This window comes from Aquitalea sp. FJL05 (genome assembly GCF_003852595.1).
Classification (GTDB): domain Bacteria; phylum Pseudomonadota; class Gammaproteobacteria; order Burkholderiales; family Chromobacteriaceae; genus Aquitalea; species Aquitalea aquatilis.
Genome location: NZ_QAJS01000007.1, coordinates 57,672 through 168,117, shown reverse-complemented (window position 1 = coordinate 168,117; position 110,446 = coordinate 57,672). Strand labels below are relative to the sequence as shown.

Below are 110,446 nucleotides of genomic sequence, written 5' to 3'. Positions count from 1 at the left end.
AGCAGCCCCTTCCAGACCAACATCACCGCCCAGCGCCGTGGTATTCCGCTTACCCCGGCTTACGGCCACAGCGCCCAGGCCAAGCCCACCTCCAAAGGGGTGCAGACTGCCACCGTGGTCGGCCCCGCAGGCGAAGAAGTGCATACCGACGAACTGGGCCGCATCAAGGTGCAGTTCCACTGGCAGCGGCCGGACGAACACCCCAGCATCGGCGCCAAGCTCGACGACACCTCCTCCTGCTGGCTGCGTGTGGCCATGCCCAGCGCCGGCGCTGGCTGGGGTCACCAGTTCATCCCGCGCATCGGCCAGGAAGTGCTGGTCGACTTCATCGAAGGCGATATCGACCGCCCGGTGATTGTCGGCGTGCTGTACAACGGCAGCCACGCCACCCCGGCCTTCAGCGGCGCGGGAGCCTTGCCGGCCAACAAGACCCTGTCCGGCATCAAATCCAAGGAACACCAGGGCGGCCAGTACAACGAGCTGCTGTTCGACGACACCCCCGGCGAAGTACGGGCCAAGCTGTCCAGCGAACCCGGCAAGACCCAGCTCAACCAGGGCTACCTCACCCACCCACGCAGCAATGGCAAAGCCCAGCCGCGTGGCGACGGCTTCGAACTGCGCACCGACCAGCACGGTGCCATCCGCGCCGGGCACGGCCTGCTGCTCAGCACCGAAGCGCAAAACGGCGCTGCCGGCAAACAACTGGCGCGCGACCACGCGCAAAGCCAGCTCGACGCCGCGCTCAGCCTCAGCCAGAGCCTGGCGGAAGTGGCCACCGGCCAACTGGCCGACACCATGGAAACCGGGCCAGACGGCATCAAGCCGGACAACGGCAAAGATGGCAAGAAAGACAGCGGCCACCTGCAACACCACGCCGCCGCCCTCCACGCCTGGGAAGCCGGCAGCAACACCGACAAGGACGGCAAGACGGCCAAAGACCAGGCCGGCCAACAGCCCCTGCTCATCCTGTCCGGCCCGGCCGGCATTGCCAGTCTCACCGAACAAAGCCAGACAATTTCTGCCGGCAGCAACCTCAACCTCATCGCCCAGCGCGACAGCAACGAAACCACCGGCCGCCGCTGGCTGCATAACGTCGGCCAGCACATCAGCCTGTTCGTGGCGGGAGTAAAAGACCAGATCGCGCTGAAGCTGATTGCCGCGAAGGGCAAGGTGCAGGTGCAAGCGCAGAGTGATGCGATGGAGATTACCGCGGACAAGGACCTGACCATTACCTCGGCCAAGGGCAAGCAGCAATTCAATGGCAAGAAGGAAATCCTGCTGACCAGCGGCGGTGCTTATGTGCGGATCAAGGATGGCAAGATCGAGCTGCACGCACCCGGCACCGTCAGCTTCAAGGGTGGCAGCCATGACTGGAGCGGGCCGGACAGCATGAATATTCCGATGCCGATTTTCCCCAAGGAAGTCTGCATCCCCTGCCTGCTGCGCAGCGCCAAAGCAGGCTCGGCCTTTAGCCAGGTGCAGTGATGAAACTGATTCATTCTTTTGATCTGGCCACACTGCAGCAACTATTGCAGCAGCCTGACAACAGCGGCGGGAATGACTACTTGCTGCTGGATGGCGCACTCAATCCGGCCATTCTGCGCCGCGTACGCCGTAGCGGCCTGCCCTGGCTCAGCATTTTCACCCAGAGCAGTGACGGTAGCGGCGACCTGATGGCAGCCTCGCCCCTGCTGGTGCAATTCGATGCCTTGGCATTCGAACCGGTCAGCAAGCTGCTGAGCCACTGCGATGGCATGCCGATGGCAAGCCTGTGGCACAGCCCGGAGAGCCTGCAGGCACTGGCGCAGCGCCTCTACCCCTGGTGCGTGGTCAAGGCCGATGACATGTACTTCAATCTGCGCTATCCGGACACACGCCGGCTAAAAGATATCGTGGCCGTTCTCAACGACACCCAGCACCAACAGCTGTTTGGCCCGGCCACGCGCTGCCTGCTGCCACTGCGTAGCGGCGGATGGGAATGCTTGCCCGTAAGCAGCAGCGACATGGCTGCAGCGGAAAAAGTCGAATTGGATCAGTCACAAACGCTGGCACTGATCCGGGCAGGCGAAACCGACGAAACCCTATACCAGCTGCAGTACCACAGCCATATCAGCCCTGCCGTGCTGGCCGATCATTACCCGTCTGTGGAAAGCGCCTTGCAGCAAGCCGACCGTGCCGGCCTGCACGCACCTGATAGCCGATTCACCCACTGCCTGGCGGCCTTGCAGCCCGGCACATGATGCAACAAGGAGAAGGCAATGACGAATAAATGGTTCCGTTCTTGTGCGCTGTTACTGGCCCTGCTGCTGTCCCCACTGGCCAAGGCCGATGACTGGCTGGGAGAGTATGTCATGGTGCCGAATGAACGCATGCCGCAGCTTTACGACGCCAATGGCCAGGCGCAAACCCTGCTCACCATTGTGAAGCGGGGGGAAGAGTACGGACTGGTTTCCAAGCAGTTTGGCTGGGAAGAGCCCGTCCCCACCAAACTGGAAACCACCGGCCAGGCACTGCGTGACTGGCTGATGAATGATGCCAGCACGGTGAAGTCGCAAGCACTGGTGGGGGACAAGATTGCCCTGATCAAGCTTGCCAAAGGCAGCGTCCTGAACGCCGCCAACGGACGTAGCCATGAGATGCACAGCGATTACCTGCTGATCATCAGCATGATGGGCATGGATGTCGAGCTGGAAAAGAAACCCGCCACACCATGAATTACCAGCTGTACCGCAATATGCTGGCACGCCTCTGCAGCGCACTACTGGCTGGGGGGCTGCTCAGCAGCTGCGTGAGTCTCGGCCCTGGCGACATGGGCGTTGCGCTCACCGCCATCAACTACACCGAGGACGACTACGATGCAGTCGGCATTGCCATGCCGGATGACATCAAGACATTCGAGGCGATGGACAGGGTATCCGCCTATGGCGGCAGCGGCACCATGTGCTGTGTTGCCCTGCCGGAAAAATGGCAACCTGGCATGAAGATAGTGGTACTGACCCAGGCTGGCACCAAGGCAAAAACACTGGAAGAGTGGGATAAAGAAAAAATTCCGGTGATTCCCCATCAGGTGGACGTACCACGCTATACGATGCCAGCCCGGGTATGGATACAGATCATGTCGCCGGACAAGGTGCTGGTTACGGTGAGCAATTATTCACCGGAAAACCCCAACTGGCCGGGAGAGATCAAAGGTGGCCCTATCCCATCGGTGGAGTATCGCAGGAAAATTTGGCTTCGCGATTACAAAATCATGACTAATGACTTACGGGTGCTCGAACAGGGCGTAAAAGAAAACCCAGAGAAAGAAAAATTATATAGCCGCAATATTGAATACCTGAAAGGAAAAATAAAATTAATGGAATTAAAAAAGCCATGACAACACAAGATATAAGAACCACCCCCAAAGCCCATATAGTCACAACAAACCTCACACAATGAGTAGCAAATTAACCATCCAAAAATACAGATTTTTTAAGACGAAAAATTAAAATAACAATATTTATTAATTTAGCAAAAATATCGCCAATTAATTTAAAGGCTTGCCATGTCGCCATCACGAATTCTACTGCTGATCTCGAGCGCACTCTTGCTCAGCGCCTGCTCCGCCTTGGGTCAGCAGAAAATGGGGGTTGCGCTCACCGCCATCAACTACACCGAGGACGACTACGATGCAGTCGGCATTGCCATGCCGGATGACATCAAGACATTCGAGGCGATGGACAGGGTATCCGCCTATGGCGGCAGCGGCACCATGTGCTGTGTTGCCCTTCCGGAAAAATGGCAACCGGGCATGAAGTTGGTGGTACTGACCCAGGCTGGCACCAAGGCAAAAACCTACAAGGAATGGGCATACGAGAAGATTCCCGTCATTCCCCATCAGGTGGACGTACCCCGCTATACGACGCCAGCCCGGGTATGGATACAGATCATGTCGCCGGACAAGGTGCTGGTGACGGTAAGCAATTATTCACCGGAAAACCCCAACTGGCCGGGAGAGATCAAAGGTGGTCCCAAGCCATCGTTGGAATACCGCAGGAAAAAATGGCAAAGGGACTTTGAAATACTCCAAGGAATACTAACAAAGCTCGAAAAAGCTGTAAAAAACAATCCAACAGAAGCAAAAAAATACCAAGCAACAATTGACGGAGTAAAAGCAGAAATATCAAGCATGGAAGCGAAAAAACCATGACATTAATTTGCAAAGATATTAATCAAAATTATTCAAACCCATGCAGTAGAAATGTATTTTTCAGTGCTGACGATGAAATAAAATTAAGAGGTTGGGAGGCAAGAGAACTCCCCCCCATCTGCACCCCCACTGCCAGCTGTGATGCCAATCTGTTTTTCGGATTTTTCTTTGATGGCACGCGTAACAACTACAATCTGTGCCAGAGCAATGACGGCTTTTCCAATGTAGCGCGCCTGTACGACTGCTACCCGGGGCGGTCGGTACCCGGCGTCATTACCAGTGAAACGAAATGGGAGAATGTGGAAACCGACTATCCCCATTTCTTCAAGGTATACATACCAGGGGTGGGTACCCCCTTCCCACAGGTGAAGGACAGCGGCCAAGGACGCGATGCGGCCATGGGTGCGGCCATGGCCTTGTATGGACATGAGCGTATCGTGTGGGGCCTGATGCAGGCGATCAATAATGTCCATTTCTATTTTCTCGGCAGCGCCCTGCTGCAAGATGCCGAGATACTCAGCCTGAGCCGTGGCATGGTGATTACCGGCTGGAGCCTGAAAGATGGTAACTGGATCACTGCGCGCCAAATGGAAAATGCCCAGCAGAACACCTTTGACAAACTGCGTGGCGTACTGAAAAAACTGCATGCAGCCATTGCCCCCTTCATGCATGCCCCCGGGGAAAAACCGGCCAATATGAGCAAAGGCAAGGTGGGCAGCATTCATCTGTCGGTGTTCGGTTTCTCGCGCGGGGCCACCAAGGCACGCTCCTTCAGTAACTGGATGCAAAGAATGTGCACGCTGGACGCCGAGCTGACCAATCAGAGCGGCATGACGCTGGGTGGCTTCCCGGTAACCTTTGACTTTCTTGGCATATTCGACACGGTAGCCTCGGTGGGGCTGGCGGCCTCCACCCTGCTGTTTGATGGCCATGCGGAATGGGCGGATGCCGAACAATCGCTGCGCGTGCCGCCAGGCATGCCCTGCGTGCACCTGGTATCGGCACATGAAATCCGCCGTAGCTTCCCGCTGGATTCCATCGAAACCGAGGCCGGGCTGCCTGCCGGTTGCGAGGAAATCATGTTCCCTGGCGTGCACTCCGATATTGGTGGTGGCTACCTGCCCAAGGAACAGGGACGAGGAACCGACCCCAAGGGATCGGAAAAACTGTCCCGCATTACTCTGGCGGTGATGTACCGCAAGGCAAGGCTGGCCGGCGTGCCGCTCAAGGCGGAAAAGATGCCCGCAGCAGTGCAGTACCGCATGCAGGTGGATGCCAAGCTGATCGAAGACTTCAATGCCTTCCTGGAAGCCTTGCCACGCAAAAACCCCGCGGACAAGGACAAGCCGGTCAAATACAAGGACCTGCTACGCGATATGTACTGGCCTTATGTCGCCTGGCGGCTGAGCTGGGCCGGCATCCAGGACCGCGCGGCCCTGCTGGAGCGCTTTCCCAATCTACAGGCAGCTAACAACGGCGATGTCAACGACCTGCTGGGCGGCAACAAGAAGATGGCCGAGCATCTGGGCTATTTCCGCAGCTGGATGAACAAGGATCAAGTCAGCATCGGCCGTACCACACGCAACTACTACCCCCCGACCTGGGACCCGAAAGTGGTCAAGGACTGGGCCGAGCTGGTGGAAATCTGGCCAGAGTTGTCCAAAGGCACGGACAGCAAATTCCTGCCGCCAGCAGTCAATCGCCTGTTTACCGACTATGTGCATGACTCCTATGCCTGGTTCCGGATTACCGGTAAGGAAAGCCCGGAGATTCTGGCGGGCTTGAAAGAGCTGAGCGAAAAGAAAAAAGCCAACGGCAGACTGACCGAGGAAGAAGAAGGCTGGGTGAAATTGTACGAGGACTCCCAAGGCACCCAGGTTCCGCAGACAGTCACCGAGGGGCAGGAACCATTCCTGATTGGCGCCGGCTACCTGCGCTACCGCAAAGTGTATGCCGGGGCCGACTCCGTGCTGCTGACGCGCCTGAACCAGCGCAACTCACCATCAACCGAAACCGCGGTGGCCTGAGTGATCCACGCAGCTTTCATGGAAACCGAGTGTAATTGAATGCTTGAATCCCTCCTCCCCTACTACGAACGCGAGCTGGGCCAGCTGCGCGAGCTATCCGGTGAGTTTGCCCGGCGCTACCCGAAGATTGCCGGTCGCCTGCACATGGAAGGCGACCAGTGCGAGGACCCGCATACCGAGCGGCTGATCGAGTCGTTTGCGCTGCTGGCCGCCCGTATCCACAAAAAGCTGGATGATGACTATCCGGAAGTGGCCGGCAGTTTCCTGGACGTGCTCTACCCACACTACCTGCAGCCCGTGCCATCGGCCAGCATCGTGCAGTTTGAGTGCGACCCCCTGCGGCCGGAAATTGCCAAGCGCTACCGGGTGGAGCGTGGCCAGCCGGTGCATGCCCCGGCCATGCAGGGCGTGGTGTGCAAATTCCGCAGTGCCTATCCGGTGGACCTGTATCCGCTGACGCTGGACAAGGCCCGGCTGGAACTGACCAGTGCCTCGCCCTATCTGCGCCAACTGGCACCGGACGCCGCCGCCATCCTCACTCTCGAACTGCAAAGCCAGGGCGGCTTGCCGCTATGCGATATCGGCCTGCAATCGCTACGCTTCTTCCTAGACGGTGAGCCGGCGCTGATGCATCTGCTGTATGAAATGCTGCTGTCCAATGCGCTGGGCGTACGGGTGGGCGATGGCAGCGAGGACCCGGCACGCACGCGGGTGCTGCCCGCCTCCTGCCTGCAGCCGGTGGGCTTTGGCAAAGACGAAGGCATGCTGGAGTATGACGAGCGCTCATTCATGGGCTATCGCCTGCTGACCGAATACTTCTGCTACCCGGACAAATTCCTGTTTGTCGACCTGCTGCAACTGGAGAAACCGGCCAGCCGGCTGCCTGGCGACAAGCTGGTCGTGCAGATCATGCTGAAACGCTACCCGGACAGCGAACGCCACCACCGGCTGTTGGCGCAGTTGCAGGCGCAGCACCTCAAGCTGGGCTGCACACCCATCGTCAATCTGTTCCAGCAGCCGGGCGAACCCATCCGGGTGACCCATCAGAAAGCCAGCTATCCGGTAGTGGTGGATGCGCGCAAGCCGCTGGCCTACGAAGTGGTACAGCTGCAGCGGGTCGTCCGCGTAGAGAAATCTGCCGAAGGCGAACGCAGCGAAGAAGTCGCCCCCTTCTACGCCACCCGCCATGGCAGCCATCTCAAGGCACCACGCTTTTACTGGCACGCCAGCCGTGAAAACTCGCGCCGCCAGAGCGACAAGGGCAGTGAAATGGAACTGCATCTGGTGGATTTGCAGTTCAATGCGGTGCGGCCAGCCAGTGAGGTATTGAGCCTGAGCCTGCTGTGCAGCAACCGCGACCTGCCGGAGCAGATTCCCTTTGGTGGCAGCCAGGCCACCCAGCGCACGGACTTTTCCCTGCCCGGCCATTCGGTAGTGAAACGAGTGCGGCTATTGCGCAAGCCCAGCGCCAGCCAGCGCAGCCCGCTGGGACGGGCGGTACAGTGGCGGCTTATTTCGCATTTGTCGCTGAATTACCTGTCCATCGTCGATTCCGGCTGTCAGGCGATTCAGGAAATGCTGACCCTGTACAACCTGGGGGACTCAGCAGTGAACACCCGGCAGATCCAGGGCATTGTCGGCATCCGCAGCCAGGCAGCAGTCAGCCGGGTCAGTGGCCGGGACTTCTCCGGCTTTGTGCGTGGCAGTGAAATCCAGTTGACGCTGGATGCCGATTATTACGTGGGCGGCAGCGTTTACCTGTTTGCCTCGGTACTGGAGCGCTTCTTTGCGCTTTATTGCAGTCCCAACAGTTTCAGCCGTCTGCGCGTGCATACGGTGCAACAAGACGAGGAGGTAGCGACATGGCCAGCCCGCGCCGGCGAAGCCCTCGTGATCTGAGCGCAGAGCTGGCGCAAGACGCCAGCCAGTTCAGCTTTTTCCAGGCGGTGCGGCTGCTGGGGCTCAGTGCGCGCAAGCGCGATGGCCGCCGCGCCGCGCTGCCGCCGCGTTTGCGTTTCCGCACCCTGGCCTCGCTCAGTTTTCCGCCCAGCGAACTGCAGTCTTACCGGCCACCGGCCACGGCTGAGGAGAGTGACACCCTGGCCGAGATGACGCAGAGCTTCATCGGCCTCACCGGTCCCAGCGGTGTACTGCCCACCTCCTACACCGAGCTGTTGCTGGAGCGTCGCCAGCAATACAAGGACGACTCGCTGCACGCCTTTCTCGACCTGTTCAGCCACCGCTCCGCCGCGCTGTTTTTTGCGGCCTGGCAAAAATACCGTTACTGGATTCGCGTGGAGGCCGGCGAAGAAGACGACTTCAGCCGGAATCTGCTGGATTTGAGCGGCTTGGGTCTGCAATCCTTGCGCCAGCAATTGCAAGGTGACAATGGCATGGACGAAAATCTGTTCGTCTACTTTGCCGGCCTGCTCAGCCAGAAGCCCTTGTCGGGACAGGCACTGGTGGCACTGGTGGAAGGCTTCTTCGGCGTATCGGCCAGCCTGCAGCAGTTTGTCGGGCAATGGATGAATATTCCGCTGGACGAACAAAGCCGCCTGGGCGGCCATGCCTGCGAGCTGGGGGTTTCGGTGCTGGCCGGCGCACGGGTATGGGACCGGCAAACCAGGCTGCAGCTGCGCCTGGGCAGCATGGACCGCCAGCGTTACGACGCCCTGCAACCGGGAGGCCAGGCGGCACAGGCCTTGCAGGCGCTGCTGAAGTTTGCCGTTGGCCACAATCTGGCGGTGGATGTCTGCCTGGTATTACAGAAACAGGCCGTACCACCGGCACGGCTGGCTGCAGACAATGCCCTGCGGCTGGGCGGCAGTTGCTGGCTGGGCGCACAACAGCGCGACCCGGATGATATGCGTTACGCCCTGCTGCAATGATTGCGGCAGGCTTGTTGATTTGAATTGTGCTTATTGGAAAACCTATGTCGGTATCTTTGAAATCCCTTATCGAACGACTCACACCCACCGCACGCCAGGCAGTAGAGCAAGCCGCCAGCCGCGCGCTGGCGCGCACTCATTTTGAAGTGGAAATCGAACACGTCCTGCTGGCCATGCTGGACCAGGCTGACAATGCCGCGCTGTCTGCGCTGCAGGCACTGGGCCTGCCGGTGGCACAGGTCAACCGCGAGCTGGATAGTGCACTGGATGCCTTCCGCAGCGGCAATACCCGCAACCCGGTGCTGTCCGCCTGGTTGCCGCAATGGCTGGAAAAGGCCTGGTTGCTGGCCAGCATGGAATATGGCCAGGACAGTATCTCCACCCTGGACCTGCTCCTGGTGCTGTGGCGTGATGACGCCCTGCGCAATGCGCTGCAATCCGGCTCGCGCAGCCTGGCCCGACAGGATGCCAGCCAGTTGCAAGGGGCTTACCGCCAATTGCGCCAGCACGGCGGCGAAGCGGCCAACGGCATCAGCGACGACGAGGAAGCCGACGACGACAGCAGCGAGCAGCCCGACAACGCCGCAGCGCGCCCCGCAGGCCGTGGCAGCCCGGCACTCGACAAATACACAATAGACCTCACCGCCCAGGCCCGCGCCGGCAAGATCGACCCCATCCTGGGGCGCGATGGTGAAATCCGCCAGATGATCGACATCCTGATGCGTCGCCGTCAGAACAACCCCATCCTGACCGGCGAACCGGGCGTGGGCAAAACCGCCGTGGTCGAAGGGCTGGCACGCAAGATCGTGCTACAGGAAGTACCGGATGTGTTGCTGGGCGTGGCTCTGCGCACGCTGGACCTGGGGCTGCTGCAAGCCGGCGCCAGCGTCAAGGGCGAGTTTGAAAACCGGCTGCGTCAGGTCATCGACGAGGTCAAGGCCAGCCCGCAGCCCATCATTCTGTTTATCGACGAAGCCCACACCATGATTGGCGCGGGTGGTGCCGCCGGCCAGAACGACGCGGCCAATCTGCTGAAACCGGCGCTGGCACGTGGCGAATTGCGCACCATTGCTGCCACCACCTGGGCCGAGTACAAGAAATACTTCGAAAAAGATGCTGCCCTGGCACGCCGCTTCCAGGTGGTGAAAGTGGAAGAACCCGCGCCCGACATCGCCGTGCAGATGGTGCGCGGGCTCACCCAGGCCATGCAGGATCACCATCAGGTGGACATCCTCAACGAAGCCATTACCGCTGCCGTGCACCTGTCCAGCCGCTACATCACCGGCCGGCAGCTGCCGGACAAGGCCATCAGCGTACTGGATACCGCTTGTGCCCGCGTCGCGCTGTCCCGCGCCGGCAAGCCAGGCCCGGTGGAAGATGTCAGCGTATTGCTGGCTAATATCGAGCGTGAAATTGCCGCCTTGCGGCGCGAAGAAGGCCATGCCGAACGGATTGCCGAGCTGCAGACCCGTCACGCCCTGCTGCAGCAGGACTTGCAGCAGCTACACGCCGCCTGGGAAGAGCAGCAACAGCTGGTCAGCGAAATCGAAGCGCTGAAACAGCAGACCGACACCAGTAAGCCCAGCAGCAAAAAGCCCAGCCCGCTGCTGCTCAAGCGCAAGGCTTTGCGCGCCCTGCAACAACAACAGCCACTGGCCTTCGAATGCGTGGACGAAAGCGTCATCGCCGACGTGATCTCCGGCTGGACCGGCATTCCGCTGGGCCGCATGGTCAGCAATGAGCTGGAACAGGTGCAGCGGCTGGCCAGCCTGCTGGGCGAGCGGGTGATCGGCCAGCAACATGCGCTGGCGCAGATTGCCGAACGGGTGCAGATCGCCAAGGCCAATCTGGAAGACCCCGGCAAGCCCAAGGGGGTGTTCATGCTGGTTGGCCCATCCGGCGTGGGCAAGACCGAAACCGCGCTGGCGCTGGCCGAGGCCCTGTATGGCGGCGAGCGCAATCTGATCACCATCAATATGTCGGAATACCAGGAAGCGCACAGCGTATCCGGGCTGAAAGGCTCGCCTCCGGGCTATGTGGGTTACGGCGAAGGTGGCGTACTGACCGAAGCCGTACGCCGCAAGCCTTACTCCGTGGTGCTGCTGGACGAAGTGGAAAAAGCCCACCCCGACGTCATGGAGCTGTTCTTCCAGGTCTTTGACAAAGGCCAGCTGGAAGACAGCGAAGGCCGCGAGGTGGACTTCAAGAACACCATCATCCTGCTGACCTCAAATACCGGCACCGACTTGGTGATGCGCGCCTGCGAACACGGCGTCACGGTCGAAGGCGAGAACCGCGAGCCGACCGCCGCCGACCTGGTGGAAATCCTGCGGCCCACCTTGCAGCAGGTATTCAAACCCGCCCTGCTGGGCCGGCTGGATATCGTCCCCTATTTCCCCATCAGCGACGAAGTCCTGCAGGCCATTGTTGCCCTGAAGCTGGAGAAGATTCGCCAGCGCATCGCCAACAATCACGGTGCCAAGGTGGAATTCCCGCAGGAGCTGGCCGAGCAAATCGCCGCCCGCTGCATGGATGTGGACAGTGGCGCGCGCAATGCCGATGCCATCCTTACCCGCACCCTGCTGGCGCAGATCTCCAGTGACCTGCTGGGCCGCATGGCCAGCGGCAAGCCAGTGAAGAAAATCGCCGTCTCGCTCAAGGGTGAGCAGATCAAAGTGCGTCTGAGCTAAGGACCCGGCACCATGTGGAGACTACCCGCCCTGCTTGGGGGCCTCACCATAGGCTGGTGGGGGCTGCTATGGCTGGTGCTGCCGCTCAGCTGGCAGCGCATCAGCCCTTCGGCCATCTTGCTATTGCATATCGTGCCGCCGGTCGCGGCCACGCTGGCCATTCGCTGGTGGGGCGTATTGCGGCAGCGGCGCGAGCAGGCGGCGCAGCAAGCCGCCGCCGCCAGTGCCGAAACCGAAAGAACCGCCACCCGTGAGGCTGCCCGCCAGCAGCACCAGAACGCCCTGCGCGAAAGGCAGTACACCATAGACTGCCGCTGGCTGTACGGCACGGCACTGCCGGTGAAGGACGAGGCCGACTGGCTGACAGAAACCGACAGCGCTTACGAGTGGGAAAGCATCAGCCAGGACGATATCGAAGCAGACAACGTGCTGGATGCCATCACGCCGCTGCTGCAGGAGGCCTTGTCACGACTGTATGCCGAGGCCGCCGGGGCCGCCTGGCTGCCACTGTACACCGAGGTCATTCCCACGCTGTCCGGCATAGAGCAACTTGACGCCCTCAAGACGGCCCAGCTCGAAGCAGTGCAACAAAGCCTTGGCCTGCAACAAGCACCTTCGCAGGATTGCCGCTTTCTTCCCGGCAATGGCCCGCTGGCGGAACGCGTGGCACAAGTGCTGCAACAAACGCCCGAGCTGCCCGGCCTGGTGGTGCTGGCCGCCGATGCGCCTGGCCTGCCCTTTGAGGAGGACGACGACTCATGGCAGGAAAACAGCCCGGACCCGGAACTGGCATGGCGCGGCCGCCCCGGCATTGCCCTGGTAGCCATGCTGTTTTTGCGTAGCGACCTGCCGCAACAAGATGCAGCCGTCAGCCCGGTGACTGCGGCAGTTGATGACCAGCCAGACCCCTACCAGCCGTACTGGGAGAAAAATACCGTGGCCGGTTCGCCGGAATGGGGGCCGGTCCCACCATCCTTTCAGGCTTCACTGGCAGCCTTGCCCCTGCTCGCCCAGCTGGCCACCGCCAGCCGTGGCCCGGCAGCCATGCGCGCCATGCAGCTGGCCCGCCAGTTGCAAAGCCTGCTGGACAATGCCCTGGTAAACGGCCGCTTGCTGGACTACCCCTTCAGCGAAGAAGACGCCCAACCAGACAACAACCGCGCCACCAGCCTGGCCTGGCTCAGCCATAACAGCGGCGATGTCGATGTGGGCGGTACCCGCCTCTCAGCCTTGTCCGGTGCGCTCAGCCGCCATCAGATCGAGCTGCATCCTATTGATCAGGCCAGCAACAGCGTGCGCGAATGGGGCGATGTCGGCGCAGCCACCACGGCCTTGCTTACCGCACAGGCCATCACCCGCAGCACCCAGCTGGGTGCGCCCGTCATGCTGGTGCAGTTCAGCCACGATGAAGCCTGCCTGAGCGTGATACGTCCCACCGTGGAGGAAATACCCGCATGAAACGCGTCATTCGTCTTGGCGACCCTACCGATCACGGCGGCAATGTGCTCAGCGCCGCCTCCTCTACCACCCTGTTCGGCAAGCAGGTGGCCTGCCTCGGTGACAGTGTCAGCTGTCCGCGCAATGGCCATAGCAATTGCAGCATTGTCGAGGGCGATTCCTCCTGGCTGGTCGGTGGCAAGCCAGTCGCCCTGGAAGGCCACAAAACCAGCTGCGGCGCGGTGCTGATTTCTACCATGCCGGAAGTCGGCAAGGGCTAAGCCCGGCAGCAGAACAAAAGTGCTGGCTGACCATTGATAGCCAGCCATTCCATTTTTCAGGACACCACATGCAAGACAAGCTTGAACAACTGCTGGCACCGATTGCCGGCTCGCAGCCGGCAGGTGAAGACCTCAGCTACTCGGTGCTGTTCGACCAGATCCGTGAAGCCCGCCGCAGCGACGACCCCGGCCTGGCCCAGGGCGAATGGGAACAGACCCTGAAGCTAGCCGAATGGCCCAAGGTCATACGGCTGTGCGAACAGGCCTTAAGCCAGCAAAGCAAGGATCTGCAACTGATTGTCTGGCTTGCGGAAGCCCTGCTGCAGCAACAAGGCATCGCCAGCCTGCCGCTGGGACTGAGCCTGCTCAATGGCTGGCTGGATCAATACTGGGCCAGCGGCTATCCGGAGCTGGACCCGCAAGATCTGGACGAACGCATCGGCAAGCTGGAATGGCTGAATCAGCAACTGGCAGCCGCCATCCGTGCCACGCCACTCATTAAGCCCGAGTTTGGCGGCTATGGCTGGAACGACTGGCAGCAATCACGGGAAGTGGACAATCTGGGGCTGAAGGACGCCGCCGCGCGCGAGGCCGCCATTGCCGAAGGCAAGCTGCCGGGGGAAAGCTTTGAAAAAGCCGCAACCCTGTGCGGTGCAGGCTGGTTTAGCACGGTTCACGAGCAACTGGTGCAATCCCATCAGTGCTATGAGCTGCTGGAGCAGAAACTGGAGCAGCGTTTTGGCGAACATGCGCCCAGCCTGGTCGACGCCCGCAATGCCATCTACGCCTGCCAGGACCTGGTATTGCGTTATCGCAAGCAGACCACACCGGAAGCCGCCCCGACTACCACGCGGCCACAGCCCGCCCCGCAGGAGAGCAGACCCGCCATGCCCACCGCCACCATCCATCACCCGGCCCCGGCGCACCCGCTTAACTTTGACGGCCAGATCCACAGCCGTGAACAAGCGGTGCAGATGCTGGGCGAAGTCGCCCGCTATTTCCGCGTGCATGAACCACACAGCCCGGTGGCAGCACTGGCGGAACGGGCGGCCCGCTGGGCGGAAATGAGCCTGGAGGAATGGCTGCAGCACGTGGTCAAGGACGACTCCACCCTGTCGCAGCTGCAAGAATTACTGGATGTGCGCAAACAGACAGACTAACGCTGCCCAGCCAGGCCTCCAGTCATGGCCGGCCTGGCAAACCTGCTTTTGGTAACGGCCGCCGGCTACCCGGTGTAAATCCGGGTAAACCGCCTCAAGCCCGCTGCATGGCTGCCGATAGCAGTTGAGAAGAGCCTGTTCAAAGGCTCGCGAGCTAGAGTGAGACAAGGCGAAAGCGACCGGAAACAAGTGGGAAGCAGAGTTTACCTAGAGTAAATGAGCATTCCACAGGCGTTTTCAACGCAATCTCAGCCCCATCTCGACTCAATCCAGCAGACGATGAGCAGGTTCTAAGGGATAAAACCATGTTTCTGGGAGCGGTAGGTTCTTTCATCAGCACATCAGGTGGGGCGATGCTCAAGGCCACCGCTTCCGTGGTGACCGAGGCGGCGTCGGTGGTGGAAGCCCACCCGCTGCTCGCCGCCGCCGCCCTGGGTGTCGGTGTCTACGAATACGTCAGCAACCCCAGCCATCTGGGCAATAGCGTCGATACCAAGGCCTGAACCCTTCCCCGCCAGACACCGGCCTCGCCTCAACCACCAAGCGCTGGCCACGATACAGCCAGCGAAAAGCGCAAGCTCAGGCCGACTGCGGCAGCAACGCCAGCTCAGCCTGACTGGTATGCACCCGGTTGCGACCGCTATTCTTGGCCTGATACAAGGCCTGATCCGCACGCTGGCACAGCTGGTCGAAGCTCTCCCCGCCCAGCCAGCCGGCCACACCTATGCTGATGCTGTAGTGGCATGTACCAAAACTACTGACTACCTGATGCTGCTGTGCGCGCAAGCGTAGCCGCTCGGCCACCAGCTGCGCCGATGCGACACTGGCATCCGGCAGCAATACCGCAAACTCCTCGCCACCCAGCCGGCCCAGCACATCGCGGCCGCGCAAATGCTCGCCCACCATGTCGGCAAAGGCCCGCAACACTTCATCGCCCGCCGCGTGGCCATAGGTGTCATTGATGATTTTGAAATGATCCAGATCGATCAGCAGCAGGGTCAGCGGACGGCGGGTGGCTGCCGCCTGCAGAATGAACTGCTGGCCGGTGGCAAACAGATGCTTGCGTGACAAGGCGCCGGTCATGAAGTCGCGATTGGCGGCCTCTTCGGCCTCGGTCTGCAATGCCTCGTGCAACATCAGCACCGCGGCCATCGATAAGGCCGGCATGATGGCCGCGCCGATACACAGCAACACTACATTCCAGCCACTGGCCAGCATGATGTGGGTAGGTTCGGGCTGCATCATGCCGAAATAAATGCTGCGCACGATCTGTGCCATGGCAAACAGGCAGGACAAGCCCGTCAGCAGACGGTAGTGCACGCTGTTGCGGCGGCCGGTGTAATGCCGCAGCATCAGCCAGGCGGTGGCCGTGCAAACCACCGCAGCATAAGCAGAAACCGCCATCACCCGCAAAGGCAGGCTGTTGAAACCATAACGCCAGTAGACCACCGCCAGCACTTGCAGTGCGGCTCCTGCAAGCAGGTATTTCCAGCGTGGCGGCTGGCCGAGGAAGTGGGCGCAGCCGGCGTAATAGCAAGCAGCCGACAGCGCCAGCATGCCATTGGCCAGCACGATGGATAAGGCGTCGGGAATGATGTCGCGCAAACCCAGCAATGGCAGGTAGACCACCACCGCCACATTGGCCAGCAGCCATTGGCGCACACCGGGCAGCCCGCTGCTGCGCAGCGAAGCCAGCACCATGCACAGTGCCAGGCTCAGCAACTCGGTGGTGAGGAAGATGGGTGCCAGCACCAATACGGGGTTGATATTCATAGTGATCGATGTCAGCCGCTTTGAGCCGTCGAAAGAAGTCAGACGAAAACGGCAGGGGGCAATGTAGCTTTATATCAAAAATGACAGCCGCCATCATCATTTAAAACAAATATTCACATTCCGCACCACTCGCGGCACAATCCACCCACGACCCGTTGCCACACCATCCCATGCCCACCACCAGCCATACCACGGCTGCCCGTCTGCGCTGTCAGGGCTGCCGCCACTATTACATCAGCCACGACGCACGCTTCCCCTATGCCTGCCATGCCTTGCAGATCAAGAGCAAGCGCCAGCCCTGCCAGGACGTGCTGGAAGCCTCCGGCCAGCCCTGCCTGTATCGGCAGCACAAAACCGCCGCATCCTCTTGAAAGCAGCCAGCGACGACACCATCTAGACTGGAAAGGTCGGATTTTTCCTTCCCCCTGCCGGACAAGCGCATTACCATTCAGGGCAGGGCCGGCAGCAGCAAACGGCAGCCACTAGAATAGACAGCAGTCCCCACACATCACGGCTAAGAGCGGTTGGCACATCAGGCCTGGCACCACCGCTGTAGCGACTTGCAATGCCCCTTACCCAGAACAAGCCAGCCATCCAGATAGGGCCACCCCCACCATGAGTAAACCGGACGACAAGGCCATGACGACGGCCAGCGTTTCATCGCGCATACGCTACCGCCTGCAACAGGCGGGTGTACGCTTTCACGCCAATGACAATATTGCCGACTTCATCCAGGACGATGAGCTGGACCTGCTGCAGCAGGAAGTGGCAGAAAAAATGCAGGCTGTACTGGAAAGCCTGGTCATCGACACGGTCAACGATCACAACACCCAGGACACCGCCCGCCGTGTGGCCAAGATGTATGTGCGCGAGGTGTTTCGTGGCCGTTATGTAGCCAGCCCGCCGAATACCGAATTCCCCAATATCGAACAGCTCAACGAGCTGATGATTGTCGGCCCCATCACGGTACGCAGTGCCTGCTCCCACCATCTGTGCCCCATCATGGGCCGGGTTTGGGTCGGGGTGATGCCGAATGAGCATTCCAACCTGATTGGTCTGTCCAAATACGCGCGCCTGATCGACTGGATCATGACCCGCCCGCAAATCCAGGAAGAAGCGGTCATGCAGATTGCCGACCTGCTGATGGACAAGCTGCAGCCGGATGGCCTGGCCATCGTCATGGAAGCAGACCATTTCTGCATGCACTGGCGCGGCGTGAAGGACAACAATTCGAAAATGACCAATAGCGTGATGCGCGGTTCTTTCCTGCGCGACGCCAATCTGCGCCGGGAATTCCTGTCGCTGATGCACAGAGGAAACTGACCATGCTCGTCCGACTCATTTACGCCAGCCGCAGCTGCAGCCCGATCACCAGCGAACTGGTGAAACACATCCTGGACGCCGCCCACCAGCACAATCCGCAAAGCGGTATTACCGGGGTTCTGTGCTATGGCGACGATGTCTTCGTGCAGGCGCTGGAAGGTGGCCGTGCCGAAGTGAATGCCCTGTACCAGCACATCTGCCGTGACGACCGTCATCGCGACGTCACCCTGCTGGCCTACCAGGAAATCGATCAGCGCGAATTCGCCAGCTGGTCGATGGCGCAGGCCCCCATCGACAAGAAAAATGCCGCACTCCTGCTGCGGCATTCTTCCAGTCCGGTACTGGACCCCTTCCGCCTGAGCGGCAGCACCACCACGCGCCTGCTCAGCGAACTGGGCAGCTCGGGCGGCCTGCGCTCGCGCGGCTAAGCCTGTTCAGGCCAGCGGCAGGGTGATGCTGACTTGCAAACCACCCTGCGGCAGATTGACCGCCTGTATCCGGCCCTGGTGCGCCTCGACAATGCGCTGCGCCATGGCCAGCCCCAGGCCGTAACCGCCGGGCTGGGTATTCTGCTCGCTGCGGAAAAACGGCTCGAAGATGGTTTTCAGTTCATGCTCCGGCACGCCCGGCCCGCAATCGCTCACGGCAATCGTCACCTCGGCAGCACCACGCATCACGGCCAGTGAAACCGGACCACCCTTGCGGGTGTGGTGAATGGCATTGCGCACCACGTTTTCCAGTGCGCGAGACAGCAGCTCTGGCTGGGCCATCACCTCGGCCGCATCTTCTTGCAGCAGCAGGATGCTGGTGCCATTGGCTTCGGCCTCGAACTGGGCATCGGTAATCAGCTCTTCCAGCAGCACATCGACCGGCAGGCACTCTGCCGGGTGTTGCGATGCTTCGGCATCCAGCCGGGCCAGCGCCAGGATTTCACCCACCAGCGCATCCATGCGCCCGGATTCACGCTCGATGCGGTCCAGCCATTCCTCCAGTTTTTCCGGTTGCTGTCGTGCCAGGTCCACTGCGGCATTCAGCCGGGCCAAGGGCGAGCGCAACTCGTGCGAGACATCGTGAAACAGCCGGCGCTGGCCGGTAATCAACTGCTTCAAGCGATGGGCCAGACCATCAAAATCGCGCCCGAGATCAGCCAGCTCATCGCGCCGGCTGCCCAGGTCACTGGCCAGATGCACATCCATCTCACCCCTGGCCACCGACTGGAACGCCTCGCTCATCAGCCGGATCGGCTTGGACAGGTAGCGCGCCAGGATGGCTCCGAATAACAAGCTGGCCAACAGCGCGCCAATGATAGGCAACAAGGGGAAAGGGCTGGGCTCTCCCGGGCCATGCTCCGGCCCGCCACCAGGCATGCTGCCGGGCGGCCCGGGCGGCAATAGCAGCAAGCGGTAATGAGCGGAAGCACCAAGCGTCACCTCGCGCATTGGCCGCAGCCCCAGCCGGTCCGGCGCAGGCAGCGCCCGGCCCAGCAGCTCGTGTTGCTGATCGTCCAGCACCAGCAGATGGTTGCGCGCCTTGGTACTCATGTCTTGCAGATGAGCACGCAAGCCGGCGACACCCTCGCGCCGCAGCACCGCCGCGGCCATGTCCAGCACCACCGTATCCATGGGATGCTGCTGCTCGATGGCCGCAGCGCTTTCCATGCGATGCCTGAGCCAGAACACCGCGCCCACCCCGAACACCGTGCTGATCTGCGCCAGCCACAGAATGAGAAACAGTTTCCAGAACAGGCGTCCCATACTCAGGCCTTGATGAACTGATAGCCGCGGCGCACCACGGTCTGGATGCAGATGCGGCCAGGCGCCACCCGCGACAGCTTCTGCCGGATGCTGCTCATGTGCACATCGACGCTGCGGTCAAAGCGTGCCAGCGGCCGACCCAGCGCCTGCTTGGACAGCACATCCTTGCCCACCGGCTGGCCGGCATGGCGCACCAGCAATTCCAGCAAGCTGTATTCGGTACTGGTCAGCTCCAGCGTTTCTTCAGCCCACTGGGCACGACGCTCACCCGGCCACATGGCAAGCGGGCCTTCACGCAAAACATCATTTTCCTGGGCCGGCTGCACCTGGTTACCGGTGCGGCGCAAAATGGCGCGGATGCGGGCCAGCAACTCGCGCGGTGTGCAAGGCTTGGGCACATAGTCATCCGCACCCAGCTCCAGGCCCAGCACGCGGTCGGTATCATCGCCACGCGCCGTCAGCATCAGTACCGGCAACATGCTGTGTTCGCGCACCCGTCGCAGCACTTCCACGCCACTGAGGCCCGGCATCATGACATCCAGCACCATCAGGTCAAACTGGCCGGACAAGGCCTGTACCACGGCGCTGGTGCCATCGCTCACTTTCTGAACCAGGCAGGACTCCCGCTCCAGATAGCTGCCCAGCATGTCGGCCAACTCGATATCGTCATCTACCAGCAGTATTCGCATTTTCCATCCTGATTATTCTGTGCAGGCCCCGCTCTCCCGGGGCTGTCGGCAGACATGATCCACATCACGGCCGCTTGCGGGGGAAGTTTTACTGGCTTTTACACTGATTTATAGCGCTTTACCGGGTATTAACCTTCCTTAACCGCCATGTCCCGCATCATGCTTCCCAAGCAGCCGCCACCCGCTTGCCCGGGTCCCTCTCTCACCTCTGGCGGCTGCCCCACTACAGCGGCAATTCTTGCCGGCTGCAGCCCCCGCCGCGCCAGATCATGCCGTGGCGGCCCGGCAATGCCTCCGGCTGTTGCCTGCATCAGCGGCAAATTTTGCCAGACCAGCCATCCAGCTCGGTCAGTCGCCGGCAGGATATTAGCAAAATCAGGCTCAAGCCCTGGTTGTGCCAACACTTCTTAACATTTACTGACGAATATTTACATTTCCCAGCAGGGCTGCTGGTCTGAAACTTGCCAGTGTACGCAGGCGCAATGCCGCGTCCTGATCTCTGGAGGTGGCTTTACTGCACAAGTCACAAGCAAGCACAGGGAGCCTTATCATGAGCATTTCGGGCATCAGCAGCACGTCGTCGATTTACAGCAGCCTGCTCAATGGCAGCACGTCGACCAGCAGCACGTCCAGCAGCAGCGAAACCCGTCACCACGGCAAGCACCGTGGCGGCAACGACGCCTTCATGCAGAGCGTGGAGCAGGCACTCAGCCAGCTGGGTATTTCCTTGCAGCCACCATCCAGCAGCAATAGCACCAGCACCAGTAGTGGCGCGAGCAACAGCGCACTGGCCGGCACGCAAGCCCCGCCACCGCCGGATGATGACGGCGACAACGACGGCAGCACTGGCAGCGCACAAAACCCGATGCAGGCCATGCATACCTTCATGCATGATCTGTTCAACGCACTGAAATCCAGCAACACCAGCAGTTCCGACAGCAGCACCAGCAGCAGTGCCTATGGCAATGCCGAAAGCCAGCTGCAAAGCCTGATTCAGCAGCTGTCCAGCTCCTCCGGCAGCGGCACGACCGGCAGCAGCTCCAGCGCACTCAATACGCTGCAAAGCGATTTCAGCAATCTGGTCAATAGCGTGCAGCAGGCCAATGGCAGTAGCGACACCAGCTCCAGCAGCTCGGGCAGCAATTCTGGCAGCAGCAACTCCGCCAATCTGCAGTCCTTCCTGAACGCTCTGCTGCAGAACCTGCAGAACAGCCAGAGCAACAGCTACTCGTCTTCGGTCGGCAATCTGCTCAGCACGCAGATCTGAGCGCTGCGTGCCGTCAGCGCAAGCCCGCTTGCGGCAGGCTTGCGCCCTCTCCCGCCACATAATCCTGCAGCCGCTGTTGCAGGAACTCGCGCAAGCGCATCAGCAAGGGCGACAGCATCAGCCGGTGCGGACACACCAGGTACAAAGGCGTCGGTTCCGGCTGGTAATCTGTCAGCAGGGCGTGCAGCCGACCGCTGCGCACATCATCCAGCACATCCAGCTGCGACTTGTAGGCGATGCCCAGCCCGGCCACCGCCCAACGGCGCACGATTTCACCATCGTCACTATTGCGTCGCCCACCCACCGTCACCACCGACCACTCGCCATGCCGCGCAAACCGCCAGCGCTCGTGCAAGGCATCTCCCAGCACCAGCCGCAGGCACTCATGCGCGGCCAGATCTTCCGGCCGCTGCGGCCAGCCATGCTGCTCCAGGTAGGCTGGTGCCGCACACAACAGCCGCCGGTTATCCGCCAGCAGCGGCAGGGCGACCAGGCTGGAATCCTCCGGCACACCATAGCGCAGGGCTACGTCCACCGGCATGCGGTACAGATCTGCCAGCCGGTCACTGATGTGCAGCTGCAAACGCACCGCCGGATGCAGCGCGAGGAAATCATCCAGCCACGGCCGCAACAGCTGACGGCCAATATCCGAAGGCATGGACAGGCTGAGCTGGCCATGCAGCGCCTGCTGCCCGGCCGCCAGTGCTTGTTCGCCCGCCTGCAATGCTTCGATGGCGGCACGGGCATGCGCCAGATAGCGCTCGCCATCGGCCGTTAGCCGCAAGCTGCGGGTGGAGCGCACCAGCAGCCGGGTATGCAGCTCGGCTTCCAGCCGCTTCAGCCCGGCACTGGCCACCGCCGGGCTGACATCAAGCAGGCGGGCGGCGGCGGACAGGCTGCCCAGCTGTGCGGTATGCAGCAATATCTGCAGATCTTCCAGTCGGACCATTCCCCTCCCCTGGCAGCGGGCGGCTACCGTTATCAATCATTTAGTGGAAATAGCTGGGACATGCTTGAATTTTCAGGACGACAGCACGGCCTGGGTGGTGGCCTGCTGCACGGCGCGCAGGCGCTGGCGAACATGGCGCGATGCGGTATGGCTGGCTCGCCCACTCTGCGCTCAGGGCAGAAATTCCTTCATATTGTATTTGCGTACCAGCCGCTGATAGCTGCTGCCCGCGCGAAACTGCTGCTGCGCCTGCAGATAGCTGGCAATACGCTGAGCGGACATCGCCTTGCGGGAAAAACCGAGGTAGAAATCACCGATCAGCCAGCGCGGCTGGCGCAGGGCCACCACTTGCGTTTCCAGCTCCGGCATGCTGGCTGCCAGTGACTGCAAAGAGGTGCCATACGCCACCGCGATATCGATGCGGCCGGCCAATAGCTTGGAAAACACTTCTTCTTTGGAGCTGGCGGTCATCTCGATCTGCCAGCAGGAATGCATGGCTTTTTGCACCACTTCGCCATAAAAGTAATTGCTGGCGGCAGCCATGCGATAACCCGCATACGTGCAGGGCTGGCTGCTTTCAGGAAAATGCCGGCGCTGGCTGCGGCGCACAAACAGCCCGGCATACTGGCGGTGCTGAATGGCCGCCGGCATGAAGACGGTATAGGCCTCGCGCTCCGGCGTGCGCGCCAGATAACTGAGCGCATCCACCCGGCCCAGTTGCAGGCTGCGCAGGGCGCGCTGCCATGGCATCGGCTTGTACACCACATGCCAGCCCAGGCTGGCCGCCACCTGGTCGATTTCCTCCAGATGGAAACCGCCATGCTCCGCGCCATCCCCCCGTGCGTACTCGAAGGGATGGTTGTCCGACTCCTCCACCGCCACGACAAAGTCCTGGGCAGAGGCATCGGCGACGTGTAACAGACATGCCAGCAGCAACCCGCTGCCGACACGCATGGCCTTGCTATGCCACATCAGCATGCAATCCGGCTAGCCGGCGGTGCCGCCAACCGTGAGGCCGCCGTCAATGCGCAAGGTAGGCTGTCCCACTCCCACCGGCACACTCTGGCCTTCCTTGCCGCAGACACCCACGCCCTGATCCAGCGCCATGTCATTGCCTATCATCGACACATGGCCCAATACATCCGGGCCATTGCCGATCAGGGTCGCGCCCTTGACCGGATAGGTCAGCTTGCCGTTCTCGATGCGCCAGGCTTCCGAAGCCGAGAACACGAACTTGCCGCTGGTGATATCCACCTGGCCACCACCAAAGTTGGCGGCATACAGACCATCCTTGACCGAGGCGATGATTTCCTTGGGATCGTGCTGACCACCCAACATATAGGTATTGGTCATGCGCGGCATCGGGATATGGGCATAGGATTCGCGCCGGCCATTGCCGGTGGGAGCCACCTGCATCAGGCGCGCATTCATCGCATCCTGCATATAGCCCTTGAGAATGCCATCTTCGATCAGCACGGTACGGTTGGTCTGGTTGCCTTCGTCGTCGATGGCCAGCGAACCGCGTCGGCCATCCAGCGTACCGTCGTCCACCACCGTCACCCCGGCTGCCGCCACACGCTGGCCCAGCTTGCCGGAGAAGGCCGAGGTGCCCTTGCGGTTGAAGTCGCCTTCCAGACCATGACCGATAGCTTCGTGCAGCAGCACACCTGGCCAGCCGGAACCCAGCACCACCGTCATCTGGCCGGCCGGGGCCGGACGAGCTTCCAGATTGATCAGCGCCTGGTTCACCGCCTGACGCACGTAGAGTTCCACCAGCTCATCGTCGAAACGGGTCAGGTCAAAACGACCACCGCCACCGCCGGAACCCTGTTCGCGGCGGCCATCCTGTTCGGCGATCACATGCACCGACAGCCGCACCAGCGGGCGCACATCCGCAGCACGCACGCCATCATGCCGTGCCACGTAAACCACGTCGTATTCCGAAGCCACGCCAGCCATCACCTGGATCACCCGTGGGTCCATGGCGCGGGCCAGCTTTTCCACCTTTTCCAGCAGGGCGACCTTGGCGGCGGCTTCCAGGCTATAGCAAGGATCGATAGCCGGGTACAGGTCACGCCCGCGCTGCGGCGACTGCCGTCCGGCCGAGCCATCGCCACCAATCGCACCGATGGCACGTACCGCATCAGCCGCACGGCCAATGGCTTCGGCACCGATATCATCGGAATAGGCAAAGGCGGTCTTGTCGCCGGCAACGGCGCGGACACCCACGCCCTGATCAATGCTGAAACTGCCGGACTTGACGATGCCTTCCTCCAGACTCCAGCCCTCGCTGCGGGTGTACTGGAAATAGAGATCGGCATAGTCGACAGCATGCTGGCGCATGCGCGAGAAGGTGGCTTCGATCACGGACTCGTCCACGCCATAAGGCGCGAGCAGGAGTTGATCGGCAATGCGGAATGCGTCTTGCATGGTGGGTCTTTCTGTCAGAGCACGCGATGCGTCAGGGCCGGCAGGCCACTGCGCACCGAATGCAGCAATGCGGGGTCGATTTCAGCCAGTACCACACCTTCGCCCAGGGCTTGTTGCGCCAGAATGCGCCCCCAGGGGTCGATGATCATGGACTGGCCATGGGTCTTGCGGCCGTTTTCATGGGTGCCACCCTGGCCGGAGGCAATCACATAACACTGGTTTTCGATGGCACGGGCGCGCAGCAGCACCTCCCAGTGCGCTTCGCCGGTGGTCGCGGTAAATGCGGCCGGCAGAATCATCACGTCAAACGGGGCCAGTTGGCGGAACAGCTCGGGAAAGCGCAGATCATAGCAAATGCCGCAGGCCACTTCAGCCAGGCCGATGTCCACCTTTACCGGTGTGCTGCCCGCCGCAATACTGTCCGACTCGCAATAGCGTTCGCCATTGCCGGTATAGCCGAACAGGTGAATCTTGTCGTACCGGGCAGCCAGCTGCCCTGCCGGGTCGAACACCAGCGTGCTGTTGAATACCTTGCCCGGCTCCGGGCAGCACAGCGGAATGGTGCCGGCAGCCAGCCATACCTTGTTATCACGCGCCATGGCGGCCAGCGCCGCTTGCAAGGGCCCGTGACCCGCCTCTTCGCTGATGGCCACCTTGTCGCCATCCTGCCTGCCCATCAGGCAGAAATACTCCGGCAGCACCACAAAACCGGCTCCCGCAGCAGCCGCCTCGGCCACCAGCCGCGCCGCCGTGGCCAGATTGGCGGCAACATCCGTGCCGGACACCATTTGCACGGCGGCGGCGATAAATTTCTGTTTCATGGTGTGAGTATCCGCTTGGTGTTTCTCAAAGGGTCCGCTGCCAGCTTGTCGATCTTGGGGTTGGCAAAGGAACCGGTAATGGCATAGTCGACCGACAATATCTTACCGAAGGGGTCCTGCAATACTTTCTGAGCGGCCAGCGCCGCAACGCCAACCACCGGATTGAGCAGTGCGGCCCCGGCAGCCAGCGCCACGCTCTCGGCCAGATGCGGCTGTACCCGGATGCGCACATCCTGGGTTTCACTGGCCAGATTCACCTGGCCGCTAAGCGAGACATCGGCAGCCGGCCCTTTCATGTGCACATTATCAGAAACAAACACACCCTTGCTCACCCTGGCATTGCCATTGATGGTATCGAAGGCGAAGCCGTCACTGAACACATCGGTGAAATCCAGCTTCACCCGGCGGCTGAGCGATTGCAGGCTGATGACACCAAGCAGGCGCGCCACGCCGGGGTCAACCTTGGCAAACCGGCCGTTTTTCAGCGCCAGCGTCATCTCGCCGGACAAACGGCTGGCACTGACATCAAACAGGCCGCCCGGCCAGCTCATATTACCGGACAAGCTGCCTTCGCCCTTGCGGAAGGTATCCTGCAGGCCGATGCGCGCCAACAGCTTGCCCACATCGCTACTCTCCAGCTGATAGCGGGCCTGTACTTCCTTGCCGGCTTCGCCACGCCGCACGCGCGCACTACCTTGCAGACTGCCTTCCACCGCCTGCAGGCGCAGCGGATTGAGCACCCAGTCGCGCCCTTCGCGGCGTGCGCGCAGTTCCAGCTTGCCAACTGTCTTGTTCTGGTAGATGAGGTCGCCGACACGAATATCCAGTTCCGGCCAGTCGCCCTTGTCCACCATGCCCGTGTCGGCCTCGTCGCCAGCACCCTTGTCGGGCGACGGCAGGATGGCGTAAGCCAGATTGGCCCGCACCAGGCCACTGCCTGCCGGCAGGTAGTCAATACTGCCGCTCAACTCGCGTGCACGCACATCCAGCGACCAGCCATTGCGCAGACGCCGGTTGCTCAGACTGGCATTGACCTGATGCAAGGTGCCGCCCCACCCTTCCAGTTGCGGACTTTCCACTTCGATCAGCAAGGGCAGGTCGATCTGCCGGACCGCCTCTGCTCCGCCCTGACTGCCACCTGGGCCGGCAATCGCCGCCACCCAGCGCTGCAGATCGACTTGCGGCGCTGCCAATCGCAGCGCCAGCCCCTCGTCAGGCTGCTTGCCCAGGGCGCGTCCGGCAGCGACCACTCCGCTTTTCAGGTTGCCATGACCATCCAGCAACAGGCTGCCGCTGGCAACGCTGCCAGCGTCAAAATCCAGTCGGAACGGCTGCTGTGCAGTTTTGCCCTGGGCAAAACGCAAGGACAAGGGCAAGCTGTCTGCCGCCGGTTTGCCCAACGGTGCCGGAGCAGTGATGGCAGTACCGACCAGGCTGGATTGCACCGTCAGGTTTTCCAGCCCTTTTTGCACGACAAACTGCACCGAAAATGGCGAATGCCCGCTGACATAGGGCGCCAGCAAGGGCAGATAAAGGCCCAGTGCCTGGCGGCTGTCGGCGTCGCCGTGAATATCGAAACTCATGCGACCGGCCGGCGTACTGCTTGCCTTTAACTGGAACTGGCCGCCCAGCGCGGCAAACTGCACGCCTTTGGACTCCACGCCATACTCGGTAAAGCTCAGCGTGCCATGTGCATTGCTGGCCGGTGGAATCGGCAAACCCTTGAATGCCAGCTGATTGCCCGACAGCAGAATGTCACCCCGCACCTTGACCGGCTGCTTGCCCGACAAGGGAATGCCCAGATGCAGATCCAGTGCCGCATTGCCACCAGCCTGAATACCACCGGTAAAACCATCCAGCCAACCGTCAACCGGGCTGCTGGTGGTGAATTTCAGCATGCTGGCCAGCGGTCCTTGCGCCCGACCTTCTACCGTCAGCGTGGAATTGGCCGCGCCCAGGTCATCAATCCCGACTTTGACACCACTCAGTGGCACACCCAGCGTGCTGCCACTGCGCGCGGTAATCAGCATCTTTTCATTGTGAAACCCCAGATCGGCCTGGATGTTGTCGATGGTTGGCCAGCCTTTTTCATACAGCAAACGGCCTTGTTCCACCTTGGCATCAACGCTGAATTGCCCACCCTTGCCACCGGCAAAGGGGAAGTTGGCCAGATCCCCCTTCAGCACCATGCGGACATTGCTGGCGGTGCCGCCCTGCAAGCCGGCATTCAGCCAGCGCAAGGTATCCTGCCCCACTGCATGCGGCAGGTAGGCCGGCACACGCACGGCGGCCACCTTATCAACATCGGCAGTAAAGTCGACCACACCCGGCCCCTTGCCATCATGCTGGTAGCGACCGCCGAAATGGCCGCTGAGATCGGCATTGGCAAAAGCCACATCGTGAAATTCGACATCGGTCTGCTGGCCGTGATTGCGCCAGTCCACGCGGCCATCCAGCCGATCGAAGTCGAGCAACTGCGGAAATACCGCCGGATAATTGAGCGCGGCATGTCGGCTATTGAGCTTCAACTGGCCGCCCTGCTCACCAAAGCTCAGCTCGCCAGTGACGCCACTGACACCGGGCACAGAGGAAAACGCTTGCCAGGCCAACTGCTCAAAGCGGGTGGCCACCGCATACTGGCGTGGCGACTGCAACGGCCCCTGCCAGCTCAACGACAGGTTTTTCAGCTGCCCGCTGGGTGCGAAACGGGCAAACAGCGAATTACCATCTCCGCCCAGCGCATGAATAAACGGTGTGAGATGGGCCACATTGACATTATCCAGCGTCAGCTTGCCCTGCCCCTGCTCGCCCGGCGTCCAGTCACCACGGATGGAGGATTTGTCGAAAGCCAGCCCGGTGGCGCTGGCCAAAGTCAGATTGGAGGCATTGATGGCATAGCTGCCGTTGGCAGACCGCTCCAGCTGCAACTTGCCGCTGATAGCCGGCAACACCAGCGTGCGCGCATCCCTGGGGGTATAGGCCGCGTCATGGATGCGGACATCGGCACTCAGGCTGTTGATGTGGCCATCGGCAAAATCCGCCTCCAGCGTACCGCTGCCTTCACCTTTATTGATCAGGCCGATCTTTTCCATATAGCGCGACACCATGCCGGCCTGCGCACCGTTCAGGCGTATGCGCATATTGCCGGCCCAGTTGCGCCACTGGAGAAAATCATTGCCGCGCCAGGCCAGCTCCATGTCAAAACCCTTACCCAGCGTGGCCGCTGGCAGGCCGGACAAGGTCAGACGGTGACCCAGCAGGGTTTGGCTCAGCGTCAGCTGCCCCTGCTGCAAATCCAGCCGCGGCAGGCCCAATGCCTGATCTTCCCAACTGATGCGCGCCTGGCGGATGTCGATACGGCTGTGCTTGAGCAACCAGTTGGCAGACGGCTCGCTATCTTCGGCTTGCGGTTGGGCCGCCGGCGCGCTCATGTCGAAGCCATTCAGCAGCACATGGCCATCGGCCCGGCGCAGCAGGGCCACGCTTGGCCCATCGATGGTCACGCTGGAAAACAGCGGCTCCCATGACAGCAGCGACCACCATGACGGCACCACCGCCACCTGTTTCAAGGTCAGCGCATCGGCGGTAACCGGATTGGCAATGCGCAAGCCACGCAGTTGCAACTGCGGAGCCACCCCCAGCCACTGGCCGGACAAGGAGGCCACCGACACCTGGCGGCCGGTAGCCTGCGACAAACTCTGCTCAAGCTGGGGCCGAAATTGCTCCAGCCGCGGCAAGAACCACCAGTTGAAAACGGCAAAGCCGCCCCCCACCACCAGCAGTGCCAGCAGCAGCAACAGGCCGAGGGCTTGCAGCGATTTGCGCAGCAAACCGATGACGTGGACTCTGGCTAACAGATGCGGGGGCTTTTCCAAATGAGCTAAACCGATACAATGAAGTGTTACAGGACCCTAACGAGCGCCTCGTCATTATGCCAGCAAACCCGGATCATGCCATTGCCCAGAGCCGTGCCTTTTCACTTTATCTGGACCGCTTGCTGAGCGCGCGACCGGAGCAGCAAACCCTGTTGCAGCACAGACTGGCTCAGCCATTTGGCAGCGCCGAAATGGCCGGCTTTGCCGACTGGGAGGCGTTTGACACACCAGAGGCCATGACGCCGCCGCTGCGCAGCCTGCGCCAGGCGGTGATGGCGCGCCTGATCTGCCGTGACCACAACGGACTGGCCGATCTGGACGAGGTGGTGAGCACCATCAGCCTGCTGGCCGAATTTGCCGTGCAACAAGCCCTGGCCTGCGCCTGCCGTTCGCTGCCGCAATACGGCCAGCCGCTTGGCGAAGACAGCGGCGAAGTGCAGCAACTCATCGTGATCGGCATGGGCAAACTGGGTGGCGGCGAACTGAATGTCTCCTCCGACATCGACCTGATCTTCATCTACCCCGAAGGCGGCGAAACCAGCGGCCCGCGCAAGCTCAGCAACCACGAGTATTTCAGCCAGGTCGGCAAACGCATTATCAGCCTGATCAACGACGTGACGCTGGATGGACAGGTATTCCGCGTCGACATGCGACTGCGCCCCTATGGCGATTCCGGCCCGCTGGTGATGAGCTTTGCCGCACTGGAAAACTACCTGCTGACCCAGGGCCGGGAATGGGAACGCTATGCCTGGATCAAGGCCAAGGCACTCACCGGCGACATCGCAGGGCTGTCCGACATGGTCCGCCCCTTCGTCTATCGCAAATATCTCGACTACAACGCCTATGGCGCCATGCGTGAGCTGCATGCACAAATCCGCCGCGAAGTAGCCCGGCGCGACATGGTGGACAATATCAAACTGGGGCCGGGCGGCATTCGCGAAGTGGAATTCATTGCTCAGGTATTCCAGCTGATTCGTGGTGGCCGCGACAAAAGCCTGCAACTGCGCAGCACCCGAGCCACGCTCAACCGCCTGGCCGAGCTGCGCCTGCTGGAACCGGCTGCCGTGCAGGAACTACAGGAAGCCTATGCCTTCCTGCGCAATCTGGAACACCGCCTGCAATACCTGGACGACCAGCAAACCCAGACCCTGCCCACCAGCGAGGAAAACCAGGGCAAGATCGCCAGCAGCATGGGTTTTGCCGGCTGGCAGGATTTCCTCGACGCCCTCAACAGCGAGCGCCGCAAGGTCACGCGCCACTTCGAACAGGTATTCATCCTGCCAACCGAAACCGCACCGGACCACCCGCTATCCTGCCTGTGGCGCGACATCTGCGAACAGGACCCGGCAGAACAACTCTCCAGCCTGGGCTTTGATGATGTCAGTGGCGTCACCGGGCAGCTGCGCGCACTGGCGCAGAGCCAGCGCTATCAGCAGATTCCACTGGCTGGCCGCAAGAAATTCGACGCTCTGATCCCGCCCTTGATCGAAGTGTCCACCCACTTCCCCAACCCGGCGGCCACCCTGTCGCGCATCATCAACCTGATGGAGGCCATCAGCCGGCGCGCCTCCTACCTGGCACTGCTGACCGAATACCCGCAGACCCTGCAACGACTGGCCACCCTGTGCTCGGCCAGTGCCTGGGTGTCCAACTACCTGACCCGCCACCCCATCCTGCTGGACGAACTGCTGGATGCCCGCGTGCTGTACGCCACGCCGGACTGGCCGGCGCTGGCCAGCCAGCTGCAAGAGCAAATGCAGCAATGCGAGGGGGACGTTGAGGCCAAGATGGACACCCTGCGCCACTTCCAGCACGCCCAGGCCTTCCGCCTGGTCGCACAGGACATCGCCGGCATGTGGACGGTGGAGGCACTGTCCGACCAGCTATCCCTGCTGGCCGACACCGTGCTGGACGCCACGCTGCGCCATGCCTGGCTGGACATTCCCAGCCGCCACACCGACACCCCGCGCTTCGCCATCATCGGTTACGGCAAGCTGGGTGGCAAAGAACTGGGCTACGCCTCAGACCTGGACATCATCTTCCTGTATGACGACGATCACCCGGACGCCACCGACCTGTACTCGCGCCTGGCGCGCAAGATGTCCACCTGGCTGACCAGCGCCACCAGCGCCGGCATTCTGTACGACATCGACCTGCGCCTGCGCCCCAACGGTGCCAGCGGCCTGCTGGTCAGCTCGCTGCAAGCCTTTCGCAGCTATCAGGAAAAACAGGCCTGGGTATGGGAGCATCAGGCACTGACCCGCGCACGCTATGTCGCCGGCGCGGCCGATATCGGCGAAGGTTTCGAAGCCATCCGCCACGACGTACTGACCCAGCCCCGCGATCTGGACAAGCTGCGCAGCGAAGTGCTGACCATGCGCCAGCGCATGCTGGAAAGCCACCCGGCGCAGGAATACGACGTCAAGCATGCTCGCGGTGGCATCATCGATGTGGAATTCATCGTGCAGTACCTGATTCTGGCCCATGCCGGCCAGCTACCCGCCTTTACCCGCAATACCGGCAATATCGCCCTGCTGGCCGTTGCCGCCGAGGCCGGACTGATCAGCCACGAACTGGCCGAACAAGGCCGCGTCGCCTACCGCGACTACCGCAAGCTGCAGCATGCCGCCCGGCTCAATGAAAGCGGCAAGGTGGAAGTCAACGACCGGCTGCGCGCGCACTACCAGCAGGCGCAGCAACTATGGCTGCAGGTTTTCGGACCGGACAGTCTGGGCTGATGCCGTTTTTCGCTGCGGACGGTTCACAAGACGGCGACGGACGGTATAATCGGCAGGATACAAAACACAATGACGGAGAGCTCCAAGATGTCGATGGCAGATCGTGACGGATTCATCTGGTATGACGGCAAACTGGTTGACTGGCGCGACGCCACCACCCATGTGCTGACCCACACCCTCCACTACGGCATGGGCGTGTTCGAAGGCGTGCGTGCCTATGAAACCCCCAAAGGCCCGGCAATTTTCCGTCTGCAGGATCACACCGACCGTCTGTTCCGCTCCGCCAAAATCCTGGGCATGGACCTGCCCTTCAGCAAGGACGACATCAACCAGGCCCACCTGGACGTGGTGAAAGCCAACAAGCTGCAATCCTGCTACTTCCGCCCCATGGCCTTCTATGGTTCGGGCAAGCTGGGCGTGGCCCCGAAAAAAGACGACGTGCGCATCATCGTGGCTGCCTGGCCGTGGGGTGCCTATCTGGGTGAAGAAGGTCTGGAAAAGGGCATTCGCGTCAAGACTTCGTCCTTTACCCGCCACCATGTCAACATCACCATGTGCAAGGCCAAGGCCAACGGCAACTACATGAACTCCATCCTCGCCAATAACGAGGCCACGGCAGACGGCTACGACGAAGCCCTGCTGCTGGATGTGGACGGTTTCGTGGCCGAAGGCTCGGGCGAAAACATCTTCATCGTGCGCAAGGGCAAGCTGTACACCCCGGACCTCACCTCCGCGCTGGAAGGCATCACCCGCGACACCGTGGTGCAGATCGCGCAGGAACAGGGCCTGGAAATCATTGAAAAACGCATTACCCGCGACGAAGTGTATAGCGCCGACGAAGCCTTCTTCACCGGCACCGCCGCCGAAGTCACCCCGATTCGCGAACTGGATCGCCGCGCCATCGGCGAAGGCAGCCGTGGCCCGATCACCGCAGCCATCCAGCAGAAATACTTCAATATCGTGAAGGGCCTCGATGCCGAACACGAACACTGGCTGACCTACGTCAAGTAAACTCATCCAAGCAGCAAGGGCCGGCAGCGCCGGCCTTACAAGGAAAGACCATGGCTGAACTGAAAGAAAACACCCGGCGCGTCATCGAAGTGACCGCCAAAGACCTGCCCCTGCACTGCCCGATGCCGGACATGGTGGCCTGGAATTCGCATCCGCGCGTCTTCCTGCCCGTACACAAGACCGGCGAAGCACTCTGCCCCTATTGCGGCACCCAGTACAAGCTGACCGGCCCGGTTGGTCATCATCACTGAGCCCCGGCAGCAGTCAGCAAGCGAAAGGTGCGGGCCCCCGCACCTTTTTCGCTTGATCGGCCACCAAATCAGGGCCACCCTGCCCCATCCTGCAGGATGGCGCTGATTTGGAAGCGGAAAACTTCATGAAGAAAAAGATACTGGTCATTGGCCCCTCCTGGGTGGGCGACAGCGTCATGGCCCAGCCGCTGTATCAGCGCCTGCACCAACGCCATCCTGGCCTGGAACTGCACGTCTTTGCCCCAGCCTGGACCTTGCCCTTGCTGGAACGCATGCCCGAGGTCGCCAAGGCCCACCTCAACCCCTTCGGCCACGGTGCCCTGCGCCTGCGCGAGCGCTGGCAGACTGCCCGCAAGCTCAAGGCTGAAGGCTTTGACCAGGCCATTGTCCTGCCCAACTCGATCAAATCAGCGCTGATTCCGCTGTTTGCCGGCATTCCGTTGCGCACCGGTTTCATCGGTGAATCGCGCTACTGGATTCTCAACGACAGTCGTGAGCTGGACGAGCAGGAATTGCCGATGATGGTTGAGCGCTTCTGCGCCCTGGCCGAAGACCGCAACAAACCGCTGCCGCGCCCCATCGCCCACCCGGCACTGGTGACCAATGCCCAAAGCCGGCAACAGACCGCCAGCCGCCTGCAACTGGACACCAGCCGCCCGGTAGTCGCCTTCTGCCCTGGCGCGGAATATGGCCCGGCCAAACGCTGGCCGGCACGCCATTTTGCCGAACTGGCCAAACGCTTTGATGCCGCCGGCTTCGCCGTCTGGCTGTTCGGCTCGGGCAAGGATCAGGAAATCGGCGCCCAGATTGCCCAGCTGGCAGATGGCAAAGCCATCAATCTGTGCGGCAGCACCGGCCTGGAAGAAGCCATCGACCTGATGGGCCTGGCCCGGCTGGCGGTGTGCAACGACTCCGGTCTGATGCACGTCGCCGCCGCACTGGGCAAGCCGCTGGTTGCGCTGTATGGCTCGTCCAGCCCGGACTTCACCCCACCGCTGTCCGAGCAGGCCGCCGTAGTCAGCCTTAACCTGGACTGCAGCCCCTGCTTCGAACGCAACTGTCCTTACCAGCACACCAACTGCCTGGAACAGCTGCAACCAGACCTCGCCTGGCAGGCCGCGCAGCGCTTTCTGCCCGAGCTGCACACCGCCCCCATTCAACTGACCCGCAGCACATAGGCTGAACCATGAGCGTACAAGACAAAAACAATCAGCCCGAAGAAAACAGCCGCCGCATGGAACTGGTGCGCGCTGCAGCCAAACTGTTTCGCGACCAGGGTTACGAACGCACTACGGTACGTGACCTCGGCAATGCCGTCGGCCTGCAATCCGGCAGCCTGTTCTATCATTTCCGAACCAAGGAAGAAATTCTGGTCGCCGTGATGGCACTGGGCATCAGCGCCACCACCGAACAACTGGGCGCAGCCATCGCCAGGGCGCGCAACCCGCGCGACAAGCTGTCCGCACTGTTTCATGTCCACCTCAGCTCGCTGCTGGGCGACAACCAGGCGGCACTGGAAGTCATGCTGTACGAATGGCGCAGCGTTTCCGCCGCCGCCAAACCGGGCCTGATCGTGCTGCGCGACCGCTACGAAGCACTGTGGCAGGAAGTGCTGGACGAGGCCGCAGCCGCAGGTCTGGTCAAGCAGGATACCCGCCTGCTGCGCCGCACCTTGCTGGGCAGCCTGCACTGGTCCGTGCAATGGTACAAATCCGAGGGCGAGCTGAGCGTCGATGAGCTGGCCGAGCGCATGCTGGCGCTGGTTTTGTTGAAGTAAACCCACACAGCACCAGGCTGACGCTCATTTTTTCAGCAAAACCAGTGCAAAGTGTTCTAAAATCACAGGGTTAGCACCAAACCACAGGAGTTGCGATCATGGACAGCATCCATCGTCTGCAAAGCAGTAGCGCCAGCACCACCGCCAGCTTGCTACAGCAGGGCCGCAACTCCCGCGCCGCCAGCACCAGCCAGAGCAGCACGGAAACCGCCAGTACCACGCAATCCACCCGCACTCAGGGCAATACCGAACAGCTGCAGGCACAAGTCAGCCAACAAGCGCCGAGCAACAGCCGCTCGCAACAAAGCCAGAACCGCCTGCAGATCGAACAGGAACTGAGCCGGCAACTGGCCTCCAGCCAAAGCAGCAGCACCAGCTCGACCGCCACGGTCAATGCCAGCCAGGCCAGCAGCGACACCCGCAGCAATAATGACAGCACCAGCGCCGCCCTGAACCGTAGCGAGCGCACACCGGCAGCCGCCAGCAGCCGCTCCTCCAGCGGCACAGCCAGACCAGACAGCACACAGACCACCGCCAGCAGCACGGTGACCACGCCAGAGAATAAGGCACAGGCAACGCTGGAAAGCCAGAAGAGCAGCGGCCAGATTGCCGTGGCGCAGTACCAGAACAATCAGTCGCTACTGGAAACATCCACCCAGGCCAGCAGCCGGCGCATCAGCGAAAGCGCCTGAGTCTGCCATCAACAACGAGCACAGCGGGTCTGCCCCGCGGTGCTCGTTTGCTTTTGCCGCCCCATTATTGCCCAACATGCCCAGCCGCCAGTGCCTTGGCTTTCAGCTGGCCGGCACGATCTCCCTGCTCACCGGCGCGGGCATACCAGCGCATGGCTTCGCGCCAGTTTTCCTTCACGCCTAGCCCATGCTCATACTGGCTGGCCAGCAGATACTGCGCGCCCACATCGCCCTGCTCGGCCGCCGCCAGATACCAGCGCGCCGCAGTGGCATAATCCTGCCTAGCACCACGCCCCAGGTAATACTGGGTCGCCACACTCACCTGCGCATCACGATGCCCCTGCCTGGCAGCGGCTTCAAACAGACGGGTGGCCCGCTGCATGTCACGCGGCAAGCCATCGCCACTTTCATAGACCTGTGCCAGTACGTACTGTGCCGATGACAATTGTGCGGCCACCGCTTGCTGCAGCCATTTCAGGGCCAGTTCCCGATTGCGCGGCACGCCCTCGCCACGCCAGTACAGCATGGCCAGATCATATTGCGCCACCCTATCCCCACGCTCGGCCCCGGCTTTGAACGTGCGGAAGGCAGCGGCATAATCTCCGGCCTGATAACTGGCCCACCCTGGCAACGACGGCTTTTCCGCAGCCACGGCCGACATGGCTAGCCCGAACAGAAGCAGCAGGACAACTCCATTTTTGCAATGCATGTGGCACCTCCTGCCAATTGGTCGCCACGGCTGCCGATTTCTTACAGACGTAAAAAAAGCGGCTTGCGCCGCTTCTGACTGCTACCGACTCAGGCCCTGACGTCGACGCTTTGTCCCAAGTGTGCCGGATTGGATGCCGCCTGGCTGATCTGGGTGCCGGTATCGCTTGCACCCTGCACCAGAGACAACACCGACTGGCCACTGGCCTGCAGGGATTTTTTCAGGGCGAAAACCTCGGTCGCCGATGAAACATTCTGTCCGCTTACTTGACTTATTCCGTCCATGCCCTCACCTCCCAAGTCAACAAATGCTACCAGATCAGTTTAGACGGCCTGCGCCATCCTGTCATGGCAAAGCTGCTAAAATGACAACCCAACGACCTAAAACAGGAATACCACGATGAGCGACACCCGTCACAGCCCCCTCCTGATCCTTGGTTCCGGCCCTGCCGGCTATACCGCAGCCGTGTATGCCGCCCGCGCCAACCTGAAGCCTGTGCTGATCACCGGCCTTGCTCAAGGTGGCCAACTGATGACCACGACCGAAGTGGACAACTGGCCTGCCGATGCCAGCGGCGTGATGGGTCCTGAGCTGATGCAGCGCTTCCAGCAGCATGCCGAGCGCTTCGGTACGGAAATGATCTTCGATCACATCCACACCACTCATCTGCATGAAAAACCGATCCGCCTGGTTGGCGATGCCGGCGAATACACCTGCGATGCGCTCATCATCGCCACCGGTGCTTCCGCCAAATACCTGGGCCTGCCTTCCGAAGAAGCCTTTGCCGGCAAGGGCGTATCGGCCTGCGCCACCTGCGATGGCTTCTTCTATCGCAACCAGGATGTTGCCGTGGTTGGCGGCGGCAACACCGCCGTGGAAGAAGCACTGTATCTGGCCAATATCGCCAAGCATGTCACCCTGATTCACCGTCGCGACAGCTTCCGCGCCGAGAAGATCATGATCGACAAGCTGATGTCGCGCGTAGCTGAAGGCAAGATCACCCTCAAGCTGAACGCCAGCCTGGATGAAGTACTGGGCGACGACAGCGGCGTGACCGGTGCCCGTCTCAAATTTACCGACGGCAGCACGGAAGATATCAAGCTGATGGGCGTGTTCATCGCCATCGGCCACCAGCCGAATACCGATATCTTCAAGGGCCAGCTGGAAATGGATGCCACCGGCTACCTGATCACCCGTGGCGGCCGCGAAGGCAATGCCACCCTGACCAGCGTGGACGGTGTTTTCGCCGCCGGCGACGTGCAGGACCACATCTACCGCCAGGCCGTCACCAGCGCAGCCTCCGGTTGCCAGGCCGCCCTGGATGCCGAGCGCTATCTGGATAGCCTGAAGTAATATCTTGAAGGCCTTCAAGGACACATTGAAGGAAATCCGCCGGCAGACGCGTCTACGTGACACGTCTGCCGCGCCCGCATCCCCTCCGCCCGCCCCACCCGAGCCCGACTTCAAACAGCTGTTCAGCGATGTCATCCCGCTGAAAAGCCCACCACGTCACATTCCCCAGCCCAGAAAACCCAGCCCGCACCCGAAGCACCGGCATGTCCAGCACGGACTCTCCCGCCAGAGCGAAATGGAAGTACTGCGCCACATGGTTGGCCTGTTCGAACCCGCCGAGCACCTGGGACAGTTCTGCCGCAGCGGCATGCCCAGCCAGACACTGAAGCGCCTGCGCAATGGCCACTGGCCGGTAGCCTGCCAGCTGGATCTGCATGGCATGGACCGCTACCAGGCGCAGGATGCACTGGCGCTGTTTTTGCACCGCGCCCGCCGCCGTGGCCCCTGTCTGCGCATCATTCACGGCAAGGGCTTTGGCTCCAACGGCCAGCCGGTATTGAAAAAGCTGGTGCGCTCCTGGCTCAGCCATCACCCGGAGGTGCTGGCGTTTTGCCAGGCCAGTGAGGAGATGGGGGGCGACGGCGCGCTACTGGTGTTGATACGGCGTGGTCAGCACGAGGAATACGGCTCAGAATCCGGATGACAATAGTAAGAAATTTCCGCTAAGCTCAAAGCAAGGCGGTTGCATTCCCATCAACCACCACCATCAGGAGTCTTGCATGTCAGGTACAGCCTGCCCCGACTTCACCCTGCCCGGCACAGCCGGCACCACGTTTTCCCTGTCTGCAGCCCCCAAGCCACTGGTGATTTACTTCTACCCCAAGGACAACACCCCCGGCTGCACCAATGAAGCCATGGATTTTCGTGACCTGCACAGCCAGTTTGCCGCAGCAGGCGTCAGCATTGTCGGCATCTCCCGCGACAGCCTGAAATCACACGAAAACTTCAAAACCAAGCTGGAACTGCCGTTTGAATTGCTGTCCGATGCGGAGGAAACGGTTTGCACCCTGCTTGATGTCATCAAAATGAAAAACATGTACGGCAAACAGGTAAGGGGAATCGAGCGCAGCACCTTCGTGATCGATGCCGCCGGCATGATTGTTCGTGAGTGGCGCAAGGTCAAAGTACCCGGCCACGCCGCTGAAGTTCTTGCCTTTGTAAACACTCTCTAAACGCAGTGCCCCGGTCTGCCGACCGGGCCCTGCATCGCCAAGGGGTCCATCATGGTAAGCCGTAAGAAAAGCAAAACCACCAAGCTGTTCGTTCTGGACACCAATGTATTGCTGCACGACCCTACCAGCTTGTACCGCTTTGAAGAGCACGATGTTTTCATCCCCATCATCACCCTGGAAGAGCTGGACGCCCACAAGAGCGGCATGTCCGAAGTGGCCCGCAATGCCCGCCAGACCAGCCGCTTCCTGGACGATATCGTCAGCGGCTGCGAAACCAAGATCGAAGCCGGCATCACCCTGAAAAATGCCAGCCGCGAAGCGGCTACCGGCAAACTCATCCTGCAGACCCAGGCCATTCACAGCGTACTCCCCGCCTCACTGCCGGTCGGCAAGGCCGACAACCAGATTCTCGGCATCGTGATGGCCCTGAAAGAGCTGCATCCGGAGCGCTCGGTCATCCTGGTGTCCAAAGACATCAATATGCGCATCAAGGCCCGCGCACTGGGGCTGGATGCCGAAGATTATTTCAACGACAAGGTGCTGCAGGATTCCGACCTGCTCTATACCGGCACCCGCGAAGTCGACCAGACCTTCTGGGAACGCAACGGCAAGGACATGAAGTCGTGGCAGGAACAGGGCCGCAGCTATTACCAGCTCAAAGGCCCGGACGTTCCCAACCTGCACATCAACCAGATGCTGTGGCAGGATGGCCCGCAGCCGCTGCAAGCGCGTGTCAGCAAGGTCGAGGGCAAGGTAGCGGTCCTGCAGACGCTGAAAGACTACAGCCACCACAAAAACAATGTCTGGGGCATTACCGCCCGTAATCGCGAACAGAATTTCGCCCTCAATCTGCTGATGGACCCGGAAGTGGACTTCATCACCCTGCTCGGTCAGGCTGGCACCGGCAAGACGCTGCTCACCCTGGCCGCCGGCCTGGCGATGACACTGGAGCAGAAGCTGTATTCGGAAATCATCATGACCCGGGTCACCGTGCCGGTAGGCGAAGACATCGGCTTCCTGCCTGGTACCGAAGAAGAGAAAATGGCCCCGTGGATGGGTGCACTGGAGGACAACCTCGACGTGCTCAACAAGAGCGATGACGATGGCGGCGACTGGGGCCGTGCCGCCACCCGCGATCTGGTGCGCTCACGCATCAAGGTCAAGTCGCTCAACTTCATGCGCGGCCGTACCTTCCTCAACAAATACCTGATCATCGACGAGGCGCAGAACCTGACGCCCAAGCAGATGAAGACACTGATCACTCGTGCAGGTCCGGGAACCAAGGTAGTCTGTCTGGGTAATATTTCGCAAATCGACACCCCCTACCTGACAGAAGGCAGTTCCGGTCTGACCTATGTGGTCGACCGTTTCAAGGGCTGGGAACATTCCGGCCATATCACCCTGCAACGCGGGGAACGTTCACGTCTGGCAGATCATGCTGGTGAGGTACTTTGACTAAATGCATCCACGCCTCGAATTGATCCATGAGGCAGCTCAAGGGACGGAGCGCGACGCTCCGCCCCTTTTGTTTGTCCACGGCGCATTTTGCGCCGCCTGGTGCTGGCAGCGCACTTTCCTGCCCTGGTTTGCCCGACAAGGCTTTGACTGCTGGGCAATCAGCCTGGAAGGCCACGGCGACAGCGATGGCCAGCAATACCTGTCCGCCATCAGCATTGATGACTACGTGCGCAATCTGGACGCCGCGGTGAAACGCATCAAGCGCACGCCCATCATGATCGGCCACTCGATGGGTGGTTTCGTGCTGCAACAATACCTGACCAGCCGTACCTTGCCAGCCGCCGCCTTCCTCGCCTCGGTTCCGCCCACCGGACTGGCCTCCTCCAGCCTGCGCCTGCTGACCCAGGCACCGGGGCTGCTGCTGAACCTGAACCTGTACCAGCAAGGCAGTTACAACCCGGCGGAAAGCGAGCTGCGCGACCTGCTGTTGTCACACGATGCGCCAGAGGCCACGACAGCGCTGCTGACGCAGTGCTGCCAACAGGAAAGCCAGCGCGCAGTCATGGACATGACGCTGGTCAATCCGCTGGCCATCCGCCCCATCCAGCCCTTGCCCGCGCTGGTACTGGGCGCGGCAGAAGACATGCTGATCTCGCCGGAAGATGTGGTGGCCACCGCCGAGCGGCTGGATGTCAATGCGGAAATCCTGCCGCACATGGGCCACATGATGATGCTGGACACCCGCTGGGAGCGTACCGCCGAACGGCTGCTGCAATGGCTGGACACCCTGCATTTGCCACAGAAAACCGAGCGAAGCTGCCACGCACCGGCCTGAGCGCCGCCCGCATGAAAAAAGCCGCGAGACCCCTCGCGGCTTTTTTCTGCCTACCAGCGTACTCAGTCGCGCCGATGCGGCTGCCACAGCACATCAGGCCGGCCCAGCGCCTTGTTCAGGTGACGGGCCAGTACAAACAGCGCATCGGACAGGCGATTGAGATACTGACGGGCAGCCGTCGACACCTCGCTGTCATGCGCCGCAGTCACCACGGCACGCTCGGCACGGCGGCATACCGACCGGGCCTGATGCGCCAGACCCGCCTGGCGTGAACCACCCGGCAGGATGAACTCCTTCAGCATGGGCAGGTCGGCATTCATGGCCTCCACCCACTCCTCCAGCATCACCACATGCTCAGGCTTGAGCGCGGCATAACCCGGCACGGCCAGCTCGGAGCCCAGATCGAACAGATCATGCTGTACGGCCAGCAGGCGCTGCGCGACCTCTTCCGGCAAGTCTTCCGCCAGCAGCACGCCAATCACCGAGTTCAGCTCATCCACATCACCCAGCGCCCGCACCCGCGGGCTATCCTTGCCCACGCGGCTGCCATCTCCCAGCCCGGTACTGCCATCGTCCCCGGTACGGGTGACAATGCGTGACAGTCTATGCCCCATCAGTCCTGCTCCCCTCGCGGGGCATCATGCTGCCCCTGCTGCTCGCGCCCCAGCGCCAGAATGGCCTGGCGCAGGCTTTCTTTCAGTGTTTCACCAAACAACATGTCGTAGTCTTCTTTCAATTGCTGCATCACACCGGACAACATGTTCTTGGCCTGCAGCTCCAGTGCATCCTGTAGCCACAAGGACAGCTCCACCTTCATCCGTGGCAGCAGCTTTTCGTACATCGCCTCCACCAGCGCACGCTCATCCACCACCGCCACGGTGGCATCAGGCTTGCGCAGCGGATTCATCAGCGCGGCAGCGGCTGTGGCCGTGGTGACGGCGGCGACATTGAGCACTTCCACCGCCTTGCCAGCATCCTCAGCGGGTTGAGCTACCGTTTGCGGCATGGCCGCAGCAAAACTGGCACCCGCCAGCTCCTCAAGCAATGGCGGCTCGACTACTTGCGCCACGGCAGGCAGCAATGCCGGTTCTGGTGCCAGCTCGGGCAGGGCCGTCACTGGCAGCGGCGGGGCTGGCACCTCGTCTGGCAAGCTGGGAATGACCGGCATGTCGACTTGCGCGCTTGGCTGACGTTCGCTGGCAAAGGGTGACTCGGCAAACAGGCCCTGCACAGTGGCTGCCGGCACCTCCGGCTCGCCATCCACCTCGGTTTCGCTCTCCTTGTCCACCTCGCCTACATTGGGCCAGTCCTCTTCCTGCTCCAGCACTGGCAAAGCAACTGCGCTATCCGGTACTACGTGCTCCGGCGGCTCGTCCTGCCATTCAGCTTGCAGCAGCGGGGCCGCCGCCATCACCGCAGCTTCATCTGGCAATTTCACTTCGGTTTCATTCAGGCGGTCGACATCGCCCAGGCTGGGCCAGCCCTCTTCCTGCTCCAGCACTGGCAAAGCGACTGCATTATCCGGCGTTGCATGCTCCGGCGGCTCGTCCTGCCATTCAGCTTGCAGCAGCGGTGCGGCGGCCTGGACAGCCGCCTCTTCCGGCAATTCGAGTTCGGTTTCGTTCAGACGGTCGACATCACCCAGACTGGGCCAGTCTTCTTCCTGGCTGTCTGCAGCCACGACTCCCGGCAGGCCGGCCATGGCGGCTTGCAACTCGGCCTCGTCCAGCGAAGCGAAGGTTTGCTGGGCAGCGGCCGGTGCAGCATGAAAGCGCTGCAGGCTTTCTTCCTGCGCCAGCGTCAGCTCGGCCGCATGCAATACATCGTCCAGAGAACTGGGCGTCGCCGCCACCAGCGCCTGTGCGCGGGCCAGCAATTCAGCAGCAGACGGCCTGGCTTCCTCCACCTTGCCCACGCCACCACCCAGCACGCCATCAGGCAGGCTATCCAGTGAAATGGACAAACCACTTGGCAAAGCCGGTGGGGATTCGACCGATGGTGCAGATGGCACCGCATCATCAACAGTAACTGGCGGCTCGACCGGTGTTTGCCACACCTGCGCCAGGCGCTCGGCCAGTTGCTGCGAGGCAGCCAAGTCGGACAGGGGGGACTCGCTGGATGCAGCGACAGGCCATGACGGTTCGGGCTGACTATCCGGCACCGACGCTGCCGGCGCATGACTGTCCAGCATGAATTCGAAGCCATCCACCGCCATCACCGGTGCCTCCGGCTGCAAGACTGGCGACACACCCGCCGCTTGCGCGGCCGGCGGCTGCTCGTCTGGCAAGACCTGTTGCAGCGACAGCTCATCTGCCAGCGGCTCATCCAGATCAAGCGACGGCAAGGCCGTCAGGTCCAGCGCGGCAGCAGCCGGTGCGACCGCCGGGCTGGCGACGTCGAGATCCTCCAGCGTCAATTCCGGAATTTCCAGTTCCGCCATACCGTGACCTGGCGGTACCAGGCTTTGCTGCATCACGTCCAGTTCGCTGGAAAAGTCAAAATCCGGCACATCCAGCACTTCCTCGGCCAGTACCGGCACGGCGGACTCATCCACCACTTCATCCAGTACCGGCAGGTCCAGCTCGTCCCAGGAGGGCAGATCAGGCATTGGCGACTCGTTCATGGTCACTTGTGGCTCATGTCGTGATGTTGGATTTCATAGCCCAGAGTTCGATAGGCCTTGAAGCGGTAGCGCGCTGTGGCCAGAGCGGCCTCATCGGTTCCCACTATCTCCAGAATACGGGAAAAATGCTGCGGTGCGGGCGGTAATTCCGCCCCCAGATTCAGCAGTACCGGATGCTGCAGTGTAGGCGGCAGTTCGGCCGTCAGCCAGATCGGCGTTTGTGCCGCCTCGGCCGCATCCAGCCGGCAATGGGCAATGAACTGGGTATCGCCCAGACACCACAGCCGGTTGCTGAAGGTGTCCAGCGCCCGCTCATCTTCCAGCCACACCAGCAGGCGCTCTTGCTTGCGGAATACCGTTGCGGCCAGCTTGCAGGCGAACTCCTGCGGCTGGGCCACATTGGTATAAAAATCAATCCGCGTCATCTTCAACGATTTCTGGCGATTCGCGGCGCGGACGGCCACGACGCACTACATTGCCCAGGGCGATGTCGGCTCTATCCTGCAGGAACTGCACCAACAGCGGCACCGGACGACCGGTGGCACCCTTGTCCTTGCCGCTCTTCCAGGCGGTGCCGGCGATGTCCAGATGCGCCCAGTCGTAGGCCTTGGCAAAGCGCGACAGGAAGCAGGCGGCCGTAATGCTGCCACCCGGACGACCGCCGATATTGGCCATGTCGGCAAACGGGCTCTTGAGCAATTCCTGATACTCATCCCACAGCGGCATATGCCAGGCGCGGTCGGCCACTTCTTCGCCGGCGGCCAGCAGCTCACGCGCCAGGCTGTCCTGGTTGCTGTACAGGCCGGTGGCCACGTGACCCAGGGCAATCACGCAGGCACCGGTCAGGGTGGCCACGTCGATCACGGTATCCGGATTGAAACGCTCGGCGAAGGTCAGGGCATCGCACAGGATCAGCCGGCCTTCCGCGTCGGTATTCAGCACTTCGATGGTCTGACCGGACAGGCTGGTGATGATGTCGCCAGGCTTGACGGCATTACCGGCAGGCATGTTTTCGCAGGCCGGCACGATGGCCACCAGATTGATCGGCAGCTTCATTTCCACTGCAGCGCGGAAAGCACCCAGTACCGAAGCTGCGCCGCACATATCGTACTTCATCTCGTCCATGCCTTCGCCCGGCTTGAGCGAAATGCCGCCGGAATCAAAGGTGATACCCTTGCCGATCAGCGTCAGCGGACGGTCGTTCTTGTCCTTGGCACCCTGGTATTGCAGCACGATCAGCTTGGGCTCCTGCACGCTGCCACGCGCCACGGACAGGAAAGACGCCAGACCAAGCTCTTCCAGCTGTGTCTGGCCATAGATTTCCACGCCGCAGCCAAAGTCGGCCGCAATGCGCTCGGCCTCGTCGGCCAGATAAGTGGGCGTGCAGACATTGGGCGGCAGATTGCCCAGATCCTTGGCCAGCTTCATGCCGTTGCCAATGGCCAGGCCACGCTGCAAGCCCTTCTCGCCATCGGCCAGATCGCTGCGACGCGGCACTGCCAGCGTCAGTTTGCGCGGCTCGCGCACGCTTTCGTCCTGCTTGCTCTTGAAGCGGTCGAAGCGGTACAGCACATCCAGCGTGACCACGGTGGCCTGCTCGATCATCCACTCGACATCGTGTTTCTTGACGGTGAGTTCGGTCAGATAGCTGACCGCCTCGGTGGCCGAGGTCTGGGTCAGGCTGCGGATGGAGCTGCGTACCGCTTCGCGGTATTCCTTGGCACGGAAATCGCGCTCCTTGCCCAGACCCACCAGCATGACACGGTCGCACAGGGTGTGCGGCACCGAATGCAGCAGCAGCGTGCTGCCCAGCTTGCCTTCCATATCGCCGCGGCGGATGACATCGCTGATAAAGCCGTTGGAGATGCGATCCAGCAAATCGGCTGCGAAGGTCAGCTTGCGCGATTCATAGACACCTACTATCACGCAGGCAACGCGCTGTTTTTCCGGGCTGCCGCTTTTTATGTTAAATTCCATCTTGTACTCCCGTGTAATGCGAGTGTCAGTTGTTCCACTTCTTGACAGGCTGTCTGCACCGTTTTTTGTGCCGGAAAGCCCTGCCTGTAGCAGGCGAAGACAGAAGCTGCGTCCATCCCGAAATTTGCCGAAAACGGCGTTTCAGAGTTATCAAATCAAATTATCACTACGCTAGTCACAAAAAGTCAAAAAGGCACTGATAAATGGTTTTTCGTAAAAGCCTGACCCGAGAATTGACTTTTACCGCCCTGGGCGTATTTGTCGTCCTGCTGGCCATCATTCTCTCCACCCAGGCGATCAATTTGCTGGGCCGCGCCGCCGAAGGGCAAATCGCCAACGAGGCGGTTACTGCACTGATTGGTTTCTGGGCGCTCGGCCTGTTTCCGCTGCTGATGATCCTCACCGTTTTCGTCACCGTACTGGTGGTGATGACCCGTATCTGGCGCGATCACGAAATGGCGGTCTGGCTGTCTTCTGGCCTGTCGCTGCGCGACTGGGTGTGGCCGGTGATGCGTTTTACCATTCCGCTGGCCCTGCTGGTGGGCATTGTCTCGCTGTATATCGCACCCTGGGCAGAAGAACGCAGCCAGGTCTATGCCGAAATCCTCAAGCGGCGCGAAGAGATCAGCGCCATTGCGCCGGGCGTATTCAAGGAAAGTGGCTCTGGCAGCAAGGTGTACTTCATCGAAAGCTATGGCGGCGAGCATGGCTCGGCCACCAACATCTTCATGCAGGACATGAGCGAGGGCAAAGTATCCAGCATCTTTGCCAAGCGCGGCTACATTACCGTCAACGATGACAACGAGCGGGTGCTGGTGCTGGAAGATGGCCGGCGCTACGTGGGCGAGCCAGGCCAGTCCAACTACGAAGTCGGCAGCTTCAAGCGCTATAGCGTGGTCGTGGGCAATAACCAGAAGCTGGCCTCGCGCCCGAACAACCGTCAGGCGCAAAGCACCAGCACGCTGATTGGCAGCAGCGACCCGGCCTATCGCTCGGAGCTGGTATGGCGCCTGTCCATGCCGCTAAGCTGCCTGGTGCTGGCTTTCCTGGCCATTCCCTTGTCCTACTACAATCCACGCAGCGGCCATGCCCATAATCTGGTCGTCGCCCTGCTCGGCTTCTTCCTCTACCAGAACAGCCTGACCCTGGTGCGCAACTGGATTACCCAGGGCAAGGTGGGCATGGCCAGCATTCTGGTGGTGCATGTCATTGTGCTGATCATTGCCGTTTTGCTGCTGAAATACCGCGACCGCCCGGCCAATACCGTGCGCCAGACCCTGAAATACTTCCTGCACAAGCACAGAGCCCGATGAAACTGATTTATCGCTACATCATCAGCGCGCTGACCCAGTCCACGCTGTTTACCCTGGCAGCCCTGCTGGGCCTTTACGGGTTTTTCGACATCATCCATGAAGTGCCGGATCTGAACCAGGGCGGCTACCACATTGGCAAGATGCTGGCCTATATCGCCATGCAGGCTCCCGGCCATGCTTACGAGCTGATGCCGCTGGCGGTGCTGATCGGCGGCATGGTGGCCATGACCCAGCTGGCCAGCTCCAGTGAATACACGGTGATCCGCACCTGCGGCATCACCCTGGGCCAGATTGCCCGCACCCTGCTGCTGTTTGGACTGGGTTTCGCCATCCTGACCACCGCGCTGGGCGAATTCATCAGCCCCTACTCGCTGCAACAGGCCGAGCGCATGAAACTGTCGGCCATGCGCTCGATGGTGGCGCAGGAGTTCCGCTCCGGCATCTGGGTCAAGGACAACAATAATTTCATCAATGTGCACGAAATGCTGCCGGACACCACCCTGCTTGGCGTGCGCATCTATACCTATGACGACAATTACCAGCTGGTCACCACCCGCTATGCCGAACGTGGCAGCTTCTTGCGCGGCACCCATATCTGGCAGTTGAGCAATGTGGTGGAAACCCATCTGTATGCCGATCACACCGAAAGCAAGTCGGTGCCGCTGGCGCAATGGACCTCCATCATCGAGCCGGACATCCTGAATGTGCTGCTGGTGGTGCCAGAGCAAATGTCGGCCATGAGCCTGGTCAAATACATCGAACACCTGAGTGCCAACAAACAGCAAACCCAGCGCTACGACATCGCCCTGTGGGGCAAGCTGTTCTACCCCTTGGCCTGCGTGTCGATGGCACTGGTGGCCCTGGCGTTCACGCCGCAGCAGCGCCGCCACGGCCAGCTCGGCCTCAAGCTGTTTGCCGGCATCTGCCTGGGGGTGGGCTTCCACTTCATCAACCGCCTGTTCGGTCACCTGGGTTTGCTGTACAGCTGGAACCCGGTGATTTCGGCCACAGTGCCCACCTTGCTGTTTCTGTTCGCCGGCATCGCCCTCATCCTGAAACAGGAAAGACGCTGACATGGAAGAATCCACCACCGACCTGACCCAGGACCTGCGCAAACAGCTGGCCAGCCAGCGCCAACAGCTGGTTGAGCACTATCTGGGCGAACGCGACCCGCAGCACTATCTGGCGCAGCACAGTCTGGCGGTGGACCATATCCTGCAACAGCTGTGGCAACAGGCAGGGCTGGATGCCGATGCCACGCTGATTGCCGTCGGCGGCTACGGCCGTGGTCAGTTATTCCCCTGTTCCGACATCGACGTGCTGGTTTTGCTGCCCAGCCCCACCCCGGCCGCGCTGCCAGAGCGGGTGGCGGCACTGATCAGCCGCATGTGGGATATCGGGCTGGAAGTCGGCCACAGCGTACGCACCGTCGAAGAATGCCTGCAGGAAGCCGCTGCAGACATCACCATCGAAACCAATCTGCTGGAAAACCGCCTGATTGCCGGCGCGGCAGCGCCCTACCATCTGCTGATTTCCCGTCTCGATTGCCAGCGCGATCCGCTCGCCTTCTTCGAGGGCAAGACACTGGAGCAGCAGCAGCGTCACAACCGCCATTTTGGCGTCACCAACAATCTGGAACCCAATATCAAGGAAAGCCCGGGCGGCTTGCGTGATCTGCACACCATCTTGTGGATCAGCAAGGCCATCGGGCTGGGCGAAAACTGGAGCGATCTGGTCCAGCGCGGCATTCTGACCCAGGCCGAAGCCAGGCTGATCCACCATAGCGACCGCCAGCTGCAACGGCTACGCATCGACCTGCACATCCTGGCGCGCCGCCGCGAAGACCGGCTGATTTTCGACCTGCAGCAAAGCATGGGCCTGGCCTTCGGCCTGCAGGACACCCCAGCCAAGCGCGCCAGCGAACAGGTGATGCAGCTGTATTTCCGCTCGGCCAAGACGGTGAGCCAGCTCAACGGCATCCTGCTGCCCAATCTGCGTGCCCGGCTGTATTCGCAAGTGCCGCGCATCACCCAGAACCTGAACGAACGCTTTTACTCGGTCAACGGCATGCTGGGCATCCGCCGACCGGATGTATTCGAGAAAGAGCCGTCAGCCATTCTGGAAGCCTTCTACATGCTGCAACGCAATCCGGAACTGACCGGTTTTGCCCCGCGCATGTTGCGTGCGCTGTGGCATGGCCGCAGCCATATCAACGACCGCTTCCGCAAGAATCAGGAAAACCGTCGCCTGTTCATGCAGATGCTGCGCGAACCCGGCCTCACCCGCTGCCTGCGCCGCATGAATCTGTACGGCGTACTCGGCCGTTATCTGCCGGGCTTTGGCCGTATCGTCGGCCAGATGCAGCACGACCTGTTCCATGTCTACACCGTGGACGAACACATCCTGATGGTGGTGCGCAATCTGCGCCGCTTCGCCATCAGCGCCTTCAACCACGAATATCCCTTCCTGTCGAAGCTGATCAACGACTTCGAGCGCCCGGAAGTGCTGTATGTGGCCGGCCTGTTCCATGACATCGCCAAAGGCCGCGGCGGCGATCACTCCACCCTGGGCATGGTCGATGCCCGCGAGTTCTGCGAACAGCACGAACTGTCGGCCGAAGATACCGAACTGGTGGTGTGGCTGGTGGGGCAGCATCTGACCATGTCGAGCATCGCGCAGAAGCAGGACATCTACGACCCCGACATCATCCAGCGCTTTGCCGAACTGACGCAGACTCCGCGCCGGCTGGCGGCACTGTATCTGCTGTCGGTGGCGGACATTCGCGGCACCAGCCCCAAGGTATGGAATGCCTGGAAAGCCAAGCTGCTGGAAGACCTGTACAACGCCACCCTGCGCGTCTTGCTGCGCGGCGGCGAAGTGGACCTGAACTCGGAACTGGAAGAACGCAAGACCCAAGCCCTCAGCCTGCTGCGCCTGTATGCCGTACCGGCCGGCGTGGAGCAAAAGCTGTGGTCGCAGCTGGACATGCTGTACTTCCTGCGCCACGAGGCCAAGGAAATCGCCTGGCACGCCCGCATCCTCAACCGTTTCGTCAACATCGAAACGCCCATGGTGCGCGCCCGGCTGTCGGACGACCACGAAGGCATCCAGGTACTGATTTACACCCCGGACAAGCCAGAGCTATTCGCCCGTACCTGTGCCTTTTTCGGCCGCACCAATTACAGCATTGCCGATGCCAAGGTCTACACCACGCGCCACGGCTATGCGCTGGATACCTTTCATGTCTTCATTCCCGAGCACCACGACGGGGATTATCGCGACATGATCAACTTCATCGAATTCGAACTGGCCGAGTGCCTGCGACTGGAAACCCCACCGCCACCGCCAGCCAACGGCCGCATCAGCCGCCATCTGAAGCACTTCCCCATCGCGCCGCAAGTGCTGATCCGCCCGGACGACAAGGACAATTACTATGTCCTGTCCATCGTCGCCGGCGACCGGCCCGGCCTGCTGGCCCGCATTGCCAAGGTGCTGGCGGACTACCGTCTGAGCGTGCAGTCGGCCAAGATCATGACCCTGGGCAGCCGTGCGGAAGACTCCTTCCTGATCAGCGGCCCCGGCCTGAAGGACAACAAGACGGTGCTGGCACTGGAAAGTGCGCTGATCGCCGCCCTACGCATCTGAATGTTGCCAGGCCGCCCACCGCAGCCCGGCACAGGCTTTGACCGCAGGCCCCGGCCACCGTATGCTGAGCGATCAACTTACGCAAACGTAATGCCATGCTCTATTTCGAAGACCTGACCGCCGGCCGCCGGTTTCACACCGCCAGCCACACCATCACGCAGGACGAAATCATCCATTTCTCCCGCCAATTCGACCCGCAACCCTTCCATACCGACCCGGAAGCCGCCAAGGCCAGCTTTTTCAACGGGCTGGCGGCATCAGGCTGGCACACCAGCAGCCTGACCATGAGCCTGATCACCGCCAGCGAGCTGAAAAATGTCGCCAATGGCCTGATCGGCATGGGTATCAAGGAAGTGCGCTGGCCACAGCCCACCCGCCCGGGCGATACCCTGCGTGCGGAAATCGAAGTGCTGACCAGCAAACGCTCGAGCAGTCAGCCGGGTTTTGGCGTCGTACAACTGCGCTGGACTACCCGCAACCAGCACGACGACATCGCCATGCAGCTGGAAACCTCGATCTGGGTTGCCTGCCACCCCACATCCTGAGCACCGCCCGTCACCACGCATGAAAAAACCTGCCGTCCGCAAGGGAGGGCAGGTTTTTTCATGCTCAGCCAGCGTCAGTAGCCGCTCAGCGCTGTTGCCATTTACTAAAGGTATCGGTCAGTTGCGCCAGATCGACCGAGGTCTCGGCCAGATGGCTGGCACTGTCGCCAATCGACTGCGTGGTGTGCAGATCCTGTTCGGACAGCGCATTCAATTGCTCCAGCGCTGCCGCCATCACATTGATGGAGTCGGACTTGCTGCCCATCTCCCGCGCCAGCTGCTGCGCCTGCTGGCTGGACTGTTCCGCCGCCTCGATCAGGCCCTGCAGATTGCCGGACGACAGACGGATCTGGCCATTGACCTCATCCACCTCCTCCACCGTGGCATCCATGCTGCTGACGGCCGAATGGGTAATCTTGCCGATTTCCTCGACGATGCCGCCAATGGAGTCTGTGGTCTTGGTGGTGCGCTCGGCCAGCTTTCTTACCTCATCGGCCACCACGGCAAAGCCGCGACCCATTTCTCCGGCTCGGGCGGCCTCAATGGCCGCGTTCAGCGCCAGCAGATTGGTCTGATCGGCGATCTCGCGGATCAGCGTGGTCATGCTGCGGATGCGGATCATCGCTTCGTCCAGCTCCACCATGGCACCACGTGACTGCGACACCACGCTCACCGCCCGCTGCGCCGCTGTCGTCGCCGCATCCATGGTCTGCCGCCCTTCGCGCGCCACCTGCTGGGTGTGTTGCGAGTCTTGCTGATTGTGTTCGGCCAAGCGCACCACATCCTGCACCGCCAGGCTGAGGGACTCCATATTGTGGCTGATCTGATTCAAGCCCTGGCGCTGCTCCACCGAGCGCTCCTGCAGCGCATGCATGTCATCCAGCAGCCCATGTGCCTGCTGCTTGGTGTAATGGCTGGCGCGCATCACATCGGCAATGGTGGCGCGGTAATGAATGCGCAAGGCCTCCAGCGAAGCCAGCACCTTGCCCAGCAAGCCACCTTCATGCGCCTGGATGGCATGATCCAGCCGGCCTTCCTGCAAGTCCTGGAAACGGCCATCCAGCACAGCCAGCGCAGAACGTATGCGCAACCAAGCCCAGGCAGCACTCCCCAGTGCCAGCAGGCTGCCGCCCACCCCCACGGTTTCACGCACCAGCTGCATGGAGTCAGGCAGGAAAAACGAAACCACGGCTACTGTCGAGCCAAGCAAGGCCAGTACCGGGGCGATTTTCAGCACATCGCGCTGCCTGGCATAGCGCTGCAGCGTGGAAGGCAGGGTCGCCTGCTTGTCCATCACTTGCCGGTATAGCGCAGCCGCCCCGTCCACATCCTGCCGTGACGGCCTGGAGCGTACCGACATATAACCCACGATGCGGCCGTGCTCGGTAATCGGCGTGACATAGGCTTCCACCCAGTAGAAGTCACCGTTCTTGGCCCGATTTTTCACAATGCCGCGCCAGGGTTTGCCTGCCTTTACCGTATCCCACAAGTCAGCGAAGGCTTCCACCGGCATGTCCGGATGCCGCACCATATTGTGGTTCTTGCCCAGCAGCTCAGCTTCGCTAAAACCGCTGATTTCAATAAAGGCACGGTTGGCGTAAGTGATGCTGCCCTTCACATCCGTCTTGGTGACGATGGGATTGACAGGATCGACGCTCAACTCATTGGTGGTGACAGGCAGATTGATCTTCATTTGATGTGTTTTCTTACGCTAATTTTAATTATTTGAAACAAATTATTTAATCAGCTCATTCTAACAACAAAGCACTAGCCTTAGCATATGAAACCTGCCATCAATTACCAGCCACGTGCACAAATAAAAACCCGCGCAAGGCGGGTATGGATTAACAGCTGGCACCAAGCGCCAGTACACAAACTGGCGACCTGAGCAACAGACAGTTTCAGCGAGAAACCTGGATCATGGCTGCGCTTTTCAAGGCTGCCAAATCACGGCCGCCGGCATAGCTCACCGATGACTGCAGGTCTTCCTTCAGTTCACGCAGCAGCTTGCCAATACTCCCCTTGTATTCCACCAGGATTTTCTTGCCCTCGACATTCACATAAGCCCCCTTGTTGAACTGCGAGGCGCTGCCAAAGTACTCCTTGTAATGCTTGCCGTTGATTTCAACAATTTCACCGGCAGACTCGTCATAGCCGGCGAACAGCGAGCCCGCCATGATCATGCTGGCACCACAGGCCAAGGCCTTGGCCATGTCGCCATGCTCGACGATGCCACCATCGGCAATCACCGGCACCTGCACCGCAGCAGCGCAGTCCTTGACCGTACTCACCATCGGGCGATGAAAGCCGGTCTTGTTCTTGGTAATGCAGACACGACCACCGGCAATCCCCGCCTTGATGGCATCGCAGCCCCAGCTTTCCAGATCACGCGCTGCCTCGGCCGTGGCGATATTGCCGCCAATCAGGAAGCTGCCGGGAAACTGCTGCTTGATGTGCTTGATCATGCGCTCGGCCTTGACACACCAGGCATTGGCCACGTCCAGGGTGATGTATTCCGGCGTCAGACCGGCGGCTTTCAGCTCAGCCAGTTGCTGCAAGGTATCGTCGTTGACGCCAACACTGATGGAAGCAAACAGCCCTTTTTCCTGCATGGCTGCCGTAAAGCGGCAAGCATCCACATTGAAGCGGTGCATGGTGTAGAACCAGCCCAGGCGGGCAAACGCTTCGCAGGTTTCCTCATCGACTACCGATTTCATATTCGAAGGGTAGATCGGCATGTCAAAGCGACGCGGTCCGAATTGCACCGAGGTATCGCACTCCTTGCGGCTGTCGACAACGGTTTTCTTGGGGACGAGGTACACGTCGCCATAGTTCAGTTCGGTAGTAATCATGCAAGTATTCCCTTCAGGCTGTAGTCGATAAAAATGCAGGGGCCCCAATAAAAAACGGGAGCCTCATGGGCTCCCGTTTACGGATTCTCCTGCGACGCCTCTCTTGGGCTCGCACGCAATGTCGAACCAAATCTACGCCGGCAATTTCTTCACGTCAAGCAATTATTTCTTCAAGTGAAGATTTATTTATCGAACCAGCAACCATCTTGCGGCTCGCCCAACCACTGCAAAATGGGCTTCCAGGCATCCCTATCCTTCTGGGTGCGCGAAGCTGGCAAGTCGAACAAGGTCATGCCAGAAGCCGCCGCCTGCACATACAGCTGGGTATCACGCAGCCAGCTCAGTACCGGCACATCGTGCTCGGCCAGAAAACGCTCCAGCTCCTTGGCCGAACGGGTGCGCGGATCAACCCGCATGCCAACTACAGCCATGAATACCTTGTTCTTGCGGACCGCTTTTTCCGCCAGCAGCTGTTCAAAAAACTCGCCACTGGCCCACATATCGAAAGGAGAAGGCTGAATCGGGATGATGATGCGCTCGACCCGCGCGATCAGGGAGGCCATTTTTTTGCCGTGCAAGCCGGCACCACTGTCCAGAACGATGACTTCAGTCCCCTTGGGCGGCTTGGCCGGCGTACCGGCAGACACTTCCCAGCCCTGAATCGCCGGCAATGTCGGAGCCCTTTCCTGCAACCAGCGCAATGAGGACTGCTGACGATCCACGTCGCCCAGCATGACATTACGACCGGAACAGGCAAAGTAACCTGCCAGATTGGTGGCTAAAGTTGACTTGCCACTACCACCCTTAGGATTCGCTACCAGCACAGACTGCACAATGGACCTCGCTCACTTGGTGATCGACCCACTATACCAGAGTCATCATGCTTGCAGGCAGGGGCTTGCCACATTAGGCTGACACGCTGGAGGAAAGCAAACCAATGAATTCAAACATGCAAGCCATCCTGTTCGACATGGATGGTCTGATGATCGACACCGAGAGCGTCAGCGGCCAGTCCTGGCTGCGCGCTGCCGCTGAAATCGGCGTTCCCATCCCCGAACATGTGATCCTGGGCATGGTCGGGCTGTCGGTAAACAAGAGCCTCGACCATGTCGCTGCCCACTTTCAGGACCGTAGCCTTGCCGAGAAACTGAGCCAGCGCTGCCGCCACCACTACCATCAGCTGATGAGCACGGGTGAACTCAAGCTCAAGACCGGCATCATCGAGGTGCTGGACTGGGTGCAAAGCCAGGCCATTCCACACGCAGTGGCCACCTCCACCCAGCGCCTGATGTGTGATCTCAAACTGCAACGTACCGGGCTGGGGCCTTATTTCCAGCACACCGTTGCCGGCGACGAAGTAGCCAATACCAAACCCGCACCAGACGTCTATCTGGCCGCAGCAGCCCTGCTGGACATCACACCGCAAGCCTGCGTGGTACTGGAAGATTCGCTGATCGGCATGCAGGCGGCGCTGGCTGCCGGCATGCGGGTGATTCTGGTGCCGGACATGGTCAAGCCAGCCGCACATGAAACAGCCGGTGCGCTGGCGGTATGCGAAGACCTGCACCAGGCCTTGGCACTGCTACAGACACTGTAAACCACTGCTCCCAAGGAAAAGGGGCCACTGCAATGCAGCGGCCCCTTTTCACGCCTTGCCGGGCTTCAACCCTCTGCACAAATGCGGGCGATCAGCTCGTCACGTACATCTTCATATTGCTCGACGCCAATCTGGCAAGTACCGGCTGCCTCATGGCCACCACCGCCGTATTGCAGCATCAGCGCGCCAACATTGGTACGGCAGCCGCGGTCGATGATCGACTTGCCGGTGGCAAACACGATGTTCTGCTTGTTCAGACCCCACATCATGTGGATGGAGATATTGCACTGCGGGTACATGGCATAGACCAGAAAGCGGTTGGCCGGGTAGATGGTTTCTTCCTGCAGCAGATCAAGCAGCAGCAGATTGTCATGCACCTGGGCACAGCGCTGGATCTGTTCGCGGGCCTGCTCTTCGTATTCCCGATACAGATCAACCCGCTCCTTGACGTCGGGCAGGGCCAGAATTTCTTCAATACTGTGATCGCGGCAATAGCCGATCAGGTCCATCATCAGTTGATAGTTGCTGACGGTGAAATTGCGGAAACGGCCCAGCCCGGTGCGGGCATCCATCAGGTAATTGAGCAATACCCAACCCGTTGGATTAAGGATTTCGTCGCGGGAAAACTGGGCAGAATCGGCCTTGTCCACCGCATCCATCATTTCGTCGCTGATACGGGTAAACACCTGCTTGCCGCCGAAATGGTCGTACACCACACGCGCCGCGGATGGTGCTGACGGATCGATGATGTGGTTATCGTGCTGGCCGTTGCGCAGCGTCTCCGACAGGTGGTGATCAAAGGCCAGATAGGCGCCCGGCACATACGGCAGATTGGTGGTGATATCACGTTCGGTGATTTCCACCTTGCCATCCTGCATATCCTTGGGGTGAACAAACTTGATTTCATTCACCATGCCCAGCTCGTTCAGCAGCACGGCGCAGACCAGGCCGTCAAAATCACTGCGCGTTACCAGGCGGTATTGCTGTTGCGACATTATTTTCTCCCCGAGATCAAAACATACCCGCGATACAAACCTGCCACCCCGCGGCGACAGGCCACATCAACTCTCATCCGTCATGAAATATACCTCACCCGCCAGCAGATCGTACAAGCGAGTTTGCAGCGCCTGGCTCTGCGCCTGCGGCATCGACAGCGTCAACACGACATGCTCGCCATATTCGACCGCGATCACACTGATTGCCAGCTCGGCACAGCAATGGCGCAAGCGTGATTCACTGGCAAAACCCACCCGGGCCAGACAGCTTTGCATCAGCACCACCGGCTGCAGCAGCGCCGTTTGCAATGCCGCATTGACCGCCTGGGTATAGGCGCGCACCAGGCCACCCGCCCCCAGCTTGATACCGCCGAAATAGCGCACCACCACCGCCAGTACATTGTGCAGTTGCTTGTGCATCAACACGTTGTACATGGGGCGGGCCGCCGTACCGGACGGCTCGCCGTCATCATCCAGCATGGAGTCACCACTCACCAGCAGCACCGCACAGTAATGGCGGGCATCAGGCCATTGTCGCCGCAGGGCGGCCAGATGCACCAGGGCCTCATCCCGGCTCTGTACCGGATACAAAGCGGCGATGAAGCGGCTTTTCTTGATTTCGATTTCCGCCACGACAGGCGCTGCCAGCTGAAACATTATTACGCTTTCCATGGTCAAAGCTGATGGATTGGCCTGCATGGTAACGCCATTCCACACCAGCTGCCTGCGCAAGCAGGCCAACATCACCAAAGGGAGCCACACCATGCAAGCCCTGCTGATTGTCCTTGCCCTGTTAGTGGAAGCACTCTGGCTGGCACTGGACAAGTGCTGGCTTGATAGGGAACAAGAAGCCGTGCTGGCCAGATACCTGCCCGACCGTGATCACTACTGAAAGCAGTTGTCAGCCGCCGCATTCGGCATGAGAATGCCAAATCTATCGTCATGAAAGACGCTTAACCTTGACCCATACCATCTGGCTGGTCGCCGCCCTGCTGGCACTGATTGCAGAATTCATGTCGGGCACCTTCTACCTGCTGGTGCTGGCGATTGCCCTGGCGGTTGCCGGGCTGGGTAGCCTGGCCGGTGCCAGCGAGGCGATCTGCTGGTTGCTGGCCAGCCTTAGCGGCAGCATCGGGGTGTTCTGCGTGGCACGCTGGCGCACCCGTCAGCGCCGCAGCAATCACACTATTCGGCCGGCGGATGATCCTGATATCGGCCAGACGGTACGCATCAGCGCACTGCTGGATGGCGGACTGGCCCGTGTACATTATCGCGGCACCGAATGGCAGGCTCAGCTTGCCGGTGACGGCCCCTGGCAGGTAGGCATGCAGGCTTATATCCATAGCCGCGACGGCAATGTGCTGATTCTCTCCCTCACGCAAACGGAAACCCGATAATCATGGAATTCGTCATCATTCTGTTCCTGGCCGTAGTGGTATTCATCATCAAGTCGGTCAAGGTAGTCCCGCAGCAGCATGCCTATATTGTCGAACGCCTGGGCCGTTATCACGCCACGCTGACGCCGGGCCTCAACATCCTCATCCCCTTCATCGACCGCCTGGCCTACAAGCACAGCCTGAAGGAAGTACCGCTGGATGTACCCAGCCAGATCTGCATCACCCGCGACAATACCCAGCTGAAAGTGGACGGCATCCTGTACTTCCAGGTCACCGATCCGCAGCGCGCGTCCTATGGCACCAGCGACTACCTGCTGGCCATCACCCAGCTGTCGCAAACCACGCTGCGCTCGGTCATCGGCAAGATGGAACTGGACAAAACCTTCGAAGAACGCGACGAGATCAACCAGATCGTGGTGGCCTCGCTCGATGAAGCCGCCATCAACTGGGGGGTGAAGGTATTGCGCTATGAAATCAAGGACCTGGTACCGCCGCAGGACATCCTGCACTCGATGCAGGCACAGATCACCGCCGAGCGGGAAAAGCGCGCCCGCATCGCCCAGTCCGAAGGGGTGAAGATGGAGCAGATCAACCTGGCCAACGGTGCCCGCGAAGCAGCCATCCAGAAATCACAGGGCGAGATGCAGGCCACCATCAATAATTCCGAAGGCAACAAGCAGGCCGCCATCAACAAGGCCCAGGGCGAGGCCGAGGCACTGCGCCTGGTGGCCGATGCCACGGCCGACGCCGTGCGCCGCGTGGCCGAGTCGATCAAGGTGGACGGCGGCATCGAAGCGGTCAACCTGAAGGTAGCCGAGCAATATGTCGCGGCCTTCGCCCAGCTGGCCAAGCAGAACAACACCGTCATCCTGCCCGCCAATGTGGCCGATGTCAGCTCGCTGGTGGCCACCGCCCTAAGCGTGGTGAAGCAAAGCAATCGTTAACATTTTCAACATGACGTCAGCCTTGCCCTGTCTTGTATAACGGGCAGGCTGCCCCCATAATCAGCCGCATGAAATTTTTATCCGACTTTCTTCCGGTAGCCCTGTTTTTCGGCAGTTACCTGATCACCCACGACATGTTCCTCGCCACCAAGGTGCTGGTTGCCGCCACCGCCTTGCTGTTCGCCTGGACTTGGTTCAAACACCGCAAGGTGGACGCCATGCAGTGGATCAACCTGATCCTCAGCGTCACCCTGGGTGCGGCTACCGTCATTTCGCACAACGATCTGTTCATCATCTGGAAATTCACCGTGCTGTACTGGCTGATGGCCATTGCCCTGCTGGTCAGCGACCTGCTGGGCAAGAACGGCCTGAAACTGCTGATGGGCGAACAAATCCAGCTGCCACAAGTCATCTGGCGCAAGCTGGCCTATGCCTGGGCCGCCTTCTTCAGCGCCATGGGCGCACTGAATCTGTATGTTGCCTTCAACTTCAGCCGTGAAATCTGGCTGAGCTTCAAGCTGTTCGGCAGTCTGGGCCTGATGGTGGTATTCGTCATCGCGCAAAGCCTGTTCCTGTCCAAATACATCGAGGATAAAAAATAATGCTGTACATCATCAGCGGCCAGGATCATCCCGGCAGTCTGGACAAGCGGCTGGCCTCCCGTCCTGAACATCTGGCTCGTCTTTCCGCCCTGCAGGAACAAGGCCGCCTGGTACTGGCCGGCCCCTGCCCGGCCATCGACAGCATTGATCCGGGCAGTGCCGGCTTTAGCGGCAGCCTGATCGTGGCCGAATTCTCCAGTCTGGAAGAAGCCCGCAACTGGGCCGATGCCGACCCCTATGTTGCCGCCGGCGTGTACGCCGCGGTGGAAGTTAAGCCCTTCCGCAAGGTATTCCCGGCATGAGCGACAGCGTCGCCCTGCTGCAAGCGGCCCTGCAGGCACTGCAGCCCGAACACTTGGAAATCCATGACGACAGCGCCGCCCACGCCGGTCATGCCGGCGCGCGGTCCGGTGGCGGCCACTACGATGTCCTGATTGTCTCCAGCCGCTTTACCGGCTTGAACAGCGTGGCCCGCCACCGTCTGGTATACGCCACGCTGGGCGATCTGATGAAAACCCAGGTTCATGCACTGGCTATTCGTGCGCTGACACCCGACGAACTTTGACTTCGAGAAAGAGTTATCCATGAAAAACTCCCGTATCGCCGCCCTGCTGCTGGCAGCCAGCATCAGTGTTCCAGCCATGGCTGAATCCATTGCCATGGTCAATGGCAAGGCTATCGACAAGACCGACCTGGACAACGCCGTTGCCCTGGTGGTTCAGAACAGCAATGGCAATGTGCAAGACTCCCCGGCCCTGCGCCAGCAGGTAAAGGACACCCTGATCAATCGCGAAGTCATCCTGCAGGAAGCCCAGAGCCGCAAGCTGGACCAGCAGCCGGCCTTTACCAAGCGTCTGGACGAAGTACGCCAGGACATGCTGCGTGAAGCGCTGTTTGCCGACCTGGTCAAGCAGGTGAAAATCAGCGATGCCCAGCTGCAGGAACGCTACGCCCAGACCCAGAGCAAGTTCACTGGCACCAAAGACGTGCATGCGCACCAGATCACCGTGGCTAGCGAAGCCGAAGCACAGAAAATCATCGACAGCCTGAAAAAGGGCGGCAAGTTCGAAGAACTGGCCAAGAGCCGTTCGATCGACCCGGCAGCCAAGCAAAATGGCGGCGACATGGGCTGGGGCAATCTGGCCCGCATGGAGCCGCAATTGGCAGAAGTGCTGAAGGGTCTGAACAAGGGCCAGATCAGCAGCAAGCCGATGCAGACCCGCGTGGGCTGGATCGTGTTCAAGGTTGACGATGTACGCGATGCCAAGCTGCCGCCGCTGGAAGAAGTAAAACCGCAAATCGAGCGTCAGCTGCAGGAAGAAGCCATCGGCAAGGCCGTGGAAGATCTGCGCGGCAAGGCGAAAATCCAGTAACACCACACCACTGCAAGTAACAACAGGAATACATCATGCGCAAGACTTTGCTGGCAAGCGCCCTGCTGGCCGCCCTGAGCACCACCGTCGTACTGGCTGCCGGCCCGTCCGTAAATGGCAATGAAATCTCCCAGGCCCGCATCGATGCCGTCGTGCAAATGATGGCAGCCCAGGGTCAGGCCGCTGACGACAAGACCAAGGACATGGTCAAGGATCAGCTGATTACCGCAGAAGTACTGCGCCAGGAAGCCATCAAGAAGGGCATCGACAAAGCTGCCGACTTCAAGGCCGAACTGCAGAACATGGAAGCCATGGCCCTGGCCAACCGTGTGATCAAGGACTTCCAGAAAGCCAACCCGGTGACTGACGACCAGCTGAAGGCTGAGTACGACAAGCTGGTGGCTTCGGTACCGGAAACCAAGCAATACCACGCCCGTCACATCCTGGTAGCCAGCGAAGCGGAAGCCAAGGCCGTGATCGAGTCCCTGCGCAAGGGCAAGGCCTTCGACCTGCTGGCCAAGGAAAAATCCAAGGATCCGGGCAGCAAGGCCACTGGTGGCGATCTGGGCTGGCAAGAAGCCGGTACTTTCGTACCGGAATTCTCCGAGGCCATGGCCAAGCTGAGCAAGGGTCAGGTCACTGCCAAGCCGGTGAAAACCCAGTTTGGCTGGCACATCATCAAGCTGGACGACGTGCGCACCGAACGCAATGTGCCGTCGCTGGACGATGCCCGCCCGCAGCTGACCCAGCGCATCATGGGTGCACGTATCGAAAAATACGTGGGCGACCTGAAAGCCCAGGCCAAGATCCAGCAGTAATCTGCCACCTGCCCGGCCTGTTGGCTGACGCACATAAAAAAGGGATGCTCACGCATCCCTTTTTTACTGGCTTGCTTCTGGCGGGGTCAGTCCTCGTCGGACCAGCCCGGTGCGCGCTTGCCCAGAAAAGCCGCCACGCCTTCCAGCTGCTCTTCTTCACCCACCAGTTCCAGCAAGGCTGCCCGCCCCTGCTGCAGATGCTGCTCCAGCGATAGATTCACGCTGTCCTCGATCAGCTGCCGGGCGCGAGCCACCGCCAGCGGTGCCTGGTTGGCCACTTTTCCAGCCAGACTGACCGCGATGATCTTGGCAAAGCCGGGGTCGACAATCTCCTCGACCAGACCAATATCGTAGGCCTTTTGCGCGTCGACAATCTCACCGCCCAGAATCATGCGTTTGGCCCAGGACACACCCACCTTGTCAGCCAGCCTCTTGCAGCCACCACCTGCCGGCAACAGGCCGACCTTGGCTTCCGGCAGGCCCAGCCTGGCACCGCGTTCCACCACCATGTAGTCGCACATCAGCGCGCACTCCAGGCCGCCGCCCAGCGCGTAGCCATTGATGGCAGCCACGGTAACGCCGGTGTAGCTGCGCACGGCGGCAAAAGCAGCTGCAAAAGCATCCAGCAGTGCCGTGGCCTCCTGCTTGCTGCCGGTAGCCAGCAGTTTCAGGTCAGCCCCCGCACAGAAAAAGGCTTCGCCCGCTCCGGTAATCACTACCGAGCGCACGCTCTTGTCCGACTGCAGGGCTGACATCAGCTCGGCCAACTCTTGCAGGCTGGCGATGGTCCACAAGTTGGCGGGAGGGTGATTGATGGTGATGATTGCAGACTGGCCCAGATGTTCAAGCGTCAAATACTTGGCCATGTAGTTTCCTCAGTTTCTCTATGGGTCGTACACATTGCGGCTCCTGCCCGCGTGGCCTTGTTAACCAGACCATCCCCGATACCGACAGGAAAGAATGAGCATTCTCAGGGCTTGCACCACCTTTTTCCAGCGCGGATTGCCAATATGCTCAACTTTTTTTCTAGATGGCTGCGCACATAAATGCCAAACAGAATTTGCGTTTTTTTTACTATTACCATGTCACAATTTGCCTAATATTCAGGCAATCCGGCCCGCTGGCCGCTCTGTTAGAATAGAGGTTTAAGCAACAGGCTGTCGCATGTTAGAAACAAATTTCTGGATCATTTTCCTGACTGGCCTGCTGGGCGGCGGGCATTGCATGGGCATGTGCGGCGGCATTATCACCGCACTCACCCTGAACCTGCCGGCCGGGCAACAGCGCTGGCTGATCCTGCTTTCCTACAATGTCGGACGCATTGGCAGCTATGTGCTGATTGGAGCCGCACTTGGTGGCCTGGCTGGTGCCGGCCTCAGCCTGCTGACCACGCGGCCGGCACAGCTTGCCCTGCTGGTACTGGCTAACCTGATGCTGATCGCCATGGGCCTGTATCTGGCCGGCCTGTCTTCCGCCATTACCGCACTGGAAAAACTGGGCCGCCCGGTATGGGCGCGCCTGCAACCCTTGCTGACACGCCTGCTCCCCATCCGCAGCCCGCGCGGCGCACTGCTGGCTGGCACGCTGTGGGGCTGGCTGCCCTGCGGTCTGGTATACAGTGCGTCATTGTCCGCCCTGGCCAGTGGCAAAGCCACTCAGGGCGGTTTGCTGATGCTGGCCTTCGGCCTGGGCACGCTGCCCAATCTGCTGCTGATGGGCGTGTTTGCCGATACCTTGCGCCAGTGGCTGCAGCAAAGGCTGGTGCGCCTGCTGGCTGGCTTGCTGGTGGCTGGCATGGGGCTGACGCGCTTGCTGCTACTGGCGGCCGGTCATTAAAAAAAGCCGTCACGCTAGTGCGACGGCTTTTGGCTTGAGACGCGAGCGACTGCAAAGTCAGCGAATGGACTTCAGGATGGTTTCCACATTGTAGTGAAACAGCTTGAGATAATCGCCAGCCGGGCCACTAGGCTTGGACAGCGCATCAGCATACAGCTCGCCACCGATTTTCACCTTGGCCTCGCGGGTTAGCTGCTCCAGCAGGCGCTTGTCGGTCATGTTTTCCATGAAGACAGCACTGACCTTTTCCTGCCGTACCTGCCGCACCAGTTGCGCTACGCCCTTGGCCGAGGCCTCGGCCTCTGTGCTCACCCCCTGGATAGCCAGCAGCTTGATGCCGTAGCGCTCACCCAGATAGCCGAAGGCATCGTGCGAGGTCAGCATCTTGCGCTTGGCCGCAGGAATAGCCGCAAACTCTTTGGCCGCCCAGTCGTCCTGCTGCTTGACCTTGGCCGCAAACTCCGCCGCACGGCGGGTGTAATCTGCCTTACCCTGCGGGTCAGCCTTGATCAGGCCGGCGGTGATATTGCGGATATACACCTGCACGCGCTGCGGGTCGTGCCAGGCGTGCGGGTCAACCGCATCATGACCATGCGCTTCGCCCTCTTCCTCTGGCGCCATGCGCGTCTTGATGCCCTTGCCCGCCTCAACCAGCACACCCCTGAAACTGGAAGCCTTGGTCAGGCGTCCCATCCAGCCTTCCAGTCCCAAACCGTTGGTGACAAACAGCCGGGAGGCCGACAGTTTCTTCACATCGGCAGGCGATGGCTGAAACACATGAGCATCCTGATCCGGACCAACCAGCGACACCACATCCACCCGATCGCCGCCGATTTCACGGGCCATGTCGCCAACAATACTGCAACTGGCCACCACCGGTAGCTTCGCCGCCAGCGCAAAGGCCGGCAGACTCAGCAGCAACAAGCCAAACAGGCTTTTTTTCATGCCATCTCCTCAGGATTCAAAATGCCGCGCACGGATATAACGCGGCAAGGCACCGCCCGCCGGAGCGAACAGCAGGGAAAACAGATAGAACAGGCCAGCCACCAGAATAATGGCGGGACCGGACGGCAACTCGAAATGGTAAGACAGCAGCAAACCGGCCATGCCGCTGACAAAGGCCACGCTCACCGCCATCACCAGCATGCCCTCCACCGATTCCGACCACAGCCGCGCCGTGATCGCCGGCAGCATCATCAGGCCCACCGCCATCAGCGTACCCAGCGCCTGGAAACCGGAAACCAGATTCAGCACCACCAGCATCAGGAAAGCCATGTGCCACAAGCCGCCGCGGGCACCCACCGAGCGCAGGAATACCGGATCCAGGCTTTCCAGCAGCATGGGGCGATAGATAAAGGCCAGGCTGATCACTGTGACCGAGGCCACGCCGCTCACCAGATAGAGCGCCGCATCATCCACCGCCAGCACCGAACCAAACAGGATGTGCATCAGGTCGACATTGCTGCCGCTCTTGGACACCAGCAGCACACCAATGGCCAGCGACAACAGGTAGAAAGCCGCAAAGCTGGCGTCTTCCTTGATACCGGCAAAGCGGGTGGCGAGGCCAGCCAGCACAGCCACCAGCACCCCGGCAACAAAGCCGCCCAGGCTCATGGCCGGCAGGCTGAGGCCGGCCAGCATGAAACCGACCGCCGCGCCGGGCAGCACGGCATGGCTCATGGCATCGCCCATCAGACTCATGCGGCGCATCACCAGAAACAGGCCGATGGGGCCACTGCCCAGCGATAGCGCCAGGCAACCGGCCAGCGCGCGGCGCATGAAGGCGAAATCGACAAAAGGAGCTATCAACAAGTCATACAGGTGTTGCATCAGACATTGACCCCGTCTACCTGACAAACCGCAGCGCGGTCCTGCCAGTGGGCTGCGGTATCCACCGCACGTTTCAGATTGGCATCGGTCAGCACCTGCTCGGTGCGCCCCCAGGCCACCACTTCGCGCGCCAGCAGCAGGGTGTGGGGGAAGTAGGCCCGCACCTGCTCGTAGTCATGCAATACCGCAATGATGGTGCGACCTTCTTCTTTCCAGCGACGGACCAGCTCCAGCAAATCGAAGGTGGTCTTGGCATCCATGGCGGTAAACGGCTCGTCCAGCAGGATCAGCCGCGCATCCTGCAGCAGGATGCGAGCAAACAACACACGCTGGAACTGCCCGCTGGACAACGCAGAGATGGCACGCGGCGCAAAATCGGCCAGCCCCACCTGCTCCAGCGCATCCATGGCCTGGCCCAGGCCGACCCGCCCCACCTTGCCAAAGGGGCCGGTGCGATGCCACAGCCCGGTGGCCACCAGATCCAGCACACTGACCGGCAGCGAGCGGTCGATTTCCGACTGCTGCGGCAGATAGGCAATGTCCTGGCGGGCAAAGCCTTCCAGCCGGGCATGACCGGAGTCAGGCGTCAGTGCACCTATCATGGCCTTGAGCAAGGTGCTCTTGCCGGCACCGTTCGGCCCGAAAATGGCCGTGGCATCGCCAGCGGCAAAGCTGCCGCTGACATGATGGACCGCAGGGTGGCGCTGATAAGACACCGTCAGGTTGTCGAGAATGACTGTCATGCTGCCTCCTGCAAGGCCCACAGCACCACGCCCCACAAACCGGCCAGCACCAGCAGGGCCAGCGCCAGGCGCTGCCAGGCGGACATGGCCAGCAGGCTGACCGGCGGACGCAGATTGGCAGCAGTCAGATGCTGATGGGCTGCCGCGCCGTGATGATGGGCATGGCCGTGCTGCGCATCATCGCTTGAATGTTGATGTTTCATGTGTGTACTTACTCGAAGCAGGCCTGCAAGGCCGCTTCTACTTTTGCGTTATCGAGTGTCGGGGCAATCAGTTCGAACCGACTGTCGCGCCGCCATGACACCTGGCTGGCACTCCACTGCCCTTCCACCCAGTTCAGCCAGACCCAGCTGTCCAGCACCTTGAACACACCCTTGGCCCTGACCAGGCCGGGCAGCAGCTTGGGCAAGGTGTCGAAGAAATCGGTGAGTTTTTCGCCGCTGAAGGCCTGCTCTGGCGAGAAGGTCCAGCCGGCAGAATCCCAGCCACTGCCGCTATCGGCGGTAATCGCCGGCCGATAACGCGGCTTGAGGGTCACGGCGGCATCCAGCCAGCTCACATCCAGCAGGCCATCGCGCACCTCGGCCACCACCGATTTGGGCGGAAACAGCTTGCCGGCCTGGGCACGGAAGGCTTCCAGCGTTTCCACATCGGCCATGTCGGTCTTGTTGGCCACCAGCACATCGGCAATGGCTACCTGGTCGCGGTACAGCGGCTGGCGCAGATAATCCGGGCTGACAAACTGGCGCGGATCAACCAGCGTCAGCACCGCCCCCACTTCCAGCGCATCGCCTAGCGGCTTGGCGCGCAGCTCGTCGATGACGCCAGCCGCATGCGCCAGCCCGCTGGCCTCGATCAGCAGACGGTCCGGCCGCTCACGTCGCAACAGCGTGGCAACGGTGGCCGTCATCTGCGGGCCAGCCACACAGCACAAACAGCCGCCGGCAATTTCCGCCACCGGCAACTCATCATTCATCAACGCGGCACCATCAATACCGACTTCGCCGAACTCATTGACAATCACCGCCCATTTTTCCGTAGCCGGACGGGTAGCAATCAGATGGCGCAGCGCCGTGGTCTTGCCCACGCCGAGAAAGCCGGTAAACAGGTTGACGATGGTTTTTTTCATACTCGACATGCCTTGCAAAGTCCGGTCAGCATCAGGTTCTGGTGACTCAGGGTGAAATCGGCGGCCAGGGCGACATCGCGCAGGCCATTCAGCGCCGCCATCACATCCACCTCCTGCACCTTGCCGCAGGTTTCACAGACCAGAATCATGCTTTCGTGCTGACACTCGAAATGGTCACAGACGATAAAGCCGTTCAGCGCATCGACCCGATGCAGCAGCCCCTGCTCTACCAGAAAATCCAGCGCGCGATACACAGTGGGCGGTGCCGCCGCACCGCGCTCTTTTTGCAGGTCGGCCAACACCTGGTAAGCCTTCACCACACCTTCATGGCGCAGCACCAGCTCCAGCACCTGCTTGCGCAGCGCAGTCAGCTTGCAGCCACGTTGCTCGCAGTGCAGCTCGGCCGCCTGCAGATATTGATTGCTGTTCATAGGCCTATTCCCGTCACAATGAACCGAATGTTACTGTATAACATCACATCAATACAACCATTAACACTTAGTGGGTATTGTCGGCGCGGCAGTCATGCTAGCCTGTTGGTCTGCCAACATTCCAGGCAGCCACCCTCACCAAGGAGCCCACATGAAAAAAATCCTCATGCTCAGCCTTTGCGCCCTGCTGGCCAGCCCGGCCTTTGCCGCGGATGATCCGGTTGCCGCACGGCAGACCATCTTCAAGCAGTTCAAGAAAGATGCCGCAGCCATGGGCAAGATGGTGAAGGGTGACGCCTTCAACAAAGATGAATTCAGCAAGCTGGCCACCCACCTGGACCAAATCGCCCAGCAGCCGTGGCAGCATTTCCCGGCCGGCACCGCCAGCGGCCAGGCCAAGCACCAGACCGATGCCAAGCCGGAAATCTGGAGCAAGGCCGCCGACTGGACCAAGGCTGTCGACAACTTCAAGGCCGAAACCGGCAAACTGAAGCAAGTAGCTGCCAACGGCGATGTAGCCAGCATCAAGAATCAGTTTGCTGCAGTGCAAAAAACCTGTAAGAGCTGCCACGACGGCTTCCGCAAAGACTGATAAACTCAGGGCTTGATCAGGAAAAGTTCAGCGAAGTTGCTGAACTTTTTTTATGAAGTCTCCTCACAACGCAGTTCCAACCACCGTAGCGCCAACATGAAACAGACTGTTACCGCCCTGCTGCTTGCCGCACTGGCCATTCCGGCTGCCATGGCCGATTCGCCCGCCGAAATCCGCACTCAAAGCTTCAAGAAGGTGCTGCGCGCCTTCGAACCCATGGGCATGGTGGTACGCGAACGCGACCCCTACAACAAGGCCAAATTCATTGTCATGGCTGACTCGCTGAAGCAGATTGCCGCCGAGCCGTTCAATCACTTCCCGGCTGGCAGCATTGATGCCAAGAGCCGCGCCAAGCCGGAAATCTGGAGCCAGCCGGCCAAATTCCAGACAGCACGCGATACTTTCCTGAAGGCCGTCAGCGATCTGGACAGCACCGCACGCAACGGCGACCTCGCCAGCATCAAGAAGAGCTACGGCGTCGTGGCGCAAAGCTGCAAGGCCTGTCACGACAGTTTCCGCGGCCCGGAAAAATAAGCAGCAGCCCACCAATACAAAAAGCCCTGCGCTGCAGGGCTTTTTTATGGCTTACCCGCCGTTTTTCACAAGCGGGTCAGCAGAAAAATACCACCACCAGCCGCCAACAAGGCCAGCACTGCCACCAGCCCGGAACGGAAGCGCAGCGGCGGCACATCGCCGGACACCTCCTGATAGCCGGTCAGCATCGGCTTGACCAGATTCTGCTTTCTTAACACCCGGTATGCCACGATGGCTGCCACATGCATGGCCACCAGCAGCAGGATGAAGTTGAACAGCAATTTGTGAAAACCGGTAATCGACTCGGACAGGCCACTGGCAATCAGCTTGGCCAGCGGGCCATCGAAGGTGTAGCTGTCCACATCACTGGCAAACAAGCCACTGGCCACCTGCAATAACAGCACGGCCAGCAAGGCCACCACCATCAGGCCACCTAGTGGATTGTGCCCCGGCTGCTCCTGCTGCCCACCCTGCAGGTAACGACGAATGGCTGCCGGCCCTTTGACAAACTGGCTGAAGCGGGCAGTCTGGCTGCCGACCACGCCCCAGATCAAACGAAACAGCAGCAGCGCCGCCACGGCTTCGCCGCACAGCACATGGTAGTGCAGCCAGTCGCCACCCTGTTCGCCGCTGAACCACATGCCGGCAAACAGCGCCACCAGGCTCCAGTGAAAAAACCGTGTCGGGGCATCCCACACCTTGATCATCTGCACCATCGTCTCCCTCGCTCGGCAATTGTTCAAAGTGAAAAGTGTAACCAGCCAGCACGATACTGCCTACTCCCGACTCCTTAATCTCTGTTAACAGCCGGGCGGCGACACCGCCCAGACACGGCCATTTGCCGGTTTCGGATCCAAAAATCCGCACTTTTCGGGTAGTATTAGCCCTTTCGCCGCCCGCCCCTGCGCAGCCAGCCCTGCCCGGAGCGGATACCGGCTACCGCACTGACAGCCCGCTGCGGCTGTGTTTTCACGCATTGAGTTGGAGAATGTAATGACCCAAGCTTCACTGATGGAAGATCTGGAGGCACGCGGCCTGATCGCGCAAACCACAGACGCCGCTGCCTTGTCCGAACTCCTGGCCAAGGAACAGCTTACCCTGTATTGCGGATTCGACCCCACGGCTGACAGCCTGCATATCGGCAGCCTGGTTCCCATCTTGATGCTCAAGCGCTTCCAGCAAGCCGGTCACCGCCCCATCGCCCTGGTAGGCGGTGCTACCGGCATGATTGGCGACCCCAGTTTCAAGGCCACCGAGCGCAAGCTGAACACCCCGGACATCATCGAAGGCTGGGTGGAAAAAATCCGCGCCCAGGTATCGCCCTTCCTGTCCTTCGAAGGCGACAACGCCGCGGTGATGGCCAACAACTACGACTGGTTTGGCGGCATGGGCGCGCTGGAATTCCTGCGTGACATCGGCAAGCATTTCTCGGTCAACGCCATGATCAAGAAAGAAGCCGTGCAGCAGCGTATCAGCCGCGACGACCAGGGCATTTCCTACACCGAATTCTCCTACAGCCTGCTGCAGGGTTATGACTTCTCCGAACTGAACCGCCGCCTGGGCTGCAAGCTGCAAATCGGCGGCTCCGACCAGTGGGGCAATATCACGGCCGGCACCGACCTCACCCGTCGCCTGAACCAGCAGCAGGTGTTTGGCCTGACCATGCCGCTGGTCACCAAGTCGGACGGTACCAAATTCGGCAAGACCGAATCCGGCACCATCTGGCTGGACGCACGCAAAACCTCGCCCTACGCTTTCTACCAGTTCTGGCTGGGCACGGCTGATGCCGACGTGTACAAATTCCTGCGCTACTTCAGCTTCCTGTCGGTCGCCGAGATTGCCGCCATTGAAGAGGCCGACAAGGTGCGCGAAGGCAAGCCGGAAGGCCAGCGCATCCTGGCCGAACAGGTGACCGAGCTGGTACACGGCAAAGCCGCACTGGCCGCTGCCCAGCGCATTACCCAGAGCCTGTTCAGCAACGATCTGTCCAGCCTGACCGAAGACGACTTCGCCCAGCTGGCACAGGACGGCCTGCCGCACTTTGTACTGAACAGTGCTGACGACAGCCTGATCGACGCCGTTGCCAATGGCGGTCTGGCCAAGTCCAAGAGCGAGGCACGCACCTTCATCCAGAGCGGCGCGGTCAGCATCAATGGCAACAAGGCAGATAGCATCGAGCATCGCTTCACTGCCGCTGACCGTCTGTTTGGCCGCTACAGCCTGCTCAAGCGCGGCAAGAAAAACTACGCCCTGATCGAATGGCAGGCCTGATTTCAGCCTGAAGCAGGCTGGCCAAAACCGCAGCTCGCTCATGGCGGCATCCTTACGCATACCGCGTAGCGATGCCGCCATTTTCAACTCCAGCCACTGCCCGGCAGCGCTCGACGGCACACCAGCCAGGCCGCTAGAATTTCCGCCACCTCACCCTGCCAGCGAGACAAGCATCATGGAAAGAATCGGCTTTATCGGTCTGGGCCTGATGGGCCTGCCCCTATGCCGACGGCTGCAAGCCGCCGGCTTTCCCCTGAGCGTATGGAACCGTTCACCCGACAAGCTGCAACAGGCCGGTGCGGAGGGTCTGCATGTCAGTGCATCACTGACCGAACTGGCGGAACGCAGCGACATCCTGATGCTGTGTGTGGCCGATGCCGCCGCCGTGCAAGCCGTATTCAGCCAGTTGCAAAGCAGCCTGCGCAGCGGACAACTGATCATCGACCTTTCCAGCATCGACCCGGACACCACCCGCCGTTGTGCAGAACGAGCAAAGCAGCAAGGTGCCAGTTGGGTGGATGCGCCGGTATCCGGCGGTGTCAATGGCGCGACGCAAGGCACACTGGTAGTCATGGCCGGTGGCCGCACACAGGATATCGGCCGGGCCAGCCAAGCACTGCAGCCGCTGTCACAGCGCATTACCCGCATGGGAGAGGTCGGCAGCGGCCAGGTCAGCAAAATCTGCAATCAGCTGATCGTGGCGGCCAATGCCATGCTGATTGCCGAAGCGGTCGCACTGGCAGAAAACAATGGCGTGGATGCCAGCCTGCTGGCGCCCGCCCTGGCTGGCGGCTTTGCCGACTCGCTGCCGCTGCAGATCCTGGCCCCGCGTATGGCGGCACGGCAGGCGGAGCCGGTGCAGTGGAAGGTCGCCACCCTGTTGAAAGACCTGGACAACGCGGGTCAGCTGTCCAAACAAAGTCAGTCCGCCACCCCGCTGGCCGCACTGGCCAGCCAGCTGATGCGTCTGCATGCGGCCCAAGGCCACAGCAACGCCGATCTGAGCAGCGTCATTCATCTCTACCAGGACAAGGAGTAAGCCCCATGCTGAAACTATCGGCCAATCTGAGCATGCTGTTTGCCCACCTGCCCTGGCCACAGCGCTTTGCCGCTGCCCGCGCGGCAGGCTTTCAGGCCGTGGAAATCCAGTTTCCCTACGAGCACAGCGTACAACAACTGCAGCAATGGCTGGGAGAGAACCAGCTCAAGCTGGTGCTGATCAACGCCCCGGCCGGCGACCTGATGCAAGGAGGCAGCGGCCTGGCCGGCACGGCGGGCCGGGAAGCGGAATTCGCCGCCGGACTGCAGCAATGCCTGCACTACGCCACCGCTCTGGGTGTGGAAGCCGTCAATATCCTGCCAGGGCGGCTGGCCGCCGGCTGCAGCCGTGAACAAGCCATCGCGGTATTGCATGGCAATCTGCTACTGGCCGCTGACACGCTGGGCCGGCAGCAGATACGCACCACGGTGGAAGCCATCAACCGCCATGACATGCCGGACTTTCTCATCAGCACGCTCAGCGAGCTGCAGCAACTGCCAGCACATGCCAATCTCTACTGGCAGATCGATCTCTATCACATGACCCGCATGGGCGAAGCACTGGAGCCATTGCTGCGCCAACACTGGCAGCGCATCGGCCACCTGCAGTTTGCCGATGTGCCGGGACGCGGCGCACCGGGCAGTGGCGCACTGGATTTCGCCGCCCTGTTCGCACAGCTGGCCAGCCTGCCCTATGCTTACTGGAGTGGCGCGGAATATCGCGATACCGATGGTGCAGTGCAATGGCTGCAGCCATTACTGGCAAAGCAAGCCATGAATGGCCAGCAGGGCTGAATATTGCAGAAATATGCAATTTTTCTCTTTTTGCGACATCACCTGGCGGTGAATCAATCACTTAGCCAAGCACTTTGCAAAAACAGCTTGCAAACGCTTTAATTTTACCGTAAAGTGCCAACCCTTCTGATTTCCATTTCCACCGGCAGTATTTGCAGCTGTTCTACAGCATTGCCGGTGTGATGCTTCATCGTCCCTGACCGATATTCCAGGCTTCGTCCACGTAGTGTCTCTTTTGACTGGACTGCTGTTCGCCGCTTGCACAGGTTGGTGCCGATGACCGACAGCCTCATACGAGGCTGCTAACCGCCACATCTCCTGGCCAAGCGACACCGGCTCTACTCCGGTTTGAAAGGATATTATGCATTTCTCCGATCTGGGCATTGCCCCGACCATTCTGCGCGCACTCGAAACTGCTGGTTACACCTCGCCCACCGGCGTACAAGCCGAAGCCATCCCCGCCGCCATCGCTGGCCGCGACCTGCTGGTTTCCGCCCAAACCGGTAGCGGCAAGACCGCAGCCTTCCTGCTGCCGGCACTGACCAAGCTGTCCGAGCGCTCCACTGGCAAGGGTCAAGGTCCGCGCGTTCTGGTACTGTGCCCGACTCGCGAACTGGCGCAACAGGTTGAGAAAAACGCCCTGGAATACGGCAAGGACCTGCGCTGGATGAAAACCGCCTGCCTGGTTGGCGGCGCTTCCTTCGGCTACCAGACCCGCGCCCTGTCCCGCCCGATCGACCTGATCGTGGCTACCCCGGGCCGCCTGATGGACCACATGCGCTCCGGCCGCATCGACTTCTCCCGTCTGGAAATGCTGGTACTGGACGAAGCCGACCGCATGCTGGACATGGGCTTCATCGATGACATCGAAACCATCGTCAAGGCCACTCCGGAAACCCGTCAGACCGTACTGTTCTCCGCCACCCTGGACGGCACCGTTGGTCGCATGGCCGAAAAGATGACCCGCGATCCGCAGCGCATCGAAATCGCCCGTACCGAAACCTCCGGCGGCACCATCGAAGAACATCTGCTGTACGCTGATGATCTGAACCACAAGCATCGTCTGCTGGATCACATCCTGAAAGAATCGGGTTTTGATCAGTGCGTGATCTTCTCGGCTACCAAGGCTTACACCGAAGAACTGGCCGACAAGCTGTCCGACCAGGGTTACTCCGCCGCCTGCCTGCATGGCGACATGCCGCAAAGCTGGCGTAACCGTACCCTGAACGACCTGCGTCGTGGCCGTATCAAAATCCTGGTTGCAACCGACGTTGCTGCTCGCGGCATCGACGTACCGACCATCACCCACGTCGTCAACTTCGACCTGCCCAAGCAAGCTGAAGACTACGTGCACCGTATCGGCCGTACCGGTCGTGCCGGTCGTGATGGCACCGCCATCACCCTGGCGGAATCGAAAGAATTCCACAAGGTTCGCCGTATCGAGCAATACCTGAAGCGCCAGATCACCGAAGGCGTGATCGAAGGCCTGGAACCGACCCGTCGCCCGCCGAAAGGCCCGCGTCGCAACGGCAAGCCGGGTGGTTACGGTGCCCAAGGCCAAGGTCAGCGCCGTGGCAGCGGTAGCAGCAGCAGTGGCAATGGCTACGGTCGCGAGCGTCGCGAAGGTGGCTACGGCCGTGGCACTGGCAGCAGCAGCTACGACAAGCGCGGTCCGCGTTCGTCCAGCGCCAGCCAAGGCCAGCGCAGCACCCAGCGCGCTGACTAAGCAATACGCAGTGGATTGAACAAGGCGATCTCCGGATCGCCTTTTTTCATGCCCACAGCCAGGCTGGCATTCAGAAAACTCATGCAGGCACCGGTATAAACTGGCTTGTCAGATCGCGGCAAGCACGCCCAGAATATCTGCACTACCCGTATCGGAGCTCGCATGACCACCCTCTCCACCATTCCCCAGCGTCTGACTGCCCTGCGTCAGGCCATGCAGCAACATCATATTGATGCCTGCCTGATCCCGTCGTCCGACCCCCACCTGTCGGAATACCTGCCCGCACACTGGCAAGCCCGACAATGGCTGTCCGGCTTCAAGGGATCGATGGGCACGCTGATCGTGACCCTTGACCAGGCCGGCCTGTGGGCAGACAGCCGCTACTGGGAACAAGCCGAACAGGAGCTGCTGGGTAGCGGCATTACCCTGATGAAAATCCAGACCGCCGCCAGCACCCAGCATCTGGACTGGCTGGCACAGCAGCTGGGCAGCGGCCAGACGCTGAGTGCAGACGGTGACGTATTAAGCCTGGCGGCAGCACAAGCCCTGCAAACCACCCTGCACGCCAAGGGTGTGCAGCTGCGCACCGACATCGACCTGGTCGGGCAAATCTGGCAGGCACGCCCGGCACTGCCTCATGCCGCCATCTACCCGCACTCTGCTCCGTTTGCCAGCGCCCGTCGTGCAGACAAGCTGCTGGCCGTGCGCCAGGCCATGCAACAGGCAGCCGCCAGTCATCACTTCATCTCCACCCTGGACGACATCGCCTGGCTGTTCAATCTGCGCGGGGCCGATGTCAGCTACAACCCGGTCTTCATCAGCCATGCGCTAATCAGCCCGAAACAAGCCACACTGTTTGTCGACACCAGCAAGCTGGATGCCACACTACAAGCCGAACTCGCCGCTGACGGCATTGAGCTGGCGGATTACCACCTGGCCAAAACTGCACTCAGCCAACTGAGCGCCAGCCACAGCATCCTGATCGACCCGCGCCGCATCACGCTGGGCCTGCGTCAGGCGATTGCCGCAGAAACCACCGTCATCAGCGCCATCAATCCCAGCACCTTGCTCAAATCGCGCAAGACCGCCGCCGAAGCCGCCCAGGTGCGCGCCACCATGGAGCAGGATGGCGCTGCGCTATGTGAGTTCTTTGCCTGGTTTGAAAACGCGGTCAATCGCGAAACCATCACCGAACTGACGATAGACGAGGTCATCACCGCCGCCCGCGCCCGCCGCCCCGGCTTTGTCTCGCCCAGCTTCGCCACCATTGCCGGCTTCAATGCCAATGGCGCGCTGCCACACTACCATGCCACAGCAGAAGCGCATTCCCACATCAGCGGCGATGGCCTGCTGCTGATCGACTCCGGCGGCCAGTATCTGGGCGGCACCACCGACATCACCCGCGTGGTGGCGGTGGGTACGCCCAGCGCCGAGCAGAAGCGCGACTTCACCCTCGTCCTGAAGGGAACCATCAATCTGTCGATGGCGCATTTTCCGCGGGGCACCCTGTCACCGATGCTGGATGCACTGGCCCGCGCTCCGATGTGGCAACACAATATCGACTTTGGCCACGGCACCGGCCATGGCGTAGGCTATTTCCTCAATGTGCATGAAGGTCCGCAGACCATTTCACGCAGCCTGCCAGACCCCAGCATGGCGATGCAGCAAGGCATGATCACCTCGGTAGAACCTGGTATTTATCGTCCTGGCCAATGGGGTGTGCGCATCGAAAACCTGGTGCTGAACGTGGATGCCGAGCAGAACGGCTTTGGCGACTTCCTGCGCTTCGAAACCCTCACCCTCTGCCCGATCGACACCCGCTGCATCGAGCACGGCCTGCTGTCACGGCAGGAGGTGGACTGGCTGAACCACTATCACCAAGAAGTACGCACCCGCCTGCTGCCACTGGTGGATGGCCTAGCCCGCGACTGGCTGCTGCACAGTACGCAGGCGATTTAGACGCACCAACAGAACCGCCGCTCCTGCGTTGCGCCTCACCGGCCGTCAGCAAAAGAAAACGCCCTGATATTTCAGGGCGTTTTTCATGTCAGGCCAGCAACACCGGCTTACATGGTTTCCAATACCTTGATACCCAACAGGTCGAGGCCGGTCTTCAGCGTCTTGCCAGTCAGCGCAGCCAGCTGCAGACGGCTGGCACGCACCTCACCCTCACTCTTCAGGATGGGGCAGGCCTCATAGAAGCGCGAGAACAGCGTGGCAATCTGGTACAGATAGTTGGACAGATAGTGCGGATAGCAACCATCGGCCACCGACAGCAAGGTGTCTTCAAACTGCGCCAGTGCCGCCGCCAGATGCTTCTCAGCCGGCTCGGTGATCACGATGGCCGCATTGGCATCGACGTTGTCTGCCTTGCGGAACACGCTCTGCACGCGGGTGTAGGCATACTGCAGATAAGGCGCAGTATTACCCTCGAAGGCCAGCATGGTATCCCAGTTGAAGATGTAGTCACTCATGCGGTTCTTCGACAGGTCGGCATACTTCACCGCGCCAATACCCACGGTGGCAGCGATTTCACGTCTTGCCGCCTCGGACAGATCGGGGTTCTTTTCCGAAACCAGCGCATAGGCGCGCTCTTCCGCCTCGTCCAGCAGTTCGATCAGCTTGACGGTACCTCCGGAACGGGTCTTGAACGGCTTGCCGTCGTCACCCATCATCACGCCGAAGCCGACATGTTCCAGCAGCATGTTGTCCGGCGCGAAACCGGCCTTGCGACAGATGCTGAACATCTGGGCAAAGTGCTGGCTCTGCCGCGCATCCACCACGTAGATGACGCGATCCAGATTCAGCACCTTGTGACGGTAGCGCACGGCACCCAGATCGGTGGTGGTATACAGGAAACCACCATCTTTCTTGCGGATGATCACGCCCATCGGCTCGTCATCCTGGGTGCGGAACTCTTCCAGGAACACCACCTCCGCGCCATCGCTTTCGCTCAGCAGGCCAGCGGCACGCAATTCATCCACGATGACCGGCAGGTCGTCGTTATAGGAGGATTCGCCACGCACGTGTTCGCGCTTGAGGCCAACATTGAGCTTCTGGTACACCGCCTCGCAATGCTTGAGCGAAATGTCGACAAACTGTGCCCACAGCTTCAGCACCTCGGCATCACCACCTTGCAGACGCACCACATAATCACGGGCGCGGTCGGCGAACTCTTCGCTTTCGTCAAAGCGCACCTTGGCATTGCGGTAGAAGGTTTCCAGATCGGACAATTCCAGCGCGTTGTCACCGGCCTGGCGGATTTCCACCAGGTAGGCGGTCAGCATGCCGAACTGGGTACCCCAGTCGCCAACATGATTGGCACGCACCACGTCGTGGCCAAGAAATTCCATCACGCGCGCCAGCGCATCGCCAATGATGGACGAGCGCAGGTGGCCTACGTGCATTTCCTTGGCCAGATTGGGCGAGGAATACTCCACCATCACGCGTTGCGGCGCTACCGGCGCAATCCCCAGCCGCGCATCTTTCAGGGCAACTTCGCTGCGTCGGGCCAGATATTCAGGGGCTAGATGAATATTGATGAAACCCGGACCAGCGATTTCCACCTTGTCGGCAATGCCTTGCAAATCCAGCGCAGCAACCACCTTTTGCGCCAGTTCGCGCGGATTGGTCTTGAGCGCCTTGGCCGCACCCATCACGCCGTTGGCCTGATAGTCGCCGAATTCCGGCTTGGAAGCCGGCTGAATGACCGCCAGCGCATCCGGCGCGCCAGCAGCGCTCAGCGCTGCCTGCACCCGTTCATTAATCAATTGCAGAATCGTCATGCATAGCCCCATATTGCTGTGAAAACGAAAAAAAGCCTTCGTTTTCGAAAAAATAACACTGTCGATTGTATGCCCCCCTGCCCTGAGGGGCAATGTTTGCATCGCAGCAAAATGGCGTCTTGTGCGCCAATCAGGGGCAAAATACCGCCATCCTGCACCACACCAGCCCCGAACAGCTAAAGCCAGATGGTTTCCCCGATGGCCGGCAGCATGAAATCGGCGGGACTGACCTCCTGCTCGCGCAAGGCCATCGCCAGCTCTGCCATGGGTTGCTGTATTGGCTCGTCGGTGAGGATGAAGGTGCCCCAGTGCACCGCCCAGGCCTTGCGCGCCGCCACATGCTTGAAAATGCGCACGGCCTCATCCGGATTGACATGCTGCGCCCGCATCACCTTGCGCGGCTCGTAAGCCCCGATAGGCAGCAGAGCAAAATCCACCGGCCCGATATGCAGGCCGATTTCATGAAACAGCTCGGCCTGATAGCCGGTATCACCGGGATACCAGATCTTCAAGCCGGCCCCTTCCAGCAGATAGCCACCCCACAAGGCCTTGTTCAGATCCCCCCACGGGCCACGATTGCTCCAGTGGTGCGCCGGCGTCAGCAGCACACGCAGCGAGCCCCGCTCAACCGCATGCCACCAGTCCAGCTCGACGATCCGCTCGGCCGGCACACCGGCAGCGCGCACCGCGCGTGCCACGCCCAGCGGCACCACGAAATCCGGCGCCCCACCCGGCTGCCGCGCTAGCCGTTTGAGCGTAGGGAAATCCAGATGGTCGTAATGCAGATGCGTCAGCAAGACCAGATCGATATGCGGCAAATCCGGCAAATCAATGGGCAAAGGCACTTGCCGCTTCGGCCCCAGGTGGCGAAACGGTGACACCCGTGGCGACAGCGCCGGATCAATCAGCACATTCTGCCCACCCAGTTGAACAAAGCTGCTGGCATGCCCCAGCCAGGTCACTGATGTGCGTTGATGGTTAGCACGCAGGGCGGCGGCATCGCCAGCGCTCAGCGGGACCATTTCCGGCCGGTGATCCGGGCGCGGACGCCACCACTGCGCCAGCTTCCAGTGCAACAAGCTGCCGAGCGTAGGCAGGACAAAAGGGTAAAGATTGCGATAGCCGGCAGGGCCATGATGGCGCGCCGCCGGCTTTGCCGCATACGGAGCACGATTGAACAGCGAGGCCAGCCAGTCAGGACGTCTGAACATGAAGCATTCCAACAAGGACAATGCCCTGAGTGTGCCGCCCCGGCCCTGCTTTGCCAAGCCAAAACAGGAAGCCGGCAAAGGGAATTCCATGAAAAATGGCCTCCAGTGGAGGCCATTCGAGCAGTGAAGCAGTCCGGCAATCAGAAGCTGTACACCGCCTGAGCAGCAAAGATGTCGTTGCTCTTGCGATAGTTGCCATCGTTACGCAGGAACACGTCGCGATTGGCCCAGTCGTGGCGGTATTCCATCTTCAGGGTCAGCTGATCGGTCGGGTAGAACAGCAAGGCCGCAGTCAACGCCTGACGGGTAGCGCCCGAGCAGTCGGTACCGTTGCCACCATTCGCAGAACTAGCACTGAAACAAGCCTGGGAGATGCCGAAACCGTTAGTACCATCGACACCAGCGTAATTTCCGCCAGTTACACTATTCGTACCTGAGGAAAGAGCAATACCACCGCCACCGCCACCGTTCTTGCTGTCATTCAGGTAGTCGTAACGCAGCGTGGCACCCATGCGGCCAAACAGCTCGCTACTCCACTTCTGATGTGCCAACAGCGAGAAACCGTACCAGACAGCATCGCCACCATTCCAGGCAGCCTGTTTCTGCCGGCCATAATCCAGCTCGGCATTCAGCACTCCGTCGGTCATGGTGTAAGTGGCGTCCAGTTCGGCAAAGTAGTAATTGCTATACGGGTTGCTGGACGTACCCTGGTAGCCATAGGTCTTGTCTTTATTGCCACTGGCGTCGGTATGCGCCACCAGCGACTGGCGTCCCACATTGGCCGAAGCGCCAATATCCAGCGCACTGCTCCAGGTGTAGTCAAAGCGGCCGGTCACACTGGGCGTGTTATTGGCCGATTTGCCGTTATTGGTATCCGCCGAATTGGCCGAGGTGCGGAACTGCTCGTTGGCAATCATGAACTTGGTGGCCCACGCGCCATGCGCCCAGTTGAAACCGGCACCCACATAGCTGCCCGGATCGCTGAAGTCATACAGCAGGCCATGGGTAATGGTATTCATCTGGTTAGACTGCTGCACTTCGTAGCCACCAAAGCTATTCATCAGGCCGGCCACCAACTGGGTAGTATCGGATACCGGGAAGTTGATCATCGCGGTATTGATGATATTGTTGGTGCCACCGCCATCCAGCAGGGTATTGCCCGAACCACGATTAGGCAGAATGGTGATTTCGGCACTCGGCGCCATCGGTCCTACCCCGAAGGTTTTCTTGATGTCCAGATAGACATCGCCGAAGGTGCTATTGGTATAGGCATAACCACTATTGTGGTTGACGAACTGGAAGCCCGAGCTCTTGCCACTGCGGTTATACAGATAGGTGGGATCCAGATAGCCGGTCACGCTCAGGCCGGCAATCGGGCCTTCGCTGGCGTCGGTCGTCAGCTTGTCCACCTTCATTTCCATCCCCGCCACACGCTGCTTCAGCTCGGTATTGGCATCATCCGCCTCCGGTGCCTTGGCAGCGGTGCCGCATTCACCGCTTTCTGCAACTGCTGCATTTGCGCCTGCAGGGCCTCTAACTGGGCTTTCAGCTTGGCGATCTCGTCTCCCTTGGCATCAGCCATGGCTACGCCGGGAAGACCTGCGATCAGTGCACTGATCAACAATTTCTTCATCACACTTCTCCCTTGTACTACTGCATGGATACCACGTTGTTTTCACTGCACGTACAAAAAAGGGGCAGCAACCGGAATGCTGTGTTATCCCTGCTGCTGCCCCCGTCGTTACCTACGACCTGTCTTCCCGGCTTACGCCTGATTGAAGGCTAGTTGCATTTCACGATCACGCTTGCGCTGTACCGAGCGCATGTACAGATTGCCCACCACGACGCCTACCGACACCACGATGATGAACAGGGTGGCCAAGGCGTTCATTTCCGGGTTCAGACCCAGACGGACACGAGAGAAGATCACCATCGGCAGCGTGGTGGAACCCGGGCCGGACAGGAAGGCAGTCAGCACCAGGTCATCCAGCGACAGGGTGAAGGACAGCAGCCAGCCGGACACCAGTGCCTGGGAGATCAGCGGCAGGGTGATCACGAAGAACACCTTGAGCGGACGCGCCCCCAGATCCATGGCAGCTTCTTCCAGCGAACGGTTCAGTTCACGCACACGGGACTGCACCACGATGGCCACATAGGACACGCAGAGCATCACGTGACCGATCCAGATGGTGAACACGCCCCGCCCTTCCGGCCAGCCGAATGTCTGCTCCATGGCCACAAACAGCAGTAGCAGCGAGATACCCTGAATCACTTCAGGAATCACCAGCGGTGCATTGATCATGCCGGCAAACAGCGGAAACAGGCGGAAGCGGTTGAGCCGCGCCATCACGAAACCCGCCCAGGTGCCAATCACCACGGCGGCGGTAGCCGTCATCAGGGCGATCTTGATACTGAGCAGGGCAGCATTGATCAGCTCGTCATCTTCCAGCAGTGCCCAATACCACTTGGTGGAAAAACCCGACCACACCGTCACCAGCTTCGACTCGTTGAACGAGTAGATGATCAGCAACACGATGGGCAGATAAAGGAAGGAGTAGCCGAAGCCAAGTACCGCATACGACAGCGGCTTGCTGGGTTTCATCGTGCTCATTTCACTTCCTCCATCACTTTTGCTTGGTAATGCTGGAACAGGGCCATCGGCACCAGCAGCAGCAGCACCATGGCGCAGGTCACGGTTGCAGCCATCGGCCAGTCCATATTGTTAAAGAATTCGTCCCACATTACGCGGCCGATCATCAGCGTGTCCGAACCACCCAGCAGTTCCGGAATCACGTACTCGCCCACCGCCGGAATGAATACCAGCAGGCTGCCGGCGATGATGCCGTTTTTCGACAGCGGCAAGGTCACCTGGACAAATGCCTTCCACGGACGGGCACCCAGGTCATAGGCGGCCTCCAGCAGACGCAGGTCCATTTTCACCAGATGCGCATACAGCGGCATGATCATGAAAGGCAGGTAGGAGAACACCATGCCGATATACACGCCCCAGTTGGTGTGATAGAGCCGCAGCGGGGTATCGATGACACCCAGCCACATCAGGAACTGGTTCAGGAAACCATCGTTCTTGAGGATGCCGATCCAGGCGTAGACGCGAATCAGGTAGGAAGTCCAGAACGGCAGCATCACCATCATCATCAGCGTGTCACGAGCAGACTCGGACGCACGGGCGATGTAATAGGCCATGGGGTAGCCGATCAGCAGGCACAGTACGGTGGAGACAAAAGCCATCTTCACCGAGCTGATATAGGTGGCGAAATACAGATCGTCACCCAGCATGAACTTGTAGTGGCCGATATTGAGCACCAGGGTGAAGACGTCGTCTTCCATCTTGGTCAGCGGCGTATAGGGCGGAATGCCCAGTTGCTGCTGCGAGAAGCTGATGCCCACTACCAGCAGGAAGGGCAGCAGGAAAAACACAAACAAAAACAGGAAGGGAACACCAATGACGGTAGTCCTGCCGGACGGAAACCATCGACTAAAATTGAGACTTTTCATGTTTAGCACCACTTGGCCGGTGGGACCGGCTTGCCAAGCACATCTTTACAGCCATCATATCAAGGCCCTGTCACGACTCGCCCTGATGTGATGACTTACGTTTCACTACAGCCCGGCTCTCCAGAACCAGACTGTAACCCTCACTCCAGTACTACTTTTTCTTAGCCATCTGCTGTTCCGGCAATACGGTAGCAGCGGCTGTTGCATCAATCCCTGCGGCACTTGGCCAAGGGACCGTGCAGGTCAGAACCAGCCGGGCGAACATCCACCCGGCCGGTCAGGACACGGTTTAGCGGCCAGTCTTCAACTGGGTCCACAGACGGTTCTGCAGACGCATGATGTCAGACGGCAGCGGTTTGAGCAGGAACAAGGTCTTCATGACCGATTCCGGCGGGTAGATGGACGGATCGTTGGCGATTTCCGGCTTCACGAACTTGCGGGCAGCCGCATTGGCCGTTGGATAGAACACTTCGTCGGTAATCGCGGCATTGACTTCCGGATTTTCGATGTAGTTTATCCACTTGAGGGCGGCATCGACATGCGGTGCATCTTTCGGGATCACCATCACGTCAAACCAGATCGGTGCGCCGGACTTGGGAATCACATAGCCCAGCTGGTAGGTACGCTTGGCTTCGGCAGCACGATGCTTGGCGATGTTGACGTCGCCAGACCAGCCCAGCGCCAGGCAGATGTCGCCGTTGGCCAGGTCATTGATATAGCCGGAAGAGTTGAACTGGGTGATGTAGGGGCGGATTTTCTTCAGCAGTTCGAAGGCAGCCTGGTAGTCGGCCGGGTTCTTGCTGTTGGGATCTTTGCCCAGATGATGCAGGGTAACGGCGAATACGTCATTGGCCTGATCCAGTACCGAAACGCCACAGCCCTTCAGCTTGGAAACGTATTTCGGGTCAAACAGGATGTCCCAGCTATCCAGCGGGGTGTCCTTGCCGAGGATGGCCTTGACCTTGGTGAAGTTGTAACCCAGGCCATCGGTACCATAAGCCCACGGCACGCCGTGCGCATTGCCCGGATCGGCATCCTGGATCTTGGCCATCAGCGCCTTGTCCAGATTCGCCAGATTGGGGATCTTGGACTTGTCCAGCTTCTGGTAGATACCGGCCTCGATCTGCTTGGCCATGAAGTTGGAAGTAGGCACCACGATGTCGTAACCGGCACGGCCGGTCATCATCTTGGCTTGCAGGGTATCGTCGCTGTCGTAGACGTCGTACTTGACCTTGACCCCGGACTGCTTTTCAAAGCCAGGAATGGTGCTCTTGGCGATGTAGTCGGACCAGTTGTAGACGTTCAGTACCTTGTCTTCTGCCAGTACGCCTGCACTAGGCAACAGCAGAAGCAGCGAACACAGCACTTTCTTGACAAGTTTCTTCTTCATTACAGGCTTCCTAATGTATTGCAAGACCATAAACTCCCTGTTGTCTGGGGACTCAGGGACCTGATGAACTGCACCTCCTGTTGACCGTCCGGGGTTTTCCCCTCAAATCCGGTCAGCGCCAAACCTGGGGCAACAATGGCACGCATAGGTATCAAGCAATATTCGTGCACAACAGTTATAACCCCATCCTATCCACTCTGGCTATTGCTATCCCAGTTGGACCCGGCAAGTGTCAGGCAAGAGACAACGAGCTTGCGGCGCAGGCCACGAGTCGTCCTATATTTATTATTTTCACAGGAAACCTGTGGAAACCGGCTGGCAGGGCAGCGCATTGCACTGACCGTTTGCTGCCTGTTTCCCGCAAGGGTAGACCTTCCCCATTACCAAGCCTCCTCCACTGTAGATAGCACCTCTGTAATGTTTAATAAAATCCACAATCTGTGGTGAGGTGTTACAGCTTTTTAACCACAAAGACATTCAGCCGCAACATGAATTTATTTTGCAGCGCAAAAAATTCAACACCCGAATGCTCTTGACGGCGGTCCGTGTTTACTATTCTGAACATCTGATCATTTCCTTCAGCATAAACCGCCGTACAGGGCAAATTTGCCTATACATATGATCAAAAACAGCGCTCAGCCTGATGTTTCAAGGCTTTAGCAAGATCCGGACACGCCCCGCACCTACCTGCTTATCTGCGGCAGGCAACAATGGCCCTGAACACTCAACGCGGCCCGCCACCGCCTGGCCGACAAAAAAGATTTTTTCTTGTCGCCCGGCAAGCTGAGGCAGATTTGCCACAGATCAAATCCGGTCCGCATTTGCCGTGGCAACAGGCGAAAGAAAAGCGGATGGCCCTTGCAGGCAATCCGCTCACGTTTTAGCAACTTCCGACACCACTGCTACATTTGATCAGATCAACCGTGCCAACAGGGCTTTTTCCATGCCGGCCATATCAGGAATACGTACCTGCATGCCATTGCCGGCCGCCAGCTCAACTGCCGCACCATTGCGCGTCATCTGCTTCAGCTCGACGATACGGTTGCCGTTCGGATGGATCACCTCGATGCGATCGCCTACTCCAAAGCGGTTTTTCACTTCCACCAGCGCCCAGCCATCGGCATCGACTTCCAGCACATCGCCAACATACTGGCTTTGCTTGGCCTTGGAATGCCCATCCAGATAGTTCTGGTAATCCTGGGTCTGATGACGCTCCAGGAAGCCCGGGGTGTAGCCACGATTGGCCAGACCATCCAGCTCGGCCAGCAAGCCCAGATTGAAGGGACGCCCTGCCACAGCGTCGTCGATGGCCTGGCGATACACCTGGGCGGTACGCGCCACGTAGTACAGGCTCTTGGTGCGACCTTCAATCTTGAGCGAGTCCACGCCAATCTTCACCAGCTTCTCCACCTGCTCCACCGCACGCAGGTCTTTGGAGTTCATGATGTAAGTGCCATGCTCGTCTTCGATGATGGGCATCAGCTCACCCGGACGGCTACCCTCTTCGATCAGATAGGTCTTGTCGGCCAGCGGATGGCGCTCGGCACCGCCGCAGGCAGCAAAGCTCTGGTTGGCTTCTTCCAGGGCTTTGTTGAAGTCCAGCTTGATGGTTTGCACATCGCCGGCGTCGTCATCCTGGGTATCGTGCATCTTGTAATCCCAACGGCAGGCATTGGTACAGGTGCCCTGATTGGGATCACGATGATTGAAATAGCCCGACAGCAGGCAGCGGCCAGAGTAAGCAATGCACAGCGCGCCATGCACAAATACTTCCAGCTCGATATCCGGGCATTCCTGGCGGATTTCGGCAATCTCGTCCAGGCTCAGCTCGCGCGACAGGATGATGCGCGACACGCCCAGCTTCTGCCAGAACTTCACGCCCATATAGTTAACGGTATTGGCCTGGACCGACAGATGCACCGGCACCTCGGGCCAGCGCTCACGCACCATCATGATCAGACCCGGATCAGCCATGATCAGCGCGTCCGGCTTCATGGCAATCACCGGCTCCATGTCCGCCATATAGGTCTTGATCTTGCTGTTATGCGGCAGCAGATTGCTGGCCACGAAAAACAGCTTGCCGCGCGCATGCGCTTCATCAATACCTGTTTTCAGTTCTTCCAGCTTGAAGTCGTTATTACGCGCACGCAGCGAGTAGCGCGGCTGGCCTGCATAGACGGCATCGGCACCAAAATCATAGGCGGCGCGCATTTTATCCAGCGTGCCAGCAGGCAGCAGCAGTTCCGGGGCTTTTATCATGATGGCTTGGCTTCCTTAATGTGACAGGCAGGCAATGGGGAGCGGCAGTCGATCCGGCGGGACAAAGCCGCGACGCGAGGCATCCTGGTTCAGCCTGTCAGCAGAGTAATATTGCAGCACCACCGCCCGGGCATCTTGCAGCACGTCATCGCAGGTCGCGAGGAAGGCGGGCCAGTCTTCCAGCATGGCAGGCTGCTGCTGGGCGCGGTGGTACAGGATGGACAACAGCGACATGGTCAGGGTGTGGTGGTATTTTTCCGCCGCCCCCTGCGCCATGGCAAAACGCGAAAAGGCGCGCGCGCAGCGCACTGCCGCTTCGGCTGCCGGGTACTGGCGGCGATAAGCCCAGGCGGCATACAAATGTGCCTGGTGGGTAAAGTCGGATGCAGGCAGCGTACTGGATTCCAACTGACGCAAAAACGCCTGATAGTCCATGATTCGGGTATCTCCGAAAACTGTAAAAACAAAAAGGCCCCGCCGTATCAGGGGCCTTTTCTTATGTTGCGGCGCGATTATGCGCTGTCTGCGCGGCCATCGTCAAGCCTGACGCCGTGCAGCAATGCGACATTAAATCACTGTTTTCAATGCCATTTTTCAGTCAGGGTTTTTGCGCCAGCACCCACAGCATCAATAGCTGCACCAGCAAGGCCGGCAGCATGAGCAAAACACAGATCACACTGGCAACCGGAGCACTGGCAAAGTCCAGTGCACTCAGGCTGGCCGCACACAGCACAAACAACAGCGTAGCCAGCAGCAGGCCACCAAGGGCCAGTTTGCGTTGCTGGCGCAAGCGCCACAAAAGCCGGTAAAGCATGCAGTACTCCATGAATAGAAATAGCCAGCCGCGTGCTCAGTCCTTGGCTTGCTGCAACCACTGCAGCTCCGCCTCGGAAAAGCCCGCCAGCCGTCGGGCATCGACATTGTAGCTGCCACGATGTGCCGTCAGATCATACTCTTGCAGCAGGCGGCTGAAGGTTGCCATCGGTCCCAGAGCACGCTGCCGGCACAGATAATGAAACCAGTGGTTGCCCACTTGCACGTGGCCGATCTCATCGCGCAGGATAATGTCCAGAATGGCAATGCTGGCCTCATCGCCGATATTGGCCAGCTTGCGTTGCAGCTCGGGGCTGGCATCCAGGCCACGCGCTTCCAGCACGCGCGGCACCAGCGCCATGCGTACCAGCACATCGTGATCGGTGACATGGCAGATTTCCCACAGACCGTTATGGGCAGGAAAGTCGCCGTAGCTATAGCCCAATTGCTGCAACCTGCCCTGCAACAGACGGAAATGGCCAGCTTCCTCCGCCGCAATGCGCAGCCAGTCGCTGACAAAATCATCCGGCATGTCGCGAAAGCGCCAGGCGGCATCCAGCGCCAGGTTGACGGCGTTAAATTCGATATGGGCAATGGCATGCAGCATGGCGGGCTGGCCTTGCGGCGAACCCGGACGGCGGCGCGGCACCTTGGTGGCATGCACCAGCTCAGGCTTCTCGGGATGGCCTGCCATCGGCAGACGCGTCAAGGGTGCGTCTTCACGCAGCAGCTCACCACGCTGCCAGGCAGCATGAATGGCTTCCGTGGCGGCCAGCTTGTCTGTCACATCAGAACTGAGCAAGGCCGCCTGAATCCGGGGATATAAAGCAGTAGGCGTCATCATGGTGCGCCATTCTAGCCGTTTGCACCGTGATCAGGCAGGCTTACCATCAAATCAGTGCACGCCGGCCGGGCGACAGGGCCACCAACCCCCTGCCCTGCCGCATGACAGATTTCCGCAGTGTAGAGATCGTCGCCGGATAAGGCTTGATGCATAATGCCAATATCTGCCACAGGGAGAATGTCATGCTGTTCAATTCCAGCCAACTCGGTGCTGTAGAAGTGGATGAAAGCACCATCATCAATTTTGACCAGGGCATTCCCGCCCTGGAAAACTGCACCCAGTTCAAACTGTTCCACAATGCCGACAGCAATAATCCCTCGGTGTACTGGATGCAGTCGCTGAACGACGCGGCCATCACCCTCAGTGTCACCCTGCCGCAGCAACTGGGCGTGCGCTATGAAGTGGAACTCAACGATGAGGAAGTGGCCCGTTTGCAATTGAGCAAGCCGGAAGACGCAGTCATCCTGGTACTGCTCTATCAGGAAGAATCCGCAGCCGAAGCCCACCCGGCGCTGGGCGAGCTGAAAGCCAATATCCGCAACCCGCTGGTACTCAATCTGGCCAGTCGCCAGGGCCTGCAAAAAACCGGCCTGTCCTGCGACATTCTGATGCACAACCTGAGCTGAACCAACACTGCCGCCCGGCCCGCCGGGCGGTGCCGGAGTCCCGCATGACCGCTCTTGCCTTGCCCCGCTGCCCCTGGTGTGGCGACGATCCGCTCTATATTGCCTATCACGACCAGGAATGGGGTCGCCCCCAGCACGATGAACACAAGCTGTTTGAAATGCTGATTCTGGAAGGGGCACAGGCCGGGCTGTCGTGGATCACCATCTTGCGCAAGCGCGAAGGCTACCGCCGCGCCTTTCACGGCTTCGACCCGCAGCGCGTGGCACAAATGGGCGAGGAGGATGTGGAAAGACTGATGCTGGACAGCAGCATCGTGCGCAACCGCTTGAAGATCAACAGCGCCATCCGCAATGCGCGGGTATTCCTGCAATTACAGCAAGAACATGGCAGCTTTGCGCAATGGCTATGGGCGCATACCGATGGCCAGAGCATGGTGAATCACTGGCAATCGCTGGCTGAATGCCCGGCCAGCACCGCGCTATCCGACCGCATCAGCAAGGCATTGAAAAAAGCCGGAATGAATTTTGTTGGTAGTACGGTGATTTACGCCTACCTGCAAGCCACTGGCGTGGTGAATGATCACCTGCTGGGCTGTCACCTGCATCCGACTCACTCGCACTGAACGGCTCAAGCCGCCTTGGTATCAAATACCACGGTGCGGAACAGCCCATCTGCCGAATGAAAGGGATGGGCACACACCACGCCCCCATCCTGACAGAAGGCCATCATCCGCCAGCTCTGGATCAGCTCCTGCAGTTCCTCTTCCGACCACGGACCAGCAAAACGGTCCGGCACCAGCGCTGACAACTCGGAACACAAGGCCTGCCGCTGTTCCGGCCTATCCAGCTGCTGCACACTGAAAGACAGGGTCTTGCCGTGCTTCATGACAAATCCTTTCAATCCGCAATGGATATGAGGAGAATCGCCATCATTCCACGATTTATTATTCAGCACCAGTTGAAAGTCTATTAGGCATGAGCGGTAAGTAAAAATACGGCAGGAATACAACGCTTCCCCATGAAAAAGGGCCACCCGGCATGGGATGGCCCTTGAACACCATGCCGAATGGCCGCTGAATCAGAACAGCTTCAGCCCCTTCAGCATCACCACCAGAATCAGCAGCGGCGACACAAAGCGCACTACCACAAACAGCACGCGCACCAGGGCCTCGTTACGCAACTGCCCCTCATTGGACAGCGCTGCCTTCAAGCGCTCGAAACCCCACACCCAGCCCACGAACAGACACAGGAAAATCCCGCCCAATGGCATCAGGATGTTGGAGGTGACAAAGTCGAACAGGTCGAACATGGTCATGCCGAACAGCTTGAACTCGGCCATGCTGCTATTGGACAACGCGCAGGTGGCGCCGATCAGGGCCAGCAGCAGCAGGTTGAGCACGGTAGCCTTGGGGCGGCTGATGCCGAAACGCTCACTCAATACCGATACCGGCACTTCCAGAATCGACAACATGGCACCGGTGGAGGCAATCGCTGCCAGCACAAAGAAGGCCACCATGAACAGCTGGCCCAGCGGCATGCTGGCAAACACCGCCGGAATGGTGATGAACAGCAGCGATGGACCGGCTTCCGGCTTGAAACCGAAGGCAAACACCGCCGGGAAAATGGCGATGCCGGCCAGCATGGAAACGAACAGGTCGGCACACATCACCCGCAGGGTGGTAGCCGGAATGTTCTGATCATCACGGAAATAACTGCCATAAGTCATCATGGTGCCCATGCCGATGGACAGCTTGAAGAAGGCCAGGCCCACCGCAGTCAGCACCACTCCCGCCGTGATCTTGGAAAAATCCGGGGTAAACAGAAAGGAAACCCCCTGCAGGGCACCCGGCAGCATCAGGCTGCGCACACCAATCACCAGCAGCAGCAAAAACAGCATGGGCATCAGCTTTTTGGTCACCGCCTCGATACCCTTGGCCACACCCATCAGCAGGATGCCGCCGATCAGGGCCAGCACCAGCCACTGCCACAGCAGCGATTGCACCGGGTCGGCAATCAGCGAACCGAACGCCGCCGAAGTCACCTTGGGATCACTGGACAGGATGCCCCCGCCAATGGCCTTGAACACATAGGCAAATACCCAGGCCGCCACTTCAGAGTAAAAAGCCATGATCAGGAAGGCCGACAGCACACCAAAAGCGCTGATCAACCACCAGGGCTGGCCGGCCGGAGCCAGCTTTTTCAGCGCCGTCACCGCATCAGACTTGGCACGGCGACCCAGCATGATTTCGGAAATCATCACGGGTAAGCCTACCAGCAAGGTGGCACAGACATACACCACCAGAAAACCCGCACCACCATTGGTGCCGGTCAAATAGGGAAACTTCCAGATATTGCCCAGCCCGACGGCCGAGCCCAGCGTGGCAGCCAATACGCCAAAACTTGAAGTAAAACCATCGCGCGCCTTGCCAGCACCGACGGTGGCCGAGGATCTATTGTCCTGTTTCATTTGGTCTCTCATCACGACAAAAAACAAGCCCGTTCAAGCGATAACCTGAACGGGAGCCTCTGGTTCCGGGGTCGCCGGAGCGGCGATTCTGAAGTGATTTGTCAGACCATGCAAAATTTTTTTCTAGCCCTGGCTAGCTGTGCGACACAACTCGCCGGTCAGACGGCCCAACCAGTCAAAACAAGCCTGCAATTGACTCTCCTCAATAAATTCGTCCGGGCGATGTGCCTGCTCGATCGAACCTGGCCCCAGCACTACGCATGGCATGCCCGCAGCATGGAACACGCCGGCCTCCGTGGTATAGGCCACCCCATCACCTCCCTGGCAACCACACAGTTTTTCCACGTAGTGCAGCACCTCGCTGTCCGGCGTGGCCTCGAAGGCCGGGCAATACACCCGCGGTTCGATGGAAATCATGGCTTCCGGTGCCACCTGGCGCATCTCCAGCAAGAGATTGTCAGCATAGTCACGGACAGAATCGACGAAGCGCTGCGGATCATCCCCCGGCAGCCAGCGGCATTCAAAAGTGAATTCACAATCCTTGGGCACGATATTATTAGCCGTACCGCCATGAATGGTACCGGTCTGCAAGGTGGTGAACGGCACATCATATAATGGTTGATGGTGGCCAAACGAGGCCTCAGTGTCAGCCAGACGTCGCACATGAGTGATCAGCCGCGCAGCATACTCAATGGCATTGACGCCCTGCGGTGTCAGCGAGGAATGCGCCGCCCGCCCCTGCACATGGCAGTGATAGTGAGCAATCCCCTTGTGCGCCACCACCGGCCGCATCGAAGTGGGCTCACCAATAATGCAGCCAGCCACCGGCACCCCTTGCTGCAACAAGGCATCGATCAAGCGGGGTACGCCAAGGCAGCCCACTTCCTCGTCATAAGACAGAGCAATGCCAATTCCCTGCTGCAAACGCCCCTCCTGCGCCAGCCGCACCCAGTCAGGAACATGCGCCAGCACGCAGGCGATAAAGCCTTTCATGTCGGCGGTGCCACGCCCATACCAGCGTCCATCGCCTTTATCGGTCAATACAAAGGGAGGTGAGCTCCATGCCTGTCCATCCACCGGCACCACATCGGTGTGGCCGGACAACAGCATCAGTGGCAAGTCCTCCGCGCCAATGCGGGCAAACAAATTGGACTTGCTGCCGTCATCGTTCAGCGTGCGCTGGCTGCTGACGCCAAATCCGGCCAGATACTGGCTCACCCAGTCGATCAGCTCCAGATTGGAATGACGGCTGGTGGTATCAAAAGCAAGCAGGGTTCGCAGCAGCGGCAGATAGGAAGGAGCCATGGGAGTCCTGTGATAATTGTCCGGTCATCCCTGGAGTCTGCCCTGACAAAGCCGACATCGGCAACCTCATCCTGCGGAATGCCCCCGCAACAGCCCCAGACCATGACCATTTTTTCTGCCGGCAAGCACGCAAATGCTTGGCAAAGTGCGGCAAACCCGTTATGATTCGCATTCTTCTACGGCGGGTCTCCTCGCATTGTACGGTAGCAAACCTGGTCAGGTCCGGAAGGAAGCAGCCATAGTTACTTAGTGCAAGTGCCGAGGGTCAGGCTCGCCACCCCCTCCCTTCCCATATGTACATGTTCACGACATGGCGATACCATTTCACGCCAAATAGCAAAGATTCCATTGTATTTCTAGATAAGAATACGCTAACATAAGAAAAACCAGATGCACGAAATCATTGAACTTAATGATTTTTTTTGCATCCGAATTATTCCTTATGGATTTTCTTTGCTATTTTTAGGACATAGGGCAGTGTCCTAAACCATACCTATAATTCAATACAATACTGTTTAGCCTTTTAAGAGGAACAACCCATGAAACTCTTTGAAAAAATCACCAACCCGCGTGAAATCCGTCGCAAGCTCGGCCTGAACCAACAGGAATTCTGGAGCCGCATCGGCGTTACCCAGTCTGGTGGCTCCCGCTACGAAAGCGGCCGCAACATGCCTAAGCCAGTGCGTGAACTGCTGCGTCTGGTCCATGTTGAACAGATCGACCTGTCCAAGGTACGCCGCGAAGACTTTGAAATCGTCGAATACCTGAAGGAAACCCATCCGGACCTGTACAAGAGCCTGCGTAAGGCCGTACGTGCCCAGATGGAAGCCCAGGAAGGCTCGACCGAAGCCGCAGCCAGCTGATAGTCATCTCCGACAAAGGGCAGTAGCAAGCAACTCAACAGCTGCTTGCCACTGCCCTTTTTCTTGGCCTAAACCCACCAGCACACGGCGACCAGCGCAGGCTTACTCACCCGCATTACGCACCAGCAGTACCGGCACATCCGCTTGCTTCAGCAAACCCTCGGCCACACTACCCATCAGGATATGCATCAGCCCACTCCAGCCGTGCGTACCCATCACAACCAGATCAGCACCCCAGCTATTGGCGTCGTCCAGTAGCACGGAAGCGATTTTATCGCCCCAACTTTCAAGAATCTTCACCTCCGGCGTCAATCCGGCAGCCACTGCCAGTGCTTGCGCCTGCCCCAGCACCTGCTCACCCGCCTGCTTGATGGACTTTTGCAACTCCGCCGCATCCAGAAACTCTGTGCCACCCCAGCCAAACTGCGCTAGGTCAACCACATGCACCAGCCGGACGGTACTACCCATATGCTTGGCAAGGCGGCAAGCCTCTGCCAGTGCCAGGTTGGACGTATCACTGTCATCCACCGGCACAAATATGCGTTGATACATAACCCTCTCCTTTTGGTGTGTTGGTACTATGCATACAGTCTAGCAAACCAGCCCGACCTGCGGTTGATACAGATTAAGACAGTCGATTAGACTGAATGCCATTTTACCCAGGTGAAATCATGGCCCGCATCAAGATCGCCCTGCCAGAGCAATTCATTTTTGAAACCGTGCTGGATGTCCGTATCGGCGACATCAACTACGGCGGCCACATGGCCAATGACGCCATTCTGCGCCTGGCCCATGAAGCCCGCTTGCGTTTTCTGAAAAGCCTTGCTTACAGCGAACTGGATGTAGAAGGCGTGGGGATCATCATGGCGGATGCCGCAGTCATGTATCGCGCGGAGGCCTTCCACGGCGACAATCTGCATTTCAGGCTCGGCGTCTGCGACCTGAACAAGTACGGACTGGACATCGTCTACCAGGCAATCGATGGCAACAATGGCAAAGAAGTGGCAAGATTGAAGACCGGCATCGTTTTCTTTGATTACCAGACTCGTCAGGTAAGCACCATGCCGGCGGCCTTTGTCGCCAAACTCAATAAGCAATAACAACAGGAAATTCCGACATGCGTCCATACCCAAACAACAGTCCGCAAGCCATTGCCCGCCTGCTGGCGATGTTCATGATTACCGACGGCAATATGGATCCGCGTGAGCTGGACCTGCTGGAGAACGTCAACGTCTACGACCTGATCGGCCTGCCCCGCAAACAGTTTGCCCAGGTACTGGTGGACTATTGCGACGACATTTCCGACGAGGCCGAACAGGATGGCACCATCCACCTGCTGGATACCGACCGCATCGAATTCATGCTGGCTGAAGTCACCGACCACAACAAGCGCATTCTCACTTGCGTGCTGGCCATGGACATCAGCAAATCGGATGGCACCATCAGCGACCCGGAAATTGTCCTGCTGCGCCACATGATGAAGGAATGGAACATCAGCCTGGAAGACCTGGAACGCCAGTTCGTTCGCTGAGCGCCCTTTGCAGTTGCAAACAAGGCCGGCCGTTGATCGGGACCTCTCACCCAGCGCTCCAGCCAGCCAAATGAAAGCCGCCCGGAACACCCTGGCGGCTTTGTGTTGTCATCACCACCGGGCCAACCCACATGAGCACACGTTTTAGCGGCAGCGAACACTACGTTGCCACCGATGACCTGATGATGGCAGTGAACGCCGCCATCACCCTGCAACGCCCGCTGCTGGTCAAGGGTGAGCCGGGTACCGGCAAAACCATGCTGGCAGAAGAAATTGCTGCCGGCCTTGGCCGCAAGCTGATTGTCTGGCCGATCAAATCCACTACCAAGGCCCAGCACGGCCTCTATGAGTACGATGCGGTATCCCGCCTGCGCGATTCGCAGTTGGGTGACGCCAAAGTGCAGGATATCGGCAACTACATCGTCAAGGGCCAGCTGTGGCAGGCTTTTGAAGCAGATACAGCACCGGTGCTGCTTATCGACGAGATCGACAAGGCGGACATCGAGTTTCCCAATGACCTGCTGCGCGAACTGGACCAGATGGAGTTCTTCGTCCATGAAACCCAGCAATTCGTGCGCGCCAGACAACGCCCCATCATCATCATTACCTCGAATAATGAAAAAGAGCTGCCCGATGCCTTTTTACGACGCTGCTTCTTCCATTACATCCGCTTCCCGGACCACGAAACCATGCAGGCGATTATCGACGTGCACTATCCGGGACTACAGCAGCAATTGATCCGCCAGGCCATGGAAGTGTTCTTTTCCATCCGCGAGCTGCCCGGCCTGAAAAAAAAGCCCACCACATCCGAATTGCTGGACTGGTTGAAACTGCTGGGCAGCGAGAATATCAGCAGCGAAGAGCTGGCCAGCCGGCATGGTAATGCCAGCCTGCCGCCACTGGCCGGGGCCTTGCTGAAAAACGAGCAGGACTTGTCGCTGTTTGAGCGCCTGGCGCAAATGACCAAGCTGCGCCGTGGCTGACATCCTCCCGCTGCTACAGGGCTTTGCCGACCAGCTGCGACTGGAAGGGAAAAGCCCGCATACGCTGGATGCCTATCTGCGCGATCTGCACAGCCTGCAGCCACTGCTTGGCGAACGTGATTGCCTGCAGATCAAAGCAGACGACATCCGCAAAGCAATGGCCACCCTGCACGCCCGCGGCCTCGGCAGCCGCAGCCTGGCGCGCAAGCTGTCATCCTGGCGCCAGTTTTACGACTGGCTGCTGCAGCAACAACGGGTCAGCGGCAATCCCTGCCTGGGCCTGCGCGCGCCCCGCCAGGACAAACCCCTGCCCAAGGCACTGCCGGTAGATGGCACGGCTGCCCTGCTGGAGCATATTGCGCCCGATGACAGCCTCAGCCTGCGCGACCGCGCCCTGTTCGAGCTGATGTACTCTTCTGGCCTGCGCTTGTCCGAGGCCGTCAATCTGGACTTGCCGGACCTGGACCTGACCGAGCAACTGATGCGGGTACGCGGCAAGGGCAACAAGATACGCCTGCTGCCAATAGGCCGCACGGCACTGGACTACCTGAAGCAATGGCTGGCAGAACGTCAAAGCACTCCGGACTGCCTGGCGGTGTTTGTCGGGCGCCATGGCCAGCGCCTGGGTGGCCGCCAGGTACAAAAGCGCCTGGCCGAGTGGTCGATTCGCACAGGCATGGACCGCCACGTTCACCCACACATGCTGCGCCACTCCTTTGCCAGCCACATCCTGCAGTCCTCCGGCGACTTGCGGGCGGTACAGGAACTGCTGGGCCATGCCAATCTGTCGACCACCCAGATCTACACCGCACTGGATTTCCAGCACCTGGCCAAGGTCTATGATGCAGCCCACCCGCGCGCCAAAAAGAAAGACTAAGCACCAGCGCGGTATGGATAAAGAAAAAGCTCCGTCAAACGGAGCTTTTCAACAACAGCAAGGCTGCTTAGCGCGGCGAACAAAGCCTTGATGAGGACCCGGGCCAAGGCGCAACGCAGGCGCGGGGGGTTTGCTAGCGGGTCTTAGCTGCGCTCGGGCAACGCAGCCAGCACGGCCTTGAGCAATTGCCAGGCCTTGCCTACTGACTCCACCTCGACCCGCTCGCCCGGCGCATGCGCACCGCGGATGGTCGGACCGAAGGAAACCATGTCCATGTCAGGATACTTGGAGCCGATAATGCCGCACTCCAGCCCGGCATGAATCACCTGCACCCCGGACTTGGCAGCAAATTCGCGCTCATAGACCTGCTGGAACAGCGCCAGCAATGGCGACTGTGGATTGGGTGCCCAGCCCGGATAGCCGCCCTCCATCTCCACCGTAAAACCAGCCAGCCCAAACAGGCTTTCTACTTCGCGCGCCAGCATCCAGGTACCGGAATCCAGCAGCGAACGCACCATCAGGTTGGCAAATACCTTGCCCTGCTCTACTCGGACCACACCCAGATTATTCGATGTTTCCACCACGCCACTCACCCGCTGGCTCATGCGTTTCACCCCGTGCGGGGCAGCATGCAGTGCAGCCAGAATAGCCTGCTGATCCGCAGCAGCCAGCACCTGGGTAGCCGAGGCTGCAGCCAACTCCACCGTTACGCCTTCGTCCACGCCGGCCAGTTCGAAACGCAGCAAGGCCTGGAAGGCATCCAGTCTGGCGGCCACTTTGGCGTCATCCTGCTGCGGATAAGCCACGACAGCCTGCGCCTCGCGGGCCAGTGCGTTGCGGGCGGTACCACCACTGAAACTGATCAAGCGTAAATCGGTATCTGCCTGCAATTCGCGCAACAGGCGGACCAGTATCTTGTTGGCGTTGCCTCGTCCCAGATGAATGTCAGCACCAGAATGGCCACCCTTCAGGCCACGCACCGACAGCGCACTCACTGCGTAAGCGGCGGGCAGCGCGGTAGTCTGATAATCACGGGTAACATTGACATCGACACCGCCGGCGCAGCCCATATAGAACTCGCCCCACTCCTCGGTATCAATATTGATCATCATGCTGCCTTGCAGCAGGCCAGCCTCCAGCCCGAGCGCCCCACCCATGCCCGCCTCTTCATCCAGCGTCATCAACACTTCAACCGGGCCATGCGGAATATCCTCACTGGCCAGCACGGCCAGCCCCATGGCGACGCCAATGCCGTTATCCGCACCCAGCGTGGTGTTTTCTGCTACCAGCCAGCCATCCTGCAGGACAGGTCGCACCGGATCCTTGAAAAAGTCGTGCTCGGTGCCGGCATTTGCCTGGCACACCATATCCAGATGCCCTTGCAGTACCACGCCCACCCGGTTCTCATAACCCGGGGTAGCCGGCTTGCGCACAATCAGGTTGCCTGCTGCATCCACAACAGTCTGCAGGCCACGCAGCTCAGCCCAGCCCTTGAGATAGTCGCGCAGTTGCTGTTCATGTTTGGAGGGACGGGGAATCTCGCACAGCGTCTGAAAATGCTCCCAGACCGCCTGAGGCTGGAGTTCGGCGATATTGACCACAATGTATCCTTTGTCTTGACGTGCTGATGGGCATATTACGTCGCCATCATCGATGAAACGTGGCAGAGACTGTTGCATACAGCCCTGTTTTGTACACAATCGACTTTATCATGACAGCGACGCGGGGTCATGCTGCAATGCAGCCACGCAGCGACAAATGACAAACCAGGGCAGTGGCACGCCGGTACAGGGCAGATCAGGAAAGGAAAGAGTTCGCCGCTCAACAACGCAGTGTGACAACAGCAAACATGGCCCGCACCCCGGCAAGCAGAGTACGGGCCACGATCAAAGGAAGGGTCAGGCAAGCGCCAATTGCTGTCGTCCGCCAAGCTGTGTGGCCGGGCGCATGTAATGATCCAGCAGCAAGCGCATGAACTGATGACTCTTGCAGATGGCATTGCGCAACTTGGTGATGGTCTCCTGGCTGGGGTGCAGCCCTACCAGGGTGACGATGATTTCCAGCGCTTCCCACGGATGGGCATCGTCATACTTGGCATGCAGCTTCAGCCACTTCATTGCCTTGCCGCGCACTTCCTCGTCAAACAGATTGGCATAGCGGTCTTCCGAGCAGACCCGGGCCGACCACTCACCCGTCGCGCCTTCGATGGCGTAATTGGTAGCCGCCATGGCCACCGCCAGTGACTCGCGGTCACATACCTGCCAGCACCATTGGCTTAACGACAGCGTTTCCAGCGCATGCTGGTTGTGCAGCATGGCCTGGATATCCACGCCAGATTCGGCTGCCCAGTTGACCCAGTGGTCGGCATGATTCTGCTCGACACGGATATTGCGGATCAGGTAGCGCCGGGCCATATCATGCCCCTCCCCTTGTCCATAGCGGATTTTCAGCAAATTCATCGCCATATACTGGGGAAACTGATCGATGACCGGCCAGCCACCGGACAGGAAGGCCTTGTGTATGGAGTGCTCCAGGCGCGCTTCCTTCATCTGGGTGAACAAATCGTGCTCAACCACCTCGCTTTTGAAGCGATCGCAGTAGTGCACCATTTCCTGCGTCCACTCCGGGTAGCTGGCAACCTCCATCAAGGGACCGGTTCTGACAAATTGATGCTGGTCTTTCATTCTGGACCTCTTTCTCAACTGTGGGCCTGTATCACTCCCCGCCGGGCAGACGGTGCAAAACCGACTGCGGCCTGCCATGCAAGGGAGGGATGAACGGAGCGGGTTCGCCAATAAAATACCCCTGAGCGTAATCCACTCCAATACTTTGCAGCTCCGCCAGAATTTCTGGCGCACTGACGAATTCGGCGATGGTTTTCTTGCCGGTAACATGGCCGATATGATTGATCATCTCCACCATGGCCCGATCCACCGAGTCATCCACCATGTCCTTGACAAAGCTGCCATCAATCTTGAGGTAATCCACCGGCAAATGCTTCAGATAGGCAAATGACGACATGCCTGCACCAAAATCATCCAATGAGAAATGGCAGCCCAAGCCTTTCAGCTCGCTGATGAAGCGAGTAGCCTGCTGCAGATTCGATATGGCGCTGGTTTCGGTGATTTCAAAGCAGATCATTCCGGCCGGGATGTCATAGCTGACAAACTGCCGCCGGATGAAATCAAGAAAATTATCGTCACACAGCGTGGCACCCGACAGATTCACCGCGCAGACATCGATAGACCGATCCCCCAGCGAACGCATATTCCACAAGGTTTCAAAGGTTTGGCGCACGACGATGCGGTCGATATCCGGCATCAGGCCAAAACGCTCGGCCGCCGGAATGAAGGAACCCGGCAAGATGATGTTGCCGCTTTCGTCGCGTAGCCTCAGCAGCACTTCGACGTGCCGCCCTGTCCCCTTAGCGACAGGGCGCAGTGGCACGATTTCCTGGCTGTACAGACAGAAGCGCTCTTCTTCCATGGCAGTGCGCAGACGCTGCACCCAGGCCATTTCTACCGAACGCACCGCCAGCTCGGTGTCTTTCGAACTGTAAAGCTGGATGCGATTGCGCCCCTTTTCCTTGGCCATGTAGCAAGCGATATCCGCAGCCTGCAGCGCCTCGGCCAGGGTGGCGCCGGCTTCACCAAGGAAAACCATGCCGATACTGGCACTGATGGAGAAGGGAATGCCTTCCCACTGAAAGCTGGACTGCTGCACTGCGCGCCGCAAACGATCCGCCTTGTCCAGTGCCTCGTCCACCCGGCAATCTTCCAGCAAGACGCCGAACTCGTCGCCACCCAAGCGGGCCAGCACGTCGGACAGCCCTAGCTGTTCCTGCAATACCCGGCATACCTGGCGCAACAACTCATCACCCGCCGCATGGCCATTGGTATCGTTGACCAACTTGAACTGATCCAGATCGACAAACAGCAGGGCATGCGATGTTTCCGCCACCATCAGCCGGCTGAGTGCACGGGTGACCCGCTGTTCGAATTCCCGCCGGTTATACAGGCCGGTGAGCGCATCATGCGCCGCCTGCCAGGACAGATGATTGATGTACTGCTGCTCGATCGATTTGTCATGCAAGGCCAGCACCAGCCCGTCAACCTGCCCCAACGAATTATGAATCGGTGCGGCCACCAGCGAGATCATGTGACTGCTGCCATCCAGCCCCTGCAAGCGCAGGCTGGGATAAGTCTGCTTGCTTTCACACTTTGCCCGCAGCTGGCTGGTGGTAATCAGGTCCATGCTGCTGCCGGAAAGGTCGATCATCGAGAACACATCCTCGAAATAACGACCGATAGCCCCCTTGCCGGCACCACCAACCAGATGGTGCGCCACAGCATTGAGGTAGCGCAGCTTGCCGGACAGATCGATGGTGACCACCGCATCGCCAATCGAATTGAGCGTGGTTTCCGCCCTTTCCTTTTCGGCATGCAATTCGGCCTCAAAGCGGGCGGACTGACGCAGCAACACCTGCACCTGCCGCACGGTCAGCAGCAACAGGCCGGCCCCTGCCATCAGGTTGACCCACCACAACAGGGTGGTGGCAAAACGGGAACCCTCACCCAGCACTTCGGAAAAGGCGCGCGCCGGAGCCTTCAGCTCTTCATTAATGTCCGAAATACGGCGACTGAGGACCATCAGTTCATCTTCGCCGATGTAGCTGCGGGTAAAGCCGTCATGCAGCCTTTCGGCAATGCCGGAAATCTCGATGATATAGCTGTCGCCGATTTCCCAGTAATGGATGGCCTGACTCAGATAGCTGACATGACGAAACCACAGGAAAGCATTGATGACGTTGCCGATATCGTCAGGATGGTTGCCACCTTGCAGCAACCCGGCCCTGGCTTGTTGCAGATCAGGCTGCGGGCGGTCCAGTGCCAGTCGTGCCTGCCTATCCCCCAGCTGGATGGCAATGGCAGCCTTGTAGGCCTGAAAATCCTGTTCCGAGCGGCTGCCGGCGTAGCGCGTCAGATAATAGATGGCATCTTTTTGCGCCTTCGACCACAGCCCCTCCCCGCCCACATAGGCACGGATGGTGGACAAGGCATTGAAGCTGAAGGCACTGATCAGCAACAAGGCGCCCACAATAGCGACAAAGGGCCAGACTACCCGCATCAGCCTGCGGCTGCCGTACGCACTCATTGCAGTGATTGCCCCCCGCTTGCTGCATTGCTCATTTATGGAATTATCATCCACACCGGGTCATTTTTACCACAGATAGCATACCGGGGCATGCCATCGTCACTATCCATCTCGGCTGCCCTCTCTGCCCTCAGAGCAAGGGCAGGCAGATAAAAGCCATACTGCCAATGCGGACTGCTCGCCATCTACTGCGGCGCTTATGGATCATCCGCCATATTTGTTACTAACATTTAAATGTCAATTAAACATACTGTCAATATCAGGCAGCTTGCATCTGACATAGCCATTTAATAGATATAGCCCTATTTGGCACAAGTACTTGTAACAGTTGAATTTTCAGCATTCACAATGAAAAAAGCTGCCGAAGCAGCTTTCTATGCAAGGTTCAACTGGCCGCCTCCTAAGGAGTCAGCGCGCCAGCTTGCTGTTCCTGCTGTAGATGCCACATTTCTGCATAACGCCCACCATGCTCCACCAGCTCGCGATGATTGCCACGCTCCAGCACCCGGCCATCTTCCATCACGATGATCTGATCGGCATCGACGATGGTAGACAAGCGGTGGGCGATGATCAGCGTGGTGCGATTGGCCGAGATCGCAGCCAGCTCTTGCTGAATCGCTTTCTCGGTACGCGAGTCCAGCGCGCTGGTGGCCTCGTCAAAAATCAGGATGGGCGGATTTTTCAGAATGGTGCGCGCAATGGCCACCCGTTGCTTTTCGCCGCCGGACAGCTTCAGCCCGCGCTCGCCCACCTGAGTGTCGTAACCATCGGGCAGGCTCATGACGAAGTCGTGAATGTGCGCCGAACGCGCCGCTTCCATCACCTCGTCGCGGCTGGCGTCCGGTCGGCCATAGGCGATGTTGTAATAGATGCTGTCGTTAAACAGCACGGTATCCTGCGGCACGATGCCGATATGGCCACGCAGGCTGTCCTGGCGCAGTTGGCGAATATCCGTGCCGTTGATGCTGATGCTGCCGCGACCCACATCATAAAAACGGAACAGCAAGCGCGACAGGGTCGATTTACCCGCACCACTGGCACCCACCACCGCCAGCGAACTGCCGGCCGGAATCTCGAAACTCAGACCATGCAGAATGGTGCGTTTGCTGTCATAGCCAAACTCCACACCAGCAAAACGGATACTGGCCTGTCGCGTATCCAGCCATTGCGCGCCCGGCGCATCATCCACTTCCTTATTGGTGGAAAGCAGGCCGAACATGCGTTCGATATCCGCCAGTGAGTGCTTGATCTCGCGATAGACAAAGCCCAGGAAATTCAGCGGCGCATACAGCTGGGTAATGAAGGTAGCCACCAGCACCACATCACCAACCGTCATGCTGTGACTCACCACGCCACGCGCCGCCAGCACCATGATCAGGGTGACGCCGCTGGCAATGATGATGCCCTGCCCGGCATTCAGCATGGACAGCGATACCTGATTCTTGATGGCGGAGGCTTCCCAGGCCGCCAGATTGCGGTCATAACGCGCCTCTTCATAGCCTTCGTTATTGAAGTATTTGACGGTTTCGTAATTGATCAGCGCATCGATGGCCTTGGCATTGGCCTTGGAATCCAGATCGTTCATGCTGCGACGAAACACGGTGCGCCACTCGGTCACCACCAGGGTAAACACGATGTAGATGGCAATGGTGGCCAGTGTTACCGCAGCAAATTCCCAGGCATAGCGGCGAAACAGAATGGCCGACACCATGCCGATTTCCAGCAATGTCGGCAGAATGTTGAACACGGTGAAATTGAGCAGGAAACCAATACCCTTGGTACCGCGCTCGATGTCGCGGCTCATGCCGCCCGTCTGACGCTCCAGATGGAAACGCAGCGACAGGCGAAACAGGTGCTGGAATACACTACGCGCCACACTGCGTACCGCACCCTGGATGACCCGGGCAAATACCGCATCGCGCAGCTCTCCCAGCACACTGGAAGTGAGCCTGGCCACGCCATAGCCCACCAGTGCCATCACCGGCACCGCCAGCAAGGTGGCCGGCACGGAGAGTTGATCGACGATGTCTTTCAGATAGAGCGGCACCGTGACTGCCGCCACCTTGGCCAGAATCATGCAGGCCAGCGCCAGCACGACCCGGCCCTTGAAAGCCCACAGATAAGGCAGCAGCGTCTTGAGGGTTTGCAAATCGTTGCGATTGCCGGGAGCCGGACCGCTATGGGTGAAACGCATGGAAACTACCTGTCGAAAAGCCGGCCAGTGCCGACGCTGAAAATGAGCAAAGCCGCCGGCCGGCGGCTCCAGGAACGGCCTGCACCAGGCCCAGGCAGAGTCAATGCAATACGCGCGGTGCCACCAGCGTCATTTCGGGGATGGTCACATCGAAACGCTTGCCGTCATCGGCCAGCATCTGGTAACTGCCGCGCATGGAACCATACGGCGTCTTCAGGTGGGTGGCACTGCTGTATTCGAAGGACTGGCCTGGCTCCAGTCGTGGCTGCTCGCCCACCACGCCCATGCCGCGCACTTCCTGCTCCTGATTGTTGGCATCGACAATGATCCAGTGGCGGCTAACCAGTTGGGCGGGTTCGCTGCCGGTATTGGTCAGGCGGATGCGATATGCGAACACATAAACATCGGTCGCCACGTTGGACTGCTCGGCGATGTAATGTGGTTCGGCCTCCACCTCTATCTGGTAGCTTTTATCTGGCATGGTGTTTTCCTTGTGCTGTTGTACTGCATTTTATCCCGCCTTTGGCCTTGGGCGCGGTAGAATAAACGCCATTTCATGACCCCATCCGTGTTTGCAAGGTAGACCATGCGCGACTTCCGTATTGCCCCCAGCCTCCTTTCCGCCGATTTCGCCTGTCTGGGCCAGGAGGTGCGCGATGTCATCGCCGCCGGAGCCGACATCATTCACTTCGATGTCATGGACAATCACTATGTACCGAATCTGACGGTAGGCCCTCTGGTATGTGAAGCCATCCGCCCGCATACACAAGCCCCCATCGACGTGCACCTGATGGTGAAGCCGGTGGACAGCCTGGCCCCGATGTTCGCCAAGGCCGGCGCCGATATCATCACCTTTCACCCGGAAGCATCCGAACACATCGACCGCACCCTGGGCCTGATCAAGGAGTCCGGCTGCAAGGCGGGCCTGGTATTCAATCCGGGCACCTCGCTGTCTTACCTTGACCATGTGATGGACAAGATCGACATGGTGCTGATCATGTCGGTGAATCCGGGCTTTGGCGGCCAGTCGTTCATTCCGCATGCACTGGAAAAAGTACGCGCCGCACGCCAGCGCATCGACGAGTATACCGCCAAGCATGGCGGCGAGATCTGGCTGGAAGTCGATGGCGGCATCAAGGTCGACAATATTGCCGCCGTGGCTGCCGCCGGGGCCGACACCTTTGTCGCCGGCTCGGCCATTTACGGCCAGCCGGACTATCAGGCAGTGATTGCCGCCATGCGTGCCGAACTGGCAAAGGTGGCCTGATGCAGGCCGCCATCGTCACCGGAGCCTCGCGCGGACTGGGTCTGGCACTGTGTGCCGAGCTGCTGCAGCGCGGCTTTGTGGTGGTGGGACTGGCCAGACAGCATAGCGAGGGGTTTCGCCAGCTGGCACGGCAATATCCGCAACAGCTGCACTACCTGCGCGCCGACATGGCCGACAGCCCTGCCCTGCACGGCCTGCTGGCCGAGGCCTTGCAACTGCTACCGATGAATGCCGTACGGCAATTGCTGCTGATCAACAATGCCGGCGTGGTCATGCCCATTGCCAGTGCCGGCTTCTATCCGGCGGCCGAGTTGACGCAGGCCATCGCCATCAACCTGACAGCCCCCATGCTGCTGACCGATGCCCTGCTGCGCCTGAGCGACGAGCTGGAATGTCAGCTGCGCATCCTGTGCATCTCATCGGGTGCGGCGGTAAAAGCCTACCCGGGCTGGGGCGTATATGGCAGCAGCAAGGCCGCGCTCGACCACTTCTGTCGCCATGTGGCGGAAGAACAGCAAGCCTGCGCCAACCCGGCGCTGATTGCCGCCGTCTATCCTGGCGTGGTAGACACCGACATGCAGGCGCACATTCGCGACAGTGACCCGGCCCAGTTCCCCAACAAGGAACGGTTCGACGCCCTCAAGCGCGAAGGCGGCCTCAGCACGCCGCAACAGGCCGCCCGCCAACTGGCCGACCACCTGCTCAGCGCAGACTTCGGCCACCACCCCGTACTCGACATCCGCCATTTGCCGGATCAAGCCCAGAACTGACTTCCTAGCCCTGACATCGTATGAATCTGAAACACATCAAAGCCGTTGCCTTCGATCTGGACGGCACCCTGGTTGACTCCATTCCCGACCTGGCTGCTGCGGCCAATGCCATGCGCCAGCATCTGGGCCTGCCGGCCCTGGCCGAGATGCGCATACAGGAGCATGTCGGCGACGGCATTGCCAGCCTGGTACACCGTGCCATTACTGATGAACGCCACGGCGCGGCGGAAGCTGCACTCTGGGAGCAGGGTTTCAGCTTTTTCGTGCGTTACTACCACGAACACCTGAGCGACAACACCAGCGTCTACCCCGGTGTACGCGATGGCCTGGGCCTGCTGCGCGCCCTGCAACTGCCGCTGGTGGTGGTCACCAACAAATCGGAATACCTGGCCGTGCCGCTGCTGCAGCAACTTGAGCTGCGCGATGCCTTCAGCCTGGTCATCGGTGGCGACACCCTGGCCGAGAAAAAACCCTCAGCCCTGCCGCTGCAGCATGTCTGCGATGTTCTGGGCATCAACACCAGCGAACTGGCCATGGTGGGCGACTCCGAGAATGACATCCTGTCCGCCCGTGCCGCCGGCGCAGCCGCCATCGCCGTCAGTTATGGCTATGCCGATGCCAGCACGCTGCAGGCCGATCTGGTCATCGGCAATCTTGCCGAACTGTACGATTTGATGAAAAATAACTGATCACCACAACATTCAATACGGATTGCATCTGCATCATGACTATCCTGCCCGCACCGGCCAGTTGGCGATGGCAACGCTAAGCCACACCCTGTTTACTTATTTCGCTTTCCATCCGGTTTCAAGGTAGCTCACTCATGACGCACGACACGTTCGACCAACTGGCCGCAGCCGGTTACAACCGTATTCCGGTGACGCTGGAACTGTTCGCCGACCTGGACACCCCCTTGTCGGTTTACCTCAAACTGGCCAATCAGCCCTACTCCTACCTGCTGGAATCGGTAGTGGGCGGCGAGCGTTTTGGCCGCTACTCCTTTATCGGCCTGCCTGCCACCACGCGCCTGCGCGTCAATGCCAACAAGGTACAGGTCGAGTACGGTGACAAGGTAATCGAGCAGTTCGAAGGCGACCCGCTGGCTTTTATCGAAGCCTTCCAGCAGCGTTTCAGCGCACCACCCGTAGAGGGCCTGCCGCGCTTTACCGGCGGCCTGGTCGGTTATTTCGGCTACGACACCATCCGCTATGTGGAAAAGCGCCTGGCCGCCACCCGCAAGCCCGATCCGATCGGCACCCCGGACATCCTGCTGATGGTGTCGGAAGAGCTGGCAGTGGTGGACAATCTTTCAGGCAAGCTCTATCTGATTGTCTACGCCGACCCTGCCGTACCCAATGCCCTGGCCAAGGCGGAAAGCCGGCTCGGCCAGCTACGTGCCCGCCTGCGCGAACCAATGGATATTCCGCTGTCGCTGCCCTCCCAGCCCAGCAAGGCTGTGTCCGAGTATGGTCAGGAAGAATTCAAGCAGGCCGTTGCACAGTGCAAGCAGTACATCGTGGACGGTGACATCATGCAGGTGGTACTGGCCCAGCGCATGCAGATGCCTTACAGCGATTCGCCGCTGTCCTTGTACCGCGCACTGCGCAGCCTGAACCCCTCACCCTATATGTTCTTCTACCACTTCGACGACTTCCACGTGGTTGGCTCCTCGCCGGAAATCCTGGTGCGGCGCGAACAGGAAACTGTCACCGTACGCCCGATCGCCGGCACCCGCGTGCGCGGCAAGAATCGCGAAGAAGATGAAGCACTGGCGGAAGAACTGTTGGCGGACCCCAAGGAAATCGCCGAACACGTGATGCTGATGGACCTGGGTCGCAACGATATCGGCCGCGTCGCCAACACCGGCAGCGTCAACATCACCGACAATATGGTGATCGAACGCTACTCGCATGTGATGCACATCGTTTCCAGCGTGGAAGGCAGCGTCAAGCCGGAAGTTTCCAATATCGACATTCTCAAGGCCACCTTCCCGGCCGGCACCCTGTCTGGCGCCCCCAAGGTGCGGGCCATGGAAATCATCGACGAGTTCGAACCCACCAAGCGCGGCGTCTATGGCGGTGCGGTGGGCTATCTGGGCTTCAATGGAGACATGGATCTGGCCATCGCCATTCGCACCGCAGTGGTCAAGAACAAGATGCTGTATGTACAGTCTGGTGCCGGCATCGTGGCCGACTCGGTACCCGAATCGGAATGGCAGGAAACCCAGAACAAGGCCCGCGCCGTGATCCGCGCAGCCGAGCTGGCACAAGCAGGGCTGGATGCATAAGCTCTGAAAAAAATCCAGCTAGCCATCTCCATCTTACCAAATGCTTTACCAAACCCGCTTATGCGGGTTTTTTATTTACCCAGCCATCTGGCACCACCTGCGTGGAAAATCGTCGCCAGTCCTGTTTGATCAGAAAAAGAAAAAGGACAATCATGGGAAGAGAACCTACCGGCCAACCCACCAGACGAAAAATCATGATATTAAAAAATGAAACCCATGACTCTTGCATTAGAAAAACCCAAATTGCAGCCGACACCACAAATGCCATCACTTTGTTTACACAAACCAAAATGACATCACCCCAATGATAATCACCATTCAGCGCACGCAAAGCGATACCAGAAAAAGAACCCACCACAAAATATGTTACCGAATCAGTCAGATTATAAAATATCCAGACTGCATCGCGCCCCAACCAATACAGCAAGAAAAACTTGCTTATTAAGTTAAAAAACAATATCGGCCAACCCAAACGGGCACCAAGCAAAACACCTGCCATGAAAATAAAATCACCACTAAATGAGAAAATAAAATTAAACAAATTGATAATCAATACCGTAGCAACATCGGAAAATGCAAGCATTACTATTAACAAGGAAAATTGATACTGCCGAATTCTGTCAGAAAAAAAATAAACCTCATTCGAAACAGTATTAAGCGAAACCAATCTCAATACAATCAATCTAAATATTAACAATGCAACAAAATGAAGAATAATACAAGGAATACCCTGCAAAACATAATTCAACTGAAAGCGCATAATTTGCAGAACATCATTCAAGTTGTACATTAACCCTCCCAAAATAGAATCAATTAACCCAAAGCACTTTTCACCCACCAAACAGTAGTATCACTGCGCCTGGCAAAGTTTATAAAATTACCAACCAGTCATAGCGTGGCAGCCACACACACCCTATATCCGCACAGCAAGCAGAAAAACCACAGCTCTCCAATTTAGCAACAGCCCAAGCTCGGTATAATAAGAATTTTCCCAGAATTAACAGCCCTATGATCAGGAGATGCTGATAGCAAGAACGCACCTTCTGGCAGCTTGCGGGTATAATCAGCCTGCCGCTCCCGCCCACCGCACTCCCACCCTACTGCCTGACAAGGGCAGCTGCCGGGAATGGCCGACCTCAAGAGAATCTG

At 59.7% G+C, this 110,446-nt stretch carries 107 protein-coding genes, 1 other RNA gene and 1 pseudogene; 62 read left to right on the top strand and 47 right to left on the bottom strand.

Going from position 1 to position 110,446, the window contains the following annotated elements; all coding sequences use genetic code 11:
- The 13 genes from DBR44_RS07690 to DBR44_RS19475 form a co-directional block, all read left to right on the top strand.
- The coding region (locus tag DBR44_RS07690) for a type VI secretion system Vgr family protein (protein WP_148090018.1) at positions 1-1,485 on the top strand (1,485 nt) is incomplete at its 5' end.
- Positions 1,485-2,240 (top strand): DUF4123 domain-containing protein, encoded by a 756-nt coding sequence (locus tag DBR44_RS07685; RefSeq protein ID WP_233578419.1) that lies wholly within the window; start codon positions 1,485-1,487, stop codon positions 2,238-2,240. The genes DBR44_RS07690 and DBR44_RS07685, both read left to right, overlap by 1 nt.
- An 18-nt stretch (positions 2,241-2,258) precedes the next feature.
- Positions 2,259-2,714: a hypothetical protein gene (locus DBR44_RS07680; protein ID WP_124643497.1), complete on the top strand. Its 456-nt coding sequence runs from the start codon at positions 2,259-2,261 to the stop codon at positions 2,712-2,714.
- Positions 2,711-3,376, top strand: coding sequence for a DUF3304 domain-containing protein (locus DBR44_RS07675; protein WP_124643496.1), 666 nt, complete (start codon positions 2,711-2,713; stop codon positions 3,374-3,376). Before DBR44_RS07680 ends, DBR44_RS07675 begins: the two co-directional genes overlap by 4 nt.
- 168 nt (positions 3,377-3,544) lie before the next feature.
- Positions 3,545-4,189: a DUF3304 domain-containing protein gene (locus tag DBR44_RS07670; protein WP_124643495.1), complete on the top strand. Its 645-nt coding sequence runs from the start codon at positions 3,545-3,547 to the stop codon at positions 4,187-4,189.
- A 299-nt stretch (positions 4,190-4,488) separates the two neighbouring features.
- Positions 4,489-6,216, top strand: a complete 1,728-nt coding sequence (locus DBR44_RS07665; RefSeq protein WP_370449629.1) for a DUF2235 domain-containing protein — start codon at positions 4,489-4,491, stop codon at positions 6,214-6,216.
- 39 nt (positions 6,217-6,255) lie between these two features.
- Positions 6,256-8,115, top strand: coding sequence for a type VI secretion system baseplate subunit TssF (gene tssF / locus DBR44_RS07660; RefSeq protein WP_124643493.1), 1,860 nt, complete (start codon positions 6,256-6,258; stop codon positions 8,113-8,115).
- Complete coding sequence (gene tssG, locus DBR44_RS07655; protein ID WP_124643492.1) at positions 8,079-9,104, top strand: type VI secretion system baseplate subunit TssG; 1,026 nt, start codon at positions 8,079-8,081, stop codon at positions 9,102-9,104. Before tssF ends, tssG begins: the two co-directional genes overlap by 37 nt.
- Positions 9,105-9,148: 44 nt before the next feature.
- Positions 9,149-11,794, top strand: coding sequence for a type VI secretion system ATPase TssH (gene tssH / locus DBR44_RS07650; RefSeq protein WP_124643491.1), 2,646 nt, complete (start codon positions 9,149-9,151; stop codon positions 11,792-11,794).
- A 12-nt stretch (positions 11,795-11,806) separates the two neighbouring features.
- The gene (locus DBR44_RS07645) at positions 11,807-13,252 is read left to right on the top strand and encodes a hypothetical protein (protein WP_124643490.1); all 1,446 of its coding nucleotides are present in this window, start codon (positions 11,807-11,809) and stop codon (positions 13,250-13,252) included.
- The gene (locus DBR44_RS07640; protein WP_124643489.1) at positions 13,249-13,512 is read left to right on the top strand and encodes a PAAR domain-containing protein; all 264 of its coding nucleotides are present in this window, start codon (positions 13,249-13,251) and stop codon (positions 13,510-13,512) included. Before DBR44_RS07645 ends, DBR44_RS07640 begins: the two co-directional genes overlap by 4 nt.
- Positions 13,513-13,580: 68 nt before the next feature.
- Positions 13,581-14,672: a type VI secretion system protein TssA gene (tssA, locus tag DBR44_RS07635; RefSeq protein WP_124643488.1), complete on the top strand. Its 1,092-nt coding sequence runs from the start codon at positions 13,581-13,583 to the stop codon at positions 14,670-14,672.
- 353 nt (positions 14,673-15,025) lie between these two features.
- Positions 15,026-15,175 (top strand): hypothetical protein, encoded by a 150-nt coding sequence (locus DBR44_RS19475; protein ID WP_158613573.1) that lies wholly within the window; start codon positions 15,026-15,028, stop codon positions 15,173-15,175.
- A 76-nt stretch (positions 15,176-15,251) separates the two neighbouring features.
- Here DBR44_RS19475 and DBR44_RS07630 read toward each other — a convergent pair whose 3' ends face one another.
- Positions 15,252-16,445, bottom strand: a complete 1,194-nt coding sequence (locus DBR44_RS07630) for a diguanylate cyclase (RefSeq protein WP_124643487.1) — start codon at positions 16,443-16,445, stop codon at positions 15,252-15,254.
- 170 nt (positions 16,446-16,615) lie between these two features.
- On the opposite strand from DBR44_RS07630, the gene DBR44_RS07625 reads away from it, so the two are divergent.
- The 3 genes from DBR44_RS07625 to DBR44_RS07615 all read left to right on the top strand — a co-directional run bounded on the left by DBR44_RS07625 (position 16,616) and on the right by DBR44_RS07615 (position 18,196).
- Entirely contained in the window at positions 16,616-16,816 is a 201-nt protein-coding gene (locus tag DBR44_RS07625; RefSeq protein ID WP_124643486.1) for a hypothetical protein, read from the top strand.
- A 244-nt stretch (positions 16,817-17,060) separates the two neighbouring features.
- Positions 17,061-17,768: a GTP cyclohydrolase I gene (gene folE / locus DBR44_RS07620; protein WP_124643485.1), complete on the top strand. Its 708-nt coding sequence runs from the start codon at positions 17,061-17,063 to the stop codon at positions 17,766-17,768.
- Positions 17,769-17,770: 2 nt separating this feature from the next.
- Complete coding sequence (locus tag DBR44_RS07615; RefSeq protein ID WP_124643484.1) at positions 17,771-18,196, top strand: BLUF domain-containing protein; 426 nt, start codon at positions 17,771-17,773, stop codon at positions 18,194-18,196.
- Between the two features lie 6 nt (positions 18,197-18,202).
- Here the strand turns inward: DBR44_RS07615 and DBR44_RS07610 are convergent, their stop codons facing one another.
- Both DBR44_RS07610 and DBR44_RS07605 read right to left on the bottom strand, forming a co-directional pair.
- Positions 18,203-19,522, bottom strand: coding sequence for a HAMP domain-containing sensor histidine kinase (locus DBR44_RS07610; protein ID WP_124643483.1), 1,320 nt, complete (start codon positions 19,520-19,522; stop codon positions 18,203-18,205).
- A gap of 2 nt (positions 19,523-19,524) precedes the next feature.
- Positions 19,525-20,211, bottom strand: coding sequence for a response regulator transcription factor (locus DBR44_RS07605; protein ID WP_124643482.1), 687 nt, complete (start codon positions 20,209-20,211; stop codon positions 19,525-19,527).
- A gap of 550 nt (positions 20,212-20,761) precedes the next feature.
- Here DBR44_RS07605 and DBR44_RS07600 point away from each other — a divergent pair.
- Positions 20,762-21,478 (top strand): cellulose 1,4-beta-cellobiosidase, encoded by a 717-nt coding sequence (locus tag DBR44_RS07600; protein ID WP_124643481.1) that lies wholly within the window; start codon positions 20,762-20,764, stop codon positions 21,476-21,478.
- 13 nt (positions 21,479-21,491) lie between these two features.
- On the opposite strand, the gene DBR44_RS07595 is transcribed toward DBR44_RS07600, so the two are convergent.
- The 5 genes from DBR44_RS07595 to DBR44_RS07575 form a co-directional block, all read right to left on the bottom strand.
- Entirely contained in the window at positions 21,492-22,427 is a 936-nt protein-coding gene (locus DBR44_RS07595) for a LysR family transcriptional regulator (RefSeq protein WP_124643480.1), read from the bottom strand.
- Positions 22,428-22,598: 171 nt separating this feature from the next.
- Positions 22,599-23,399 (bottom strand): ABC transporter substrate-binding protein, encoded by an 801-nt coding sequence (locus DBR44_RS07590; protein ID WP_233578418.1) that lies wholly within the window; start codon positions 23,397-23,399, stop codon positions 22,599-22,601.
- 15 nt (positions 23,400-23,414) lie between these two features.
- Complete coding sequence (gene tldD / locus DBR44_RS07585; RefSeq protein WP_124643478.1) at positions 23,415-24,857, bottom strand: metalloprotease TldD; 1,443 nt, start codon at positions 24,855-24,857, stop codon at positions 23,415-23,417.
- A 14-nt stretch (positions 24,858-24,871) separates the two neighbouring features.
- The gene (locus DBR44_RS07580; RefSeq protein WP_124643477.1) at positions 24,872-25,678 is read right to left on the bottom strand and encodes a carbon-nitrogen hydrolase family protein; all 807 of its coding nucleotides are present in this window, start codon (positions 25,676-25,678) and stop codon (positions 24,872-24,874) included.
- A complete protein-coding gene (locus tag DBR44_RS07575) occupies positions 25,675-29,553 on the bottom strand; it encodes a YhdP family protein (RefSeq protein WP_158613572.1) in 3,879 nt (1,292 codons plus the stop codon). The genes DBR44_RS07580 and DBR44_RS07575 overlap by 4 nt, the downstream gene beginning before the upstream one ends.
- Positions 29,554-29,576: 23 nt before the next feature.
- Here DBR44_RS07575 and glnE point away from each other — a divergent pair, with 23 nt between their 5' ends.
- The 6 genes from glnE (at position 29,577) to DBR44_RS07545 (ending at position 36,022) form a co-directional block, all read left to right on the top strand.
- A complete protein-coding gene (gene glnE, locus DBR44_RS07570; RefSeq protein WP_255424579.1) occupies positions 29,577-32,291 on the top strand; it encodes a bifunctional [glutamate--ammonia ligase]-adenylyl-L-tyrosine phosphorylase/[glutamate--ammonia-ligase] adenylyltransferase in 2,715 nt (904 codons plus the stop codon).
- 87 nt (positions 32,292-32,378) lie between these two features.
- Complete coding sequence (locus DBR44_RS07565) at positions 32,379-33,302, top strand: branched-chain amino acid transaminase (protein WP_124643508.1); 924 nt, start codon at positions 32,379-32,381, stop codon at positions 33,300-33,302.
- Between the two features lie 50 nt (positions 33,303-33,352).
- Positions 33,353-33,553, top strand: a complete 201-nt coding sequence (locus DBR44_RS07560) for a zinc-finger domain-containing protein (RefSeq protein WP_124643474.1) — start codon at positions 33,353-33,355, stop codon at positions 33,551-33,553.
- Between the two features lie 125 nt (positions 33,554-33,678).
- Positions 33,679-34,731, top strand: coding sequence for a lipopolysaccharide heptosyltransferase II (gene waaF / locus DBR44_RS07555; protein WP_124643473.1), 1,053 nt, complete (start codon positions 33,679-33,681; stop codon positions 34,729-34,731).
- 8 nt (positions 34,732-34,739) lie between these two features.
- The gene (locus DBR44_RS07550; protein ID WP_103525569.1) at positions 34,740-35,330 is read left to right on the top strand and encodes a TetR/AcrR family transcriptional regulator; all 591 of its coding nucleotides are present in this window, start codon (positions 34,740-34,742) and stop codon (positions 35,328-35,330) included.
- A 98-nt stretch (positions 35,331-35,428) separates the two neighbouring features.
- The gene (locus DBR44_RS07545; protein WP_124643472.1) at positions 35,429-36,022 is read left to right on the top strand and encodes a hypothetical protein; all 594 of its coding nucleotides are present in this window, start codon (positions 35,429-35,431) and stop codon (positions 36,020-36,022) included.
- A gap of 64 nt (positions 36,023-36,086) precedes the next feature.
- Here the strand turns inward: DBR44_RS07545 and DBR44_RS07540 are convergent, their stop codons facing one another.
- Together DBR44_RS07540 and DBR44_RS07535 are read right to left on the bottom strand one after the other, a co-directional pair.
- On the bottom strand, positions 36,087-36,731 hold the full coding sequence (locus tag DBR44_RS07540; RefSeq protein ID WP_124643471.1) for a tetratricopeptide repeat protein: 645 nt from the start codon (positions 36,729-36,731) through the stop codon (positions 36,087-36,089).
- 89 nt (positions 36,732-36,820) lie between these two features.
- A complete protein-coding gene (locus tag DBR44_RS07535; protein ID WP_124643470.1) occupies positions 36,821-37,015 on the bottom strand; it encodes a hypothetical protein in 195 nt (64 codons plus the stop codon).
- Positions 37,016-37,130: 115 nt separating this feature from the next.
- Between DBR44_RS07535 and trxB the strand changes: the two genes are divergently transcribed.
- The 5 genes from trxB to DBR44_RS07510 all read left to right on the top strand — a co-directional run bounded on the left by trxB (position 37,131) and on the right by DBR44_RS07510 (position 41,549).
- The gene (gene trxB, locus DBR44_RS07530; protein WP_124643469.1) at positions 37,131-38,084 is read left to right on the top strand and encodes a thioredoxin-disulfide reductase; all 954 of its coding nucleotides are present in this window, start codon (positions 37,131-37,133) and stop codon (positions 38,082-38,084) included.
- A gap of 235 nt (positions 38,085-38,319) precedes the next feature.
- Positions 38,320-38,727, top strand: a complete 408-nt coding sequence (locus DBR44_RS19735; RefSeq protein ID WP_233578417.1) for a Smr/MutS family protein — start codon at positions 38,320-38,322, stop codon at positions 38,725-38,727.
- Positions 38,728-38,803: 76 nt separating this feature from the next.
- Positions 38,804-39,256, top strand: coding sequence for a peroxiredoxin (locus tag DBR44_RS07520; protein WP_124643467.1), 453 nt, complete (start codon positions 38,804-38,806; stop codon positions 39,254-39,256).
- Positions 39,257-39,307: 51 nt separating this feature from the next.
- The gene (locus DBR44_RS07515) at positions 39,308-40,711 is read left to right on the top strand and encodes a PhoH family protein (protein WP_124643466.1); all 1,404 of its coding nucleotides are present in this window, start codon (positions 39,308-39,310) and stop codon (positions 40,709-40,711) included.
- 4 nt (positions 40,712-40,715) lie between these two features.
- The gene (locus DBR44_RS07510) at positions 40,716-41,549 is read left to right on the top strand and encodes an alpha/beta hydrolase (RefSeq protein ID WP_124643465.1); all 834 of its coding nucleotides are present in this window, start codon (positions 40,716-40,718) and stop codon (positions 41,547-41,549) included.
- A 62-nt stretch (positions 41,550-41,611) separates the two neighbouring features.
- Here DBR44_RS07510 and DBR44_RS07505 read toward each other — a convergent pair whose 3' ends face one another.
- Genes DBR44_RS07505 through DBR44_RS07490 form a run of 4 tightly spaced genes read right to left on the bottom strand, consistent with a single transcriptional unit; the run spans position 41,612 to position 46,149 of the window.
- A complete protein-coding gene (locus DBR44_RS07505; protein ID WP_124643464.1) occupies positions 41,612-42,163 on the bottom strand; it encodes a cob(I)yrinic acid a,c-diamide adenosyltransferase in 552 nt (183 codons plus the stop codon).
- The gene (locus DBR44_RS07500; RefSeq protein ID WP_124643463.1) at positions 42,163-44,157 is read right to left on the bottom strand and encodes a hypothetical protein; all 1,995 of its coding nucleotides are present in this window, start codon (positions 44,155-44,157) and stop codon (positions 42,163-42,165) included. The genes DBR44_RS07505 and DBR44_RS07500 overlap by 1 nt, the downstream gene beginning before the upstream one ends.
- 17 nt (positions 44,158-44,174) lie before the next feature.
- The gene (locus tag DBR44_RS07495) at positions 44,175-44,597 is read right to left on the bottom strand and encodes a DNA polymerase III subunit chi (RefSeq protein WP_124643462.1); all 423 of its coding nucleotides are present in this window, start codon (positions 44,595-44,597) and stop codon (positions 44,175-44,177) included.
- Positions 44,584-46,149 (bottom strand): leucyl aminopeptidase, encoded by a 1,566-nt coding sequence (locus DBR44_RS07490; RefSeq protein ID WP_124643461.1) that lies wholly within the window; start codon positions 46,147-46,149, stop codon positions 44,584-44,586. The genes DBR44_RS07495 and DBR44_RS07490 overlap by 14 nt, the downstream gene beginning before the upstream one ends.
- Before the next feature lie 203 nt (positions 46,150-46,352).
- On the opposite strand from DBR44_RS07490, the gene lptF reads away from it, so the two are divergent.
- The 4 genes from lptF (at position 46,353) to DBR44_RS07470 (ending at position 51,652) form a co-directional block, all read left to right on the top strand.
- Complete coding sequence (gene lptF, locus DBR44_RS07485; RefSeq protein WP_124643460.1) at positions 46,353-47,462, top strand: LPS export ABC transporter permease LptF; 1,110 nt, start codon at positions 46,353-46,355, stop codon at positions 47,460-47,462.
- Complete coding sequence (lptG, locus tag DBR44_RS07480; protein ID WP_124643459.1) at positions 47,459-48,535, top strand: LPS export ABC transporter permease LptG; 1,077 nt, start codon at positions 47,459-47,461, stop codon at positions 48,533-48,535. Before lptF ends, lptG begins: the two co-directional genes overlap by 4 nt.
- 1 nt (position 48,536) lies before the next feature.
- Positions 48,537-51,107 (top strand): [protein-PII] uridylyltransferase, encoded by a 2,571-nt coding sequence (locus tag DBR44_RS07475; protein ID WP_124643458.1) that lies wholly within the window; start codon positions 48,537-48,539, stop codon positions 51,105-51,107.
- Positions 51,108-51,202: 95 nt separating this feature from the next.
- Positions 51,203-51,652: a MaoC family dehydratase gene (locus DBR44_RS07470; RefSeq protein ID WP_124643457.1), complete on the top strand. Its 450-nt coding sequence runs from the start codon at positions 51,203-51,205 to the stop codon at positions 51,650-51,652.
- Between the two features lie 85 nt (positions 51,653-51,737).
- Here DBR44_RS07470 and DBR44_RS07465 read toward each other — a convergent pair whose 3' ends face one another.
- The 3 genes from DBR44_RS07465 to DBR44_RS07455 all read right to left on the bottom strand — a co-directional run bounded on the left by DBR44_RS07465 (position 51,738) and on the right by DBR44_RS07455 (position 55,328).
- Positions 51,738-53,345 carry a methyl-accepting chemotaxis protein gene (locus DBR44_RS07465; RefSeq protein ID WP_124643456.1) on the bottom strand — a complete coding sequence of 536 codons (1,608 nt, stop codon included), beginning with the start codon at positions 53,343-53,345 and terminating at the stop codon, positions 51,738-51,740.
- A 208-nt stretch (positions 53,346-53,553) separates the two neighbouring features.
- Positions 53,554-54,504, bottom strand: a complete 951-nt coding sequence (locus tag DBR44_RS07460) for a GMP reductase (protein ID WP_124643455.1) — start codon at positions 54,502-54,504, stop codon at positions 53,554-53,556.
- 182 nt (positions 54,505-54,686) lie between these two features.
- On the bottom strand, positions 54,687-55,328 hold the full coding sequence (locus tag DBR44_RS07455) for an AAA family ATPase (RefSeq protein WP_233578415.1): 642 nt from the start codon (positions 55,326-55,328) through the stop codon (positions 54,687-54,689).
- A gap of 113 nt (positions 55,329-55,441) precedes the next feature.
- Here DBR44_RS07455 and DBR44_RS07450 point away from each other — a divergent pair, with 113 nt between their 5' ends.
- Entirely contained in the window at positions 55,442-56,101 is a 660-nt protein-coding gene (locus DBR44_RS07450; RefSeq protein ID WP_124643453.1) for an HAD family phosphatase, read from the top strand.
- Between the two features lie 65 nt (positions 56,102-56,166).
- On the opposite strand, the gene DBR44_RS07445 is transcribed toward DBR44_RS07450, so the two are convergent.
- Together DBR44_RS07445 and DBR44_RS07440 are read right to left on the bottom strand one after the other, a co-directional pair.
- Positions 56,167-57,096, bottom strand: coding sequence for an exopolyphosphatase (locus DBR44_RS07445; RefSeq protein WP_124643452.1), 930 nt, complete (start codon positions 57,094-57,096; stop codon positions 56,167-56,169).
- Between the two features lie 66 nt (positions 57,097-57,162).
- Positions 57,163-57,753 (bottom strand): YigZ family protein, encoded by a 591-nt coding sequence (locus tag DBR44_RS07440; protein ID WP_124643451.1) that lies wholly within the window; start codon positions 57,751-57,753, stop codon positions 57,163-57,165.
- Between the two features lie 40 nt (positions 57,754-57,793).
- Here DBR44_RS07440 and DBR44_RS07435 point away from each other — a divergent pair, with 40 nt between their 5' ends.
- The 8 genes from DBR44_RS07435 to DBR44_RS07400 all read left to right on the top strand — a co-directional run bounded on the left by DBR44_RS07435 (position 57,794) and on the right by DBR44_RS07400 (position 62,230).
- On the top strand, positions 57,794-57,988 hold the full coding sequence (locus DBR44_RS07435) for a hypothetical protein (RefSeq protein ID WP_124643450.1): 195 nt from the start codon (positions 57,794-57,796) through the stop codon (positions 57,986-57,988).
- A gap of 67 nt (positions 57,989-58,055) precedes the next feature.
- Positions 58,056-58,493 (top strand): NfeD family protein, encoded by a 438-nt coding sequence (locus tag DBR44_RS07430; protein ID WP_124643449.1) that lies wholly within the window; start codon positions 58,056-58,058, stop codon positions 58,491-58,493.
- A 2-nt stretch (positions 58,494-58,495) separates the two neighbouring features.
- A complete protein-coding gene (locus tag DBR44_RS07425; RefSeq protein WP_124643448.1) occupies positions 58,496-59,437 on the top strand; it encodes an SPFH domain-containing protein in 942 nt (313 codons plus the stop codon).
- A 68-nt stretch (positions 59,438-59,505) separates the two neighbouring features.
- On the top strand, positions 59,506-60,039 hold the full coding sequence (locus DBR44_RS07420; protein ID WP_124643447.1) for a septation protein A: 534 nt from the start codon (positions 59,506-59,508) through the stop codon (positions 60,037-60,039).
- Complete coding sequence (locus DBR44_RS07415) at positions 60,039-60,341, top strand: YciI family protein (RefSeq protein ID WP_124643446.1); 303 nt, start codon at positions 60,039-60,041, stop codon at positions 60,339-60,341. The genes DBR44_RS07420 and DBR44_RS07415 overlap by 1 nt, the downstream gene beginning before the upstream one ends.
- The gene (locus tag DBR44_RS07410; RefSeq protein WP_124643445.1) at positions 60,338-60,604 is read left to right on the top strand and encodes a BolA family transcriptional regulator; all 267 of its coding nucleotides are present in this window, start codon (positions 60,338-60,340) and stop codon (positions 60,602-60,604) included. The genes DBR44_RS07415 and DBR44_RS07410 overlap by 4 nt, the downstream gene beginning before the upstream one ends.
- 19 nt (positions 60,605-60,623) lie before the next feature.
- Complete coding sequence (locus DBR44_RS07405) at positions 60,624-61,412, top strand: peptidylprolyl isomerase (protein WP_124643444.1); 789 nt, start codon at positions 60,624-60,626, stop codon at positions 61,410-61,412.
- Positions 61,413-61,447: 35 nt separating this feature from the next.
- Positions 61,448-62,230: a peptidylprolyl isomerase gene (locus DBR44_RS07400; protein WP_124643443.1), complete on the top strand. Its 783-nt coding sequence runs from the start codon at positions 61,448-61,450 to the stop codon at positions 62,228-62,230.
- Between the two features lie 86 nt (positions 62,231-62,316).
- Here DBR44_RS07400 and DBR44_RS07395 read toward each other — a convergent pair whose 3' ends face one another.
- On the bottom strand, positions 62,317-63,096 hold the full coding sequence (locus DBR44_RS07395) for an enoyl-CoA hydratase (RefSeq protein WP_124643442.1): 780 nt from the start codon (positions 63,094-63,096) through the stop codon (positions 62,317-62,319).
- Positions 63,097-63,394: 298 nt separating this feature from the next.
- Between DBR44_RS07395 and DBR44_RS07390 the strand changes: the two genes are divergently transcribed.
- A complete protein-coding gene (locus tag DBR44_RS07390) occupies positions 63,395-64,066 on the top strand; it encodes a sulfite exporter TauE/SafE family protein (RefSeq protein ID WP_124643441.1) in 672 nt (223 codons plus the stop codon).
- Positions 64,067-64,123: 57 nt separating this feature from the next.
- Here the strand turns inward: DBR44_RS07390 and DBR44_RS07385 are convergent, their stop codons facing one another.
- The 6 genes from DBR44_RS07385 to DBR44_RS07360 are packed head-to-tail and all read right to left on the bottom strand — an operon-like array spanning position 64,124 to position 68,199.
- Entirely contained in the window at positions 64,124-65,011 is an 888-nt protein-coding gene (locus tag DBR44_RS07385; protein ID WP_124643440.1) for a metal ABC transporter substrate-binding protein, read from the bottom strand.
- Positions 65,012-65,020: 9 nt separating this feature from the next.
- Positions 65,021-65,896: a metal ABC transporter permease gene (locus tag DBR44_RS07380; RefSeq protein WP_124643439.1), complete on the bottom strand. Its 876-nt coding sequence runs from the start codon at positions 65,894-65,896 to the stop codon at positions 65,021-65,023.
- Complete coding sequence (locus DBR44_RS07375) at positions 65,896-66,639, bottom strand: metal ABC transporter ATP-binding protein (RefSeq protein ID WP_124643438.1); 744 nt, start codon at positions 66,637-66,639, stop codon at positions 65,896-65,898. Before DBR44_RS07375 ends, DBR44_RS07380 begins: the two co-directional genes overlap by 1 nt.
- Entirely contained in the window at positions 66,636-66,842 is a 207-nt protein-coding gene (locus tag DBR44_RS07370) for a hypothetical protein (RefSeq protein WP_124643437.1), read from the bottom strand. The genes DBR44_RS07375 and DBR44_RS07370 overlap by 4 nt, the downstream gene beginning before the upstream one ends.
- 8 nt (positions 66,843-66,850) lie before the next feature.
- Positions 66,851-67,777, bottom strand: coding sequence for a GTP-binding protein (locus tag DBR44_RS07365; protein WP_199730995.1), 927 nt, complete (start codon positions 67,775-67,777; stop codon positions 66,851-66,853).
- The gene (locus DBR44_RS07360) at positions 67,765-68,199 is read right to left on the bottom strand and encodes a Fur family transcriptional regulator (protein ID WP_124643436.1); all 435 of its coding nucleotides are present in this window, start codon (positions 68,197-68,199) and stop codon (positions 67,765-67,767) included. Before DBR44_RS07360 ends, DBR44_RS07365 begins: the two co-directional genes overlap by 13 nt.
- A 151-nt stretch (positions 68,200-68,350) precedes the next feature.
- Here DBR44_RS07360 and DBR44_RS07355 point away from each other — a divergent pair, with 151 nt between their 5' ends.
- Entirely contained in the window at positions 68,351-68,791 is a 441-nt protein-coding gene (locus tag DBR44_RS07355) for a cytochrome c (RefSeq protein WP_124643435.1), read from the top strand.
- 96 nt (positions 68,792-68,887) lie between these two features.
- Complete coding sequence (locus DBR44_RS07350; protein WP_124643434.1) at positions 68,888-69,325, top strand: cytochrome c; 438 nt, start codon at positions 68,888-68,890, stop codon at positions 69,323-69,325.
- Positions 69,326-69,390: 65 nt separating this feature from the next.
- On the opposite strand, the gene DBR44_RS07345 is transcribed toward DBR44_RS07350, so the two are convergent.
- Positions 69,391-70,041, bottom strand: a complete 651-nt coding sequence (locus DBR44_RS07345; RefSeq protein WP_124643433.1) for a cytochrome b/b6 domain-containing protein — start codon at positions 70,039-70,041, stop codon at positions 69,391-69,393.
- 277 nt (positions 70,042-70,318) lie between these two features.
- On the opposite strand from DBR44_RS07345, the gene tyrS reads away from it, so the two are divergent.
- The 5 genes from tyrS to DBR44_RS07320 all read left to right on the top strand — a co-directional run bounded on the left by tyrS (position 70,319) and on the right by DBR44_RS07320 (position 77,114).
- The gene (gene tyrS / locus DBR44_RS07340) at positions 70,319-71,596 is read left to right on the top strand and encodes a tyrosine--tRNA ligase (protein ID WP_124643432.1); all 1,278 of its coding nucleotides are present in this window, start codon (positions 70,319-70,321) and stop codon (positions 71,594-71,596) included.
- 40 nt (positions 71,597-71,636) lie between these two features.
- Entirely contained in the window at positions 71,637-72,635 is a 999-nt protein-coding gene (locus DBR44_RS07335; protein ID WP_233578413.1) for an NAD(P)-dependent oxidoreductase, read from the top strand.
- Between the two features lie 5 nt (positions 72,636-72,640).
- Positions 72,641-73,429, top strand: a complete 789-nt coding sequence (locus tag DBR44_RS07330) for a hydroxypyruvate isomerase family protein (RefSeq protein WP_199730994.1) — start codon at positions 72,641-72,643, stop codon at positions 73,427-73,429.
- A 361-nt stretch (positions 73,430-73,790) separates the two neighbouring features.
- Positions 73,791-75,155: a DEAD/DEAH box helicase gene (locus DBR44_RS07325; protein ID WP_124643431.1), complete on the top strand. Its 1,365-nt coding sequence runs from the start codon at positions 73,791-73,793 to the stop codon at positions 75,153-75,155.
- 162 nt (positions 75,156-75,317) lie between these two features.
- Complete coding sequence (locus DBR44_RS07320) at positions 75,318-77,114, top strand: aminopeptidase P family protein (RefSeq protein WP_199730993.1); 1,797 nt, start codon at positions 75,318-75,320, stop codon at positions 77,112-77,114.
- 107 nt (positions 77,115-77,221) lie between these two features.
- Here DBR44_RS07320 and argS read toward each other — a convergent pair whose 3' ends face one another.
- The gene (gene argS, locus DBR44_RS07315) at positions 77,222-78,940 is read right to left on the bottom strand and encodes an arginine--tRNA ligase (protein WP_124643430.1); all 1,719 of its coding nucleotides are present in this window, start codon (positions 78,938-78,940) and stop codon (positions 77,222-77,224) included.
- Positions 78,941-79,116: 176 nt separating this feature from the next.
- Positions 79,117-80,151: an MBL fold metallo-hydrolase gene (locus DBR44_RS07310; RefSeq protein WP_158613571.1), complete on the bottom strand. Its 1,035-nt coding sequence runs from the start codon at positions 80,149-80,151 to the stop codon at positions 79,117-79,119.
- On the opposite strand from DBR44_RS07310, the gene DBR44_RS19925 reads away from it, so the two are divergent.
- Entirely contained in the window at positions 80,150-80,278 is a 129-nt protein-coding gene (locus DBR44_RS19925; protein ID WP_255424578.1) for a hypothetical protein, read from the top strand. The two genes, DBR44_RS07310 and DBR44_RS19925, sit on opposite strands and share 2 nt — an antisense overlap.
- Before the next feature lie 13 nt (positions 80,279-80,291).
- Here DBR44_RS19925 and DBR44_RS07305 read toward each other — a convergent pair.
- From DBR44_RS07305 to DBR44_RS07270, 8 genes and pseudogenes are all read right to left on the bottom strand, one after another.
- Positions 80,292-81,733 (bottom strand): annotated as a pseudogene (locus tag DBR44_RS07305) (DUF3138 family protein).
- A gap of 183 nt (positions 81,734-81,916) precedes the next feature.
- A complete protein-coding gene (locus tag DBR44_RS07300) occupies positions 81,917-82,753 on the bottom strand; it encodes an ABC transporter permease subunit (protein WP_124643503.1) in 837 nt (278 codons plus the stop codon).
- 5 nt (positions 82,754-82,758) lie between these two features.
- Positions 82,759-83,667 carry an ABC transporter permease subunit gene (locus DBR44_RS07295; protein WP_124643428.1) on the bottom strand — a complete coding sequence of 303 codons (909 nt, stop codon included), beginning with the start codon at positions 83,665-83,667 and terminating at the stop codon, positions 82,759-82,761.
- Between the two features lie 289 nt (positions 83,668-83,956).
- Positions 83,957-85,057, bottom strand: a complete 1,101-nt coding sequence (locus DBR44_RS07290) for a polyamine ABC transporter substrate-binding protein (protein ID WP_124643427.1) — start codon at positions 85,055-85,057, stop codon at positions 83,957-83,959.
- Between the two features lie 912 nt (positions 85,058-85,969).
- Positions 85,970-87,313, bottom strand: a complete 1,344-nt coding sequence (gene yegQ / locus DBR44_RS07285; protein WP_124643502.1) for a tRNA 5-hydroxyuridine modification protein YegQ — start codon at positions 87,311-87,313, stop codon at positions 85,970-85,972.
- 18 nt (positions 87,314-87,331) lie between these two features.
- Positions 87,332-87,751 carry a hypothetical protein gene (locus DBR44_RS07280; protein ID WP_124643426.1) on the bottom strand — a complete coding sequence of 140 codons (420 nt, stop codon included), beginning with the start codon at positions 87,749-87,751 and terminating at the stop codon, positions 87,332-87,334.
- 163 nt (positions 87,752-87,914) lie between these two features.
- Positions 87,915-88,130 (bottom strand): hypothetical protein, encoded by a 216-nt coding sequence (locus DBR44_RS07275; protein WP_124643425.1) that lies wholly within the window; start codon positions 88,128-88,130, stop codon positions 87,915-87,917.
- 36 nt (positions 88,131-88,166) lie between these two features.
- Positions 88,167-88,973 (bottom strand): ferritin-like domain-containing protein, encoded by an 807-nt coding sequence (locus tag DBR44_RS07270; RefSeq protein WP_124643424.1) that lies wholly within the window; start codon positions 88,971-88,973, stop codon positions 88,167-88,169.
- A 182-nt stretch (positions 88,974-89,155) separates the two neighbouring features.
- On the opposite strand from DBR44_RS07270, the gene fliW reads away from it, so the two are divergent.
- Both fliW and DBR44_RS07260 read left to right on the top strand, forming a co-directional pair.
- Complete coding sequence (gene fliW, locus DBR44_RS07265; RefSeq protein WP_124643423.1) at positions 89,156-89,599, top strand: flagellar assembly protein FliW; 444 nt, start codon at positions 89,156-89,158, stop codon at positions 89,597-89,599.
- A gap of 44 nt (positions 89,600-89,643) precedes the next feature.
- On the top strand, positions 89,644-90,222 hold the full coding sequence (locus DBR44_RS07260) for a DNA-3-methyladenine glycosylase I (RefSeq protein ID WP_124643422.1): 579 nt from the start codon (positions 89,644-89,646) through the stop codon (positions 90,220-90,222).
- A 5-nt stretch (positions 90,223-90,227) separates the two neighbouring features.
- Here DBR44_RS07260 and DBR44_RS07255 read toward each other — a convergent pair whose 3' ends face one another.
- The 3 genes from DBR44_RS07255 to argE form a co-directional block, all read right to left on the bottom strand.
- Positions 90,228-90,485 (bottom strand): hypothetical protein, encoded by a 258-nt coding sequence (locus DBR44_RS07255; protein ID WP_124643421.1) that lies wholly within the window; start codon positions 90,483-90,485, stop codon positions 90,228-90,230.
- A gap of 192 nt (positions 90,486-90,677) precedes the next feature.
- On the bottom strand, positions 90,678-92,066 hold the full coding sequence (locus tag DBR44_RS07250) for a sodium-dependent transporter (RefSeq protein ID WP_124643420.1): 1,389 nt from the start codon (positions 92,064-92,066) through the stop codon (positions 90,678-90,680).
- Positions 92,067-92,189: 123 nt separating this feature from the next.
- Positions 92,190-93,371, bottom strand: coding sequence for an acetylornithine deacetylase (gene argE, locus DBR44_RS07245; protein WP_124643419.1), 1,182 nt, complete (start codon positions 93,369-93,371; stop codon positions 92,190-92,192).
- Positions 93,372-93,551: 180 nt separating this feature from the next.
- Between argE and ffs the strand changes: the two genes are divergently transcribed.
- Both ffs and DBR44_RS07235 read left to right on the top strand, forming a co-directional pair.
- An RNA gene (ffs, locus tag DBR44_RS07240) (signal recognition particle sRNA small type) lies at positions 93,552-93,650 on the top strand.
- Between the two features lie 260 nt (positions 93,651-93,910).
- The gene (locus DBR44_RS07235; protein ID WP_103525020.1) at positions 93,911-94,234 is read left to right on the top strand and encodes a DNA-binding transcriptional regulator; all 324 of its coding nucleotides are present in this window, start codon (positions 93,911-93,913) and stop codon (positions 94,232-94,234) included.
- Positions 94,235-94,336: 102 nt separating this feature from the next.
- On the opposite strand, the gene DBR44_RS07230 is transcribed toward DBR44_RS07235, so the two are convergent.
- The gene (locus tag DBR44_RS07230; protein ID WP_124643418.1) at positions 94,337-94,786 is read right to left on the bottom strand and encodes a universal stress protein; all 450 of its coding nucleotides are present in this window, start codon (positions 94,784-94,786) and stop codon (positions 94,337-94,339) included.
- Between the two features lie 119 nt (positions 94,787-94,905).
- On the opposite strand from DBR44_RS07230, the gene DBR44_RS07225 reads away from it, so the two are divergent.
- The 4 genes from DBR44_RS07225 (at position 94,906) to xerC (ending at position 97,625) form a co-directional block, all read left to right on the top strand.
- On the top strand, positions 94,906-95,334 hold the full coding sequence (locus DBR44_RS07225; RefSeq protein ID WP_124643417.1) for a thioesterase family protein: 429 nt from the start codon (positions 94,906-94,908) through the stop codon (positions 95,332-95,334).
- 17 nt (positions 95,335-95,351) lie between these two features.
- Complete coding sequence (locus tag DBR44_RS07220) at positions 95,352-95,765, top strand: TerB family tellurite resistance protein (RefSeq protein ID WP_124643416.1); 414 nt, start codon at positions 95,352-95,354, stop codon at positions 95,763-95,765.
- A gap of 131 nt (positions 95,766-95,896) precedes the next feature.
- Positions 95,897-96,748, top strand: coding sequence for a MoxR family ATPase (locus DBR44_RS07215; RefSeq protein ID WP_124643415.1), 852 nt, complete (start codon positions 95,897-95,899; stop codon positions 96,746-96,748).
- Positions 96,741-97,625 carry a tyrosine recombinase XerC gene (gene xerC, locus DBR44_RS07210; RefSeq protein WP_370449628.1) on the top strand — a complete coding sequence of 295 codons (885 nt, stop codon included), beginning with the start codon at positions 96,741-96,743 and terminating at the stop codon, positions 97,623-97,625. Before DBR44_RS07215 ends, xerC begins: the two co-directional genes overlap by 8 nt.
- Positions 97,626-97,768: 143 nt before the next feature.
- On the opposite strand, the gene DBR44_RS07205 is transcribed toward xerC, so the two are convergent.
- From DBR44_RS07205 to apaG, 5 genes are all read right to left on the bottom strand, one after another.
- Positions 97,769-99,226 (bottom strand): aminoacyl-histidine dipeptidase, encoded by a 1,458-nt coding sequence (locus tag DBR44_RS07205; protein ID WP_124643414.1) that lies wholly within the window; start codon positions 99,224-99,226, stop codon positions 97,769-97,771.
- 297 nt (positions 99,227-99,523) lie between these two features.
- Positions 99,524-100,309 carry a TenA family transcriptional regulator gene (locus tag DBR44_RS07200; RefSeq protein ID WP_124643413.1) on the bottom strand — a complete coding sequence of 262 codons (786 nt, stop codon included), beginning with the start codon at positions 100,307-100,309 and terminating at the stop codon, positions 99,524-99,526.
- Positions 100,310-100,340: 31 nt separating this feature from the next.
- Positions 100,341-102,752: an EAL domain-containing protein gene (locus DBR44_RS07195; protein ID WP_158613570.1), complete on the bottom strand. Its 2,412-nt coding sequence runs from the start codon at positions 102,750-102,752 to the stop codon at positions 100,341-100,343.
- Positions 102,753-103,179: 427 nt separating this feature from the next.
- The gene (locus DBR44_RS07190; protein WP_124643411.1) at positions 103,180-104,973 is read right to left on the bottom strand and encodes an ABC transporter ATP-binding protein/permease; all 1,794 of its coding nucleotides are present in this window, start codon (positions 104,971-104,973) and stop codon (positions 103,180-103,182) included.
- Between the two features lie 100 nt (positions 104,974-105,073).
- The gene (gene apaG / locus DBR44_RS07185) at positions 105,074-105,454 is read right to left on the bottom strand and encodes a Co2+/Mg2+ efflux protein ApaG (RefSeq protein WP_103523610.1); all 381 of its coding nucleotides are present in this window, start codon (positions 105,452-105,454) and stop codon (positions 105,074-105,076) included.
- A gap of 105 nt (positions 105,455-105,559) precedes the next feature.
- Here apaG and rpe point away from each other — a divergent pair, with 105 nt between their 5' ends.
- The 4 genes from rpe to trpE all read left to right on the top strand — a co-directional run bounded on the left by rpe (position 105,560) and on the right by trpE (position 109,297).
- Positions 105,560-106,240, top strand: a complete 681-nt coding sequence (rpe, locus tag DBR44_RS07180; RefSeq protein ID WP_124643410.1) for a ribulose-phosphate 3-epimerase — start codon at positions 105,560-105,562, stop codon at positions 106,238-106,240.
- A complete protein-coding gene (locus DBR44_RS07175; RefSeq protein WP_233578411.1) occupies positions 106,240-107,010 on the top strand; it encodes an SDR family NAD(P)-dependent oxidoreductase in 771 nt (256 codons plus the stop codon). Before rpe ends, DBR44_RS07175 begins: the two co-directional genes overlap by 1 nt.
- A gap of 20 nt (positions 107,011-107,030) precedes the next feature.
- Positions 107,031-107,699, top strand: a complete 669-nt coding sequence (locus tag DBR44_RS07170) for a phosphoglycolate phosphatase (RefSeq protein ID WP_124643408.1) — start codon at positions 107,031-107,033, stop codon at positions 107,697-107,699.
- Positions 107,700-107,833: 134 nt separating this feature from the next.
- Positions 107,834-109,297 (top strand): anthranilate synthase component I, encoded by a 1,464-nt coding sequence (gene trpE / locus DBR44_RS07165; RefSeq protein WP_124643407.1) that lies wholly within the window; start codon positions 107,834-107,836, stop codon positions 109,295-109,297.
- Positions 109,298-109,355: 58 nt separating this feature from the next.
- Here trpE and DBR44_RS07160 read toward each other — a convergent pair whose 3' ends face one another.
- The gene (locus DBR44_RS07160; RefSeq protein WP_124643406.1) at positions 109,356-110,087 is read right to left on the bottom strand and encodes a hypothetical protein; all 732 of its coding nucleotides are present in this window, start codon (positions 110,085-110,087) and stop codon (positions 109,356-109,358) included.
- Between the last annotated feature and the right edge of the window lie 359 nt (positions 110,088-110,446).

Excerpts from the sequence above, each read along its gene's own strand:
- DBR44_RS07685 (WP_233578419.1), top strand. The coding sequence starts at position 1,485 with ATGAAACTGATTCATTCTTTTGATCTGGCCACACTGCAGCAACTATTG.
- DBR44_RS07680 (WP_124643497.1), top strand. The coding sequence starts at position 2,259 with ATGACGAATAAATGGTTCCGTTCTTGTGCGCTGTTACTGGCCCTGCTG.
- DBR44_RS07675 (WP_124643496.1), top strand. The coding sequence starts at position 2,711 with ATGAATTACCAGCTGTACCGCAATATGCTGGCACGCCTCTGCAGCGCA.
- DBR44_RS07670 (WP_124643495.1), top strand. The coding sequence starts at position 3,545 with ATGTCGCCATCACGAATTCTACTGCTGATCTCGAGCGCACTCTTGCTC.
- tssF (WP_124643493.1), top strand. The coding sequence starts at position 6,256 with ATGCTTGAATCCCTCCTCCCCTACTACGAACGCGAGCTGGGCCAGCTG.
- tssG (WP_124643492.1), top strand. The coding sequence starts at position 8,079 with ATGGCCAGCCCGCGCCGGCGAAGCCCTCGTGATCTGAGCGCAGAGCTG.
- tssH (WP_124643491.1), top strand. The coding sequence starts at position 9,149 with ATGTCGGTATCTTTGAAATCCCTTATCGAACGACTCACACCCACCGCA.
- DBR44_RS07645 (WP_124643490.1), top strand. The coding sequence starts at position 11,807 with ATGTGGAGACTACCCGCCCTGCTTGGGGGCCTCACCATAGGCTGGTGG.
- DBR44_RS07640 (WP_124643489.1), top strand. The coding sequence starts at position 13,249 with ATGAAACGCGTCATTCGTCTTGGCGACCCTACCGATCACGGCGGCAAT.
- tssA (WP_124643488.1), top strand. The coding sequence starts at position 13,581 with ATGCAAGACAAGCTTGAACAACTGCTGGCACCGATTGCCGGCTCGCAG.
- DBR44_RS19475 (WP_158613573.1), top strand. The coding sequence starts at position 15,026 with ATGCTCAAGGCCACCGCTTCCGTGGTGACCGAGGCGGCGTCGGTGGTG.
- DBR44_RS07630 (WP_124643487.1), bottom strand. The coding sequence starts at position 16,445 with ATGAATATCAACCCCGTATTGGTGCTGGCACCCATCTTCCTCACCACC.
- DBR44_RS07625 (WP_124643486.1), top strand. The coding sequence starts at position 16,616 with ATGCCCACCACCAGCCATACCACGGCTGCCCGTCTGCGCTGTCAGGGC.
- folE (WP_124643485.1), top strand. The coding sequence starts at position 17,061 with ATGAGTAAACCGGACGACAAGGCCATGACGACGGCCAGCGTTTCATCG.
- DBR44_RS07615 (WP_124643484.1), top strand. The coding sequence starts at position 17,771 with ATGCTCGTCCGACTCATTTACGCCAGCCGCAGCTGCAGCCCGATCACC.
- DBR44_RS07610 (WP_124643483.1), bottom strand. The coding sequence starts at position 19,522 with ATGGGACGCCTGTTCTGGAAACTGTTTCTCATTCTGTGGCTGGCGCAG.
- DBR44_RS07605 (WP_124643482.1), bottom strand. The coding sequence starts at position 20,211 with ATGCGAATACTGCTGGTAGATGACGATATCGAGTTGGCCGACATGCTG.
- DBR44_RS07600 (WP_124643481.1), top strand. The coding sequence starts at position 20,762 with ATGAGCATTTCGGGCATCAGCAGCACGTCGTCGATTTACAGCAGCCTG.
- DBR44_RS07595 (WP_124643480.1), bottom strand. The coding sequence starts at position 22,427 with ATGGTCCGACTGGAAGATCTGCAGATATTGCTGCATACCGCACAGCTG.
- DBR44_RS07590 (WP_233578418.1), bottom strand. The coding sequence starts at position 23,399 with ATGTGGCATAGCAAGGCCATGCGTGTCGGCAGCGGGTTGCTGCTGGCA.
- tldD (WP_124643478.1), bottom strand. The coding sequence starts at position 24,857 with ATGCAAGACGCATTCCGCATTGCCGATCAACTCCTGCTCGCGCCTTAT.
- DBR44_RS07580 (WP_124643477.1), bottom strand. The coding sequence starts at position 25,678 with ATGAAACAGAAATTTATCGCCGCCGCCGTGCAAATGGTGTCCGGCACG.
- DBR44_RS07565 (WP_124643508.1), top strand. The coding sequence starts at position 32,379 with ATGTCGATGGCAGATCGTGACGGATTCATCTGGTATGACGGCAAACTG.
- DBR44_RS07560 (WP_124643474.1), top strand. The coding sequence starts at position 33,353 with ATGGCTGAACTGAAAGAAAACACCCGGCGCGTCATCGAAGTGACCGCC.
- waaF (WP_124643473.1), top strand. The coding sequence starts at position 33,679 with ATGAAGAAAAAGATACTGGTCATTGGCCCCTCCTGGGTGGGCGACAGC.
- DBR44_RS07550 (WP_103525569.1), top strand. The coding sequence starts at position 34,740 with ATGAGCGTACAAGACAAAAACAATCAGCCCGAAGAAAACAGCCGCCGC.
- DBR44_RS07545 (WP_124643472.1), top strand. The coding sequence starts at position 35,429 with ATGGACAGCATCCATCGTCTGCAAAGCAGTAGCGCCAGCACCACCGCC.
- DBR44_RS07540 (WP_124643471.1), bottom strand. The coding sequence starts at position 36,731 with ATGCATTGCAAAAATGGAGTTGTCCTGCTGCTTCTGTTCGGGCTAGCC.
- DBR44_RS07535 (WP_124643470.1), bottom strand. The coding sequence starts at position 37,015 with ATGGACGGAATAAGTCAAGTAAGCGGACAGAATGTTTCATCGGCGACC.
- trxB (WP_124643469.1), top strand. The coding sequence starts at position 37,131 with ATGAGCGACACCCGTCACAGCCCCCTCCTGATCCTTGGTTCCGGCCCT.
- DBR44_RS19735 (WP_233578417.1), top strand. The coding sequence starts at position 38,320 with ATGGAAGTACTGCGCCACATGGTTGGCCTGTTCGAACCCGCCGAGCAC.
- DBR44_RS07520 (WP_124643467.1), top strand. The coding sequence starts at position 38,804 with ATGTCAGGTACAGCCTGCCCCGACTTCACCCTGCCCGGCACAGCCGGC.
- DBR44_RS07515 (WP_124643466.1), top strand. The coding sequence starts at position 39,308 with ATGGTAAGCCGTAAGAAAAGCAAAACCACCAAGCTGTTCGTTCTGGAC.
- DBR44_RS07510 (WP_124643465.1), top strand. The coding sequence starts at position 40,716 with ATGCATCCACGCCTCGAATTGATCCATGAGGCAGCTCAAGGGACGGAG.
- DBR44_RS07505 (WP_124643464.1), bottom strand. The coding sequence starts at position 42,163 with ATGGGGCATAGACTGTCACGCATTGTCACCCGTACCGGGGACGATGGC.
- DBR44_RS07500 (WP_124643463.1), bottom strand. The coding sequence starts at position 44,157 with ATGCCTGATCTGCCCTCCTGGGACGAGCTGGACCTGCCGGTACTGGAT.
- DBR44_RS07495 (WP_124643462.1), bottom strand. The coding sequence starts at position 44,597 with ATGACGCGGATTGATTTTTATACCAATGTGGCCCAGCCGCAGGAGTTC.
- DBR44_RS07490 (WP_124643461.1), bottom strand. The coding sequence starts at position 46,149 with ATGGAATTTAACATAAAAAGCGGCAGCCCGGAAAAACAGCGCGTTGCC.
- lptF (WP_124643460.1), top strand. The coding sequence starts at position 46,353 with ATGGTTTTTCGTAAAAGCCTGACCCGAGAATTGACTTTTACCGCCCTG.
- lptG (WP_124643459.1), top strand. The coding sequence starts at position 47,459 with ATGAAACTGATTTATCGCTACATCATCAGCGCGCTGACCCAGTCCACG.
- DBR44_RS07475 (WP_124643458.1), top strand. The coding sequence starts at position 48,537 with ATGGAAGAATCCACCACCGACCTGACCCAGGACCTGCGCAAACAGCTG.
- DBR44_RS07470 (WP_124643457.1), top strand. The coding sequence starts at position 51,203 with ATGCTCTATTTCGAAGACCTGACCGCCGGCCGCCGGTTTCACACCGCC.
- DBR44_RS07465 (WP_124643456.1), bottom strand. The coding sequence starts at position 53,345 with ATGAAGATCAATCTGCCTGTCACCACCAATGAGTTGAGCGTCGATCCT.
- DBR44_RS07460 (WP_124643455.1), bottom strand. The coding sequence starts at position 54,504 with ATGATTACTACCGAACTGAACTATGGCGACGTGTACCTCGTCCCCAAG.
- DBR44_RS07450 (WP_124643453.1), top strand. The coding sequence starts at position 55,442 with ATGAATTCAAACATGCAAGCCATCCTGTTCGACATGGATGGTCTGATG.
- DBR44_RS07445 (WP_124643452.1), bottom strand. The coding sequence starts at position 57,096 with ATGTCGCAACAGCAATACCGCCTGGTAACGCGCAGTGATTTTGACGGC.
- DBR44_RS07440 (WP_124643451.1), bottom strand. The coding sequence starts at position 57,753 with ATGTTTCAGCTGGCAGCGCCTGTCGTGGCGGAAATCGAAATCAAGAAA.
- DBR44_RS07435 (WP_124643450.1), top strand. The coding sequence starts at position 57,794 with ATGGTAACGCCATTCCACACCAGCTGCCTGCGCAAGCAGGCCAACATC.
- DBR44_RS07425 (WP_124643448.1), top strand. The coding sequence starts at position 58,496 with ATGGAATTCGTCATCATTCTGTTCCTGGCCGTAGTGGTATTCATCATC.
- DBR44_RS07420 (WP_124643447.1), top strand. The coding sequence starts at position 59,506 with ATGAAATTTTTATCCGACTTTCTTCCGGTAGCCCTGTTTTTCGGCAGT.
- DBR44_RS07415 (WP_124643446.1), top strand. The coding sequence starts at position 60,039 with ATGCTGTACATCATCAGCGGCCAGGATCATCCCGGCAGTCTGGACAAG.
- DBR44_RS07410 (WP_124643445.1), top strand. The coding sequence starts at position 60,338 with ATGAGCGACAGCGTCGCCCTGCTGCAAGCGGCCCTGCAGGCACTGCAG.
- DBR44_RS07405 (WP_124643444.1), top strand. The coding sequence starts at position 60,624 with ATGAAAAACTCCCGTATCGCCGCCCTGCTGCTGGCAGCCAGCATCAGT.
- DBR44_RS07400 (WP_124643443.1), top strand. The coding sequence starts at position 61,448 with ATGCGCAAGACTTTGCTGGCAAGCGCCCTGCTGGCCGCCCTGAGCACC.
- DBR44_RS07395 (WP_124643442.1), bottom strand. The coding sequence starts at position 63,096 with ATGGCCAAGTATTTGACGCTTGAACATCTGGGCCAGTCTGCAATCATC.
- DBR44_RS07390 (WP_124643441.1), top strand. The coding sequence starts at position 63,395 with ATGTTAGAAACAAATTTCTGGATCATTTTCCTGACTGGCCTGCTGGGC.
- DBR44_RS07385 (WP_124643440.1), bottom strand. The coding sequence starts at position 65,011 with ATGAAAAAAAGCCTGTTTGGCTTGTTGCTGCTGAGTCTGCCGGCCTTT.
- DBR44_RS07380 (WP_124643439.1), bottom strand. The coding sequence starts at position 65,896 with ATGCAACACCTGTATGACTTGTTGATAGCTCCTTTTGTCGATTTCGCC.
- DBR44_RS07375 (WP_124643438.1), bottom strand. The coding sequence starts at position 66,639 with ATGACAGTCATTCTCGACAACCTGACGGTGTCTTATCAGCGCCACCCT.
- DBR44_RS07370 (WP_124643437.1), bottom strand. The coding sequence starts at position 66,842 with ATGAAACATCAACATTCAAGCGATGATGCGCAGCACGGCCATGCCCAT.
- DBR44_RS07365 (WP_199730995.1), bottom strand. The coding sequence starts at position 67,777 with ATGTCGAGTATGAAAAAAACCATCGTCAACCTGTTTACCGGCTTTCTC.
- DBR44_RS07360 (WP_124643436.1), bottom strand. The coding sequence starts at position 68,199 with ATGAACAGCAATCAATATCTGCAGGCGGCCGAGCTGCACTGCGAGCAA.
- DBR44_RS07355 (WP_124643435.1), top strand. The coding sequence starts at position 68,351 with ATGAAAAAAATCCTCATGCTCAGCCTTTGCGCCCTGCTGGCCAGCCCG.
- DBR44_RS07350 (WP_124643434.1), top strand. The coding sequence starts at position 68,888 with ATGAAACAGACTGTTACCGCCCTGCTGCTTGCCGCACTGGCCATTCCG.
- DBR44_RS07345 (WP_124643433.1), bottom strand. The coding sequence starts at position 70,041 with ATGGTGCAGATGATCAAGGTGTGGGATGCCCCGACACGGTTTTTTCAC.
- tyrS (WP_124643432.1), top strand. The coding sequence starts at position 70,319 with ATGACCCAAGCTTCACTGATGGAAGATCTGGAGGCACGCGGCCTGATC.
- DBR44_RS07335 (WP_233578413.1), top strand. The coding sequence starts at position 71,637 with ATGGCGGCATCCTTACGCATACCGCGTAGCGATGCCGCCATTTTCAAC.
- DBR44_RS07330 (WP_199730994.1), top strand. The coding sequence starts at position 72,641 with ATGCTGAAACTATCGGCCAATCTGAGCATGCTGTTTGCCCACCTGCCC.
- DBR44_RS07325 (WP_124643431.1), top strand. The coding sequence starts at position 73,791 with ATGCATTTCTCCGATCTGGGCATTGCCCCGACCATTCTGCGCGCACTC.
- DBR44_RS07320 (WP_199730993.1), top strand. The coding sequence starts at position 75,318 with ATGACCACCCTCTCCACCATTCCCCAGCGTCTGACTGCCCTGCGTCAG.
- argS (WP_124643430.1), bottom strand. The coding sequence starts at position 78,940 with ATGACGATTCTGCAATTGATTAATGAACGGGTGCAGGCAGCGCTGAGC.
- DBR44_RS19925 (WP_255424578.1), top strand. The coding sequence starts at position 80,150 with ATGAAGCATTCCAACAAGGACAATGCCCTGAGTGTGCCGCCCCGGCCC.
- DBR44_RS07310 (WP_158613571.1), bottom strand. The coding sequence starts at position 80,151 with ATGTTCAGACGTCCTGACTGGCTGGCCTCGCTGTTCAATCGTGCTCCG.
- DBR44_RS07300 (WP_124643503.1), bottom strand. The coding sequence starts at position 82,753 with ATGAAACCCAGCAAGCCGCTGTCGTATGCGGTACTTGGCTTCGGCTAC.
- DBR44_RS07295 (WP_124643428.1), bottom strand. The coding sequence starts at position 83,667 with ATGAAAAGTCTCAATTTTAGTCGATGGTTTCCGTCCGGCAGGACTACC.
- DBR44_RS07290 (WP_124643427.1), bottom strand. The coding sequence starts at position 85,057 with ATGAAGAAGAAACTTGTCAAGAAAGTGCTGTGTTCGCTGCTTCTGCTG.
- DBR44_RS07280 (WP_124643426.1), bottom strand. The coding sequence starts at position 87,751 with ATGGACTATCAGGCGTTTTTGCGTCAGTTGGAATCCAGTACGCTGCCT.
- DBR44_RS07275 (WP_124643425.1), bottom strand. The coding sequence starts at position 88,130 with ATGCTTTACCGGCTTTTGTGGCGCTTGCGCCAGCAACGCAAACTGGCC.
- DBR44_RS07270 (WP_124643424.1), bottom strand. The coding sequence starts at position 88,973 with ATGATGACGCCTACTGCTTTATATCCCCGGATTCAGGCGGCCTTGCTC.
- fliW (WP_124643423.1), top strand. The coding sequence starts at position 89,156 with ATGCTGTTCAATTCCAGCCAACTCGGTGCTGTAGAAGTGGATGAAAGC.
- DBR44_RS07260 (WP_124643422.1), top strand. The coding sequence starts at position 89,644 with ATGACCGCTCTTGCCTTGCCCCGCTGCCCCTGGTGTGGCGACGATCCG.
- DBR44_RS07255 (WP_124643421.1), bottom strand. The coding sequence starts at position 90,485 with ATGAAGCACGGCAAGACCCTGTCTTTCAGTGTGCAGCAGCTGGATAGG.
- DBR44_RS07250 (WP_124643420.1), bottom strand. The coding sequence starts at position 92,066 with ATGAAACAGGACAATAGATCCTCGGCCACCGTCGGTGCTGGCAAGGCG.
- argE (WP_124643419.1), bottom strand. The coding sequence starts at position 93,371 with ATGGCTCCTTCCTATCTGCCGCTGCTGCGAACCCTGCTTGCTTTTGAT.
- DBR44_RS07235 (WP_103525020.1), top strand. The coding sequence starts at position 93,911 with ATGAAACTCTTTGAAAAAATCACCAACCCGCGTGAAATCCGTCGCAAG.
- DBR44_RS07230 (WP_124643418.1), bottom strand. The coding sequence starts at position 94,786 with ATGTATCAACGCATATTTGTGCCGGTGGATGACAGTGATACGTCCAAC.
- DBR44_RS07225 (WP_124643417.1), top strand. The coding sequence starts at position 94,906 with ATGGCCCGCATCAAGATCGCCCTGCCAGAGCAATTCATTTTTGAAACC.
- DBR44_RS07220 (WP_124643416.1), top strand. The coding sequence starts at position 95,352 with ATGCGTCCATACCCAAACAACAGTCCGCAAGCCATTGCCCGCCTGCTG.
- DBR44_RS07215 (WP_124643415.1), top strand. The coding sequence starts at position 95,897 with ATGAGCACACGTTTTAGCGGCAGCGAACACTACGTTGCCACCGATGAC.
- DBR44_RS07200 (WP_124643413.1), bottom strand. The coding sequence starts at position 100,309 with ATGAAAGACCAGCATCAATTTGTCAGAACCGGTCCCTTGATGGAGGTT.
- DBR44_RS07195 (WP_158613570.1), bottom strand. The coding sequence starts at position 102,752 with ATGCGGGTAGTCTGGCCCTTTGTCGCTATTGTGGGCGCCTTGTTGCTG.
- DBR44_RS07190 (WP_124643411.1), bottom strand. The coding sequence starts at position 104,973 with ATGCGTTTCACCCATAGCGGTCCGGCTCCCGGCAATCGCAACGATTTG.
- apaG (WP_103523610.1), bottom strand. The coding sequence starts at position 105,454 with ATGCCAGATAAAAGCTACCAGATAGAGGTGGAGGCCGAACCACATTAC.
- rpe (WP_124643410.1), top strand. The coding sequence starts at position 105,560 with ATGCGCGACTTCCGTATTGCCCCCAGCCTCCTTTCCGCCGATTTCGCC.
- DBR44_RS07175 (WP_233578411.1), top strand. The coding sequence starts at position 106,240 with ATGCAGGCCGCCATCGTCACCGGAGCCTCGCGCGGACTGGGTCTGGCA.
- DBR44_RS07170 (WP_124643408.1), top strand. The coding sequence starts at position 107,031 with ATGAATCTGAAACACATCAAAGCCGTTGCCTTCGATCTGGACGGCACC.
- trpE (WP_124643407.1), top strand. The coding sequence starts at position 107,834 with ATGACGCACGACACGTTCGACCAACTGGCCGCAGCCGGTTACAACCGT.
- DBR44_RS07160 (WP_124643406.1), bottom strand. The coding sequence starts at position 110,087 with ATGTACAACTTGAATGATGTTCTGCAAATTATGCGCTTTCAGTTGAAT.